The following is a 110,107-nucleotide window of genomic DNA, read 5'->3' as shown; positions in this document are numbered from 1 at the left end:
ACACCGGTGTCGTAGCGCGCCGATTGCGGGCAATACGAGCAGTCCTCCGGGCAGCCGCCGGTCTTGATGGACAGCAGCGTCGAGAGCTGCACCGCATTCGCATCAAAGTTGGCGCGGTGCACCTGCTGCGCCTGGAACAGCAGGTCGTTGAACGGCAGCGCGAACAGCGCTTCGATGGCTTCGCGGCTCCAGCGCGCGTCGGGCGCCTGGCCTGGCGTGACGGGCGCCTTGGCGGCGTTCGGAACGAAGTTGAGCGGAGTGGATTGCATGAGGACTTCCTTCAAGTGATGCGTGGTGTCGTTGTTATGCGGATCAGGCCGGCAGCAGCCAGTTCGGCTTGCGCTTGCCCAGGAAACTTTGCACGCCTTCCCGGCCTTCTTCCGAGGCGCGGATGGCGGCGATGCGTTCAGCGGTGTCGGCCAGCAGTGCGTCATTGACCGCAGCGCCAGACACCTCGCGCACGAGCCGCTTGCTCTCGCGCACGGCGTTCGGGCTGTTGGCGACGAGCGCAGCGGTGATGTCGGCCACCTTGGCGTCGAGGGCGTCTGCGCTCACCAGCTCATGCACGAGGCCGAGGCGATGCGCCTCTGCGGCGGAGAAACGCTCGGCAGTGATGAAGTAGCGGCGCGATGCCTGCTCGCCCAGCGCGCGGATCACGTATGGGCTGATGGTGGCCGGGATCAGTCCGAGCTTCGCTTCCGACAGGCAGAAGTTGGCCGTGTCGACGGCGACGACGATGTCGCACGCGGCGACCAGGCCGACGCCGCCGGCATAGGTGTCGCCCTGCACGCGCGCGATCACGGGCTTGGGGCAGGTGTAGATGGCGCGCAGCATTTCGGCCAGGCGCAGGGCGTCGGCGCGGTTCTCGTCATCGGAGTAGCCGGCCATCTTCTTCATCCAGTTCAGGTCGGCGCCCGCGCAGAACGCAGGGCCGTTGCCCGACAGGACGATGGCGCGCACGCTCGGCTCATTGGCCAGCGCGCGGAACGCACCGGTCAGCTCGGCGATGACCGTTTCGTTGAAGGCGTTGCGCACGTCGGGCCGGTTCAGCGTGAGCGTGGCGACGGCGCCGTGCTGGGCGAAGGCGAGGGTCTCGAAAGCGTTCATTCGGGGTCCTTGTTGGTGTCGGACTTGGGGTCGTCTGCGCCGGAGGCTTCAGCGTTGCTGCCCGGCGCCGCCGCTTGCACCGGGCCTGCCGGCAGACCGAGTTCGCGCAGGAAGGCATCCACCTGCGGCAGCCAGATGGCAAGTCCTGCATGGCTTGCAAACATGCCGTGCGAGTCGCTCTTGAAGTTGCCGAAATCCACCAGCCGGCCTTTGCCGCCGGCACTGGTGTAGGCGGCGAACATCCTGTCGGGCATCGGCTTGGGCCAGTAGCTGTCGTTGTCGCCGTAGAACCAGAGCGAGGGGTAGCGTGACTGGCGGCCGTACGTCTCGAAGGCGCGCACGAGGTTGCCTTCCCAGTCGGCACAGGTGTCGTTGCGCAGGCCGCCGGCAAAGTTCACCAGCCCGCGTACGCCGGGGTAGGCGATGGTGCCAAAGGCTAGTGTGGTCAGGCCGCCATGCGACTGGCCCATGACGACGATGCGGTTGCGGTCGACGTACGGCTGCGCGGTCATGTAGTCGAGCGCGGCCACCACGTCTTCGGCCTGGATGATGCCGTTGGCTTCCACATTGCAGCCGCTGCCGATATACGCGCCACCGGATTTGGAAAACCCCTGCCGCATCGGGATGGCCACCACGTAGCCGCGCGCGACCAGCGCCGCAGCCTGCTCGCTGTAACGGGCGCGCGCCTGGAATGCCGCCTTGCCGCGCGCCTTGCCGTGATTGAGCACGATGAGCGGGAAGGGCCCGTCGCCGGCCGGCTTGTAGACGGTCGTCTCCAGCTTGAGCGTGAAGATGCCCGCAGACTTGGGCACCTCTACGATGGTCTCGCTGATGCCGGCCGGCGCGGTCTCGCTCGCATGCGCAGCCGCAAGCAGCAGCGCGCAGCCAACGGCTGCCCAGGCGCTGCGCCACGTTCTCGCGGTGTTGCTGTTCACTGCAAATGTCCTGTTCGGTTGGCGGCTGCTTACATGCGGAACACGCCGAAGTTCATGTCGCCGATCGGCGCGTTCAGGCTGGCCGACAACCCAAGGCCCAGCACGCTGCGCGTGTCGGCGGGGTCGATCACGCCATCGTCCCACAGGCGTGCGCTGGCATAGTACGGATGGCCCTGGCGCTCGTACTGATCGCGGATCGGCGCCTTGAACGCGGCTTCTTCATCCGCGCTCCATTGGCCGCCCTTGGCTTCGATGCCGTCGCGGCGCACGGTGGCGAGCACGCTGGCGGCCTGTTCGCCGCCCATCACCGAGATGCGCGCGTTTGGCCACATCCAAAGGAAGCGCGGCGAATACGCACGTCCGCACATGCCGTAGTTGCCCGCGCCAAACGAGCCGCCGATGATGACCGTGAACTTCGGCACCTGCGCCGTTGCCACCGCCGTCACCATCTTCGCGCCGTTCTTGGCGATGCCTTCGTTCTCATACTTGCGGCCGACCATGAAGCCCGTGATGTTCTGCAGGAACACCAGCGGGATCTTGCGCTGGCAGCACAGCTCGATGAAGTGCGCGCCCTTGAGCGCGGCCTCCGAAAACAGGATGCCGTTGTTGGCGATGATGCCGACCGGGTAACCCCAGATGCGCGCAAAGCCGCAGACCAGCGTCGTGCCGTAGCGCGCCTTGAATTCGTCAAAGGCGGAATCGTCGACGATGCGGGCGATGACTTCACGCACGTCGAACGGCTTGCGCGTATCGGTCGGGATCACGCCGTAGAGTTCTTCGGCGGCGTAACGCGGTTCGACCGGCGCATGAATCTGCACTTGATCCGGCTTGCGGCGGTTCAGGTGCGCGACGATGCTGCGCGCTTGTGCCAGCGCGTGCGAGTCGTTGTTGGCGAAGTAATCCGCCACGCCGGACAGCCGCGTGTGCACATCGGCGCCGCCGAGGTCTTCCGCGCTCACCACTTCACCGGTGGCCGCCTTCACCAGCGGCGGGCCCGCCAGGAAGATCGTGCCCTGTTCCTTGACGATGATCGACTCGTCGCTCATGGCCGGCACATACGCGCCGCCGGCTGTGCACGAACCCATCACCACCGCGATCTGCGGAATGCCCTTGGCTGACAGGTTGGCCTGGTTGTAGAAGATGCGGCCGAAGTGATCGCGATCAGGAAACACGTCGTCCTGGTTCGGCAGGTTGGCGCCGCCCGAATCGACGAGGTACACGCAGGGCAGGTGGTTCTGCTCGGCGATCTCCTGCGCGCGCAGGTGCTTCTTCACCGTCATCGGGTAATACGTGCCGCCCTTGACCGTGGCGTCGTTGCAGACGATCACGCATTCCTGCCCAGAGATGCGGCCGATGCCGGTGATGATGCCGGCGCCCGGTGCAGCGTCGTCGTACATGCCGTACGCGGCCATCTGAGAGAACTCCAGGAACGGCGTGCCGGGGTCGAGCAGTTGCTGCACGCGGTCGCGCGGCAGCAGCTTGCCGCGGGCGAGGTGCTTGGCGCGGGCGTCTTCACCGCCGCCCTGGGCGATGCGCGCCACCTTGTCGCGCAAGTCGGCGACGAGCGCGCGCATGGCATCGGCGTTGGCCTTGAAGTCTTCAGCGCGGGGGTTCAGCTTGGTCTCTAGCGTCGGCATGGCAACAGTGCGGGAAGGTCGGTGCGGTTCAGTCAGGGAAGGTGCCGTCAACGTACAGCCAACGGCCTTCGGCGGATTCAGCGCCGCTGGCGTCCAGGCGGACGAAGCGGCTCGTTTCATGCAGGCGATGCGCGCGGCCGCCCACCTTGTAGCGCGCGACGAATTCCACCGTCGCATGCGTGGCGTCTTGCGGCGTGTGGCGCTTGACGTCCAGGCCGAGCCAGCGCGTGGCGGTGGCATCTGCCTCGCTCGTCTCCAGGTCGGCAGGGCAGGTGGACGGATGCCACGTGCGGCGCAGGTACGCCGTGTCGCCCAGCACATAAGCGCTGTAGCGCGAGCGCATGAGTTGCTCGGCCGTGGCCGGCGCGGCGTCGCCCGCGTGGAAGGGGCCGCAGCAGCGCGCATAGGCGCCGTTGCCGCAGGGGCAGGCGTCGGCCGGCCCGATGGGCTTGGGTTGTGCGGCAGGCATCAGGCCAGCAGCTCCGGCAGTTCGCGCATGTCGGTAAACGTGCGGGTGGCTCCCGCGGCGATCAGCGGGCCCGGCGCATTGCGGCCGGCGTATGCCAGCACCGTCATGCCGGCAGCGTGCCCGGCGGTCACGCCCGTGGGGCTGTCTTCGATCACCAGGCAACGCGCCGGCGATACCCCCAGGCTGCTCGCGGCCAGCAGGTACACGTCGGGCGCGGGCTTGCTGCGCGCGACTTCGGTGGCCGAAAAGATGCGCACGTCCGTGGGCTGGAAGTGCTCGATCAATCCGGTGCGGTTGAGCTGCAATTCAACCTTCGTGCGATCGGCGCCCGAGGCCACGGCCATCGGCAGGCCCAACCTGGACAGCACATCGATGGCGTGCGCGATATGCGGTACGGCCTCCACCTCGGCTTCGAGCAGCGCGTTGCGGCGCGCGTGGAAGGTGGACAGCCAGTTCGGCGGCAGCGGCGCGCCGCGCATCTCGGCAATGGCATCCAGCTCTTCGCGGATGGCCTTGCCCAGGAAGCGCTTGATGGAATCTTCCGGGCTGATGTTGATGCCAAGCTCGGTCAGCATCTCCCAGATCAGGCGGTTGACGAGGGGTTCGCTGTCGACCAGCACGCCGTCGCAATCGAAGAGGATCGCGTCAAAGCGGGGGTGGTTCGAAACGGGGGAGGTGACTGCAGTCATGCGTTCTTAGTAAGGGGTTCGTCGGCGGCGGCTGGTACATCCGCCGCTTTCGTGGAGGTCGTTTATATGCGTCCGTCGCGCAGCAGCGCTTCAATCTGGTCAAAGCGGTCAAAGCCCCAGAATGCTTCGCCGTCGACGATCACGTAGGGCGAGCCGAACACGCCGCGCGACATGGCCAGGTCGATCTCGGCCTTGAGCTGATCCTTGATCTGCTGGCTGCTCGCGCCGGCATTGAGCGCGGCACCGTCGATACCCATTGCGTCGGCAATCTTCATCACCTCCGCTGGTTCGCCAATGTTGATGTCGTCGACAAACAGCGCGCGGTAAAGCGCACGCGCAAAGTCGATGGCACGGTCGCCGCCGTGGTGGTCGTGTACCCACAGCGTGGCGCGCGCCGCGTATTGCGTGGGCAGTGGGAAGTGCGTCGGCTTGCGGTATTCAATGCCGTTGAAGCGTGCCGTGCGCTCGAAATCGCGCCATGCGTAATCGCCCTTGAGCGGCACCTGGGGCAGCGGGGAGCCGCCGGTCGTTTTGAACACGACCCCCAGCAGGATCGGATGCCATGCCGTCGCCCGGTTGTACCGCTGCGCGAGTTCTTCCACGCGCGTGCTGGCGAAGTAGCCGTACGGCGATGAGAAGTCGAAGTAGAAATCGATGGCCCCGTTCATGATGTGCTCCCCTGTTGTGCTGCGCCTTCCCCGAAAATGCCTACGCCAGTGCGCGGGCGATCAAGATCTTCTGGATATCGCTCGTGCCTTCGTAGATCTGACACACGCGCACGTCGCGGTAGATGCGCTCCACCGGGAAGTCGTTCACGTAGCCGTAGCCGCCGAAGACCTGGATGGCATCGGAGCAGACGCGCTCGGCCATCTCGCTGGCATTGAGCTTGGCCATGGCGGCCTCTTTCAGGCACGGCAGCCCGGCGTCTTTCAGGCTGGCGGCATGCCAGACCATCTGTCGTGCTACGTCCACGCGTGTGGCCATCTCGGCCAGGCGGAACTGCACCGCCTGGTGCGCGAACAGCGGCTGGCCGAAGCTTTCGCGCTCCTTGGCATACGCCAGCGCGGCTTCAAAGGCCGCACGCGCCATGCCAACGCTCTGCGCGGCAATGCCGATGCGCCCGCCTTCCAGCCCGGACAGCGCCATCTTGTAGCCCGCGCCTTCTTCGCCCAGCAGGCAATCGGCGGGGATGCGGCAATCTTCAAACACGATCTGCGCCGTGTCTGACGAGTGCTGGCCGAGCTTGTCCTCCAGCCGCGCGACGATGTAGCCCGGTGTGTTGGTCGGCACCAGGAATGCGCTGATGCCGCGCTTGCCTGCGGCCTTGTCGGTCACGGCCATGACGATCGCCACGTCGGCATGCTTGCCGCTGGTGATGAACTGCTTCACGCCGTTCAGGACCCAGTGGTCGCCATCGCGCACGGCCGTGGTGCGCAGCGCCGATGCGTCGGACCCGACATGCGGCTCGGTCAGGCAGAACGCGCCGAGCATCTCGCCGCGCGCCAGCGGCACGAGCCACTGCTGCTTCTGCGCGTCGTTCGCAAACGCCATCAGCATGCTGCACACGGGGCAGTTGTTCACGCTGATGACGGTGGAGGTGCCGCCGTCGCCGGCAGCAATTTCTTCCAGGATCAACGCCAGCGACAGGTAGTCGAGTCCCGCGCCCCCGAGTTCTTCCGGCACGGCCACGCCATAGGCGCCCAGTTCGCCTAGTTGGCGGTGCACGTCTTTCGGGAACGTTGCATCGCGGTCCCATGAGGCTGCGTGCGGGGTGATCGCCTCGCGCACGAAGGTGCGGATGGCGTCGCGAATCATTTCTTGCTCTTGGGTCAGCAGCATCGTTCCGGCCTCACCATTCAATGACGCTGCCGTCGTAGTTGCGGAACCCGCCGTTGTCAGCGCGCGCGGCGCCGGCAATCACGCGGCGGATACCGGCCACGCTTTCCTGCGCCGTGATGGCCGCGCCCGCGCCGCCCATGTCGGTCTGTACCCAGCCGGGGTGGAAGGTCAGGCACGTGGCGTTCTTGGCGTCGATCGACACCCCGCGCAGCACCGCGTTCACCGCCGCCTTGCTGGCGCGATACAGCCAGCCGCCGTTGCCTGTCATGTCGCCAATGCTGCCCATGCGGCTGGAGATGACGGCGAGCACGCCGCCAGGTTCGTCCGCACCATTGCGTCCGGCTTCCACCATCGGCAGCACCGCAGGCAGCACGCCCATCGGCGCCCACACGTTGGTGTGCATCACGGCATCGAAATCTGCCTGGCTGACGGGCGTGGCGCCCTGCGTGCGCGGGCCGTAGGTGCCCGCCACGTAGATCGCCACGTCCAGCGCTTCGCCGTCGAGCTTCCACGCCAGGCCGGCGACGGCGTTGGCGTCGGTCAGGTCCAGCACGTGGGTCTCGGCGCCCAGAGCCTGCAGCGCCTGGGCGGCCTCTTGCGTGCGCACGGTGGCAATCACGCGCCAGCCATCCGCACGGTATTGCTTGACCGTTTCCAGGCCGATGCCGCGCGACGCGCCCAGGATGAGCGCGGTGCGCGTGCGGCGCGACGTTGCGTTCGTCATGCGCGTGCCTTAGTAGAGTTCGATGCCGACAGCAGTGGCTTCACCGCCGCCGATGCACAGGCTTGCCACGCCGCGCTTGCCGCCGCGGTGTCGCAGCGCGCCCAGCAGCGTCGCGATCAAGCGCGCGCCAGACGCGCCGATCGGATGGCCCAGCGCGCACGCGCCGCCGTTCACGTTCACTTTTTCGTGCGGGATGCGCAAGTCGTGCATCGCCGCCATCGGCACCACGGCAAACGCCTCGTTGATCTCGAACAGGTCAACGTTGCCCGAGTTCCAGGCGAGCTTCTTGAACAGCTTGTCGATGGCCGTGACCGGCGCCGTGGTGAACCAGCTCGGCTCTTGCGCGTGCGTGGTGTGGCCCAGCATCACCGCCAGCGGCGTGATGCCGAGTTGCTTGGCAGTCGACTCGCGCATCATCACCAGCGCAGCTGCGCCATCGTTGATCGACGAAGACGACGCGGCCGTCACCGTGCCGTCTTTCTTGAAGGCGGGCTTGAGCGAGGGGATCTTGTCGACCTTGATGCGGCGCGGGCCTTCATCGGTGTCGATGACGGTGTCGCCGGCTTTGCTCGACACCGTGACGGGCGTGATCTCCCAACGGAACGCGCCGGATTCGGTGGCCTCCTGCGCGCGGCGCACGGATGTCATCGCGAAGTGGTCCTGGGCCTCGCGCGTGAAGCCGTATTTCTCGGCGCAGTCCTCGCCGAAGGTGCCCATCGCGCGGCCCTTGTCATAAGCGTCTTCCAGGCCGTCGAGCATCATGTGGTCATAGATCATGCCATGGCCGATGCGGTAGCCGCCGCGGCCTTTCGGGATCAGGTACGGCGCGTTGGTCATGCTTTCCATGCCGCCCGCAACCACAACGTCCAGCGACCCTGCGAGCAGCGCGTCATACGCATTCATGGCGGCGCGCATGCCCGAACCACACATCTTGTTGACGGTGGTGCAGCCGACCGACAGCGGCAGGCCCGCGCCCAGTGCGGCCTGACGTGCCGGCGCTTGCCCCTGCCCCGCAGGCAGGACGCAGCCCATGATGACTTCTTCAATCTGTTCCGGCTTCAAGCCCGCACGCTCGACTGCCGCGCGGATGGCAGCGGCGCCGAGTTGTGGGGCAGTGAGGCTGGCGAGTTCGCCCTGGAAGGCGCCCATCGGGGTACGGGCGGCGGAGGCGATGACGATGCGGTCGGACATTGCTGCAATCTCCTGGAACTGTGCTTTGGACATGGTTCTGCACTTGTGGTGCAGGGTTTATGTGTCTCTCGCTGGTGGGCGGGCCTTGTTGGTCCATCTCCGTTTCGTGCCCTGCCGGGCCCGACTCACTTTCTTTGTCTTGCCAAAGAAAGTAAGCAAAGAAAGGCGCGCCCAAGATGGCGACCCCCTCCTTGAATTTTCGTAACCGGGCGGAGACGGGAAAAACTCGCTGCGCTCAAACAGTTTCCCGTCTTGTTTCCGCCCGCTTACAAAAATTCAAGGCGCCATCTAGGGCAGGAACGTCAAAGACCAAACCATCGTTCCACAGGCCCCATCAGGCTCTTGTTTGTTGCTCTTTTCTGCTCGCTTCACCTTGCGTCTTGCCGCGTACCCACTACTGAGCTTGCACTTCGATGGTGTGGCCGTACCTTGCCCTAGATGGCGCCTTGAATTTCTGTTGCAGAGAGGAAAAAGAGGGGAGGCCTGTCTGAGCGAAGCGAGTTTGCCTCCCCTCCCTCCCTGCGACATAAATTCAAGGAATCCTTCGCCATCTCGGGCGCGCCTTTCTTTGCTTACTTTCTTTGGCAAGACAAAGAAAGTGAGTCAGCCCCGGCAGGGGATGAAACAAGGGATGAACCGCCAACATCAAATCCAGCCCTCAAAAAAGCAAAAACTTAAAACCCCACCGGACTAGGCGTACTCCCTTCCTTCCCATAATTCAGCCAAGCCTCACCAAGCTGAGCATGAAGTTCCTCATTGGAGCTCGCCGCCATCCCCAGGTTGCGCAACATCCCGTCCTTCACGCCATAAATCCAACCGTGAACGGTCAGCGGCTGCCCGCGATCCCAAGCGTCCTGCACGATCGTCGTCAGGCACACGTTATTCACCTGGTGGATCACGTTCAGCTCACAAAGCCGGTCATGCTGATCCTGCTCGCGGACCACCGTACCGAGATACGTTTCGTGTTGCTCGGCCACGTCACGCACGTGACGAATCCAGTTGTCGGCCAGTCCGAAACGTTGCTTCGTCAGGGCGGCCTTCACACCGGAGCAGCCGTAGTGGCCCACCACCGTGATGTGGCGGATCTTCAGCACTTCCACCGCAAACTGCAGCACCGACAGGCAGTTCAGGTCCGAGTGCACCACCACGTTGGCGATGTTGCGGTGGACGAACACCTCGCCCGGCGGCAGACCGATGATCTGGTTGGCAGGCACGCGCGAATCCGAGCAGCCGATCCAGAGGTATTCCGGGTTCTGCTGGTTGGCCAGATTGGAGAAGAAAGCCGGGTCTTCAGCGTGGACGCGCTCGACCCACTTCCGGTTGTTCTCGAACAGCTCTTTGATGCGATGTGGCATGGTTTCCCGTCGTGTTAAAGGGTTAAGCGGCGGCGCGCTGCTGCAGCGTCGTGTTGTCTTGGGCTGCGTTGTCGGGCGCGCTCGCGCCGTAGCGATTGACGAAGCGTTCGGCTGCGTCATACGCGTAGAAATCGTGCATCTGCCCGGAGAGCAGGCGCTCCTTGTACCCCTGCCACATGGAGGCTTCGAAAAAGTCTGCGTGGTGCTTGAGGAAGGCTTCGCGCACGCGCGGGTCGCCAAGCAGGAATGTGCGATACGTCTCCGGAAAAATGTCGTGCGGGCCGACGCTGTACCAGACCTCGCCGGACATTTCTTCTTCTTCGGTCCGCGGCTGGGGAACGGTGCGGATGTTGCAGTCGGTGAGGTATTCGATCTCGTCGTAGTCGTAGAAGACCACGCGGCCGTGGCGCGTCACGCCAAAGTTCTTGTACAGCATGTCGCCGGGGAAGATGTTTGCGGCGATGAGTTCCTTGATGGCGTTGCCGTATTCGATGATGCCGTGCTCGACCTGCGCATCGGTGCCTTCGTGCAGCCAGATGTTCAGCGGTGTCATGCGGCGCTCGATGTAGACATGGCGGATGACGATCTCCTCACCGCCGTCATCGCTGCGCTGGTATTCAACCATCGACGGCGCGTGCTTCTCCAGCTCCTTGATGAGGTCTTCATCAAAGCGCGAGAGCGGGAAGGCCACGTCGGAATACTCCAGCGTATCGGCCATGCGCCCCACGCGGTCGTGGCGCTTCACAAGCTGGTACTTGCTCTTGATCAGCTCGCGCGTGGTTTCCTTGGGCGGCGGGAAGTAATCTTTGATGACCTTGAACACGTACGGGTACGAGGGCAGCGTGAACACCAGCATCACCAGGCCCCGGATGCCGGGCGCGATGATGAACTTGTCCGATGAATGCTGCAGGTGGTGCAGGAAGTCGCGATAGAACAGGTTCTTGCCCTGCTTCTGCAAGCCGAGCGAGGTATAGATTTCGGCGCGCGGCTTGCGCGGCATCAGGTCTCGCAGGAAGGTCACGTAGGCAGACGGAATCTCCATGTCCACCATGAAATACGAGTGCGTGAACGAGAACAGGATGAGCAACTGTTCTTGCCGCAGCAACACTGTGTCGAGCGAGAGCTGGCCCGCGGCATTGCGCAGGATTGGCACGGCCAGCGGGAACGTCTTGTCGCCGTTGATCACGCGCCCGATGATGTACGCCGCCTTGTTGCGGAAGAACAGCGACGACAGCACATGGATCTGGAAATTCGGTGCGATGCGGAAGTCGCCGAAATGCTCGCCCACCGCGCGCACGATGTAGCCGATGTCGCGCTCCAGATCTTCAAACGGCGCGTTGAGCTGGAAGTTGTGCACGATACGCTCGAAGCAGGCGCCCAGGCCGTCGCGCGTGCCGGGGTAATAGGCGCGGTACGTCGGCTTGGTGGGCGACTCTTCGTTCTCGATGTATTCCGTCGAGATGGCCGGGCGCACGAAGATGAAATCGTTGTTGAAGTACGAGCGATGCAGGATGCGCGTACACACCGAGTTGAAGAAAGTCTCGGCGCACTCGGGCTGGTGATGGTTGGTCAGCAGGCCGATGAAATGCAGCTTGATCTGGCGCCAGATCTCGTCGTCGATGTTCTCGGCGTCGTATTCGTCTTCGAGGATGACCGACGCTTCGCGCACGCGTTCGTCGTAGTAGGCGATGCGGTCGCGCTGCAGTTGCTGCAGGCCCGCCCAGTCCCCGGTCTCGAACGCAGTCTTGGCCTGTACGCTCACCTCGCGGAACAAGCGATAGTGCTTGTCGAAGCCGTCGAGCATCGTACGGGCGACGTCAAAGGCGATCTGCGACGAGAGGAGCTTTGGGAAATGGGACATGGCGTGTGCGCGGGGAGGGGCAGGGAAGCGGCGAAACCAGCAAACCAGGCAGACCTAGATTGTAGGGTCTTCGGTGCCGTGTTCGCGTCCTGAAACCGTTGCGCCTCCTTATCCGTTTGGCTGATGGCCCCGTGCCGCCAGCCCGCCTGATCCCGCCCGTTACATCGTCTCTGCGTACAGCTCCCGGCCGATCAGCATGCGGCGGATTTCCGACGTGCCGGCGCCAATTTCGTACAGCTTGGCGTCGCGCCACAGGCGGCCGACCGGGAATTCGTTGATGTAGCCGTTGCCGCCCAGGATCTGGATGGCTTCGCCGGCCATCCACGTGGCCTTCTCGGCGGTGTAGAGGATCACGCCGGCGCAGTCCTTGCGCACCTGGCGCACGTGGTCGCGCCCCAAAGAGTCGAGGTTCTTGCCGACCGTGTACAGATAGGCGCGGCAGGCCTGCAGCGTGGTGTACATGTCGGCCATCTTGCCCTGGATGAGCTGGAACTCGCCAATGCTCTGGCCGAACTGCTTGCGGTCGTGGATGTACGGCGTGACCACGTCCATGCAGGCCTGCATGATGCCGATCGGGCCGCCGGAGAGCACCGCGCGCTCGTAGTCCAGCCCGCTCATCAGCACCTTCGTGCCGCCGTTTTCCTGGCCGAGGATGTTTTCCACCGGCACTTCCACGTTCTCGAACACCAGCTCGCCCGTGTGCGAGCCGCGCATGCCGAGCTTGTCCAGCTTCTGCGCAACAGAGAAACCCTTCATGCCCTTCTCGACGATGAACGCCGTCATGCCGCGCGCGCCCAGTTCGGGCTCGGTCTTGGCGTAGACGACCAGCACGTCGCAGTCGGGGCCATTGGTGATCCACATCTTGGTGCCGTTGAGCACGTAGCGGTCGCCTTTCAGTTCCGCGCGCAGCTTCATGCTGACGACATCCGACCCGGCATTCGGCTCGCTCATCGCCAGCGCCCCCACCCATTCACCGGAAACCAGCTTGGGCAGGTACTTGGCCTTCTGGGCCGCCGTGCCGTTGCGGTGGATCTGGTTCACGCACAGGTTCGAGTGTGCGCCGTACGACAGGCCGACCGACGCTGAGGCGCGGCTGATTTCTTCCATGGCGATCATGTGCGCCAGGTAGCCCATGTTGGCACCGCCGTACTCCTCTGCCACCGTGATGCCGAGCACGCCCAACTCGCCCATCTTGCGCCACGCGTCCATCGGGAACTGGTCGGTGCGGTCGATTTCGCCGGCACGCGGTGCCAGCTCGCCCTGCGCCCAATCGCGCACGGCCGAGCGCAGCATCTCGATGTCTTCGCCCAAGTCGAATTTCAGGCCGGGCAGATCAATCATGGTGGTCTCCTTGGGCGCGGTTCAAGCCGCGTTGTCTCGGGTAAGTGGTCTGGCGCTGTGCGGTGCACGCCGCTTGTGGCGGACGCACCGGTGCCGGGAGGGTATTGCCAAGTGTTGCGTATTGTATTGACGTTTACGTAAACGTCAATGATCGGCCGTTACGTAGATTTGCGGAATCAGGCGGCTTTGCGTCGCTTGGGCGGCTTGCCCGTGCCGCCCTGCGCATCTTCCAGCAAGCGGCGGCACTGGCGCTCGTGCTGGTCGATCTCGGCCAGTTGGGCGTTCAGATCTTCCAATTGCTGCGTGAGCACCGCGCGGTGCTGCGCCAGCGACGCCAGGAAGCGTTCCAGCTGCGGCACCGTATCGCGCGGCGACTCGTACAGATCCAGGATCTCCTTGATCTCGCCCAGCGACAGGCCGAGCCGCTTGCCGCGCAGGGTCAGCTTCAGGCGCGTGCGCTCGCCGGCCGAATACACCCGACGACGCCCGCCCGGGCCCTGGCGATCCGGCGCCAGCAGTCCCTGGTCTTCATAGAAGCGAATGGCGCGCGGCGTGATGTCGAACTCGCGGGCAAGGTCGGTAATGGTGAAGCTTGCGTCGGCAAGCGCGCTGGCATCGCCCGATTCAAGATCGGCGGCGAGCGCAGCAGCGGCAGACGGAGTGGAGGCAGACATACGGCGAGGAACGGAGTAACGGCAGAGGTGTGATGGCGCATGCACGCCGGGCGGCGACATTAAGTTTTCGCTTAAGATGGATGACCGGCGGCGAATTGACGTTTACGTTAGCGTCAATAGCGCCAAACCGCAATCGCAAAGACCGCCCCGGAGCACCCAAGGGCGGCGACCGAGACCCCATCCACATGAACGCGCTCGAACACCAACTCGACTATCCCTTTGGCGACACGCTTCCCGAAGGCGGCACGCGGTTTGAAGTCGCCCCCGGCGTCTACTGGCTGCGCATGCCGCTGCCGTTTGCGCTCGATCACATCAACCTGTGGCTGCTGCGTGATCGCCAGGACGGGCAGGACGGCTGGACAATCATCGATTGCGGCATCAACCACGAAGCGATTCGCGGGTACTGGGAAACGATCTTCGCGAACCACCTCGACGGCCTGCCGGTGCTGCGCGTGCTGGTCACGCACTGCCACCCGGACCACGTCGGCCTGTCGAACTGGCTGTGCGAGGGCGGCGATCAAAAACGCTGGAATGTGCGCCTGTGGATGAGCCTGGGCGACTACGCCTTCGCGCGCATGCTGGTGGGCGGCACCGGCGCGTCGAACGCCGGCGGCGAATTTGCCGCGCGTCATTTCGAGCGCCACGGTTTGACGGACCCGACCTCCATCGAAGGCATCCGCAACCGCAAGGATTACTACAGCACGCTCGTGCCGGGCGTACCCAGCCAGTACCGCCGCCTGATGGACGGCAACGTCGTCGCCATCGGTACGCACACATGGCGTGTCATCACAGGCTTCGGCCATGCGCCCGAGCACGTCGCGCTCTACAGCGAAGACGCCAACGTGCTGATTTCCGGCGACATGGTCCTGCCGCGCATTTCCACCAACGTGAGCGTGTTCGATCTGGAACCCGAGGCGGATTCGCTCACGCTGTATCTGGATTCGCTGGGCAAATACGAGCCGCTGCCGCCGGATGTGCTGATCCTCCCGTCGCACGGGCGGCCGTTCCGCGGGTTGCATACGCGCATCCAGCAACTGCGCGACCACCATGCGGATCGCCTGGCCGAAACGCTGGCTGCGTGCAAGGCCGCGCCGCAATCGGCACGCGACATCGTCAACGTCATCTTCAAGCGTCAGTTTGACGTGCACCAGATGACCTTCGCGATGGGCGAGGCGCTTGCCCACCTGCATGCGTTGTGGCATCAAGGCGAACTGGTGCGCGAAACCGGCGCTGACGGTATCGTTCGATTCCACGTAGCAGCATAAACTCAACAACCCGTGCCCTTCACCGGAGCCGACCATGGCTGACCAGCATGACGTTCTCGACGACAGCGCCGTCGTCCTGCCGTTTCCCGCGCAAACGCCGACTGCGCCCTATTACGCCGTGATCTTCGCTTCCACCCGCACCGACGGCGACAACGGCTACGGCGCGATGGCCGACCGCATGGTGGAACTGGCGCGCAGCATGCCGGGCTTTCTCGGCATTGAATCCGTGCGTGATGAACTGGCCGGCGACCAGGGGCGGCCGGGCATCACCGTGTCGTACTGGTCGTCGCTGGAGGCCATTCGCGAGTGGAAGAACCAGAGTGAGCACCTTGCCGCGCAGAAGTTGGGGCGTGACCAATGGTATGCGTCGTACCACCTGCGCATTGCCAAGGTGGAGTACGACTATGGGTTTGTGCGATAACGTGTCGCTGCGGCCAACGAAAAACCCGCCAACTGGCGGGTTCTTTTTTGGCTGCGGCCGGATGATTCAACCCTAACGCAGGGTCTTCGCAAATTGCCCCAGGTATCGCACACCCTCGATTGCGCGGCTGCCGTACCACGACACCATCTCGCCATCGACGAGATAAACCGGCTTGCCGATCTGCTTTTCCAGCGCGTCGACATGCTCTTCGGTAAAGCTGTAAGGCTCGGTGGAGAGCAGCACGCAGTCGATGTTGCGCACCACCTCATCGCTCCAGCGGAACGTCGGGTAGCGCGTGTCGGGCCGGTTGGGACGGGCGCAATCACCGCTTTTGTCGGTGCCACATTGCACGGGCGCCGGGTCGTCGGGCCATGTATGGCAGTTGACGAGCTTGAGCATGCGCGAGATGTACGTATCGCGCGACACCGTCATCCACGGGTCTTGCCAGATGGCATACAGCACGCGGTGCGGCAGGAAGTGGCGGCTGCGCAGCGCCTCCAGCTCCTGCGTGAGCGCATCCGACAACGTCTGCGCCTGCGCTTCGCGGCGAAAGATACCGCCCAGCAGCTGGTATAGCGCGAGGTTGTCTTCCGGCGAACAAGGATGCGTGACGATGATGTGTGGGATGAACTCGCGCAGCTTGTCGACGGTCGGGCGTGTGTTCTCGTCAATGTTGACGATCACGTGTGTGGGGGCCAGCTCGCGCAGCTTGTCGAGTTTGACGGTCTTGGTGCCGCCCACCTTCGGTACGTTGCGCACCGCTTCGCGTGGGTGGATGCAGAAGCCGGTGCGGGCGACGAGCTGATCGCCCAGATCGAGCGAGAACAGCAGATCGGTAATCGAAGGGACCAGGCTGGCGATACGCGGTGTGGTGTCGACGGGCGCGTGCGCGATGCCAGCCGCATCAGTGTAAGTCATGACGAAATCTCGGGGTTGCGGGGTTTGCGCCCGGCGCGCGCAAACGCAAAGTCATAGAGCACGCGCGGCAGCACGTGCAGCAGCTTGGCGACGATGCCCATCTGCCATGGCAGCACCGTGAAGCGCACGCCGCGATGGATCGCATTCACGGCCTTCTGTGCAAAGCGGTCCACCGGCATCAGGAAGGGCATCGGATACGGATTGTGTTCGGTCATCGGCGTCTGGATGTAGCCGGGGGCGATCGTCACCACGCGCAGGCCAAGCGGGCGGAACTCCACGCGCAGGCTCTCCATCAGCTTGATCACCGCCGATTTGGACGCGCTGTACGCGGCAGCACCCGGCAGCCCGCGCACGCCGGCAACGCTGGCAATGCCGACCAGCGTCCCGCCAGGCTGCCCAGGCTTGGCCCGTGCCAGCATCGGCGTGACGAATGGCTGGAACGTGTTGAGCACGCCCATCCAGTTGGTGTCCATCACGGCGGCAAAGGCTTTCAGGTCGCCGGGTTCGCGCAAGTCCGTGCCGACCGAAATGCCGGCGTTGGCGATCACGACATCGGGCAGCCCCACTGTGGCGATAAAGGCGTTGGCCACGTCGCGCATTGAATCGGCGCTGCGCACGTCGGCCGCGTAGCAATGGCAGCGGCCCTGGAGACCGGCGGGCAGCGTCTGCACAAACGCATGGAGCGCGTCGACCCGCCGTGCGACCAGCCCGATCTTGGCGCCCTGCGCTGCGTACTGCCGTGCCAGTGCCTGCCCGATCCCGCTGGAAGCGCCCGTGATGAAGACGATCTCGCTCATGTCGATGTCCTGTTGGTGTGAAGATGTGAAGAAGGCCGACGCACAAAAAACGCCCGCACAGGGGCGGGCGTCGATGGCGGTGTCACGCCCGGGCAGAGGCCCGGAAACGCGGCAACCCGTCACATCTTGCGGTTGCGCACCTGGTCGACGAGATAGTCGAGCGTTTGGGCCGCGCCCACGTTGCTGCCTGCATCTGCCGGCGAGGTGGTGTACTTGCCCTGCACGACCACGGTCGGCACGCCTTCGATCTTGTACTGATCGGCCAGTTGCGCAGCGCGTTTGGTATTGGCGTTCACACTGAACGAGTTGTAGGTGTCGCGGAATTGCTTCTCATCGACGCCGTTGGCGGCCATGAACTTGGCGATGTCGTCCAGCTCGGACATCGAGCGGTAGTTTTTGTGCAGCTGGTCGAACACGCGGTCATGCAGCGTCTTGCCGCTGGCGTCCTTGGCGTCGAGCTTGCCCAGCGCTTCCAGCGTGTAATAGATGCGGGTATGCGGCTCCAGCTTGGCATTGAAAGCCACGGGCACGCGCTTGATCACCACGTCCTTGCCTTGCTTGGCGACCCACGCCGTCCAGGTATTTTCAAAGTCGTAGCAGTGCGGGCAGCCGTACCAGAAGAACTCCGTCACTTCGATCTTGCCTGCGGGCACGGGCTGCGGCGTTTGCAGCACTTTGTATTCCTTGCCGGCGGTCGGCGCGGCGTTGGCCGGTGCGGTCATCAGGAGGCCGGCGCCGGTAGCGAGGGCGATCAGGAAAGCAGCGAGTTTTTTCATGGTGAATGGACGACGGATTAGACGACGAACTGGACAAAGCAACGGAAAAACCAGCGAATTCGCGTGCGGAACCGCTCGACGCGGCTGTCAGCGTAACTGAATCTCAGGTTTCTGACCGATCACAGCCCGCGGGGTTCAAAGCGGGCTGCACAGACTTCACGTTACTGGCGGGCGAAGCGGATGACCGACGATTCCACGCCCGTCGATTGCAGGCGGCTGCGCACGGCGGTCATCTCGTCGAGCGAGTTGAACGGCCCCAGGCGCACGCGATACATCGTGGCGCCGTTCACCTCGCGCTGCGTCACCTTGGCTTCAAAGCCTTGCATGGCCAGGTTGCCCTTCTGGCGCTCAGCGTCTTCGGCGGATTTGTAAGCGCCAACTTGTAGGAAATAGCCGGTCTTGGCGGCATCCTGGCGAGCAATCTCGGCAATCGGGTCCGTCACCGGCTTCTCGTTGGAGGCGGTGACCGGCGGCTTGGGCGGCTTGGCGCCCGGTGCGCTTGCCACCTGCGGGGTCGAGCCCGGCTGGGCCGGGTGAATGGTGATGCCCGGCGGCGGGTTGTTCTGCTCGGCGGTCTGATCGACCGGCTTGGCCGGCACGCGGCTCCACAGCGGCGCGTTCGGATCCGCCGCCTGCGGGGCGCTGGCCTGCGGCGCGGGTTGCACCGGCGCCGGAAGCGTGTTGACCACGTTGCCCGCTTCGCTCGGCTTGGGTTGCGCGCCGCCACGCGACACGAACGGTACCGGGGCCTTGGTGATGTACACCGCCACCACCACGGCGATCGCCAAACCGACGATCAAGCCCAGCACCAGACCCAGAAACGTGCCGCCCCGTTGCGAGCGGGCACGGGAAGATTGCGTATTGCGTGCCATGTCGATCCTTCTAGAAGCGCCCGATTATAAGAGCGCCGTGTGATGCCAAATCGTGCGCGTTTACATCTTTTGCGGCGCGGACACGCCGATCACCGCCAACCCGTTGCGCAGCACCTGACGCGTGGCGGCCAAGAGCGCCAGACGGGCACGCTTGACGGCCTCGTCATCGACCAGCACGCGATCGGCGTTGTAGAACGCGTGGAAATCGCCTGCCAGGTCGCGCAGGTAGAAGGCTACGGCGTGCGGGGCCAGCTCACGTGCGGCGTCGGCCAACATGTCGGGGAATGCGGCCAGGCGTTGCACCAGGGCTGTCGCCTGCGGGCTGACGTCCGGCCCCGTCACCGCAGCCAGATCAGCGTTGGTGAGCGAGGCAGGATCAACGCCGGCGCGTTCGAACACCGAGCAGATGCGCGCGTGGGCGTATTGCACGTAGTACACCGGGTTCTCATCGCTCTGCTTGAGCGCGAGGTCCACGTCGAAGACGAATTCGGTATCGGCCTTGCGCGACAGCAGGAAGAAGCGCACGGCGTCGCGGCCACGCGTGAAGCGCGCGGGCCAGTTCGGCTCACCGGCGTCCACGCAGGCGCGGATGGTGTCGACGCCGGCTTCCGATTCAGCGTCACCGTTGGACCATTCGATCAGGTCGCGCACGGTCACGTACGAGCCGGCGCGCTTGGAAATCTTGACCTCGGCGCCGTCCTTCATCACCGTGACCATCTTGTGCAGGACGTAGTCCGGATAGCCCTTCGGGATGCCGATGTTCAGGCCCTGCAGGCCGGCGCGCACGCGGGCGATCGTGCCGTGGTGGTCGCTGCCCTGGACGTTGATGACCTGCGTGAAGCCGCGGCCCCACTTGGTCGTGTGGTACGCAACGTCGGGCACGAAGTACGTGTAGGCGCCGTCGGACTTGCGCATGACGCGGTCCTTGTCGTCGCCGTCGTCGGTCGTGCGCAGCCACAGCGCGCCCTCCTGCTCGTACGTCTTGCCGGCAGCGACGAGTGCGTCCACCGTCTGCTGTACCTTGCCCTCGGTGTAGAGCGACGATTCCAGGTAGTAACGGTCGAACTTCACGCCGAACGCTTGCAGGTCGATGTCCTGCTCGTTGCGCAGATACGTGACGGCAAAGCGGCGGATGGCTTCGATGTTCTCCACATCGCGCTCGCCCGTCACGGGTTCGCCATCGGAGGCGCGTACGGTCTTACCGGCGAGGTAATCCGCGGCGATGTCGGCAATGTAGTCGCCGTTGTAGGCGGCCTCGGGCCAGTTGGCGTCGCCGGGCTTGTAGCCGCGTGCGCGTGCCTGGACGGAGACGGCCAGGTTGTGGATCTGCACGCCGGCGTCGTTGTAATAGAACTCGCGGTGGACCTTGTGGCCCTGCCAGTCGAGCAGGCTCGCCAGCGCATCGCCCAGCGCGGCCTGGCGGCCGTGGCCGACGTGCAGCGGGCCGGTCGGGTTGGCCGAGACGAACTCCACCAGCACGGGCGCGCCGTCATGCGTGTTGGCGGCGCCATAGCGGTCGCCTTCGGCAAACACGGCGGCAATCACGTCGGCACGCGCAGCGGCCGAGAGGCGCAGGTTGATGAAGCCGGGGCCGGCGATTTCCACGGCCGAGACCAGGCGCTGGCCGCGGGCATCGGCGCGGATGGCATCGGCGATCTTGCCGGCCAACTCGCGCGGGTTGGTGCCCAGCGGCTTGGCGAGCTGCAGCGCGACGTTGCAGGCGATGTCGCCATGCGCGGCCTGCTTGGGGCGCTCCAGGACGATCTCCGGTCGGGCTTGGCCCTCGGGCAGCAGGGAGCCGACGGCGTCGGACAACAATTGGGCGATCGTCTGTTTGTGGGAGGGCAGCATAAAGAAACCATGACGCCGACAGTGCTGAAATGGATTGAAATCCAGTTCCGGCGCCGCCAGTTGCGTTGTTCGGGGAAAAGTACGAAATTTTATCAGGTGAGCCGCGGTCTCAGAGGTATCCGCCCCCAGTCATGGCAATCTGCGGCTCCCCCACCCAACCAAGGGAAACAAGAAATCATGATCACCTTTACTTCGCACGCTTCGCAAAAATTCTCGATGCAGAAGGATCTCGCCATGGTGCTGCTCGGCGTGATCGGCAAGACGCTGGGCGAGCGCGGTGTCATCACGCCCGAAGAAATGCCCCACGCCATCGATCGCCTCAAGCGCGCCATCAAGGATGACACGCACCAGGCACATATCAAGGTGGCCGAACTGTCGGCGACGGACCTGGACGAAAACGGCGAAGAAGAGCCGCCGCACCTCGGCCAGCGCGCCTATCCGTTGCTTCACATGCTGGAAGAATCGCTGGTCGAGAAGTCCAGCGTGCTCTGGGGCGTCTGAGCTTCGGCGCAGGCCAAAAAAATGCCCGGCCGCCAAACGGGGCGGTCCGGGCATCCGGCCACAGCGGGCCGGGAGCGGGGGAGGGGGCTGGCGCGTTGGCCGGTATCTCGTCTTACTGCATTCGCGTTATTGGTCGTGAAGCATGTCGGACAGTTCGTCCGCGTGTTCTTCCTCAACGGCCAGAATCTGTTCCAGCACGCGCCGCGTGGTGGGGTCTCGGTCCCCGATGTAGCGGATCATCTCCAGGTAACTGTCGATCGCGATCCGCTCGGCCACCAGGTTTTCCTTGATCATGTCGACCAGGCCATCGGCTTCCACGTATTCAGAATGGCTTCGCGTGGACAGGCCTTCCGGATTGAAGTTGGGCTCGCCGCCCAGTTGCACGATGCGCGTGGCGATGCTGTCGGCGTGCGCCTGTTCCTCGTTGGCGTGCACGAGAAATTCTGCGGCGATCGGTTCTGCATTGATGCCCTTGGCCATGAAGTGGTGGCGCCGGTAGCGCAGCACGCAGATCAGTTCCGTGGCCAGCGCCTCGTTCAGCAGCCGCAGCACGGTTTCCCGATCGGCTTTGTAGTCTTCGGTCACCGCGCCTTCCTCGATGTGCTTGCGGGCACGTTCGCGCAAGGTCTTGATGTCGGTGAGGAAGCCGCTTTCCGAGGGGGCGGCGACGTTGGTCCGGCTCATGGGTTTGCTCCTGCGGGGTGATTGGCGAGGTGGGTTTATTCGTTGGCGTCGCGCCGGCTGCTGCCGCCGGCCAGCGCCACGACCAGCCCGATCGCCGCGCCAATCGCCACGGCGACACCCACTGACTTGAACGGCGCCGCAGTAATGGTTTCTTCGGTGCGATCGAGTGCCCAGTCCATGCGTTCGCGGGCTTGATGGGCCCGGTCGTTGGCGGCCTGGCGCAGTTGGTCCGCGCGCGCATGCAGCGTCCGGCGGGCCCGGCTGGCCTCGGCACTGCCTTCGTCGGTCAGTGTATGGATGGCATTTTCAAGGGAGCGCAGCAGGCTTTGCACGTCTTCCACGGCGGGGCGAGCGGCGTACCGGGCGTGGTCCACGGCGTCGCTGGCGCTGTTCATGGCGCGGTGGGCCCGATCATTGACGTCATCGATTCGGCTGCGGACGCGTTGGCTGGCAAAGAGTGACATGGTAAAGCTCCTCATCGTGGCGCCGCGGGAGACACACCGGCGGCGCGGTTGGTTCGGGTGCAATTTCGGCGCTTGCGAAAGCGGGCCGCATGTCAATGGCTTAGCAAGACACGGGCCGCGCCTGCGCCTGGGCTGTCTGCGCTAATCGACGGCCTTGAAGACCGTGACGCCCAACACCAGAAACAGCACGAACAGCACCACGAAGATGAAGAACAGGACCTTGGCGATACTCGCCGCGCCTGCGGCAATGCCGGTAAAGCCCAGCACGCCGGCCACCAGGGAAATGATGGCGAAGATGAGTGCCCATTTCAGCATGTTGTCGTCTCCGATTCGGATGGATGGGATGCAGGGCAGCGGCACATCGCGTGAGGCCGGCGCCCTGTGGCGTACTCCCACGCACATCGCGTGCCTGACCGGGGTGCGCCCGAAGTGTCGCCCGGGGCGCCCACGCGGTATCATCCGAATTGCCAAAAAAACACAAACGCAACGCGCGCCGCGTCGGGCGGTTTGACGCGTTTCCTATGGGTCTGCATGCCATGCGGTCATCCTTGCGCTCCACTCTGCTGCTCGCCGGCGGCATTCTGCTGACGCTCGGGGTGCTGATTGCCTCAGAGACGGGCAACATCCGCCTGAGCCAGGGCTATCGGCAGGTGATTCAGTCGCAGCAGGCTGAAACCGCCATCAACGAACTGCTTGCCGAGCTGGTGAACGCCGAGGCTGGGCAGCGCGGTTTCCTGCTCACGGGCAAGGACGAATACCTCGATCCGTACAACAAGGCCATTCCGCATATTCATGCGTTGATGGCAGAAATCCGTGATCACTACGCCAACGATCCGGATGCGCTCAAGCTGTTCTCGGAGACAGCGCTCCAGGTCAGCCGCAAGCTCACCGAGATGGAACTCACGCTGATCTACGGCAAGCGTGACCTTGAAGTGGCGCTCGATCTCGTGCGCACCGATTTCGGCAAGGCCTCGATGGAAGCGGTGCGGCAGGGTCTGGACCGGCTCCGCCAGCGCGAAATTGCCACCGTGGCCCGCAGCCTTGAGCACGCCGAGCGCGATCTGGCGCTGTCGCGTTACGGCATTGCGCTCATCACGGCGGTCAACATCATCCTGCTGGTAGTGCTGGGCTTGCAGCACGCCAAGCGCCTCGCCCTGACGGAGCGCGAGCGCGACATGGCTGAAGAGGAAAGCCAGAAACTCGACCGCATGGTGCGCGAGCGCACACGGCAACTGTCCGATCTGGCCGCGCACTTGCAGCGCGTAACGGAAGACGAGAAGACGCGGCTCGCCCGCGAGCTGCACGACGAACTGGGCGCCATCCTCACCGCCACCAAGATGGACCTGCACTGGCTGCGCTCACGCATTCACGCCAGCGAGCCCGCGGTGAGCGAAAAGATCACGCGTGTGATGGCCCATGTGGATCAGGGCATCCAGATCAAGCGCCGCCTGATCGAAGACCTGCGCCCGACGATTCTCCTGAACTTGGGTCTGGTAGAGGCGCTCTCGCAATTGACGGAGGACGTCGGCACGCGCAACGGCTGGCATACGGAGGTGAGCCTGCCCGACGACATGCCCAAGCTGACCGACGATGCGGCCATCGCGCTGTATCGCATCGTGCAGGAATCGCTCACCAACGCGTCGAAATACGCGCATGCGACCACGGTGTCGGTGGCGCTCGACGTGGACGACGAGGGCGTGCGCTTGCGCGTGCGCGACAACGGCCGTGGCTTTCCCGCCGACATCGAGCGGCGCCGCATGGTCGGCCATCACGGCTTGCTGGGGATGGAGCAGCGCGCCATTGCGCTGGGCGGCACGCTCGTCATCGATTCAATGCCAGGCGGTGGTGTGACGATCATCGTTGAACTGCCCCCCACCGATGCCGTGTTCGACCGAGGGGCAGCCAACGAACCGTCTGGCATGCAGGCGCTGACTGGCGGTATTGCGCCCGCGCCGGGCCACGGTGGCGCGACGGTGTAATACGCCCAGCGCGATGCAAACGCCCAAACAAAAAGCCCCATCACGGGGCTTTTTGTTTTTGATGCCGGTGTAGCAGACGGCGTTACATCTTTTGCTTGGCGTTGTCGGCCGAGTTCTCGAGTTTCTGACCACCGGTCTGGATGTCCTTGCCGGCACCGGCCATGGTGTTGCAGCCGGCCAGGAACACACACGTCAGTGCAAGTGCGGCACACAAGGTCTTCATCGAACGCTCCTTGGGGGGTGAGAAATGGCGTTGAGCGCGCGCCACGACAGCCGACGCGGCGGGCACGAAGAATCTCAGGGATGAAAATGCTGCGCGGGCTGCTGGCGGGGGCGGCCGACACCGGCACGCTCTTCGATCACTTCGAACACCTTGTCGAGTTCGAGCGATTTGTCGAAGAAATAGTTGGCGCCGGCTTCAAAGCACCGCTGCCGATAGGTCGGCACTTGCGCGTGGTTGGTGTAGACGATACGTACACTGGGCGACGCTTGATCGCGCAGCGTTTGGAGGACCTTGAAGCCATTGCCCTGCCGCAATTGCAGGTCAACGATCACGACGTCATAGTGGCCCTGCCCGAGAAGGCCCAGCGCCAAGTCTTCGGTGTCTGCCCACTCGACCGTTGCCACGAAGGCGGAGGCCTTGAGGTATTCCAGCACCATGCCGCGAAGCACCGGGGAGTCCTCGATCAGGAGGACGCGCAGGCCACGGGTGGAGAGGGTGACGGCTTGATCCAGCATGGGTTGATGTTAGCCAGCGGGTTGCCGAGGTGGTATCAGGCGTTGTCCTACATGCCAGTTGGGTTTGCGGCGCGCCGAGGCGGTTTGGCGCCCAACCGGGTGCTACTCGACCAAGCCGTTTTTGATGGCGTAATACGTCAGATCGGCATTGGATTTCATGCCCATCTTTTCCAGAATCCGCGTGCGGTAGGTGCTCACCGTCTTGACGCTCAGGAACAACTCTTCCGCGATGATCGACACCGATTGCCCACGCGCCAGCTTGCAGAAGATCTGGAATTCGCGCTTGGAAAGTGTCTGGTGCAGGGGTTGATCGGTCGGCTTTTCCAGACCGCCAATCAGCAGCTCGGCCACCGTCGGGCTGACATAGCGACGACCTTGCGACACGGTGCGAATGGCCTTCACCAGCTCATCCGGCGCGCTTTCCTTGGTCAGGTAGCCCGATGCGCCCGCGCGAATCAGGTTGATGGCGTACTGGTCTTCCGGGAAGGTCGACAGGATCAGCACCGGTAGATCAGGGTGGCGCTGGCGCGCCAGCTTGAGGGTGTCGATGCCGTTGCGATCGGGCATGGAAATGTCGAGCACCACGACGTCGAAGGCGCCGGTGCGGAGTTGCTCCATCACCTCTTCCCCGCTGGCCGCTTCCCCCGCGACTTCGATGTCCCGCTCTTCGGACAGGAACTGCCGAAGGCCGGCACGGACGATCTCGTGGTCGTCCGCAATCAGGACGCGAATCATGCTGCTCCTTATGAGCGCGCTGGGCGGGCTCCCCGGCTCTGCGCGCTGCGCTTGTTGGTTCGATACGACAGCAATTGTATCGGACTGTTGCGCCGAAACGGGGCCCCTCTTATTGGCGCGGTCGGGTGGAGTTGTCAGCGTTTCCATAAAAAACCCTCAGGAATGTGCATGAATCGCAACATATCAGTGCCTGCCAGTGAGCAATCCGCGTGCCTGATCCCGTGCGCCCAAAGAAAACGGGGCGGAAGAGTTCCGCCCCGGCGTCGCCAGGATGCGTCGGGCGATGCCCGGCTTTCCTGTGTAGTGACGTGTTACTTGGTCTGGGTAGTCGCCGTAGCGTTCGCGCCAGCGTCGGCGCTCAGGCCGGCGGCGGTGTCAGCCTTTGCGGCATTACCCGATTTTTCTGCCGACTTTTCCGTCTTGCTGACCGACTTGCCGACCTTGTCTGCGGTCTTGTCGACGCCGGCTTGCGTCTTGGCCTTGTGCTCGTGCGCGGCCTTGGCGCCGTGCTCGGCCTTGGTGTTCAGTTGGCTCTTGGCGGACTCGGTGTCCAGCTTGGCGCCGCCGTCCGACTTCACATCGGCCTTCAGGCCTGCACCCGTGTTGACTTGCGCCGGGGCCACGGCAGCCGTGCCGTTGGTTTGCAGCGATGCGCCGGCCGACGGGGTTTGCGCGTTGGCGTAAGCCGAAGCAGCAGCGATGGCGATGGCGGACAGGGAGATCAGCAGCTTGTTCATGGAAGAGACTCCTTTCGTTCTGAACGGCCACGCGAGGGATTCGTCGCGGCATCACTCTGTGTGTGTTGAGTGAATGGGTTCAGTCTATGGAGCCCTTCCGGTTACGACTGTTAGGGGGTGTAAGCCTTTGTAATGTAAGGCGCACCCCTCTTGAAGCGTCGACAAAGCCAATGCCGGCAAGGGTTTGCAGGCGTAAGACACAGTGCGGATCGCGCCATGTCTTAAACGTCTTGTCACAGAATCAGAGATTCGGCGCGAGGGCGCGCTCCACAAACGCGCGATCTTCGCCGCTGCGGGCGATCATGTCGTCCACCTGATCCTGGCCGATCTTGCCCAGCGTGAAGTACGTGCTGTCCGGGTGCGACAGATAGAAGCCTGATACCGATGCGGCGGGTGTCATCGCCAGCGCTTCGGTCAGGTTCATGCCGATCTCCTGTGCGTCGAGCACGCGGAACATGTCGCGCTTGACGGTGTGCTCCGGGCAGGCCGGGTAGCCAGGGGCGGGGCGGATGCCCTTGTATTCCTCACGGATCAGCGCGTCGTTGTCGAGCGTTTCGTCCGGCGCGTAGCCCCACAGGTCGCGCCGCACGCGGGCGTGCAGGCATTCTGCAAACGCCTCGGCAAAGCGATCGGCCAGGGCCTTGAGCATGATCGCGCTGTAGTCGTCGTTGTCGGCTTCGAACTGCTTCTCGCGCTTTTCCACCCCGATGCCGCCGGTGACGGCAAACAGGCCGATGTAGTCGGCAATGCCGGTGCTCTTGGGCGCGATGAAATCGGCCAGGCAGCGGTTCGGGCGCATCACGCCGTCGATGATCGGGCGCTCGCTCTGCTGGCGGATGTTGCGCCAGGTGAGCGCGACTTCCGAGCGCGATTCGTCGGTGTAGATCTCGATGTCGTCGTCGTTGACGGTGTTGGCGGGCAGCAGCGCGATCACGCCGTTGGCCGTGAGCCAGCGCCCAGCAATGAGGCGCGCGAGCATGCTCTTGCCGTCGGAGAGCACCTTGCGGGCCGATTCGCCGACGATCTCGTCGTTGAGAATGTCCGGGTATTTGCCGGCCAGGTCCCACGTCTGGAAGAACGGGCCCCAGTCGATGTACTGCGCGAGTTCGTTCAGGTCGTAGTTGCGGAACACGCGGCGGCCGATGAACTTGGGCTTGGGCGGCGTGTAGTGGCTCCAGTCGATCTTGGTCTTGTTGGCGCGCGCGGCGGCCAGCGACACCATCGGCTGGGCCTTCTTGTTGGCGTGCTGGGTCCGGATGCGGTCGTAGTCGGCGTGCAGCTCTTCGACGTAGCGCGCGGCGCCTTCGTCGGACAGCAGGCTCGACGCCACGCTTACCGAGCGCGAGGCATCCGGCACGTAGACCACCGGCCCTTCGTAATTCGGGGCGATCTTCACGGCGGTGTGCACGCGGCTCGTCGTCGCGCCGCCGATCAGCAGCGGGATCTTCTTCATGCGGAAATACTCGTCGCGCTGCATTTCCGAGGCCACGTAGGCCATCTCTTCCAGCGAAGGCGTAATCAGGCCCGACAGCCCGATGATGTCCGCGCCTTCCACCTTCGCCTTTGCCAGGATGTCGTTGCACGGGACCATCACGCCCATGTTCACGACCTCGAAGTTGTTGCACTGGAGCACGACGGTGACGATGTTCTTGCCGATGTCGTGCACATCGCCCTTGACCGTGGCGATGACGATCTTGCCGCGCGAGCGCACGTCGCCGCCCGCCGCCGCAATCTGACGCTTTTCTTCTTCGATGAACGGAATCAGGTGCGCCACCGCCTGCTTCATCACGCGGGCGGATTTGACCACCTGCGGCAGGAACATCTTCCCCGCGCCGAAGAGGTCGCCCACGATATTCATGCCGTCCATCAGCGGGCCTTCGATCACCTGGATCGGACGGCCGCCGGCGGCAAAGATCTTCTGACGGACTTCTTCGGTGTCTTCGACCACGTAGTCGGTGATGCCATGCACGAGCGCGTGCGCCAGGCGTTTTTCCACCGGCTCCTGGCGCCAGGCCAGATTCTCTTCGCGCTTGGTGCCGCCGCCCTTGTAGCGGTCTGCGATTTCCAGCAGGCGGTCGGTCGCATCCGGGCGGCGGTTCAGCACCACGTCTTCCACGCGGTCGCGCAGCTCGGGGTCGAGGTTCTCGTACACGCCGAGCTGCCCAGCGTTGACGATGCCCATGTCCATGCCCGCTTGAATCGCGTAGTACAGAAACACGGTGTGGATCGCCTCGCGCACCACGTCGTTGCCGCGGAACGAGAACGACACGTTCGACACGCCGCCGCTCACCTTCGCGTACGGCAGGTTCTGCTTGATCCAGCGCGTGGCTTCGATGAAGTCCACGGCGTAGTTGTTGTGTTCTTCGATGCCGGTGGCCACCGCGAAGATGTTCGGGTCGAAGATGATGTCTTCCGGGTCAAAGCCGACCTGGTTCACCAGGAAGTCGTAGCTGCGCTTGCAGATCTGGGTCTTGCGCTCGAATGTGTCAGCCTGGCCTTGCTCGTCAAACGCCATCACCACGGCGGCCGCACCGTAGCGCTTGATGAGCTTGGCGTGGTGCGCGAACTGTTCTTCGCCTTCCTTGAGCGAGATCGAATTGACGATCGCCTTGCCCTGTACGCACTTCAGGCCCGCCTCGATCACCTCCCACTTGGACGAGTCGATCATGATCGGCACGCGCGCGATGTCGGGCTCCGAGGCGATCAGATTCAGGAAGCGCACCATCGCCGCCTTGGAATCGAGCATCGCCTCGTCCATGTTGATGTCGATGACCTGCGCGCCGTTTTCGACCTGCTGGCGCGCCACGGCCAGCGCCTCGTCGAACTGGCTGTTCAGGATCATGCGCGCGAACGCCTTGGACCCGGTGACGTTGGTGCGCTCGCCGACGTTGACGAAGAGCGTGCTCTCGCCGATGTTGAATGGCTCGAGGCCGGAGAGGCGCATGGGATGGTCGGTCATGATGGTGCGGGGTTCGGTCAGGCGGGGGCGTGTTCGCCCAGCTTCAACAGGTTGCCGTGCGGGTCGATCACGTAGAGCTCTTTCATGCCCCACGGACGCACCGCCGGCGGCGCGAGCTCCAGCCCGCGCGCGGTGAATTCTTCAAACAGGGCCTGCGTGCTGGGCACACGCAGGTAGCACGAGGTGTGCTCGGCAATGCGGCGGTCGTCGCACAGCCAGAAATGGATTTCGGCGCCATCGCGGCTGACGATCAGGTAGTCGTCTGCAATCAGCTCCTGCGTGAAGCCAAGCCGCTCCGTATAGAAGCGGGCTGACTCCGCCAGGTCCAGCGAGGCCAGCACGGGGATCGTGCTGTCGATGCGTGCGTTCATGTCAGGCGGCTTCAAGATACTGGCCCGGCCATGCGCGCGGCTTGCGGTTGGCCACGCGCTCGGCAATCGCCTTGATGTGCTCGGGCGTCGTGCCGCAGCAACCGCCCACCAGGTTCACAAGGCCGGCCGAGGCAAATTCGTCGACCAGGTTGGACGTGACGTCAGGCGTTTCATCGAAGCCTGTGTCGCTCATCGGGTTGGGCAGACCAGCATTCGGGTAGCACGAGACGGCCGTGTCGCAGATCTTCGCCAGCTCGGCAATGTACGGACGCATCAGCGCAGCACCCAGCGCGCAGTTCAGGCCGAAGGTGATCGGCTTGGCGTGGCGCAGGCTGTTCCAGAAGGCCTCGACGGTCTGGCCCGAGAGAATGCGGCCCGAGGCGTCGGTCACCGTGCCGGAGATCATCACGGGCACGCGCTCGCCGGTGTCTTCAAAGAGCTGATCGATGGCAAACAGCGCCGCCTTGGCGTTGAGCGTGTCGAAGATGGTTTCGACCAGGAACACGTCCGCGCCGCCTTCGAGCAGCGCCTTGCCCTGCTCGTAATACGCGTCGCGCAGTTGGTCGAAGCTGACGTTGCGGGCGCCCGGGTCGTTCACGTCGGGCGAGATGCTGGCGGTCTTGGGCGTCGGCCCAAAGGCGCCGGCCACAAAGCGCGGCTTGTCGGGCGTGCTGTATTTGTCGCAGGCTTCACGTGCCAGGCGGGCGGCCACGACGTTCATCTCGTAGGCCAGGTCCGCCATCTTGTAGTCTTCCTGCGCGATGGTCGTCGCACCGAAGGTGTTCGTTTCGATCAGGTCCGCGCCGGCCGCCAGGTATTGCTCGTGGATTTCGCGGATGACGTCGGGGCGCGTGAGCAGCAGCAGCTCGTTGTTGCCCTTCACGTCGATCGGGTGGTTGGCAAAGCGCTCGCCGCGGTATTGCGCCTCGGTCAGCTTGTAGCGCTGGATCATGGTGCCCATCGCGCCGTCCAGGATCAGGATGCGCTCGCGCAGCAGCGCGGGCAGGTTGGCGGCACGGGTGTAGGGCAGGGGCGCGGTCATGGGGAGGGACTCCGAGGTGCTGCGGCCGGTCAAATATTCAGAATTTGCGGCCAAAGGTGAATTTTACCAGTCGCATCAATGACTTGCCGCTGTTGTGGGCAATCGCGCTCCTATAATCCATGTCAGCCCATTTGCCCGCCCTGCCGCCCGCCATGCAATTGCTCGATCCCGCAGACGCCCACGCCTTCCTGGAGCGCACGCCCGCCGCGCTTTTTGTCGACTGCCGCAGTGAAATGGAACACCTGTTCGTGGGTCATCCAGCCGGCGCCCATCACGTTGCATGGAACGACGGCCCGCATTGGGAAGTGAACCCCGAGTTCGTGCCAACCGTGCGCAAACTGACCGGCCACGGCGTGGAGCGCCCCGTCGTGCTGATCTGCCGCAGCGGCAATCGCTCAGCCGCTGCGGCGCACGCACTGGAAGAAGCGGGTTTCCGTGATGTCTATGTCGTGCGCCACGGCTTCGAGGGGGATCTGGACAGCACGCGCCATCGCAACACGCTTAATGGCTGGCGTCATGCTGGCCTGCCGTGGGAGCAATGCTAGAAAGACGCTATCGATCCGATAGTCGAGCGACACACACGAAAAAACGCCCGGCAGCGCCATGCTCCGGGCGTTTTTTGTCGATCCGTCTGGCGGGCGGCTTGCCCGCGCGGTACCTCAGTGCATCGTCACCGGCTGCGTCATCACCGTGTCGAATTTGCCGAGAAAATCGTCGACTTCTTCAACGGTAGGCTCGCTGGCGATCAGCTTTTTCACATCCTCGCGGAAATGCTCGGCCAACTCACCGCCGAGGAAAATTTCACGTTTGAGGTTCTTGTCGACGATCTCGTAGCCACCCGCTGCCAGCATGGCGTGTTGGCCGTCTACACCGAACTCAACAACACAGTAGTTGTCGCTGTTGTAGATCATCTGCATGGTGCACCTCCGAGGCGTCAATCGTCTTGCTGTTGTGGGGACTGCTCTACTGCTGCACCGGGTAGATGGGGCCCACCATCATGACTTCAAGGGCCGATCAACTCCCGCCTCATGCCCGTTTCTTCCATGTACCCCTTGGGCTTCATGATCGGTCACAAAGTTCGCGAATGCGAGGCGAAATGTGTGACGTGCGTTGTGTTCGCGTAACAAGACCTTTCCGTTCCTGCATCGAAAGAAGCAAGCCGTCTTCCGCCATTCGGCGGGTAGACGACGGGCCGTGTGCGGGGCGCCTGCAACTATCGGCAAGGCAAGCAAGCCTTATGGCGTGTCGCATTGGCTCCCGCATCCTGCGTGCCCGAAGAACTCATCCAGATCGGCGAGAAAGGCCTCCTCCTGTTCGATAGGGGCCAAGTGCGCAGCGTCGGAGATCACTTTCAAACGGGCGTCGGGAATGTGCGAGGCGATCTCGCGCGCCGCTTCCACTGGCGCACCGGTGTCCTGCTCGCCTGTTATGACCAATGTTGGGCAAGCGATGCGCGCCAGAGAGCTGCGTGTGTCCAGCGCCTTGATGGCCAGGCATGTACCGACATAGCCGTGGGGTGGCGTGGTGCGCAGCAAGCTGCGGATGCGCTCAACAACGTCGGGATGGGCCTCACGAAACGGCGTGGTCAGCCAGCGCTGTATCGTGGCTTCGACTATGCCGCTCATGCCGTGCGCTTCGACCTGGCCGATGCGCTCGTCCCACATGGCATGCGCCGACACCGGCGTGTAGGAAACGGTGTCACATAGCGTGAGCGACAGCAGCCGATGTGGGTGCCGCACGCCCAGGACCTGCCCAACCATGCCGCCCATCGACAGGCCAACGAAATGCGCCTGTTCAATCGACAGTGCATCGAGCAGGCCGGCTACATCGTCCGCCAACTGGAACAGCGTGTAGGCGCCGTGCGGGGCGCTGGTCTTGCCGTGGCCGCGTGCGTCGTAGCGCAGCACGCGATGGCGGCTGGCCAAGCGTTGGGCGATGCTGTCCCACAACTGGTGGTCCACGCCCAGCGCGTGGGCAAGCACGACCCACGGGCCATCTGTGCCGTCGGTGCGGTAGTGGATGTCGATGCCGTTGGCGTGCACCGTGCCGGCGTTGGAGAGGGCGTTGGCGTTCATATCAGCCTCCTTCCTGGGACTGGTAGACCAGATCGAATTGCATGCCGTTGGGTTCGGTCTGGCGCAGGCGGACCGGCAGCCAGCCGTGGTCGGCAGACAGCCAGATCTCTACACGCCGTTTGTCCTCTGCGCGGCGCGGCAGCCGTATGAAGTGCTGCGCACGAATCGTGCCGTTCGGGGTGTCGATGGTGTCCTCGCCGACGTGCTGGACGCGGGCCACCTCTACGCTGTCGGTATCGGCGATCGGGAATTCCAGCGTGAGGCCCGGGCTGGCGATGCGCTCAGGGCCACCGCGCGCCAGTCCGGTCAACTGAAGGAAGACGCTGAAGCGGTCTTGCGTGCCCTCGGGCAGCGGCAGCACGGCGGGCGTGCGGGTGAAAGTGACCGTGGGTGCGCCCTGCGCGCCAGATGCCGGCGTGGGGTCGGCTGCGTAGTGGAACGTTGTGAGGTCGGGTTGTCGGCGCCCGCGCACTTCTTCGTAGCGCGCGGGGGTCAGGCCATACGGGCCCACGGTGCCCGCGCTGCGAAACGCGAGTTTGCCAAAGAAGAGTGGCAACGGAATTTCCACGGCAAGCGTGTAAGTTTTTCCATCGGTGGCCCAGCGGATCACACCATCTTCGTTGCGCACGCCGTTGACGTAAGTGGCGTACCGCAGCGTAGCCGAGGGCGGCAGCGAGAAGGCGTCCCCGGGCGGCGCGGGTGGCCCGCCCGGGCCTTCGCCGCTGAGATCGGTGACCACGCCGGTATCGCCCGAGGCTTGAGCGCCAGCGCTGGTGAACTCGGATGGGTCCATGCTTGCCAGATCGGGCGCGGACGGCGTGGGTGTCGGCGCCGGAGCGGGTGCTGCCTGGGGGTGCGGACGGCTCGGAGCGGGGCGGGGCTTGGGCGCAGCCGGGGGCGGTGGCGGCTGCACCGGCTCGGGGTGCAGCAACAGCGCGGGGATGATCTGCTCTGGCGCGGGCGGCCACGTCACCTGACGACTTCGCGCGATCCACACGACGGCAATCACGTGCAGCACGAGCACGGCCAGCAGCACGAGCCCGAACCGGCCAAGCCGATGGAAGCGACGCCTGCGGGTTTGCACGCGGTCGGTATTCAGTTCGTCAGGATTGCGGGGCGTTGGGTGCAACGTATCCAAGATCGGCGGAAAGCTGTTGTGCGGCCAGCCGCAAGCGCCGCTCCAGCGGGCTGCTCCAGGTGGTGTCGAAGGTGCTTTGTGCGCCCAACGCGATCAGCACCAGACACAATTGGCCGTTGGCGTCGAACACCGGCAGCGACATCGCGTTGATGCCGGGCAGCACGCCGCCATGAATGCGGGAGGCGCCATGAACACGCACGTCGGCGCAGATGGCGTCGTAGGCTTCGAGCGTTTGCGGCAGCTCGGGGTTCTCGGTGCTCGGGGTATTCCCTGCTGCCGCAATGCGGTCGAGTTCACGCTGGATGAACGCGCGCGTCTGCGCGCGGGGCAAGTAGGCGCCGAACACGCGTCCGGTGGCCGAGTTCAGCATCGGCATGACGTCGCCCAGGCGCAGGCTGACCGTCACCGGATGGCTGGCCTCTTCCCAGTGGACGATGGCCGGGCCCTGGTTGCCCCACACGGCCAGGCCGATGGTGTGATCGATCTCGTCGCGCAGGGCGGCGGCTGCGGGCCGGGCGCGGCGCATCGGGTCTTGCCGGTTCAGGCTCACCAACCCCATTTCCAGCGCGAACGGCCCCAGGTCGTAACGGCCTTCGGGCGTTTGCGTGACCAGCCCCAGGCGCGCAAAACTCACCAGATAACGGTGTGCCTTGGCGGGGTTCATGGGGGCGGCACGCGCGAGATCGCGCAGCATCATCGGGCCATCGGTGTGCGTGAGCACTTCCAGCAGCCTGAAGCCGACTTCGATGGACTGGATGCCCGAGCGCGCGGGCGCATCCAGCTCGCCATCGGCATCAGGCTCCAGGTCGAGATCGGTGTCGGCGGGCAGCGGTGACATGGTGAGGGGTGATGGATCGGTTCGGGCCAGTTTAGCCGATGCTCGGTGTACCATCCGCGCAGCCTTTCTCCATACAACGCTCATGAAACTCGCCACCCTCAAGGATGGCTCGCGCGACGGCCAACTGGCCGTGGTCTCGCGGGACCTGAAGACCGCTCACTTCGCCACGCACATCGCCGGCACGCTGCAGCGCGCGCTGGACGACTGGGCCTTCCATGCACCGCAGTTGCAGGATCTGTACGACCAGCTCAACGCGGGCCGTGCGCGCCACCCGTTTGCGTTCGACCCCGCCAACTGCATGGCGCCGCTGCCGCGTGCGTACCAATGGGCGGACGGCTCGGCCTATGTGAACCACGTTGAACTGGTGCGCAAGGCGCGCGGCGCCGAGATGCCCCCCGAGTTCTGGACCGACCCGCTGATGTACCAGGGCGGCTCAGACGATCTGGCCGGCGCGCATGACCCCATCGTCTGCCGCAGCGAAGCGTTCGGCATCGATTTCGAGGCGGAGGTCGCCGTCATCACCGGTGACGTGCCGATGGGCACTGAACCGGCTGCCGCTGCCGAGAGCATCCGCTTGATCATGCTGGCCAACGATGTGTCGCTGCGCAACCTGATTCCGGCGGAGCTGGGCAAGGGTTTCGGCTTCTTCCAGAGCAAGCCCGCGACGGCGTTCTCACCCGTGGCCGTCACGCCCGATGAATTGGGCGAGGCCTGGCGCGAGCGCAAGGTGCATCTGCCGATGACGGTGCGCTGGAACAACAAGAAGGTTGGCCAGCCCGAGTGCGGCACCGACATGGTGTTCGACTTCGGCCAGCTGATCGCGCACATCTGCAAGACGCGCAACGTGCGGGCAGGCAGCATTGTCGGCTCCGGCACGATTTCGAACGTGGACCGCAGCAAGGGGTACGCGTGCATTGCGGAGAAACGCATGCTGGAAACCATCGAATCCGGCGCGCCCGTCACCGAATACATGCGCTACGGCGACACCGTGAAGATCGAGATGTTCGACGCCAATGGCGTGTCCATTTTCGGGGCGATCGACCAGGAAGTCATCGCGCCGGGCACGCAGGCGTAAGACTTAGGCGGATTCCGGTGCTGCCTTCGGACGGCGCCCGCGCTTGGGCGCCGCGGCACCGGCTGTCAGCGCCTGCCCGTGATACCCCAGACGAAGGGATAGCGTCCGCCCCGCCTCGCGCAACAGCCGCGCGGCGGGCCCCTCGAGGCTGGAATCGAACACGCTGGACAAGCCTAGCGCCGTGATCGCCCCGGCCAGCTTGCCCTGCGAATCGAGCACCGGCACGGCCACCGAATCGATGCCGTGCACCAATGTCCCGCCGATGCGGGCCACGCCTTCCTGTCGAACCGCCTGCCAGCGCGCGCGGCAGTTCAGCCAATCAGTCAGGCCGGCCTTGCCGGCGCCGGGGCCGCGAAGTTCTCGGTCGATGAGCGAGACGATCTGGATTTCCGGCATCCACGCGGCGCATGCCTGGCCCGTGGCGGAGTTCAGCAGCGGCATGACCGAGCCGACCCGCACATTGACCGCCACCGGCCGGCCGCTGTCTTCCCAGCGCACGATGACGGGGCCGCGCGCGGTCCAGATCGACAGAAACACGCTTTCGTTCAGCCGCTCAGCCAGCTTGGGCAGCAGGTTGCTGCCCTCACGCACGAAATCCACGTCGGACAGCGCCGACAGCCCCACCTGCAACGCCTGCGTGCCCAGCCGGTAGCGGGCGGAGGCGGGGTCCTGCTCCACAAAACCCATGCGCTCCAGCGACACCAGGTAGCGGTGAACCTTTGCGCGCGGCATGCCAAGTTGCCGGCCCAGTTCGGAGACGGCGTGGGCGCCACCGGCATGCGCCATTGCCGAAAGCACGCTCAGCGCGATCTCGGCGGACTGGATGCCGGCGCTGGTGCGTTCCGGCGCGGCGTCTTCTGTGGGCAATTCGTCGCGCGAGGCATCTGGCGGCAGCGGGTCGTCGATGGGCATCTTGAAGTCTCGGGTGTCGCTTTATAAGATACGCGTTACGTAAAAGGATACAACCGGCGCGGCGGCCTGCGCGCTGGAAAAGACCTCGAGAACCCGGGAGACGCCATGAAGCTGTCGATCTTTTCCGTGCAGGACCACTATCCCGACCGGCCCCGCAGTCTGCCGCAACTCTACACAGACGTCATCGCCCAGGCGCGCCACGCCGAAGCGCTCGGCTACGACACCTTCTGGGTGGCCGAGCATCACTTTCACGAGTACGGCGCCGTCCCCAACCCGGCGGTCTTTCTCTCGCATCTGGCCGCGCAGACCCAACGGCTGCGGCTGGGCACGGCCATCTCGATCCTGACCTTCCATCATCCGGCCACGGTGGCCGAGAACTACGCGATGGTCGATGCGCTCTCGGGCGGGCGGCTGTCGCTGGGCGTGGGCTCCGGCTACCTCAAGCACGAGTTCGAAGGCTACGACGTCGACCCCGCCATCAAGCGCGAGCGCTTTGACGAAGCGCTGATGCTCGTCGAGCGCTTGCTCGCCGGTGAGCGCGTGCACCACGCGGGACAGTTCCACACGCTGCGCGACGTGCGCCTCAACGTGCTGCCTGTGCAGGCCCGCGTGCCGATCCACGTGGCGATCCTGCGGCGCGAGGCCGCGTATCACATTGGCCGGCAAGGGCGGCGCATGCTGTTCGTGCCGTATGCCTCGGTTGAATGCTTCGACGACATCCGCACGTTGATGGACGATTACCAGCGCGGCCTGGCCGAAGCGGGCATTGCCGACACGCGCGGCATGGCGGCTGTCGCGCTGCACACGCACGTGGGCCCGACCGAAGCCGCCGTGCGCGCGACGGCCGCCGACCCGTTCGACCTGTACGTCGCCACGCGGCTCTACGCGCGCCGCCAGACGTACGACGATGTGCTGGCCAGCGGCCTGTCGCTGTTCGGCACGCCCGATGCGGTGGCCGAGAAGCTCGCGCGGCTGTCCGACATGGGCGTCGATCATGTGATGGCCCTGCACAACTTCGGGCTGATGCCGCAATCTGCGGTGCTCGAATCGATGCGTGCGTTGATGGAGGATGCGCTGCCGCGCGCCGGCATCACTGCGCTCGCTGCCTGAAGCTGTCTAGCCTGGGCGACTCCGCATCGCCAAACCGCCGCAAAACCGCTACGCTCTTTGCCAAACCACGGGAGGAGACCCGCAATGCAGCGACATGCTGGCGTACTGGTTGGTTTGGCTTTGCTGTCTTCCGCCGCGCTGGCGGACATCCGCATCGGCGTCACGGTGTCGGCCACGGGGCCGCAGGCCTCGCTGGGGCAGCCGGAGAAGAACGCCACCACGCTGTGGCCGCGCGAGATCGGCGGTGAGAAAGTCGACGTGATCGTGCTTGACGATGCGTCGGACACCACGCGCGCGGTCACCAACACGCGCAAGCTGATGAGCGAGTCCAACGTGGACGTGATCGTGGGCTCGTCCACGACACCAAATACGCTGGCGATGATCGACGCGGCGGCCGAGGGCAAGACGCCCGTGATCTCGCTGGCCTCGTCCGCCCGGTTGATCGAGCCGATGGATGCCAAGCGGCGCTGGATCTTCAAGACGCCGCATTCGGACTCGCACATGGCATCGCTCATTGCCGAGCACGCTGCAGCGCACGGCGTGAAGACCATCGCCTACATCGGTTTTGCCAACGCGCTGGGCGAGGCGTTTCTGGCCGAGGTGCAGCGCTTTGCCGATCTGAAGCACATGCGGATCACCGATACCGAGCGTTTTTCGCCTACCGACAACAGCGTGACCGCGCAGGTGCTGCATCTGCTGGCCAACAAGCCCGACGCGGTGGTGATCGGCGGCTCCGGAACGCCTGCCGCGCTGCCGGCCCGCGCGCTGGCCGAGCGCGGCTACACCGGCAAGATCTACTTCAATCACGGCGTTTCCAATAACGATTTCGTCAGGCTGTGCGGCAAGGACTGCGAAGGCGCCTACGTGCCGACTGGCCCCGTCATGGTCGCCGCCGAACTGCCCGACACCCACCCCGCCAAGAAGCAGGCGCTGGATTTTGCGCGCCGCTACGAGGCGGCCTTTGGCAAGGGCAGCGTGTCGATCTTTGCCGCCTACACGGGCGACATCGGCTTGCTGTTGCAGCGTGCGGTGCCGGTGGCGCTCAAGCGGGCCAAGCCGGGCACGCCGGCCTTCCGCGAGGCGCTGCGCGACGCACTGGAGCAGGTGCGCGACCTGCCCACCAGCACTGGCGTGGTCAACATGAGCCCGGAAGACCACGTGGGCCTGGACCAGCGCGCGCGCGTGATGGCGCAGATCCGCCGCGGACAATGGCGCCTGGCCGACACCGCGAAGTGACGACGGCGCACATCCCGCGTTGCACGCGCAGTCTCATCCGCTATGCTTGATCCATTACCTCGGACACCATGACTTCGCTCGCTCCCCGCTTTGCCCGCTACCAGGCGCTGACGCTCGTCCAGCACGGCCCGATCCTCGAAATCGTGATGGGCGCGGCGCAGTCGGCCAACCGCAAGCTGTCCACTGCAGATGCCGGCCTGCACCGCGAGCTGGCGGAGATCTGGCGCGATGTATCGGCAGAGCCTTCGGTGCGCGTCGCACTCATCCGCGGCGAGGGCAAGGGCTTTTCTGCTGGCGGCGATCTGCACCTTGTCGAGCAGATGGCCGAAGACTTCGACGTGCGCACCCGCGTCTGGCACGAGGCACGTGATCTCGTCTACAACGTCATCAACTGCGACAAGCCCATTGTCAGCGCCATGCACGGCCCGGCTGTGGGGGCAGGGCTGGTCGCCGGATTGCTGGCCGATATTTCGATCGCCGCCAAAGACGCCCGCATCGTCGATGGCCACACGCGCCTGGGGGTGACGGCGGGCGACCATGCAGCGATTGTCTGGCCGTTGTTGTGCGGCATGGCCAAGGCCAAGTACTACCTGTTGCTGTGCGAGTCCATGACAGGCGAAGAGGCCGAGCGCATTGGGCTGGTTTCGCTGGCCGTGCCCGAAGCAGACCTCGTCAACCGCGCATTCGAAATCGCCGAACGCTTGGCGGCGGGTTCGCAGACGGCCATCCGCTGGACCAAGTACGCGCTGAACAACTGGTTGCGCATGGCGGGCCCGAGTTTTGATACATCGCTGGCGCTTGAATTCATGGGTTTTGCGGGCCCCGACGTGCGCGAGGGTATTGCGAGCCTGCGTCAGAAGCGCCCCCCCACGTTTGATGGCGCCTGATGGGAAACACGCCCGCGCGCCCGACCCCGACCGATTTGTAGGAGACACCATGTTCACCCAGATGCCCAATTTTGCCGAAGGCGGTTTTGAGTTCCTGCGCAAGTTGTGGGGCGGCGGCTTTGCCGGGATGGCAGGTGGCGGCATGCCCAACATGGCCAGCTTTGCCGCGCCGCCGATGGATCTCGAGGAAATCGACAAGCGCATCCATGACCTGCGTGCTGTTGAGAGCTGGCTGCAACTGAACGCCAGCCTGCTGCGCACGGCAATCCAGGGCCTGGAAGTGCAGCGCGCCACGCTGGTGGCCTTGCAGACCTTTGGCTCCGCGCTGTCGCCAGATGCCATGAAGTCTGCGTTCGACGGCCTGACGCCGGGTGCGTCCTCGACTGACGAAGAATCCAAGCCCGCGTGGCCGCACACGGCCGCCACAGCCAAGCCGGCCGAAGACGAACCGCCACCCGAAGACGACGCAGAGGCGGACGAAGACACCGACGACGACCAAGCCGAAGCCCGCGCCGAAAACGCCCAGGCTCAGGCCCACGCCGCCGCGCAGGCGCAAGCTGCCGCACGCGCTGCCGCGGCCGCGCTGGACCCCTCGCCGTGGTGGAACATGCTGCAGCAGCAGTTCAACCAGATCGCCAGCTCCGCAGCGGCGGCCATGCCGATGCCGCAAAACCTGATGCCGGGTTTCCCGGGAGGCTTCCCCGGGTTTGCCGGTGCGCCGGGCGCGGAAGGGTTGGATGCGGCGCCGGAAGACATTGAAGAGAAGACGGCGCCGGCCAAGCCCAAGCGTGCTGCCGCCAAGCCGGCGCAGAAGCCGGCCGCCAAGGCGCCTGCGGGCAACCCGGCCAAGCCAGCCACCAAGAAGGCCCCTGCCAAGAAAACGCCAGCGAAATCTGCGCCGCGCAAGTCCACCAACGACACGCCCTGATCGATGTCGCCAGACTGCACTGCGCTCTTGATGATGGGCGGCGGCGCGCGCGCCGCCTATCAGGTTGGTGTGCTGCGCGGCATCGCGGGGTTGGCGCAGGAATATGCGCCCGGTGTGGCACGCACGCCGTTCGACGTCATTTGCGGCACATCGGCGGGCGCGATCAACAGTCTCGGTCTTGCACGCGGCGCGCAGGATTTCACGCTCGCCACCGAGGCGCTCACCCAGCTCTGGGGCAGCCTGCATGCCGATCGTGTCTATCGTACGGATGTCGGCCGCGTGGGCTCCAGCGGTGCCCGGTGGCTGACCGCACTGGCATTCGGCTGGATGACCGGCCGCACGCCGCGCGCGCTGTTCGACAATACGCCGCTGCGTGAACTGCTTGAGTCGCAACACGACGGTCAGCAGGTGCAGGCCGCATTCGACGCCGGCGCGCTGCGCGCGCTGGCCATCACCGCGCTGTCATACACCACTGGGCGCCACGTCACGTTCTATCAATCGCCGCACGTGGTGTTGCCGTGGCGGCGTTCGCAGCGGATTGCGGTGGCAGACCAGATCGGCGTGGCGCACATGCTCGCCTCGTCGAGCATCCCGTTCATCTTCCCCGCCGAGCCGGTGCCGCTCGAAGGCAACGACGAATGGTTCGGCGACGGCACGATGCGCCAGATGTCGCCACTGAGCCCGGCCATTCATCTGGGCGCGAACCGCATTCTGGTGGTGGGCGCCGCGTCTCGCTCGCAGCCGGGCTGGTACGACACGGTGCCGGCGTCCGGCTATCCGTCGCTCGCGCAGATTGCGGGGCAGGCGCTGGCGAGCATCTTTCTCGACGGGCTTTCCGCCGATATCGAGCGGCTCCAGCACGTCAATGCCATGGTGGCGCGCAACCCCGAGATTGCCGACGCGCGCGACGGCTGGCGCAAGATTGAAGTGCTGGTGATGGCGCCGTCCGAGCGCATCGAGCTGATTGCCTCGCGCCACGTGCAGCGCCTGCCAGGTACGGTGCGCGCGCTGCTCAAGCCGTTGGGCGGCACCGAAGCGCGCGGCGCGGCATTTGCGAGCTATCTGCTCTTCGAGCCGGAATTCACTCAGGAACTGATCGACCTGGGCGAACGCGATGTGCAGGCACGCCGCGACGAACTGGCCGCGTTTCTGTATGGCGCCATTCCGGACACGATGCGCGCAGCGTGATCAGCGCGACGAGCGTGTCGACGGTTCAGCCAGCAGCGCATCGATGCGCTTCATCAGCGCGGGGTCGCTCGGCTCGACGCTGCTCGGGAACACCGCCGCGACGCGGCCGGTGCGGTCCAGCAGGTATTTGTGGAAGTTCCATTTGGGCGGCTGGCCTGTCTGCGTCGCGAGCCACGCATATAGCGGCGACGCACCCGGGCCAACCACCGCCGTCTTCGAGAACATCGGGAATTTCACGCCGTACGTGTTGTAGCAAAAGTCGGCGATCTGCTTGCTGTTGCCGGGTTCCTGCTGAAAGTCGTTCGATGGGAAACCCAGCACCGTCAGGCCCTTGTCGCGATACTTCGCGTACAGCGCTTCGAGCCCTTCATACTGGTGGGTGTAGCCGCAATAGCTGGCGGTGTTGACCACCAGCACGACGCGACCGGCGTACTGGCAAAGATCTTGCGGCGCATCGTCCTGCAAGCGCTTGACGCGAAAGTTCAGGCTGGTAGGGCAGGCGCCTGCGGCGGCCGATGCTTGCATGGTGGTTGCGGCACTCGAAGTGGCAGCATGCCCCGTGCGTGGCAGCAGCAATGCGATGACCGCAATGGCAATCGCAATGGCGATCATCAGCAGATGATGTCGACGCAGCACCCCCGACGCATGCAGTTGCAGGCGCGGGCGTCGCCCGGAAACGGTGGCGGAAAACAACATGGCGAATCTCCAAAAGCGGACGCTCAGCCGACGGGCCGAAGTTTGTCTTTAGTCTAGGGTATAACGCCCCGGGGCCGCACATGGTGAAATGTGCTGTATGCGTCGCGCGTCATTCGCCGCACGGATTGCAGCGCTTTCTATACTGAAGGCCTTGCCGGGCGGCGGCCCGGTCCGACACAAAAGACGACGGCCAGCGTGCTGCCGATCACATCGCGGTGTACCGCGAGACAACGCGCGGCCGCATCGCGCGTCAGGGGGTCGCCAAGCCACGTTGCGGTTGTGGCGTCGGCAGGCCTGTTGTCACGAGGAAACGGGCAGACACAGAACTTTGCTCCGGCAACCCCGAAAATCGGGGGTTGGTCAAGCATGTCTGCTAGAATCCGCCTGCAAATTCAAAGGCTTACCATGCTCTATCCCGAATTGTTCAAGTCGTTGGAAGCGGTCCGCTGGAATATGGAAAAGGATATTCCGTGGGACACGTTCGATGCGTCGCTGTTGACCGACGCGCAAGCGCAGACCATCAAGATGAATGCCATCACCGAGTGGTCAGCCCTGCCTGCCACCGAGATGTTCCTGCGTGACAATCGCCACGATTCCGATTTTTCGGCGTTCATGAGCGTGTGGTTCTTTGAAGAGCAGAAGCACTCGCTGGTGCTGATGGAATATCTGCGCCGATTCCGTCCGGACCTGGTGCCGACCGAAGAAGAGCTGCACAACGTGCGCTTCGAGTTCGATCCGGCCCCGCCGCTGGAAACGCTGATGCTGCATTTCTGCGGCGAGATTCGTCTGAACCACTGGTACCGCCGTGCCTCCGAATGGCACACCGAGCCGGTCATCAAGGCGATCTACAAGCATCTGTCGCAGGACGAAGCCCGCCACGGCGGCGCTTACCTGCGCTACATGAAGAAATACCTCGGCCAGTTCGGCGACAGCGCGCGCAGCGCATTCGCCAAGATCGGTGTGCTGATGGCCTCGGCCCGCCGTACCGAAAAGCCGCTCCACCCCACCAACCTGCACGTGAACAAGGCGTTGTTCCCGCAAGACACGGTGCAATCGCGCCTGCCGAACCCGGACTGGCTGGAGCACTGGCTCGACGAGCAGATCAAGTTCGATGCCGGCTGGGAAAAGAAGGTCATCGAGCGCATTCTGCACAACATGGGTCTGCTGTTCGAGCGCACCTTCGAAACCGTGCAAGACCTGAATCGCTACCGCAAGGAACTCAACGCACGTCTGCTCGGCTCGACCGAACAAGCTGCCTGACCCTTGCCAGTGGCAGTGAGCGGCCCATCGATTCGATGGGCCGTTTTGTTTTTCACCCCGATTTCGTTTTCGCCATGACCGCTCGCCAGCCCGCGCCCGCCTTTGAACAGAAGATCTGCGACTCCGCCGACGTGGAGGCCCGCGTGCGCGCCTTGCCGCGTCCGATCGTCTTCACCAACGGCGTGTTCGACATCCTGCATCGCGGACACGCTACGTATCTGGCGCAGGCACGTGCGTTGGGGGCGTCGCTGGTGGTGGGCGTGAATACCGATGCCTCGGTGCGGATGCTGGGCAAGGGCGATGACCGCCCGCTCAACACGCAGGACGATCGCCTGGCCGTGCTGGCTGCGCTGGAAGCGGTGAGTCTGGTGGTGTTGTTTGCCGAGCGCACGCCGGTCGAACTCATCCAGCGCGTGCGTCCCGACATCTACGTCAAGGGCGGCGACTACGACATCGATGCGCTGGAAGAAACGCGCGTGGTGCGTAGCTGGGGCGGTACGGCCCTGGCGATTCCGTTCGAGCATGACCGCTCGACGACGGCGCTGCTCAAGCGCGTGCGCGCGACGTCCTGAGCGTTTAGCGCGATGCCGTGACCGCCGCGCAAGCGTGGAGGTCTTCGGCGCCCAGGGTCTTCTTCAACGCGGCCAGTTGGGCCGCGACGCCCGACGCCGCATCGGCGGTGGTCGTCACACGCAGCGAGGTCTGTGAGCCAAGCCGACGCGTTTGCGTGACCACGGCGGTGCGCACGTCCTTGGCGCGCAGTTCGTCCAGACGCTGCTGAGCGCGCTCCTTGTCGCGGAACAGGCCCAGCGACACCACAAACGTATTGCCTTCCTGCACGATGGCTGAATCCGCAACGTTGCGGCGCTTGAGTTCGGCCACCTTGCGATCGGCATCGTCGCGCGTGTCGCGGGCCGGCATGTGGACCCACCAGCGGTTGTCTTCCTGGCGCGTGATGCGCTCAACCTGCACACCCGCCAGTTGCTTGAGCTGATCGATGCCGCGCGTGGCCTGTGCTTCGGTCAGGCCGCCGAGCTCGGTGCAACTGCCGCTGCTGTCAGCGGCGGTAGCGGTGGTCAGAGCCGTACGCTCGATGCTGGCTTGCGGGCCCGATGCGGCAGGCGTGGAAGCCGCCGGCTGAGAGCCTGGCGCCGATTTGGGTACGGCGGCGGCCGGTGCCGAAGCGGGTGCCGGTTCGAGAATACGGATCTCTTCGGTGCGGATCTGGCGGCGCATGCGATCGGGCTCGCGCTCGCTCTCGAACCACGCCTTGGATACTTCTGGCCCGAACACGCCGGTATTGGCCGCGAGCAGAACGCCGTTGACGAGCAGCAGGAGCAGCAGGGCGAGGCGAAGCGTCATGGTGCGAACGGACGTGGATTCGGACGGTGGCTCGGAATGCAGGAACACAGCGGCAACAACGGTAAGACGTCAGACGAAAACAGCAGCCCGGCCGACCGAGGCTAGGCCAGCGTCGCGGCGCCTTCCCGGCGCGCGCGCGCCAGTACCTGCAGGCCGAGCAACACGAGATTATCGTGCATCTGGAACGGCATGCGCAGATGCGGCCCCAGCGCGGCGCGTGCTCCGCCGCTCAGCACGCAGCGTGCCGGGCCGGGATATTGCTTCTGCAGTGCCATCCACGTCTGCGCAATTGCACCCGCCTGGGCGATGACGCAGCCCAGCGCGATGGCGTCCTGCGTATTGTCGGCCCAGGGCGGCGCAACCACGTCGCCCGCACTCAGGTAGCTGACATCCACTTCGGGCAACTGCGCTGTGTTGCGTGACAGCGCGCGCATCATCAACGTGAGGCCGGGCAGTATCAGGCCGCCCGCAAACAGACTGTCGGGCGTGACGATATCGAGGGTGGTGGCGGTACCTGCCGTCACCAGCAGCAGGGCCGTGTCGGGCCACAAGTGGCGTGCGCCGACCGCGCCGATCCACCGGTCAGTGCCAAGCTGCGTTGGGTCGCGATACCCGTTGCGCAGGCCGGCGGTGGCGTCTTCCGACGCGGCAATGCGCACGCGCGCCCCGTCGAATACGCGGGCGATGCGCGCGGTGAGTGCATCGCGCAGTGCCGGGCCGGCCACCGCGCTGATCCATACCTCGGGTGGGGCAACGCCGGCGGCGTGGCAATCGCGCCAGTCTTCCACCAGTTCAGCCAATCGATCGTGTGCGCGGGCGCCGGCATGCTGCCACGGCGTGCCACCCGGTTCTTCGGGCAGGGCGAGTTCGGCGTCGGCGCCGCCGGCAATCCACGCCCACTTGATGCGTGTGTTCCCTGCGTCGATCAGCAACAGCGGACGGGCGGGAGCGGCGTGCGTGGCAGAGACCTTCAGGCGCGTCATGGCTGCTCCGCGTCTGCGCTGCGCAAGGAGACCTCGCCGCTGTGGACCCACTGCACCCGTCCGCCCGATTCGATCGCCAGGCGGCCTTGCGCGTCGATGCCATGCGCCACGCCCTCGAGTACCACGGTGCCGTCCTGCCACAGGCGCACCCGCTCGCCGGCAAAGGCATCGCGGGCGGCAAACGGCGCAACGAACGGCGCCAGGCCCTGTACGCCGAAGCGCTGCAGGTGTTCACCCAGCGACGTGAGCAGCGCCGAAAACACGGCATTCGGCTCCGGCGCATCCACCAGTTCTTCCACGCCCGACAGGCCGCGGCCCAGCGTGGCTTCCAGCACGCGCGGCCGTTCCAGGTTCAGGCCGATGCCGATGACGGCCCAGGTCCGGCCCGGCTCGGTTCGCACGGTCTCGACCAGGATGCCGGCCAGCTTGCGCCCCGCAATTTGCACATCATTGGGCCATTTCAGGGCGAGCGCCTGTCCGCTGCCGCCCCGGACTTCCGCGTACCCAGCCACGGCGTCGGCGACGGCCACGCCCACGGCCAGGCTCAGGCCGCCGAGCTGTGCGGGCTCGCCCGCAAAGGCGCACGCGATGGAAAACGTCAGGCCGTGGTCACCACCCCACGGGCGGCCCTGGCGGCCGCGTCCGGCGGTCTGGCGCTGCGCGGCCAGCACGCGTGCGCCCAGCAGCGGGGCGGCGCCGGCATGGGCCGGAATCGGCGTGCCGGCAGGCCAGGCGGCATCACGCACCGCGGCCATCAGATCGGCGCTGGTGGAGCCGGTGGCTTCAACCACATCGATGGGCCAGCCGGCGGCCGGGCCGCTGGGCTGGATGCGCTCGCGCGCAAGGCGCCACCGCACGGAGGGTTCGGCAAGAGACATAAAAAAACGGGCGATCAAGTTCGCGCTAAGAATGCGCGCATTGTACGAGCGGCCATCCAAACAGGAGCGCGGCGCTTGCTTCAAGCGACGAAAAGGCCTCACAGTGTGGCAGCCAGTGTGACAGCCTTTGGCGGCGCCTTGGCTACAATTCCACCGATATCCGGCATCACTGCTTACGGAGAACCGTTTGATCACCTGCCGTACACCGCAGCTTGAGGTGCGCGTTGTCGATGGACGCTCTGTCGCCTTTCTCTCCGGCGACTGGACGACGCTCGCGCTGGCCGAGCGCGCCGGCGTGCGCAGCGCGCGTCAGCAGATCCGCGCCGGGCTGGACAACGCCAACGCGTGGTGCCTGACCGAGGTGGGCCGTATCGACCACTTTGGCGCGCAACTGCTGTGGCGCGCATGGGGCAACCAGTGGCCCGAACACCTGGATGCCCGGCCCGACCAGCGCCGCATGCTCGATCGGGTTGCCAAGCTCGACCCGGGCGGCTGGAAGCAGCGCCTGGCGCCGCGCATGAACCCGGTGGCGATCCTCGGCGAGGGCATGCTCGACTTTTTCGATCACGCCCGTAACGGCATCGCCATGGTCGGTCAGTTGATGTTCGACTTCGGCAGGTTCGTGCGCGCGCCGCATCGCGGCCCGTGGCGCGAGATCTCCGCCAACATCTACAGCACGGGCTACAAGGCGCTGGGCATTACGGCGCTGGTGGGCTTTCTCATCGGCATCGTGCTGAGTTATTTGTCGGCCAACCAGCTGCGCGTGTTCGGGGCCAGCATCTTCATCGTCAACATTTTGGGGATGGCCATCATTCGCGAGCTCGGGCCGGTGCTGGCGGCGATTCTGGTGGCAGGGCGATCCGGCTCGGCCATCACGGCGCAGATCGGCGTGATGCGGGTGACCGAAGAACTCGATGCGATGCGCGTGATGGGCATCTCGCACGGCTTCCGGCTGATCCTGCCCAAGGTGATTGCGCTGGCGATTGCCATGCCGCTGCTGGTGGCGTGGACGGATCTGCTCGCGCTGGCGGGCGGCATTCTTGCGGCCAAGTTCCAGCTCGATATCAGCCCGACGTATTTCATCACCTCGCTGCCCGATGCGGTGCCGGTGGCCAACCTGTGGCTGGGCATCGGCAAGGGCGTGGTGTTCGGCATGCTGATTGCGCTGGTGGCGTGCCACTTTGGTTTGCGCATCCAGCCCAACACGCAGAGCCTGGGCGAGGGCACGACCACGTCGGTGGTGGTGTCGATCACCATCGTCATCCTCGCCGATGCCGTGTTCGCCATCCTCTTCAAGGACGTCGGGATATGACGCGGCCCCGCCATCCGCATATCGAGCATGCCGGAGCGCCGCCGGCGATCACGCCCGCGCGCGAACGCGTGATCGAGGTGCGCAGCGTCACCAAGCGCTACGGCAAGGTGACCGTGCTCGACAACATCGATCTGGACGTGTTTCGCGGCGAGGTGCTTTCTATCGTCGGCGGTTCGGGCAGCGGCAAGACGACCCTGCTGCGCCAGGTGGTGGGGCTGGAGAAACCGACTTCGGGCACGATCCACATCTTTGGCGAAGAACTGACCTGCCAAGTGGGCAACGAACTGCAGTCGATGCGCAACCGCTGGGGCATGCAGTTCCAGCACGGCGCATTGTTCTCGGCGCTGTCCGTGATCGACAACGTGGCGTTGCCGATGCGGGAATTGCGCACACTGCCCGACGCGTTCGTCCAGCGCGTGGCGATGCTCAAGCTGCAGATGGTGGGGCTCAAATCAACCGATGCCGACAAGATGCCGTCGGACCTGTCGGGCGGCATGATCAAGCGCGTGGCGCTGGCACGGGCGTTGTCGCTGGAGCCGGAACTGGTATTTCTGGATGAGCCGACCGCGGGGCTGGACCCGCGCGCATCGGACGATTACGTCGCGCTCATCCGCGAGTTGCGCCAGGAACTGGGCCTGACCGTGGTGATGGTGACGCACGATCTCGACACCCTGGTGGCGCTGTCCGACCGCATTGCCGTGCTGGCGGATCGCAAAGTGGTGGCGGCCAAGCCGCTGGAGCAGATCATTCAGATTGATCATCCGTTCATCAAGGAATACTTCCTGGGTGAGCGGGGCAAACGGGCCCTGATGGCGCTGGGCCCGCAGATGACGGAGGCGGTGGCTGCAGCCTCGCTTTCGACGCAGGAGGATTGATGGAAAACAAGGCCCACGCATTCCTGGCCGGGCTGTTCACGATCGGGCTGGTCATCTTCATCGGGCTGGCTGTCATGTGGTTCAACCGCGACCAGACCGTACGCGTGCCGTACGACGTGGTCACGCGCTCAACCGTCAACGGGCTGAACCCACAGGCTTCCGTGAAATATCGCGGCCTGGACGTCGGCAAGGTCGACAGCATCCGCTTTGACGACAAGGTGCCGGGGCAGATCGTCGTGCGCGTGCTGGTCGACAAGGATGCGCCCATCACCACCACGACATATGGCCGCTTGGCGTACCAGGGCGTGACGGGTCTGGCCTACGTGCAGCTCGACGACCGCGGCTTCGACAACAGCCAGCACGCGCCCAGCCCGGTGCGCCTGGCCACATCTCAGAAGGACCCCGCTCGCATTCGCATGGAAGCCGGCTTCCTCGACGAACTGGACAAGCGCGGCGACCAGATGCTCTCCAAGCTCGATCAGACGCTGAACTCGCTGTCGATCATGTTTGACGACGAGCACCGCCAGCAGGTCACGGCGTCGCTGCAATCGTTCCAGAAAACGATGGACGCCTACAGCACGCTCGCGCAGCAGGCGGAACCGACCATGCGCCGCTTGCCCAAGATTGCTGACAACCTCGATTCCACGCTGGTGGCCACGCGCAAGCTCACGCAGTCGCTGTCCGACCCGAAGGGGCCCTTGATGACGACGCTTTCCGGCGCCGGGACCGATCTGACGGCGGCTACGCAATCGATGCAATCTGCCGCCAACGTGCTGACCTATGAAACGCTGCCGCAGCTCAACGGGTTTGCGCGTGAGGCCCGCCAGGCCGTGCGCGGCTTCGACCACGCCGTGACGGACTTCAACGCACGGCCGCAGAGCGTGCTGTTTGGCCCCGCGCCCGGCGTGCCCGGCCCCGGTGAGACCGGCTTCACCGCGCCCGCCGCCCGCGCTCCGGCCCAGCCCTGAGGAGATTCCATGCCGATGTTGTCTGCTGTGTTCCGCCGCGCGCACGCGCTGCCTGCTTTGATGGCGCTGTCGCTTCTGGCGGGCTGCTCCAGCACGCCCGTGGCGCCCGCCGCCCTGTATGACTTTGGACTCGCGCCAGCCACCAGCGCAGGCGCACGCCTGCCCACCGCCTTGCGCGTGGCCGATGTGGCCGGCCCCGGCTGGATGGATGGCAACGCCATCTACTACCGCCTCGCCTATGCACAAAGCCAGCGCACCGACGCCTACGCCAACAGCCGCTGGGTGGAGTCGCCCGTGAACCTGTTCGACGCGCGTTTGCGCAACGCGGCGGCCGCGCGCGGCCATGTGGTCGGCTATCCCACGACCGATGTGCCGAGCTTGCGCGTCGAGCTGGTCGACTTCTCACAGGTGTTCGACAGGCCCGAAGCCAGCCGCGGCGTGGTGCGCCTGCGGGCAACGGTGTCGCTGGCGCGCGGCGTGATCGACCAGCGCGTGGTGCAGGCTGATGCGCCCGCGCCCAGCCCTGACGCAGCGGGTGGGGTGACGGCGCTCACGCAGGCGTCAGACAAGGCCATCGGCGAGGTGCTCGACTGGGTGGCGAGTTTGCCGCTGGCGGCGTCGACTACGGCCGCCCCTGCAACACCCGGGGCCGCATTTGGTACGCGCCGGCGCTGATACCTCAACCTCTCAACCGGATGGAGGAACCATCCGTGAAGAGCGGCATCGGACGCTATCATGGGCGGTTTCTTCCGGGCACGTCCGCTCCTCTTCCTAGATAGTTTCTTCCGGTGACGGACTTCCACTCGCAACCCGCCGCACCCACTCCGCATCGCCACTCTCCGCTTGCACGCGCCGGGCTGGGGTGGTTCGTGCTGCTGGTTGTCTACGCCAGCCTGTATCCGTTTGCCGGCTGGACAGACACCGGCGTTTCGCCGTTTGCCTTTCTGAGCGCACCGCTGCCGCGCTACAACACCGGCTTCGACCTGCTCACCAACGTGTGGGGCTACATGCCGTTGGGCATGCTGACGGTGCTGGCGCTGCATCCACGCATCACCGGCTGGCGCGCGGTGCTCGTGTCGCTGCTGGCGGGGCTGCTGCTCTCGGGCGCCATGGAGGCGATCCAGACCTATCTGCCCACGCGCGTGTCGTCCAACGTCGATCTGGCGACGAATACGCTGGGCGCCTTGCTGGGCGGCATCGTCATGCTGCCGTTTTCAGCGCGGCTCATCGACCGGGGTGGGCTGCGCCGGCTGCGCCGCCGTTGGTTCGAGCCGCATGCGACCTTTGCGATCCTGCTGATGCTGGTGTGGCCGTTTGCACAGATTTTTCCCCAGGAATTCCTCTTCAGCATGGGCGGGGTGATCCGCAGCATCCTGCTCGATCCATCGCCGGATGCGTTTGTCGTCAATTTCCTCAACGGGTGGTTTCCGGAGCTGTTTGACTGGCAGGACAAGCTGACGGCGCACCCGGAAGCACTGCAGCGTCAGGAGCTGCTGGAAGCGCTCATCACCGCTTGCAGCTGGATCGGCTCGGGGCTGCTGGCCAGCGTGGCCATGCGCCGTGGGGCGCCCATGCTGCGCCTGCTGGCTGCGTTGCTGGCCGGCGCGCTGCTGGTGAAGGCGGGGGCGACGGTGTTGCAGTTTCCGCTGGGCGGCGCGTGGGATTGGCTCTCATCCGGCGCGCGTTTCGGGCTGGTCGTCGGCTCGCTGGTGCTGGTGTTGCTGGTGCGCCTGCCGCGTTGGCTGCGCGGTGCGCTGGCCATGGCCCTGCTGATCGCGCTGATCATCCTGTCCAACGTGTTGCCGCCGAGCCCGTATTCGTGGGTGTCGGCACAAAGCTGGCGGCTGGGGCGTTTCGTCCACTTCAACAGCCTGTCGCAATGGATCGGCTGGCTGTGGCCGTTTCTCGGCCTCGGTTACCTCGCCTGGCGCGCCGAGCAGACGCAGCTGCAGCGGCGCGCCGGACGTCAGGCGCGTTGAGCGCGCGCCGCAGCCGATGCTGCATGTGGTGAGGCTGCGCGGCGTATTACCAGCAGGACAAGCAGTGCCCCCAGGTACATGGCGGTCATGGCGACAAAGCCCGCACGCCACCCAAACAGACCCGTCAACAACGCCGCCACGCCCAAGCCGATGAGCGCACCGCCCTTGGCTGCGCTGCTGCACAACCCCAGGGCAAAGCCTTGACGATCTTCCGGGCTGCTTTCTGCCACCAGGCTATTGAGGACCGGTAGCAGCCCGCCAAGACACAGGCCCCACGCCAGGCGCGCAGCGATGAACGCGGCTTCCCCTTGCGCGACGCCCTGCCAGAGCGCAGTCATGCCGCAGACGGCGGTCAAGACGCAGACGCGCCCCAGCGTGACATGTGTGGGCAGACCCGCAAAGCGCTTTGCCCACCAGCGCGCAGACAACGCCAGTGTCGCGGCCGTGGCGCTGTACGCCAGACCTGCCAGCATCACCGACCCATGCAGCGTCTCGGTGATATACGGCGCGAGGAAGCTTTGCGGCATGACGCGCGCGGCCTGCACTGCCACCATGCCGAGCAGCAGGCCGATCACCAAACCGCCCAGCGGCGCGCGACGTGCCTGGCGAGCATCGGTGTCCCGCTCGGTCTCGGATCTAGGCGCGGGCTTGATCGCGGGCAGGCAGAACATCGCCAGCGGAATGCACGCCAGGATCACGACCGCCCCCGCCGTGTTGGCCATCCGGAAGCCCATCAACCCCACGAGCCATGCGCCGACCGGCGGCGCCATGAAGCTGCCACACGCCGTGACGGTCTGCAGATCGGCGAAGACGCGTCGGCGCATGTCGGCCGGCGCCACTCGCATGGCGTAGATCTGTGCGGCCGCCAGGAAGCCGGCGAGGCCACCTTGCACCGTGCGCGCCAACAGCACGCTCGCCGCCGAGTCTGCATAGACCGACCACAGCTGTGACGCCGCCAGCGCGACCAGCGCCCGCAGGATCATCGGCTTGGGCCCGACACGGTCGGCGAGGCGCCCCCACCATGGCGCGGTGACGAGCGTGGCGGCCATCGGTGCAAAGTACGCTGCGCTCGCCACCCACGCGAACGGCACGTGCGGCACCGGTGACAGCTCGCGCAGGAACAGCGGCCAGAACGGCCCCGTCATTTCCATTGCGCCCATTGAAAGGGCCTGGATGACGAGGAGCCACCGGATGGCCCCCCGCCACGCATCCACAGTCGTTGGCGGGTTCATGCGCGAGCTGCTGCAGCCAACGGATTGGGCAACGCGGCGTGCATGTCGTCGGACTGGTCGCGCAGGCGCATGCGGACGAACGTCTTGAACGTCCATGGCGCTTCGAGCAGCGCGTGGCGCTCGTGCGCCCAGGTGTCGGCATCCAGCGCTGGGCGGTTCGCATCGAACACGGCCTGCATGGCCTCATGCCATTGGCGCAGCCCCACCGTGTTGCCATGGTCCGGGAACAGCGCCAGCGCCAGTTCACCGATGTGGCAAAGCAGGAAGGCGTGGATGAGCTTCTTGCGTGGGATGTCCCGATCGGGATACGTCGTGTGGCCGGCGCGGAACGGTTCGATCGAGAAGCCCTGTGCCTGCAGCGTCGGCAGCGCGATCTTCACGTCGCCAAAGTCACGCACCACCAGCCGCTCCGGCATGCCGGCCTCGCTGATGACGACGAAGGTGTTCTGCTGATGCGCTTCCAACGCAATGCCGTAACGCAGATAGAGGCCGACGATGGCCGGAATGGCGACGCGCAGATAGGCGTTGAAGAAACGTGCGGCCCGCTCGGTGCGGGTGCCATCGGCCTGGCGCGCCAGCACGGTGTCGAGCAGCAGGGGCGCCGCTGCCTGCGTCATGTCTGCGGTGAAATCCGGCGTGAAGAGGGCACCGACCGGCAGCAACCGCGCGTTGCCGGCAATGCGCGTGGTGGGGTTGTCGCGCACGATCATCGACAGATGCCGGGCGCGATCGTCATCCGTGCCGGCCACGTGGATGCCGTGGCGTTCGGGCACGATCGACAGGACGCTCGCCAATCCTGCGTCGGTCGCGAGGATGCGTTCCAGCAGGGCGCTCACGCGTGGCCCCATCACGGCCGACTTGGGGGATACGGTGCGCTCAACGCTGGTCAGCCGCATGCTGATCGGCAGCTTGAGCATCGGGCCGCCCGGCGCGTCGGTCGCGGCCACGGTGCGGAACGACATCGTCGGGCGGGCGGCAATGCTGATGCCCGGCAGGTTGATCAATTCGCCTGCGGCAAATTCAGCGGCGAAGGTCTCGCCGAGCGTCGTGTCGCGCTGCCAGGGGTGGACGGGCAGCGGCAGCCACGCTTCGGGCGCGAGCTGGCGTGCCAGCAAGGCTTTGCGAAACGCCGCCATGGTTTCGGGGAAGGTCGCCGCGAACCAGTGGGCGTACGGCTGCACACCCTCCATCGTGGTGACCTGCAGGCGATGGGCCGCCACGGCCACCACGCCGATGGACACCTGCGCCTCGAACTCTGGTGAGAGCGCGATGACCTGTTCGGGCGCGAGCCCCAGCCGCGTCTTGTAGGCCGGATGCCACGGATGCCCGCCGGTGCCCCACTGCTCGGTACGCGCCAGGGCGTGCGGCGTGCCGTCGCCGCAGAGCAGGGCGAGCGCGTCTTGCGACGCCGCAACGCGATGCTCGGCGGCGAGACGCTCACCCCAGACCAGTCGATAGGCCTGGCACAGCGTGTCGTTGTCCTGGCTGTTGTCCAGTTCCGTGGCGAGCCGGGCGATGGCGGCCAGGCGGTGGGCGTCGGTGGCATCGCCAATATCCAGCATGGGCGCGAGCCAGTTGAGCAGGGCGGATGGACGCTCAATAGGCGTTGGCGGGCGGTCGTGCGCCAGCACAGCGACGTCGCCCGTCAATGTCCAGCTCCCGAGCGCGCCTGGCCGCAAACCGGTGAAGCGCAATAGCACGCGCAGCTGCCAGATCGGCAACAGCGTCACATCGGCGCGTGTATCGGCGATGAGCTGGTCTGCGTTGAGCAGCGCTTCACGAAACAGCGCCTGGAGCAGGCGCGACAGCACCCGCCGCCGTGCCAGTTGTTGTGCCGCTGACCAATGTTCGGCCTGCACGCCCACTTCGAGCAGCGCGGGAATGGATTCAAGGCGGAAGTTGCCGGCCGCGGCGGCAGCGGATGCGGTTTGAGTCTTGGCGGCGGTATCAGATCGACGTTGCACGAGGGCTCCTACGGGACATGAGCGTGTGCAGGCGAGCGGGGGCTCGGCCCTGCAGCACAGGGGGTCCAGATGTAGGGGCCGCTTCTGAGGCAGGCGGGGCATGCAGCGACCCGGTGGGCGCTGCAAGGGGTTATCCGTCTAGGTTTGTGCGCCAAGGCGCCATTTGGTGCGCTGCAGTGTAGGTGAGAATGATTCGCAGTTGCAACAAAATTTGATGACTTTGAGGGGGGCGGGTGACGAAGCCGGCGCGTGAGTCATCTTCACGCAACCGACATGAATCCTTTCTACCTTAGCGCCTGGTGAGTAGACGGCCGCGCCGCACGGTTCGGCCCGCTGAAGTCATCAGGAGGTCATCTGCGGGTGCCTCCCGTGATCCACACCGTCGACTGATCTCGTTGTGTGCGCTCAGTCAGTCGCTGCCCCGTGTTGTCCCCCCACCCCCCCAAAAAACACAGACATCAGGACGAGAACATGACCTCCAACAGTCGCCGTGGTTTTCTCCGTTCCGCCGCCCAGTTGGCTGCTGCATCCGCAGCCATGGGCGCGGTGCCCGAAGGCATTCGCCAGGCGCTGGCGATTCCCGCCCATAACGCGCACCGCAATATCGAAGACGTGCAGCACATCGTGATCCTCATGCAGGAGAACCGATCATTCGACCATTACTTCGGCACGCTCAAGGGCGTGCGCGGGTACGGTGATACGCGCACCGTCACGCTGCCCAACGGCAAGAGCGTGTGGCACCAGCCGATGGCCGGCGGCGTGGGCGAAGTGCTGCCGTTCCGCCCGAGCGCGCCCGATCTGGGCCTGCAGTTCCTGCAAGACCTGCCGCATGGCTGGAACGACACGCACCTCGCCGTCAACGGCGGGCGTTACGACGGCTGGGTTCCGCACAAGGGCACCACGACGATGGCCTATCTGACGCGCCAGGACATTCCGTTCCACTACGCGCTGGCCGATGCGTTCACCATCTGCGACGCCTACCACTGCGCCACGCCCACGTCGACCGACCCGAACCGCTACTACATGTGGACGGGCTATGTCGGCAACGACAACGTCGGCGGCGGCCCTGTCATTGACAACGCGGAAGCGGGCTACGGCTGGTCGACATATCCGGAAGTGCTGGAGGCCGCCGGCATCTCGTGGAAGATCTACCAGGATATCGGCACGGGCCTGGACGCCGCAGGCTCCTGGGGCTGGACGAGCGACGCCTACATCGGCAACTACGGCGACAACGCGCTGCTGTACTTCAAGCAATACCAAAATGCACAGCCCGGCAGCCCGCTGTACGACAAGGCACGCACCGGCACCAACGCCGCGGCCGGCGACGGTTACTTCGACATCCTCAAGCGCGACGTGCAGAACGGCACGCTGCCGCAGGTGTCGTGGATTGCCGCGCCGGAAGCGTTCTCCGAGCACCCGAACTGGCCGGCCAACTATGGCGCCTGGTACATCGACCAGGTCCTGCAGATCCTGACCTCCAACCCCGAGGTGTGGAGCAAGACGGCGGTGTTCGTCACCTACGACGAGAACGACGGCTTCTTCGACCACCTCGTCCCGCCGTTTGCATCGTCGGGCAGCAACGGCCTGTCGACGGTCGACACCACGGGCGAATACTTTGCGGGCAACAGCACGTACGGCGCCGGCAGCTACGGCCTGGGCCAGCGCGTGCCGATGCTCGTGGTGTCGCCATGGTCCAAGGGCGGCTACGTGTGCTCGGAAACGTTCGACCACACGTCGATCATCCGTTTCATCGAACAGCGCTTCAAGCGCACGCACAACGTGCGCTCGCCCAACATCTCGAAGTGGCGTCGCGCTGTGTGCGGCGATCTGACGTCGGCGTTCAACTTCGCCACGCCCAACGAGGTGGTGCCCACGCTGCCGAGCACCGCCGCCTATGTGCCGAAAGACAAGTTGCGCCACGCCAGCTACGTGCCGCTGCCCCCGCTGGTGCAGGCCTTGCCGAAGCAGGAAGCCGGCCTGCGCCCATCGCGTGCGCTGCCGTACGAGCTGTTCGTGCGCGGCCGCCAGGATGAAGCCGCCGGCAAGTTCCAACTGGAATTCGTGAACACCGGCGACGTGGGCGCCGCCTTCCTCGTCTACACAGTCGGCAGCCCGGACGCGCCGCGCACCTACACGGTGGAAGCAGGCAAGCGCCTGTCGGACAAGCTGGCCGTGAACGCGGGCGGCGCCTACGACTTCACGGTGCACGGCCCGAACGGCTTCCTGCGCCGCTTCGTCGGCAAGCTCACGCTGTCGGGCCTGCTGCGCCCGCATGGCCGCGCGTTGGAGGTGAAGGAAGGCTACGATGTGGCCAACGGCAACCTGCAACTTCGCCTCATCAATCATGGCCGCGCGCCTACCGTCTTCACCATCAAGAGCGCGTACACGGGCGAGAGCGTGCAGCGGGAAGTGCGCGGCGGTGACGATGCGTCGGTATACCTGGACCTGCGCAGCCAGCACGCCTGGTACGACCTGACCGTCACGGCCAGCAGCGATGCCGGTTTCGCGCGTCGCCTCGCCGGTCACGTTGAAACCGGCCGCGTCAGCGCGTCTGATCCGGCGCTGAGCGCATAAGCGGTATCCAAGCAAAAACGGCCCGCCGGCGTGGTCTGCCGGCGGGCCGTTTTTTTCGTCGCTTCTGCGTCAGAGCTGCTTCGTGTACGTGCGTGCTTGGTACAGCGCCAGCGCGCTCAGCCCGACGATCAACAAGATCGCCAGCACATCGGCAAACGGATAGCCCCAATACTGCGTCATTGCGTGGTCTCCTTCGGTTCGATGTCCAGCAGGCCGGTATCGGTCATGCGTTGACGGCCAAACTCGGTGATGGCGTAGCGGAAGTGCACCTTGCCGGTGGCTTCGTCCAACGTGTCTTCAGCGGTTTGCACCAGGCCGCCGGAGTACAGATCCGCGAGAATGGCGCGAATGCTGCCCGTCCAGTATTCGTCTTCGGGTTTGCCGTATTCGATGCAGGTGCGATGGGCGATATCGCTGTCCCACAGCGTGTCGCTGCTCGCGAGCAGTTGCAGGATGTAGCCCTTCATGTGCAGTTTCATGCGTGCGTCTCCGTGGTTGCAGGTGCTACACCGCCGCGGATCACTTCCAGGTTTTCCGAGCTTTCCGACACCATCACGAAGCCGCCAAAGATCACCAGCGCCAGCCCGATCAGGAAATACCACTCCGGAAACTGCAGCGTGAAGATGGCCGTGAAGAGGGTGGCGAACATTGCGTAGAACGCGCCAAGCGCCTGCCCGCGCCCCACGCCGATCAGCGGAAACGACTTGTACCAGGCCACCGCGCAGAACGAGAAGGTGACGCCGCCCACGACCAGCCACAGCAACGCCTTGCTGTGGACAATGCCCGAGGCAATCTCCGTAACGGGCACGGGCACATGCGCAAACAGCGCGATGGCCGGCAGGATGAGGACGACCCAGTAGATGGCCTCGGCGGTGTAGCGGATGGAGACGCCGCAGTCGGGGTCCGTCACATCCATGGCGCGGCCGACGATCGCGCCTTCCAGGCCCCAACCGATCGCCGCCATGGCGCCACCCAGGTAGCCGATCCACTGATGGCTGCCGCTGTGCGATTCGGCCACCAGTGCCGGGCCGTAAATCGCCACGCCGCCCAGAATGATGATGGCGATGCCCACCGCTGCCCGCGCGCTGATGCGCTCGTTGTACCAAAGCTTGGCTACCGTCGCGCCCACCACTGGATACAGCAGCCCGGCCACAGCCGCGAACACGGCACCGACATAGCCCATCGCCAGATACGAACCGAAGTTGGCCATCAGTCCGCCGACGACTGCCGCAATGAAGTACCAGCGCGAGATCTTGCGAAACTGGCCGAGGGTGCGGAAGTAGTCGCTCAGCTTGCCGAGGGAGCCGAGCCACACCCACTGGAAGATCATCACCATGACGCTATGGAACGCCGTGATGACAGCCGCGCAGACCAGGAAGACGCGCGGGTCCGAAAGGTCCATCCCGGCAAACGGGGATTCATGCCAGACGGCCGTGCCGGGCACGTACCAGGCGCCCCATAAGACCGCGGCCCAGAGCGCCCAGCGGTAGCCCCACTGCAGCGTGCGTCGATGATGTGCCGCGCGGGCGGCGGAGGAAGAAGCCAAAGCCGATCTCCTTGTTCTGTAAGCGCCAGTTCCGAAAAAGCGGGATGTGGCGCTTGAGTTACTGGAGGTTCATAAATGAACTGATAGTTTTCTGGGGTCTATGCCGGCCCTCCAGGCATGCCGGAAGAAGTCGCACTGAGCGACCGGGGTTGTGGGTAGGCTACGTCTGTGACGTCAGGGCGGGGCCGGGGCTACGACGCGCCCGTCTCGGGCACCGTGTCGACCACGGTGATCAGATGTAGGGGCGTGTCTGTAGCCGGATCGCGCGCCAAGGACGTGGTGATGCGCACCGGCACGGCGGAGCCATCCCCACGTACCAATTGCAGCGAGAGCGCATACGTGGGCACCGTGCCGGCGAGCAATTCGCCGTATTGGCGCAAATGGCGGGCGAGGTCGTTGCGGTGGGTGAGGTCAAGCAGCGTGCGCTGCTGCAGCGCCGTTTCGGGCTGGCCCAGCAGCGTGCACAGCCATGGGTTGGCGCGCAGGCAGCGGCCTTCCAGGCTAACCTGCGCGATACCGACCGGCGCCTGCTCGAACAACGTCCGCAACTTGGCCTCGCTGTCGCGGAAGGCGGCTTGTGCTTCCACTTCGGCGGTAATGTCCTGCGCCGCACCGATCATCGTGGGCGTGGCTGCCGACGGGTCCTGCGCTTCGCCTTCTTCACGAAGATGGCGAAGCGAGCCGCCGGGCAGGGTGATGGTGTATTCGACGCGATACGGTTGGCGCGAGGCCACGGCGCGGTCCAGCACGGCCTGCACGCGGGCACGGTCTGCGGGAACGATGGCGTCCAGGTAGCGCGCCATCGTCACCGGCGTGGCTTGCGGGACCCAGCCGAAGATCCGGTAAGCCTCATCTGTCCAGCGGCACGCGTCGCTGCCGGGTTCCCAGATCCAGCTGCCGAGATGGGCGATTTGCTGTGCCTTGGCCAGCAGCGCCTCCGAATCGCGCAAGGCCGCTTCGGCGGTGTGGCGCTCGGTGGTGTCCAGGCTCAGGCCGATCATTTTGATTGGCCGGTCCTGCGCGTCGCGCACCAGCGTCGCTCGCGAAACGATCCAGCGGACCACGTCCGGCGCCGGCGCAATGCGAAATTCATGCTCGTACACGCCGCCCGCACTCAGGTTCTGCGAGACCGCAGCCTGCACTCCGGGCACGTCTTCAGGGAGCACGCATTGCCAAAAATCTTCCAGCGTGCGGATCGGCCGACCAAACAGGCGCGCGACATTGGGTGAATACGCCACCGCGTCCGTCAGCAGGTTCCACTCCCACGTGACCACGCCGGAAATCTCCTGCGCGAAGGTCATGCGCGCCTCGCTTTCCATGATCGCGGCGATGTGTTTCTGCCGGCCCTCGCGGGCGCGGGCGTCGGTCGTCAGGCTCGCTTCCAGGTCGGCGAGGGCGCGGTCGCCGTAGCGCAGCCACAGCCAGTTCACGTTCAGGAAGCGGGCCAACGCGAGCAGGTTGGCGTATTCGATCTCGCCGCCGCGCGTCCATTTGTGGACAGCGGAGGGCGACACCCCCAGCGCTGCCGCCACTTGCTTGAGCTGGATGCGGCCGCGCGTCAGCACGCCTTTGAGGCGGCCGGCAAAGCTGTCGTCATCGAGCGGGCCGTCTGGCGGCGGAAGTGCTGCGGCGGTCATGGGGCGGATTTACTGGAAGTGATTCGCGAAAGTATAGCGCGCTGTCTATAGGAAAAATTTATAGCTATGTGATGTTGTTAGGTCATAACGATTGGCCTGAAGCAACTAATTTTTCCTAGACTAGTCCAAAATTCTCCAAAGGTAAATAAAAACACCAACAGTGAATTTCAGGGTCGCCGCATCGGAACGCCGTCTGACAGGACGCCCGGTGCCGGCATTTCAGGCGCCGACTTCTTTGCGCGCCAACCATCCTCATGGGTACTGGATATGACGCAAGCTTCCCTTTCCACCGATTTCCGTTCCGCCGCGCTGGCGCCCCGTCTTGATCTCTATATCGACGGCCAGTGGGTCCAGCCCGAAGGCGGCGTGTACTGCGATATCGTTGATCCCGCCACCGAAGGCGTTCTGACGCAGGCGGCGGATGCCTCAGTGGCCGATGTGCAGCGTGCCATTGCCGCTGCCCGCCGCGCGTTTGACGAAGGCCCGTGGCGCCAGACCGGCACGCGTGAGCGCGCCCGCCTGCTCAACCGCATTGCCGACGCCATCGACGCCGACGCCGAGAACCTCGCCACGCTCGAATCGCTCAACACCGGCAAGACCATCACCGAAAGCCGCTGGGACATGGACGGCATTGCGGCGACCTTCCGCTATTTCGCGGGCCTGGTCGCCACAGAGTCCGGTCTCATCAACGAGGCACCGAACACCGTCATCAGCCGCACGCTGCGCGAGCCGGTGGGCGTGTGCGGCCTCATCACGCCGTGGAACTACCCGCTGCTGCAGGCCGCCTGGAAGATCGCACCGGCGCTGGGCGCGGGCAACACCGTCATCGTCAAGCCGAGCAACCTGACGCCACTCACCACGCACCGCTTTACCGAGCTGCTGATAGAAGTCGGCGTGCCGGCGGGCGTGTTCAATCTTGTCACCGGTGCGGGCGAGGCCGGGGCCGAGCTGTCGCGCAACCTGGACGTGGATCTCGTTTCGTTCACGGGCGGCGCGGTTGCCGGTGCGGCGGTCATGAACGCGGCCGTCGGCAACTTCAAGAAGATCGCCCTGGAGCTGGGCGGCAAGAACCCGAACATCATCTTCGACGACGCGGATTTCGATACCGCCGTCGACTACGCGGTCAACGCGGCGTTCTTCCATGCGGGCCAGGTGTGCTCGGCCGGATCGCGCCTGATGCTGCAAGACGGTATCCACGACCGCTTTGTCGATGCGCTGGTCGAGCGCGTCAAACGCATCCGCGTGGGCAATGGCTTCGCTAATGGCACGGAGATGGGCCCGGTGCAATCCGCATTCCAGCGCCAGAAGATCATCAACATGATCCAGGCCGGCGTGCAGGAAGGTGCGGTGCTGCGCTGTGGCGGCAAGGCGCCGGAGGGCAAGGCGTTCGAGCGCGGCTTCTGGCTGGAGCCGACCGTGCTCGCCAACGTGCGCAACGACATGAAGATCGCCACCGAAGAAATCTTCGGCCCGGCGCTGACCGTTGAGCGCTTCTCCACCGAAGAAGAAGCGGTGCGCCGCGCCAACGCCACGCCGTTCGGCTTGGCCGGCGCTGTGTGGACGGCCGACCTGAACCGCGCCAACCGCGTGACCCGCGCACTGCGTTTCGGCACCGTGTGGGCCAACGACTATCACCCGTACTTTCCTGAAGCGCCGTGGGGCGGCTACAAGGCCAGCGGCATCGGCCGCGAACTGGGTCGCGGCGGCCTGGACGAGTACACCGAACTCAAGCACAGCTACATCAACCTCGCTCCGCAGCCGATGGGCTGGTTCGGCGCGGACGCTGCGTAAGAACGGGAGGGCATGTTTTGACTACAACCACCGTACAGGAGTACGACTACATCATCGTGGGTGCGGGCTCTGCCGGCTGTGTGCTGGCTGCGCGCCTGACCGAAGACCCCTACGTGACCGTGCTGCTGCTCGAGGCCGGCGGCCCCGACCACCGCTGGGATTTCCGCACGCAGATGCCGGCGGCGCTGGCGTATCCGCTGCAAGGCACCACGTACAACTGGGCCTACGAAACCGAGCCCGAGCCGCACATGAACAACCGCCGCATGGCGCAAGGCCGCGGCAAGGGGCTGGGCGGGTCGTCGCTCATCAATGGCATGTGTTTCATTCGCGGCAACGCGATGGACTATGAGCGCTGGGCGAGCGATTTCAACTTGGCCGACTGGACGTATGCCGACTGCCTGCCGTACTTCCGAAAATCGGAAACGTATGACAAGGGCGCCAACGACTGGCATGGAGATTCCGGTCCGCTGCAGGTCACCACGCCCAAGCAGGACAACAGCCTGCTGTTCCACGCCTTTATCGAAGCCGGTGAGCAAGCCGGCATTCCCGCCACGGACGACCTGAACGGCTATCGCCAGGAAGGCCTGGGCCCGATGGACCGCACCGTGACCGCCAAGGGCCGCCGTGCCAGCACATCGCTCTGCTACCTCGACGATGCACGCAAGCGATCCACGCTGACGGTGCTCCCGCGCGTGCTGGCCGATCGCGTGATCTTCGATGGCACGCGTGCCGTGGGCGTCGAGGCGCTGATGGACGGCAACCGCGAAACATGGCGTGCGCGCCGCGAGGTAATCGTCACCAGCGGCGCCATCGCTTCGCCGCAGTTGCTGCAGCGCTCAGGCGTGGGCCATGCGGACGAGCTGCGTGCGCTGGGCATCCACTCGGTCGCACATCTGCCCGGTGTAGGCGAGAACCTGCAGGACCACCTGGAGATGTACATCCAGTACGAGTGTTTGCGTCCGGTGTCCATCTACGAAAACACGCTCTGGTACAACAAGCCCAAGGTCGGGCTGGAGTGGTACATGCACGGCACCGGCCCCGGCGCCAGCAACCACTTCGAAGCGGGCGGGTTCATCCGCAGCGATGACAGCTTCGAATGGCCAAACATCCAGTACCACTTCCTGCCGCTGGCCGTGAACTACGACGGCAGCAACCCGGTGAAGATGCATGGGTTCCAGTGCCACGTGGGTTCGATGCGCTCGCCATCCAGAGGCTACGTGAAGCTCGCTTCGCGCGACCCGCGTGACAAGCCGCGCATCCTCTTCAACTACATGGCGCATGACGTGGATTGGCGTGAGTTTCGCGCTGGTGTGCGGATCACGCGCGACATCATCGCGCAGCGTGCGTTCGACCAATACCGCGGTCGCGAGATCAGCCCAGGCCCGAGCGTACAGACCGACGCCGAGATCGACGCCTTCGTACGGCAACACGCCGAGACCGCGCTGCATCCGTCCTGCACCTGCCAGATGGGTTCGGCAGACGATCCGATGGCCGTGGTCGACAACGAAGGCCGCGTGCATGGCTTGCAGGGACTGCGCGTGGTCGATGCCTCGATCATGCCGCGCATCGTCACCGGCAACCTGAATGCGCCGACGATCATGATCGCCGAGAAGATTGCCGACCGGATTCGCGGTGTGGCGCCGCTCGCGCGATCGGATGCGGCGTTCTATGTGCATGGCAAATCGCCGCTGCAGGCGCCGGCCAAACCGCTGGTCGCCAGTGAACTGGTGGTGGCCTGATGCGCTGGCGGAAAGTCGTGACGATGCTGGGTGGTGCGGCGGCGTGTGCTGCCCCGCTGCCCGCACTGGCGGATGATGTGCCGGCCGGCGAGGACAAGCGCTGGTCGGCCAATGCATCCGTTGTCTCGCAATATGTGTCGCGCGGCCTGCGCCAGACATGGGGAAAACCTGCCCTGCAAGCCGGCATCGATTACACCGCGCCGAGCGGCTTCTACGCCGGTGTGTTGGGTTCCCAAGTTAGCGACCACGTCATCGCAGGCGCGCATGCCGAGATCGATACCTACCTCGGCTATGCCACGACCGTTGCGCATGGCGTGGAATTGACCACCGGGCTCTACCGCTACTGGTATCCCGGTGCCCGCTACGACAAGGCCGCTGGCGGCGGCCCCGCCACCGGCTACGACTACACGGAATGGATGGTCGGCGCGGGCTGGCGCGGCGTGTCGGTCAAGTTATGGACGACGCTGTCGAACTACTTCGGCTTCGATGGCAATTCGCTGGCAGACGGCATCGATCGCGGCAGCCGCGGTTCCACCTACGCCGAAGCCAACTGGGCCGTGCCCTTGCCGAACAACTTCACGCTCGGACTGCACGTCGGCCACGAACACGTGCGTAACCACAGCGCATTCAGTTTTACCGACTACCGTATTGAACTCTCGCGGCCCATCAACAAGTTCTTGACGCTGTCTGCTGCTTTGACCGGCGCGGACGCACCTGCCTATGCCCATCAATTCTCAGCCCGCAACGGCACGGATCGCATGACGCTCGGCCGACGCACGGTCGCACTCAAGCTGACGGCGACGTACTGAGTGGCGGGCGACGGCGCTTTACCTGCAACCCTTTCTCCTCAACCTCTGCTTTCAAAGCACACACCATGGCCTCCCTGGGTTTTACCGACGTTGTCGGTCTGGTCGGCGTCGCCGCTTATGTTTCTGCGCACTTTGGCGTACAGGTCCTGCATAAGCCGCCGACCGGCGCATTTGCCGTTCGCCTCAACCTGCTTGGACCGATTTGCATCCTGATTTCGCTGATGGGGTCGTTCAATCTTGCGTCGTTTCTCACCCAGTTTTTCTGGCTGGCATTGACGCTGATGGGTTGGTGGCGCAATAAGCAGGCGGGGCGCCCGGTAGTGGAACCCGCTGGCGCGCCGCGCCCGGGACATCCAGCGCAGCAGTAGGTTCGCCGCTCACAGTCAAAACCGCGTCGACGTACGCGGTTTTCCTTGCATGGCAGCTAGAAAAAAGTTGTGTGAGTGTGACCCATGGATCTCTAGATAAATGGCAGGCTCTGATCAATTGTTGATTTATGAAGAACAGTCTTTTCTTCGATCTGACATTTATCCATAGAAGGCAACGATCTATTCTGATCACAAGCGCAACGAACTGAGCGCAACCGAATATCCAGACAGATCAGGAGCCCATCATGAACACCCGTCTCGCAACCGCCTTCTCCCGTAACGCTTTGCTGGCCCTGGTGGCCACGGTCTCGGCTTCCGCCGCTCTTCTGACAGCGCAGCCGGCCGCCGCTGCTGTCCAAAGCAGTGCCGATCCGTACACGCAAGGTGCTGTCGCCAAGGCTGATCCGTACACACAGGGCGCTGCCGGCAAGTACGACGTCTATACCCAAGGTGCCGACCGCCAAGCTGATACCTACGGCTACCTGTCGTGGAAGAACGATCGCTTCGACCCGTACACCCAAGGTGCCGTCGGCAAGGCTGACCCGTACACCGATGGTGCAATCGCCAAGGCCGATCCGTACACCGACGGCGCTGCTGCCAAGTACGACGTCTACACGCAGGGCGCCGATCGCCAGGCCGACACCTACGGCTATCTGTCGTGGAACGGCGATGCCTCGTATCCGAAGGACGCCGCTTCGCAAGCCTGATCGAGCCGCACCAAAGCAAAAGGGCCTTGGGTTTTACCCCAAGGCCCTTTTTGTTTCTGCAGCGTTCCGGCTTGGTCAGACCACGCCGGCTTCGTGTGCCTGCTGATCCGCGTGGTATGAACTGCGCACCATTGCACCAACCGCAGCGTGCGTGAAGCCCATCTCGTACGCCTTCTCTTCGAACATCTTGAAGGTGTCGGGGTGCACGTAGCGCAGCACCGGCAGATGGTGGCCCGACGGCGCCAGATACTGGCCGATGGTCAGCATATCGATGTCGTGCTCGCGCATGTCGCGCATGACTTCGAGGATTTCCTCATCGGTCTCGCCCAGGCCGACCATCAGGCCGGACTTGGTCGGCACGTTCGGGTTGCGGGCCTTGAAGTCCTTCAGCAGCTTGAGCGAGTGCGCGTAGTCCGCACCCGGGCGCGCCTGCTTGTACAGGCGGGGCACCGTTTCGAGGTTGTGGTTCATCACATCGGGTGGGCATTCCTGAAGGATGTCCAGCGCCTTCTCCAGGCGGCCGCGGAAGTCCGGCACCAGCACTTCAATGCGCGTGGCCGGCGACAAGGCCCGGGTGCGCGAAATGCAATCGACGTAATGCTGGGCGCCGCCGTCACGCAGGTCGTCGCGGTCGACGCTCGTGATGACGACGTAGTTGAGCTTGAGCTCGGCGATCGTCTTGGCCAGGTTTTCTGGCTCGTTCACGTCGAGCGGGTCCGGGCGGCCGTGTCCGACATCGCAGAACGGGCAGCGGCGCGTGCACTTGTCGCCCATGATCATGAACGTGGCCGTGCCCTTGCCGAAGCACTCGCCGATGTTCGGGCAACTCGCCTCTTCGCACACCGTCACGAGGTTGTTGGCGCGCAGGATGTCCTTGATTTCGTAGAAGCGCGAGTTGCCGGTGGCGGCGCGCACGCGAATCCAATCCGGCTTCTTGAGCTTCTCGGCCGGCACGATCTTGATGGGAATGCGTGCGGTCTTGTCGAGCGACTTCTGCTTGGCCGTGGCGTCGTACGGCTTGTTCGGCGGGGTGGCAGGGGTGGCGACTTCAGTGGCGCCGGCGGCGGAATCGGTCATCGTGTTCTCCGCACGGGCTTGCGGCTCGTGCATTTCCGGGCGCTAAGCGGTAGCGGCCTCGGCGGGGTGCGCTTGCGCGCGTTGCTGCAATTGGGCGACCAGCGCATTGGCCAGGTCGCGGGAAACGGTTTGCCAGTCGTTCGCATCGACGGCGCGTCCGGACGCATCGCGGGCGCCGGCGGTCACCATATCGACGGTTTCCAGGCCGGCATAGCCGCACGGGTTGATCTGCGTGAAGGGCGACAGGTCCATCGCCAGGTTCAGGCTCACGCCGTGGTAGCTGCAGCCGTTGCGGATCTTCAGGCCCAGCGCGGCGATCTTGGCGCCAGCATGCGGCCCGCCCGACAGGTAGATGCCGGGGGCGCCAGCCTTGCGTTCGGAGGCGACATTATACGTGGCGAGCGTCTCGATAACGGCCGCCTCAATGGCATCAACCAGCGCCTTCACGAACAGCCCGCGGCGGCGCAGATCCAGCAAAAGGTAAGCGACGACTTGGCCCGGGCCGTGGTAAGTGATCTGGCCGCCACGATCGACTTTCACCAGCGGGATGTTGCCGGGAGCCAACAGATGCGCCGGATCGCCCGCCAAGCCGAGCGTGAACACCGGAGGGTGTTCGACCAGCCAGATCGTGTCGGGTGTATCGGGGCCGCGCTGTGCGGTGAAGGTCTGCATTTCGTCGAAGCAGGTGGCGTAGTCCTGCAGGCCGCGCTCGACGATGTCAATCGGAATCATGCCCGCGAGTGTAGCGCAGGGCAGGTTCGGGCGCCCTGCGCCTTTGTCCGCTTCGCCTGCAGGGTTGAGCCAAAAAAGATGCCGACGCGATGGGAGGCATCGGCGCCGGCATCGGCTTTTGCGGTATCTGCCGCAAAAGGAGACTCAAAACAGATTGCGGACTCAGGCGGCCACGACGGGCGTCTCGGCGTGCTCGTTCCACCCAAGCGCGGCGAGCGTGTGGCGCCACCCGTTGGTCACGTGCCACGGCTTGCGCGGCATGTGGCCGTCAGTCGCTTCGACTGCCAGTGCCACGGGGCCGAGGGCTTTCGGGTCTACCGAGACGACGATTTCTTCACCGCGCTTCACGGCAACGCTGCCGCCTGCGTGCAGCCATTCGTCGCCGGCTTTGTTCTCATGTGTGACCCATACGTCGCGCCCGTAGGCTTCTTCGACGCGCAGATTCTGGTTGGCCGGCATGCGCAATGCCACCACTTCGCCGGGCTGCAGAGTGAATACAATTTTTGTTAGTACAGCTTTCATGATCGGCTCCTTCACGGCAGTGCGATGGGGCCTTGCCGTTGAAGGAAGTCTAGGCGCTTGGTTGCCTTGTACCAAACGATATATATTGCGTTTCTTGATAGTGCAGCTCACATAAAAACCCTGCAGCGCTACGAAAATCCGGAGGGAAAGATGACCGAAATCCGCGAACCGATGCGCTTGCCGTCACTTGGCGCGCTCCGGGTGTTCGAGGCGGCGGCCCGCTATGAGAGTTTTTCGCGTGCGGCAACGGAGTTGTTCGTTACGCACGGTGCCGTCAGCCATCAGATGCGCACCCTGGAAGACGAGTTGGGCGTGCCGCTGTTCGAGCGGCGCGGCAAGCGCGTCATGCTCACGCACGCGGGCCGCGCCTATGCCGATCGGGTGCGCGAGGCGCTCGACCAGATCGCCCAGGCCACGCACCAATTGCGCGCCGGCAACCGCGACAACCGCCTGGCCATCAGCACGATGCCGTCGTTTGCAGCGCGCTGGCTCACGCCGCATATCGGCACCTTCATCGAGCGCCATCCCGAGTTGGAGGTGGAGCTGTTCTCCAGCCCCGCGCTGGTCGACTTCGCGCGCGAAGAGGTGGACGTGGCGTTGCGCATGGGTTCGGGCAACTATCCGGGCCTGTACGTGGAAAAGCTGCTCGACGATGTGTTCTTCCCGATCTGCAGCCCTGCGTTCAACGGTGGACGTCTGCCACGCACGCTGGCCGAGATGGCGAGCATGACCCTGCTGCGCAGCGAAGGCGAGGCATGGAAGCCATGGTTCGATGCGGCCGGCGTGGAGGGCTTTGTGGAGCCGCGCGGCGGGCTGATGTTCCAGGATTCGTCATTGCTGCTGCAGGCCGCGGCAGCGGGGCAGGGGATTGCGCTGATCCGTCCGACGCTGGCCTTCAATGACCTGCTGACCGGCCGTGTGGTGCGCCTGTTCGAGACGACGATCCCGTGTCCGTGGAACTACTACTTCGTGTGCCCGCACAGCGCGCTGCAGACGCCCAAGATGCAGGCGTTCCGCACGTGGCTGCTGCCGGAGATTGCTGCGTTCAAGCTCAAGCTGGCGGGGCTGATGAACGACAACGCGGTCTGCCTGGGGCACGTGCCCAAGGGCTGAGGCCCGGGCATCAAAAAAACGCGCTGACACAGCAAAACGCCCCGGCATGACCGGGGCGTTTTGCATTCTGCCGGGTGGCGCAGAGGTGCGTTACAGCACGATTTTCACCATCGGATGGCTGGTCAGCGCCTGGTACAGCGCGTCCAGCTGTTCGCGGCTCGTCGCACGCACGATCACCGTCAAGCCCAGGTAGTTGCCGCTCGAAGACGGGCGTTTTTCCAGGCGCCCTTCGTGAAACTCCGGATCGTGCAGGCGGACGACCTCGACGATGGTCGCGGCAAAGTCCTCATGCATCGGCCCCATCACCTTGATGGGGAAATCGCTCGGGTACTCGATGAGCGACTGTTCGGGCGGAATGTGGCCCGGCGGGGGAGTGTGAGAGGAGGTCATGTCGAAGTAAGTGGGGGCGATTACTTCTTTTTAAACCACAGCTTGACCGCGTCGATCGTGCGGCCGACGAAGCCGGCTTCCGGCACCGCTTCCAGTGCCACGACCGGGAATTCCGACACCACGGTCGAGCCGTCCATCACCTTGACCGTGCCCAGTTGCTGGCCCTGGGCGATCGGGGCGATCAGCGGGTCCTTGCGCTCGAGCACCGGCTTCAGGCGTGCGCCTGCGCCCTTGGGCACGGTGATCCACTTGTCCTCCGACACACCCAGCTTCACGTTCTTGGCCTGGCCCTTGTACACGTCCGGCGTCTGCAGCGCTTCCTTGGCCTTGTACAGGCGCACGGTATCGAAGAACTGATAGCCGTAGTTCAGGACCTTCAGGCTCTCCTGTGTGCGGATCGCGTCGCTCTTGGTGCCGACGATGACGGACAGCAGGCGACGGTTGGCGCCCGGGACGTCCGGCAGCGGACGGTTGGCCGAGGTGACGAGGCAGTAGCCGGCCGATTTGGTGTGGCCCGTCTTGCCGCCGTCGACGGTCGGGTCAAGCCACAGCAGGCGGTTGCGGTTGGACTGCTTGATGTTGTTATAGGTGAAATCCTTCTGCGAGTAGAACTTGTAGTCCTGCGGGAAATCCTTGATCAGCGCCGATGTCAGGATCGAAAGATCACGTGCGGTGGAGTAGTGATTCGGATCGGGCAGGCCCGCGGCGTTCGCGAAATGCGTGTTCTTCATGCCGAGGCGCTCGGCTTCGCGATTCATCAGCATCACGAAGTTGGTCTCGGTGCCGCCCACGGCCTCGGCCAGCACCAGGGCCGCATCGTTGCCCGACTGGATGATCAGACCTTGCGTCAGCTCACGCACAGAGACGGGTTTGCCGGCCTGCAGGAACATGCGTGATTCGTCGGTCTTGACGGTGCGCACGGTCTCGGTGGGCGTGATCATCTGGTCGTACTTGAGCTTGCCGTCGCGCACGGCTTCGAAGACCAGGTAGGCCGTCATCAGCTTTGTGAGCGAGGCGGGCTCGATGCGTTCGTCCATGTTCGCGCCGCCGAGCACCTGGCCGCTCGTCACGTCGGTCAGCATCCACGAGCGGGCCGCCACTTGCGGGGCTGGCACCGGCTGCGCCATGGCGGGCAGGGCGGTGACCAGCACGGCGGCCGCCACAGCGGTTGCGGCGGCGGAATGGAGGGCGAGGGGCGTGAAATGGGCGAAGCGGGTCTGCATGTCGGGTCCTGCGGTCTGCTTGGAGTTCAAGGGCGCCGCCTGCCAGAAAAAACGGGGGGAGGCGCGGCGTCCGGAAAGTCAACGGGTGAGTGTTACGGTTTTGGCGCCCAGGCGCCGGTAATGAGCTGCCGGATCAAATGCAGCTTGCGGTGGAAGAAATGATCGGCGCCCGGGATGACGATCACGGGCAGTTCCTGAGGTCGCGCCCAGTTGAGCACGTCGATCAGCGGCACGGTGTCGTCCTGTTCGCCGTGGATGACGATGGTGTCTGCCGGCACCGGCGCGACATCCCAGCGGGAGGTGGCGGTGCCGACCAGCGCCAGGCGCTCGGCGGGCGTGCCGGCTTCGGCCAGGCGGCGAGCGACCTGCGACACGACAAAGCTGCCAAACGAGAAGCCGCCCAGCGCCAGCGGCAGCGTGGCCACGTCGGCGGACCATTCGGTTTGTGTACGCATCCAGTCGAGCACGGCGAGCATGTCGTCCTGCTCCCCGATACCGTTGTCGTGCGTGCCCTCGGTCTTGCCCACGCCGCGAAAGTTCAGGCGCACCGTCACATAGCCCAAGCCGACGAAGGTGCGAGCCAGCGTCTGCGCGACCTTGTTGTCCTTGGTGCCGCCGAACAGCGGATGCGGGTGGCCGATCAGCGCCAGGCCGCGCGGCGCGGTGTCCGGCTGGTCGATCGACAGGTCGATCTGCCCGACGGGGCCGGGAATCAGGCGTTCTTCGGTATGAACGTTCATGGAGAAGGGAAAAACAGGTGCAGTAAAGCCGGGCTCACGCGTTGGCGGGGCGGTCGACCATCAGCCGTTCGACCGGTTTGCCTTCAACCAGATGGCTCTGGATGATCTCGTCGATGTCTTCCTTGTCGACAAAGGTGTACCAGACGGCCTCGGGGTAGACCACCATGACGGGGCCGAGTTCGCAGCGGTCCAGGCAGCCGGCCTTGTTGATGCGCACGCGGCCTTCGCCGTTGATGCCGAGTTCCTTGCAGCGCTTCTTGGCGTATTCCTGCATGGCCTTGGCGCCAAAGTCGGCGCAGCAGCGCGAGCCGTCCTCGCGTTCGTTCAGGCAGAAGAAAACGTGGTGCTTGTAATGACTGCTCATGGGCGGACCGAGAAGACTGGGAGGGCTGTGTGACGGTGCGCGCGGCAGGATGCAAATGGCTTCCTGGCGTGGCGCACCCATGTGGATTTGCGTAACGAGCCGGCATTATACGGCCCCGATGCGCGCCTTTCTCCATGAGGGCGGTGCGATGGGACGGCGCCGTGCTGCATCGCAACATGTTTTCCGGATGTCTGGACACGCGCTGTGCGCGGATTCCGGGATTGACGACGGCTGAGGCGGGTGCCATCGTAGTCACACCAAGCTGGTACAAGGGCTGGCGGGCAGCCGGCCCTTGAAATTGACGTTGGCATAGCCCTTGCAATAAAGAGCGACCTGCTGCGGGAGGCGCCGGAAACATCGGCGTATCGAGGCAGGAGAGAGACCACACCAGGGCGGGTCGGACCGGGCGAGCAACTGAGCGCACGGCCGGTCTGTGACACTCGAGGAAGACATGAAAAAACCGTTCTATAAAATCCTGTACGTACAGGTGCTGGCGGCCATCGTCATCGGCGTTCTGCTAGGCCATTTTTCGCCCGCACTTGCCGTCAAGATGAAGCCGCTGGGCGATGGCTTCATCCAACTGATCAAGATGGTGATCGGGCCGATCATCTTCTGTACGGTCGTCTCCGGCATTGCCGGCATGCGTGACATGAAGAAGGTGGGCCGCGTTGGCGGCAAGGCGCTGATCTACTTTGAGGTCGTCTCGACCTTCGCACTGGTGATTGGCCTGGCTGCTGGCCACATCTTCAACCCGGGCGCGGGCTTCAACGTTGATGTGAACACCATCGACGCCAAGGCCGTTGCCCAGTACGCCGCCAAGGCGCATTCGGCCAGCACGGTCGACTTCCTGCTCAACATCATCCCGAGCACGGTGGTCGATGCCTTTGCCAAGGGCGACATCCTGCAGATCCTGCTGATCGCGCTGCTGTTTGGCGGTGCGCTGTCGGCCATCGGCGACCGCGCCCAGGTGGTGACGGACTTCATCGATCAGATCTCGCACGTGTTCTTCCGCATCGTGCACATCATCACGCGCGTGGCCCCGCTCGGTGCCTTTGGCGCCATGGCCTTCACCATCGGCAAGTACGGCGTGATCTCGCTGGTGCCGCTGCTGAAGCTGGTCGGTACGTTCTACCTGACGGCCATCATCTTCGTGGTGGTGGTGCTGGGCATCATTGCGCGGCTGGTCGGCTTCAACATCTTCCGCTTTGTGTCGTACATCAAGGAAGAACTGCTGATCGTGCTGGGTACCAGCTCGTCGGAATCGGCGCTGCCGCACCTGATGGAGAAGATGGAGAAGCTGGGCTGCTCGAAGTCGGTGGTGGGCCTCGTGGTTCCGACCGGTTACTCGTTCAACCTGGACGGCACCAACATCTACATGACGATGGCGGTGATCTTCATCTCGCAGGCGCTGAACATCGAGCTGACCTGGACGCAGCAACTGACCATCCTGGCCGTTGCCATGCTGACCTCGAAGGGCGCTTCGGGCATCACCGGCGCCGGCTTCATCACGCTGGCCGCAACGCTGGCCGTGGTGCCGGATATTCCGGTGGCGGGCATGGTGCTGATTCTCGGTATCGACCGCTTCATGAGCGAATGCCGTGCCCTGACCAACATCACCGGCAACGGCGTGGCCTGCGTGGTGATCTCGGCCTGGGAACGTGAACTGGATCGCGCCAAGCTGGCTCGCGTGCTGTCGGGCGACCGTAGCGATGAGCGCGTGCCGGCCACCCCGGCAGTTTGAGCGATCCAATCCGGCTGGCGCCTGCGGGCGCCGGCTACTGAAAGCGCAAAGCGTATGATTGCGGGGCCAGTCCTTCCAGACGGCCCCGCTTCTTTTTTGGAATGCACCTCGTGAAGCACCTCGGCGACATGCCGACTTCAGGCATGGCTTTGGAAGGCACGGCAACACTCTCTGCCGCCGACCTCCAGCCGATGTCCGATCCCGATTTCTCCTTCACCAGCGCCTCCGGCTCGCGACGCGGCTTCTGGTGGCTGGTGGCGCTCGGGCTCGTGGTGGTGATGGCCGTGGTGTGCGCGACCACGTTTGTGGTGGCGTGGAACCGGGGCCTCGCGCAGGCCCAGCAGGCCGCCGGTGGGCGGGTCGATCGCTATGCGGCCAACCTCAAGAGCACGCTCGACCGCTACGAATACCTGCCAGCGCTGGTGGCGCTGCATCCGTTCATCCACGATCTGCTCGCCAATCCGACGCCTGCCAATGTCGACCGCGCGAACCGCTATCTGCGCGAAGTCAACGATCGGGCGCACGCCACTGCGACCTACGTGATCTCCCCCAGCGGCAAGGCGCTGGCCGCATCCAACTACAACCAGCCTGACAGCTTCGTCGGCGCTGAATATCTGTTTCGGCCGTATTTCCAGCAGGCGGCGGAAGGCCACGTCGGGCGCTTTTACGGCATTGGCATCACGCGAGAAGAGCCCGGCTATTACATCTCGCAGCCCGTCATGCAGGACGGCCGCGTGATCGGCGTGACGGTCGTCAAGCTCAACCTCGAATGGTTCGGCCGCGCCAGCCACGACGCGTCGGAACCCGTGATGGTGGCGGACGAGAACGGCGTGATCTTCCTGTCCTCCGTGCCGGCGTGGCAGTACCGTACGGTCGAACCCCTCACGTCGAAACTGCAGGCGCAGTTGGAAGCGACGCGCCAGTATTACCGCAAGCAGATCACGCCACTGCCGCTGCAACCCGAGGCGCCGGCCTTCCTGCGATTGACCGGACGCTTGCCGGAAGGCGCAGAACTGATTCGCGTTGGCGGGCGTACGAACGCCACGCGCTACCTGCAGGTTTCGCGCGACCTGGTCGAGCCCGACTGGACGCTGATGTACCTCACGCCCGTGGACCCGGTGATGAGCGCCGCGCGTAGCGCGACCGTGGCGGCGGCGTTTGCCTTTGCGTTTGCGTGTTTGCTGCTGTTCTATTGGCGCCAGCGCCGGCTGCGCATGATGGAGATGCTGCGTAGCCGCCGCCTGCTCGAAGCCGCATATGACCAGCTCGAACGCCGTGTGGAAGACCGCACGGCCGACCTGATGGCCACCAACGAACAACTGCAACACGAGATCGTCGATCGCACCCGCGCCGAGGCCGAACTCCGCGCCACGCAGGACGAACTCGTGCAGGCCAGCAAGCTCGCCGCCTTGGGCCAGATGGCCGCCGGCATCACGCACGAACTCAACCAGCCGCTGGCCGCGCTGCGCACGTTCTCCGACAACACGCGCATCCTGCTTGAGCGCGGCCAGCACGGCGCCGCCACGGACAACCTGCAGGCGATTGCTGACCTGACCGAGCGCATGGGCAAGATCACCGCGCAGCTCAAGCTGTTTGCGGGGCGCTCGCGGCGCAAGGTGGTGGATGTGCAGGTGCGCGTGGCGCTCGATCACACGCTCGCGCTGCTGCGTCCGCGCCTGGGCGACGTGGCACTCGAACTGCACTGGCATATCCCCGAAGCAGATGCCGTCGTTCGCGCGGATGAACTGAAGCTGGAGCAAGTGCTGATCAACCTGATTGGCAACGCGCTCGATGCGATCAACGCCAATGAACCCGCGCGCGCCGGACGCATCGACATCAACATCGGCCTCGCCGAGGGCGCGGCGTCGCAGTCGAACCAACTGACCATCGCCGTGCGCGACAACGGCCCGGGCATTCCGCCCGACGCCATGCCGCACCTGTTCGAGCCGTTCTTCACCACCAAGGAGATCGGCCAGGGGCTCGGCCTTGGGCTGGCGATCTCCACCAGCATCGCGCGCGATTTTGGCGGCTCCCTATCGGCCGCGAACATGCCCGGCGGCGGCGCGCAGTTTACGCTGACGCTGGTACGCGCCGACGTCTCCTCCGCGGCGTCCACCTGATCCGTTTTCCATACAGATACGAACCATGTCCGAAGGCTTGAACGTTCTCTTCATCGAAGACGACCCGCCTGTGCGCCAGGCGACCGCGCAGAGCCTGGAACTGGCCGGCTTCAACGTGCAGGCGTTTGGCAGCGCCGAAGAGGCCGTCGGCAAGATCGACGCGAATTTCCCGGGTGTGGTCGTGAGCGACCTGCGCTTGCCCGGCGCAAGCGGCCTGGACGTGCTCGCGCACTGCCAGTCGTTCGGCACGGGGATTCCCGTGGTGCTCGTCACCGGCCACGGCGACATCACGATGGCCGTGCAGGCGATGCGCGAAGGCGCGTTCGATTTCATCGAGAAGCCGTTTCCCGCCGAACGTCTGACCGAAACCGTGCGCCGCGCCGTCGAGCGCCGCGCGCTGGAGCTTGAAAACCGCGCACTGCGCCGTGAACTGGCCGGCCCGGCCGCGGGCACGCGCATCATCGGGCGCTCGCCTGCGATGGGCGCTGTGCGCGCGCTGATCGAGAACGTCGCGACCACCGATGCGCCGGTGCTCATCAACGGCGAGACGGGCACGGGCAAGGAGCTGGTCGCGCGCAGTCTGCACATGCTCTCGCCGCGTCATGACAAGCCGTTCATTGCGCTGAACTGCGGCGCCGTGCCCGAACAGATTTTCGAGAGCGAGATGTTCGGCCACGAAGCCGGTGCCTTCACCGGTGCCGGCAAGCGGCGCATCGGCAAGCTCGAGCATGCCTCGGGCGGCACGCTGTTCCTCGACGAGATCGAGAGCATGCCGATCGCGCTGCAGGTCAAGCTGCTGCGCGTGCTGCAGGAGGGCGCGCTGGAGCGGCTGGGCTCGAATGCCTCGGTGCGCATCGACGTGCGGATTGTTGCGGCCGCCAAGGGCGATATGGAAGCGCTGATTGAAGCGGGTGGTTTCCGGCGCGATCTGTACTATCGCCTGAACGTTGTCGTCATCGATTTGCCCCCGCTGCGTGAACGCCGCGAAGATATCATCCCGCTGTTCGAACATTTCCTGCTCGAGGCCGCCGTGCGCTATCAGCGCCCGCTGCCGATGCTGGCTGAGCGCCAGCGGCACGAGCTGATGCAATCGAACTGGCCCGGCAACGTGCGCGAACTGCGCAACGCGGCCGATCGTCTTGTGCTGGGCGTCGGCCGCACGCCGGTCGTGCCGGATGCATCGGAAGACGGCATGCCGCTCAAGGAGCGCGTCGAACGCTACGAGCGCACCGTCATTGCCGAAACGCTGGCGCGCACGGGCGGTTCGGTGCACCAGGCGGCGGATATTCTGCAGGTTGGCCGTGCGACGCTGTATGACAAGATCAAGCGATACGGCCTTTGACTTGGCACGCCCGCAAGCAACAACGCCCGGCATCGACCGGGCGTTTTCTTCTCGCGCTCAGCCAAGAATCGGATGCGCATCGGCCACCGGATATCCGCGGTCGTCCGTCGGAATTCGCTGCGTCTGAAAGGCGATCAGCAGTGCCTGAAACTTGCCGTCGATTTCCACGATGACAGCACCGTCTTGCTGTGTGCCGTTCTCGCGCGAATGGTCCTTCACACCCGGCGTATGCACGACCGGGTTGCCCTGGTTCATGTGGGTTTCGTGCAGGCCGTTGTGCTGCGGCTCGAACAGGAAGCCAAAGCCGTAAACCATCACGTCGGTGCGCGGTGGCCAGCCTTTGCGGTCGTCGTCGCCCGAGCTCCCGTGGTAGATGTAATCGATCGGCGTGGCGGTGCGGTCCAGCATCAGCATGTCGTCAACGAGCGCGTTGATGTCGTTGCGCTCGGTCTCGGTATCCAGCGCGATTGGCCGCATGTTCGGAAAGTCGACCAGCCCGGCGTCGCGCACGTAGTCCAGGCGCGGGAAGCCGTTCTCGTGCAGCCCGGGGGCCAGCGCAGCCAGGTCGGCGATGATGGGCAACTGCAGATCGGCCGTCCACTGATACAGCACGTGATAACCGGCGGCCCCGGCGCCCGGCATGCTCGAGTCGGACTTCACGTTGGCAAGCACCACGAACTCCGAGCCATCCGGTGCTTCTACCACGATCGCGTAATGCGGATTACCGTTGTAGCCCTCCAGATACGGCACGCCGAATTTCAGCTTGCCCTTGAACATGCAGTAGTGATTGGCCATGCGCACTCCATCGAACCAGACATTGACGGACCGCCATTGCAGCAGGCCCGCGTGAACCTAGTGTGGAACCTGTGTCGCCCGAAAACAAAAACGCCCGGCATCAACCGGGCGTTTCGTTTGGATCGGGGATGGCGCGCTCAGGCCTGCTTGCCCAGCGTCTGCTTGAGCAGCGCGTCGAACGACGACCATTCCGGTTCGCCCACGTAGCGCTTGAGGATGCGGCCATCGCGGTCGACCAGGAACGTGGTCGGCGTGAGCTGCACGTCGCCGAAGGCCTTGGCGGCGGAGCCGTCGGCGTCCATTGCGACCTTGAAGGGCAACTGGCGCGTCTGACTGAAGTTCATCACATACATCGGCGCGTCGTAGTTCATCGCCACGGCCACGTATTCCAGACCTTCGCCCTTGTACTTGTTGTACGTCTGGATCATGTTGGGCATTTCCTTGATGCACGTAGCGCAGCTCGTGGCCCAGAAGTTGACGAGATAGACCTTGCCCTTCAGGTCTTGCGTCGAAAGCTTTTTCCCATCCAGCAGCGTGAAGGTGGCGGCGGGCACCTGCTGCGACGGCGAGAACGCACGCCAGCCGAACCAGCCGGCCACTGCCAGCACCAGCACGATCACGGGGAGCAACCAACGGCGACCGCCTGACGTGGCGGGAGCTGGCGCTGTGGTTGCGGAGGAAGTCAGGGTCGAGGCCATGGCGGCAACGGGTCCGGAAGGAAAATCAAGCATCTATTGTAGGCCCGCCGTGCCAGCGCCGCATGTCGGCCGCGACAATCCGTCCGCAATGGGATTCTTGCATCACTTTTCCTCGGTGAGGGCCGCTTCGTATAAGGCAAGGTCCGTTGAAGAAAAGCAGCAAAAGGTGATCACGTCCAGACCGGTGCCGTGTTCTCGCGCGGCGCGTACGGCAATCGGTGCCGCCAATTGCGGCGGGAAGCCGTACACGCCGGTGCTGATGCACGGGAATGCGATGCTGCGTACGTCGTGCCTGCGCGCCAGTTCCAGGCTGTTGCGGTAGCACGCGGCCAGCAATCCCGCCTCGTCTTGCTGGCCGCCGCGCCAGATGGGCCCGACGGTGTGGATGACGTAGCGGGCGGGCAGCCGAAAACCAGGCGTGAGCTTCGCTTCACCGGTGCGGCAACCGTGGAGCGCGCGGCATGCCTCCAGCAGTTCCGGTCCGGCCGCGCGATGGATAGCGCCGTCCACGCCGCCTCCGCCGAGCAGCGAGCTATTCGCCGCATTGACGACGGCATCGCAGTCAAGCGAGGTGATGTCGGCGCGCAGGGCACGCAGGGCGACGAGCGGGGTTGGCATGGCGGGTCCTTCGCGGAGGAGGCTGGTCACTCTGTCCGATAATAGGCGGCTTGGAGCTGGACAAAAAACCTACAGGAGGCGACGTGGCAGTCACAGCAGGGGCAGGCTGGCGGATCGGGTTGGGCGCGGTGGCCTGTGCGCTGCTGATGGCCTGTTCGCCCAAGTACGACTGGCGCACGGTTCATTCCAACGAAGGGGCCTACGCCGTGGATTACCCCGCCAAGCCCACCGCAGAAGCCAGGCCCATCGCCATCAACGGCCAGCGCATGCCGATGACGATGCAGGCCGCCAGCGTTGACGGCACGCTGTTCGCCGTCGGCGTGGTGGAACTGCCCGCGGATGACCCGGTCTGGCGCCAGCGCGCGGTGGAAGCGCTGCGCAATGGCATGTCCGCCAATCTGAAGGGCCGTGTGACCGAGCGCGACATCGCCGTGCAGACCGCCGCACAGCCGCCGTTGTCATTGCCGGCGGTGGAATTGATCGCCCAGGGGGCGGGCGGGGACGATCCCGCGCCGCGCCGGCTGACCGCGCGCGTAGTCGCGACGGGCAAGCGCGCATACCAAGCTGTCGTGCTGGAATCGGGTGATGCCGCACGCGATGCCCGCCAGCAGGAACAGGTCGACCAGTTTCTCTCCAGCTTCCATCCGTACTAGATCCTGGGCGCGCCCGAGCGAACTCGCCGCAGCCGGTGCACAATCGGCGTCTTCCGCTTTACCGCAACACAATTCACGACATCACGGGGAACCATCATGACGTTGCAAGTCTGGCTGGCTTTTTTTCTGGCCGCCTGGGTGATCGCCATCTCGCCGGGGTCGGGCGCCATCCTGTGCATGAGCCACGGCCTGACGCATGGGGTGCGCCGGACGTCGGTCACGATTGCGGGACTGGAACTGGGCATTGTGGTGATTCTGTTCATTGCGGGGGCCGGGCTGGGCGCGCTGCTGATTGCTTCGGAGCACGCCTTTACGGCCATCAAGATCATCGGCGCGATGTACCTGATCTATCTGGGCATCGTGCAATGGCGCACGCCCATTCAGATCGCCAAGCCGGCTGACGGCGAGCCCGTGAAGGTTTCGGGCAGTGGCGCGCGCCGCCGCTTCCTGGTGGGACTGCTGACCAACCTGACGAACCCGAAGGGCATTCTGTTCATGGTGGCCGTGCTGCCGCAGTTCATCGATCCGGCCAAGCCGCTGCTTTGGCAGCTCGGCATCCTGGCGGCGACGATGGTGTTCGTCGACCTGATTGTCATGCACGGTTATGCGCTGCTTGCCTCGCGAGCACAGCGACTGTTCCGCAATCCGCGCGCGCTGCGTTGGCAGAGCCGTTTCTTCGGCGGCATGCTGATGAGCATTGGCGCAGCGCTGTTTTTCGTGAAGCGGCAGACTGCCTGAGTTTCAAACGCCGCCCCCGGGCGACCCGCCAAGTGGGTTCAAGGCGCAGTGCGTGGATGAAGGCTAGTCTGCCTTCACCCCGCGCCGATACTGAATTGCCTCGCCCACATGCGCTGCATCGATCTGCTCGTCGCCTGCCAGGTCGGTAATCGTGCGCGCAAGCTTGAGCACGCGGGCATACGCGCGGGCCGACCACGAAAAGCGCGTCATCGCGTGACGCAGCAAGCCATCGGCCGCATCGGTGCGGCTGCAATGCAGATCGATTTCGTGACCACCCAGCAAGGCGTTGCGTTTGCCTTGCCGTGCAAGCTGTCGCGCGTACGCGGCAGAAACCCGCTCGGCCACGTTGAGCGTCGGTTCGCCAGGCGGGCCATCGAGCAACTCTTCCTGCGAGGGCGTGGGCACCTCGATCTGCACATCGATACGATCAAGCAGCGGCCCCGAAATGCGCGCCTGGTATCGCTCCACCTGATCCGGCGTGCAGCGGCACGCCCGCAGCGGATGCCCGCGATAGCCGCACGGACACGGGTTCATTGCGGCAATCAGCTGGAAGCTGGCAGGGAAGTCCGTCTGATGCGCGGCGCGTGAGATGGTGATGTGGCCGGTCTCCAGCGGCTCGCGCAGGACTTCGAGCACGCGGCGCTCGAACTCTGGAAGTTCGTCGAGGAAGAGCACGCCCTGATGCGCCAGCGAGATTTCGCCAGGCCGTGGCGTATTGCCCCCGCCGACCATCGCCACCGCAGATGCCGTGTGGTGCGGCGAACGGAACGGCCGCACCTTCCAACGCCGCGCGTCGAAGCCGCGCGTGGTCAGGCTCATCACGGCGGCGGCAGAGAGCGCCTCGTCATCGCTCATGTCCGGCAGCAAGCCGGGAAACCGTTGCGCCAGCATCGACTTGCCGGTGCCGGGCGGCCCGATCATCAACATGGAATGTCCACCGGCGGCGGCCACTTCCAGCGCGCGCCGCGCTTGCGGTTGGCCCCGTACGTCGGCCAAGTCGGGATAGTGAATGTCCGCGTCGACCGGGGCCGGCAGCGCAGGCGCGAGCTTGCGGTCCGGCGCGCTCAGGTGGTCGCACACCTCGATGAGCGTGCGCGCGGGCAGGACTTTGGTGCCGCTTACGAGCGCGGCTTCGGCGGCGTTCTCGGCGGGCAATACGAAAGCCCGGGCGAGCGGTGCGTCGCCATCGGCCGAAGCGGGGTTGCGCGACAGCGCATATGCCATCGCCAGCGCACCGCGAATCGGCCGCAAATCGCCGGAGAGCGACAATTCACCCGCAAACTCATGTGCGTCCAGATGCGTGTGCGGAATCTGGCGGCTCGCGGCGAGAATCCCCAGTGCGATGGCCAGGTCGAACCGTCCCGATTCTTTCGGGAGATCCGCCGGCGCCAGGTTGACGGTGATGCGTCGTGCCGGAAATTCAAAGCGGCTGTTCTGGATCGCCGCGCGTACGCGATCCTTGCTCTCCTTCACCTCGGTGTCGGGCAGACCGACGATGGTGAACGATGGCAGGCCATTCGCCAGATGGACCTCAACGGAGACGGCTGGCGCATCGATACCCGAGAGCGCGCGCGAACGCAGTACGGCGAGGCTCATTGCGCGGCCCTCCGAGGGATCTCACTGGCGAGGCGGAGGGCGTGGCATCGGTGCATGGCGTGGCGGAGCGTGACGGTTGCGGAACCCTCCACTGTGCCAGCCGCGTTGCGCCGCCATGTTCGCCGGCATCCAAATTTGACGATCGCTGGCGACATGAAAAGCGAAAAAAAACCGGAGCACTGGGCTCCGGCTTCGTTGTCGGCAGATCAACTCAGGGGAAGGCCGGCATGGCCGTGTCTTCGCCGCTGAAGTGGCCTTCGGGATGCGTCTTCTGCAGCAGTGCGCGTACCTCGTTCACGCGCGAGCGCGGCACATCGACCATCAGCAGGATCTGCCCATCCTCCACTGCCTGCTTGAACGGTTTCAGGCGGCTGTTCGGCACCGAGCTGCCGATCATGCTCGAGGCCCAGGCGCCAAACAGTGCCCCAACCACCGTGGTAATGCCGACCATGCCCCACTGCGGCCCATCGCCGACGATCGGGAAGATGGCCGCCACGATGCCTGCGAGCACGCCCGCACCCCCGCCGATCACCAAGCCATTCTGGGTGGCGTGGACGATGTCGGAAGTCTGGAGGATGTTGGCTTCGTGCAGGCCGGTGAGATCGACGCCTGGCTTTGAGACGAAGTGGATATGGCGCTCGGTGATACGCGCCAGCAGGAGGTCATTCATCACGCGCCGGGCGCTGACGACGTCCGGCATCAGGAAGTAGAGGCGATGCTGCATGATCTTCTCCTCAAGCGCGGTACGCGCGCGTCTTAAGGACGTTCTAGATCAGTTCGCCAGCCGCAACAAGGCGGCGCATTGATCTTTTCGCTGTGCGTCGCATCATGGGTGCCGCGGCCGGCACAGCGATCATGCGGATGCGCGCCCGGGGCTACACCGGGTCGGATTACTGATCTGCGGGCGCGGCGGACTTGAGTTGCGCTTCCAGCGCGGCCACGCGCGTTTCGAGTTCTTCCAGTCGCGCACGCGTACGCGCCAGCACTTGCGATTGCACGTCGAATTCCTCCCGCGTGACCAGATCGAGCTTGGAGAAGCCCTGCGTCATCATCGCGCGGACGTTCTTCTCGATGTCGGCCGCCGGCGAGTTGCGCAGCGCTTCGCTTACGCGGTTTTGGAAGTCGGAAAAGAGATCGGTCGGTTTCATGTTGTTTGCTCCGTAGGTCATGCTGTCTGCGCCAAGCCGGTGCATGCACCGCAACTGTGCGAGGAAATTGCTGTGCCGTGGTGCGAAGGCCTGCGTTTGGCGCGTGGTTTCGGTGCTGCCGGCCGCGATGGTACCGGCTGAGCGCTTCGAACGGCACACCTTGCGTCAAATCTCGCTGCGATGCGGCATTGGCGGCGCCACACAAACGGGGACAGAACGGCGAGTCGCAGTTTCCGGTCCCGGCCGTGCAGGCCACTGCATAAGGCTGAAATCACTCTATCACATGGTTTTTATCGCGCCATGGCGGTGTAGGCCCCCATGGCGGAAAGCCGCCTCTAGCAACCTTTGGCGGGCAGCCGTTGCCGCCCGGTGCGACCCGTCCCCAATTTCTTCCGCTTTCCGCTGCCGGGGCAGCGTGACGCTGCAACCGAAGACACCCTCCAATCCGACGACATCAACATGGCATGACAGTTGCAGAACTGGTGCGATTTTTTTTCCATTGCCGTTGCGACTTTCTAAAGGGGGAGAGCCGTCATGAAGAAGTTTGCGTACGCAGCCAGCCTTGTACTGTTGACCGGTGCCGTTGCCGGTGTGAGCCAATCCGCCATCGCGCAGTCCGCACCTGCGGCTGATGCGCCGGCCGCCGCGCCCGCGCCAGCACCTGCCGCGCTCACGGCCAACGTCACGCTGGCCAGCCAATACCGCTATCGCGGCATCATGCAGACCAATAACAAGCCGGCCATCCAGGGCGGCTTTGACTACGCCATTCCGGGCGGTGTGTTGCCCGAGGGCTTCTACATCGGTAACTGGAACTCGTCGATCAGCTGGTTGAGCGATTCGAACTCGAACGTCTCCGCGCCGATCGAGATGGACTTCTACGGTGGCTACAAGACCGAGATCGTCAAGGACGTGCCGATCGACGTGGGGGTGCTGCAGTACTACTACCCGGGCAGCTATCCCGATGGCTTCACGCGTCCGCACACGACCGAAGGCTATGCGCAGATCGGCTACGGCCCGATCACGTTCAAGTATTCGCACGCGTTTTCGAACCTGTTCGGCACGCCCGATTCGCATCACAGCCAGTACTTCGATCTGTCTGGCAACTTCGACACCGGCTTTTGGGGCCTGACGCTGAACCTGCATGCCGGCTACCAGCAAGTGCCGCACCAGGCCGTGCGCGCCTCGTATGCCGACTGGAAGGTCGGTGTGACGAAAGACTTCGGCAACGGCTGGGCGGCGTCGCTGGCCTATATCGATACGAACGCTTCGCGCGCCTTCTACACGAACACGCGCGGCAACTACATGGGCAAGGCCACGGCCCTGCTGTCGATCACCAAGACTTTCCAATAACGATGCGCGGCGGTGCTCCGGTGCCGCCGACCGAGGAGGAACCAGCATGAAACTCATCATGGCCATCATCAAGCCGTTCAAGCTCGACGAGGTCCGCGAGGCATTGTCCGAAGTGGGTGTGTCGGGCATTACCGTCACGGAAGTCAAAGGCTTCGGACGCCAGAAGGGTCATACCGAGCTTTACCGCGGCGCGGAGTACATCGTCGACTTCCTGCCTAAAGTAAAGATCGAGGTGGCCGTGCCCGACGACGTGGTCGAGCGCGCCGTCGAGGCCATCGAAAAATCTGCGCGCACCGGCAAGATCGGCGACGGCAAGATCTTCGTGGCCGAGGTCGAACAAGTCATCCGCATCCGCACCGGTGAGACCGGCGGCGACGCCCTATAAGCCCCAATCCGCCAAGGAAAAGGTCAAAACATGAAAACCTGGTTCACACGATTCCTGACGGCTGGGGCCGTCGTTGCCGTGCTCGCAGGCGCCGTGATGTCGGCGCCGGCCGTGGCACAGGACAAGCCGGCGGCTGAAGCTTCGGCGCCGGCTGCCGCGGCCGCAGCCTCCGAGCCGGCCGCTGCTGCACCGGCTGCAGCGCCCGCCGCCGCGGCTGCTCCGGCCGCCGCAGCTGCTGCGCCTGCTGCACCCGCCGCCGCTACGCCTGTTCCCAACAAGGGCGACACGGCGTGGTTGCTGATCTCCACCGCCTTCGTCATCCTGATGACGCTGCCGGGTCTGGCGCTGTTCTACGGCGGCCTGGTGCGCAAGAAGAACATGCTGTCCGTGCTGATGCAGTGCATGGGCATCTTCTCGCTCATCATCATCCTGTGGGCCGTCTACGGCTACAGCTTCGCGTTCACCGAGGGCAACGCGTTCTTCGGTGGGCTGGATCGTCTGTTCCTGAAGGGCCTGACGCCGGATTCGGTGGCAGCCACCTTCAGCAAGGGCGTGGTGGTGCCGGAATACGCGTACTTCGCCTTCCAGGGCGCGTTTGCGGCGATTACCTGCGCGCTGATCATCGGCGCCTTCGCCGAGCGTGCGAAGTTCTCGGCTGTCCTGCTGTTCGTGGTGCTGTGGTTCACCTTCAGCTACCTGCCGATCGCACACATGGTCTGGTTCTGGCCGGGTCCGGACGGCTTTACCGACGCCAAGGCGGCCGAGGTGATGACGGCCAAGTCGGGCTGGCTGTTCCAGAAGGGCGCGCTGGACTTTGCCGGCGGCACCGTGGTGCACATCAACGCCGCAGTGGCTGGTCTGGTGGGCGCCTTCCTGTTCGGCAAGCGCATCGGCTTCGGCCGTGAGGCGCTCAAGCCGCACAGCCTGACGCTGACGATGGTCGGTGCCTCGCTGCTGTGGTTCGGCTGGTTCGGCTTCAACGCCGGTTCGGCCCTGGAAGCCAACGGCAGCGCCGCACTGGCCTTCGTCAACACGCTGCTCGCAACCGCCGCAGCCGTGCTGTCGTGGAGCTTCGGCGAGTGGTTCGGCAAGAGTAAGCCGTCGATGCTGGGTGCTGCATCGGGCGCCGTGGCCGGCTTGGTTGCCATCACGCCGGCTGCCGGCTTTGTCGGCCCGATGGGTTCGATCGCGCTCGGCATCATCGCCGGCCTGCTGTGCCTGTGGGGTGTGAATGGCCTCAAGCGCATGCTGGGCATGGACGATACGCTCGACGTGTTCGGTGTGCACGGCGTGGGCGGTATCCTCGGCGCGCTGCTGACCGGCGTGTTCGCGGCACCGAGCCTCGGCGGCACCGGCATCTACGACTATGTCGCCAACAAGGTTGCCGACGATTACTCGATCGCCGGCCAGCTGTGGATCCAGTTCCAGGGCGTGGCGACCACGGTTATCTGGTCCGCAGTGGTGGCGTTCATCTCGTACAAGATCGTCGACGCCATCGTCGGCCTGCGCGTGCCGGAAGAAGAGGAGCGCGAGGGTCTGGACATCACGTCCCACGGCGAAACTGCCTACGAAGACTGATCCGCTTACTCATCCTGCAAAAGACCCGGCTGCGCGCCGGGTTTTTTGTGTGCCAGCCCTGAGCCGGACGTCCTTAAGTCCGATGTAAAAAACCTTCAATTGCCTCTCGTTATGCGGGCGCTTACATTGCAGACGTGGTTTCCTCCACCTGCAGAACGCTCCCCGTATCTGTCAGGCTATTCCCCAAGCGCGGCAGCCCCGCGCTTTTTTTTTGTCCGCTTTTTTTTGTGTGGCCTGCTGCACTGCCGCACTGCGCCTCTTGCGAATCCTCGCTCCTGACCGCATATCGATAGCCCGCTGTCGTCTGCAAGCTATTGCCTGTTCCTCTACAATCGGAGTGGGCGATAAATAACATCAATAGGAAAGGGTATGGTTCCGCACTTGATCACCGCGCTGAACGGGCCGCTGCTTGAGCTCGAGCAGAAGATTCTTGACGCCACGCCCGCCATCGAACGCTGGTTCCGCCTGGAATGGCAGGAACACACGCCGCCGTTCTACTGTTCCGTCGATTTGCGCAACGCCGGCTTCAAGCTGGCCCCGGTCGACACGAATCTCTTCCCCGGGGGCTTCAACAATCTCGCGCCCGAGATGCTGCCGCTGGCCGTGCAGGCCGCCATGGCCGCGATCGAGAAGATCTGCCCGGACGCCAAGAACCTGCTGCTGATTCCCGAGCGCCACACGCGCAATATGTTCTACCTGCAGAACGTCGCGCGTCTGTCGCAAATCATGCGACAAGCGGGGCTCAATGTGCGCCTCGGCTCGCTTTCCGAGGACATCACCGAGCCGACCCCGATCGACTTGGCCGATGGGCAGCGCCTGGTGGTCGAACCGATCAAGCGCATCGGTACCAAGGGCCGTCGCGTGGGCATGGAGGACTTCGATCCGTGCTCGATCCTGCTGAACAACGATCTGTCGGCTGGCGTGCCGCCCATCCTCGAGAACATCCACGAGCAATATCTGCTGCCGCCGCTCCATGCCGGCTGGTCGCAGCGTCGCAAGACCAACCACTTTGCCGCCTACGACGAAGTGGCCAAGAAGTTCGCCAAGCTGATCGACATCGACCCGTGGATGGTCAACCCGTACTTCACCAAATGCAGCGGGCTGGACTTCCATGAGCGTGCCGGCGAGGAAGAGCTGGCTCACGCCGTGGAGACGGTGCTCAAGAAGACTGCCAAGAAGTACAAGGAATACGGCGTGACCGAGACCCCCTACGTGGTGGTCAAGGCCGACGCCGGCACCTATGGCATGGGTGTGATGACCGTGCGTGATCCTTCCGAGGTCAAGGGCCTCAACCGGAAGGAGCGCAACAAGATGAGCGTGGTCAAGGAAGGCCTCGAGGTCTCCGAGGTGATCGTGCAGGAAGGCGTGCATACCTTCGAGAAGATCAACGAGGCGGTGGCCGAGCCCGTCGTCTACATGATCGACCGCTATGTGGTGGGCGGTTTCTACCGGGTTCACACGGGCCGCGGCGTGGACGAGAATCTCAACGCGCCGGGCATGCATTTCGTGCCACTGCCGTTTGCGTCGAATTCGCTGCCGGACAGCCATGCAAAGCCCGGCGCCGGCGAGCCGAACCGCTTCTATATGTACGGTGTGGTGGCGCGCCTGGCGCTGCTGGCTGCCTCGCTCGAGCTTGAGAAGACCGACCCCAACCCGCTGATCTGATCGGCCGTACCCCGCTGCAGAAGGAACTGCCATGCGCATCCTGTTCATCGTCGATCCCCTGTCGACGTTCAAGACCTACAAGGATTCCACCTTCGCGATGATGCGCGAGGCGGCGGCGCGCGGCTACGCCATCTACACGTGCCTGCAGTCGCAGCTCACGCTGGCGAACAACGTGGTCGAAACCGTTGCCACGCCCATCGCCCTGACCGGCGACGAGCACGACTGGTATCGCGCCGGTGATGCGCGCCTGCTGCCGCTGACGGGCTTTGACGCGGTGCTGATGCGCAAGGACCCGCCGTTCGACATGGAGTACGTCACCAGCACGTGGCTGTTGGAGATTGCCGAACGTCAGGGCGCGCGCGTGTTCAACAAGCCGCAGGCGATTCGTGATCATTCGGAGAAGCTCGCCATCGCGCAGTTCCGAGAGTTCACCGTGCCGACCGTCGTGTCGCGCGATGCCAAGCGCTTGCGCGAATTCCACGCCGAGCAGGGCGACGTCATCTTCAAGCCGCTCGACGGCATGGGCGGTGCGGGCATCTTCCGCGTGGGGCCCGATGGCATGAACCTCGGGGCGGTCATCGAATCGCTCACCGACAACGGCGCGCGCACGATCATGGCTCAGCAGTACATTCCTGCGATCCGTGAGGGCGACAAGCGCATTCTCTTGATCGGCGGTTCGCCGGTGCCGCATTCGTTGGCGCGCGTGCCGATGGCCGGTGAAGTCCGCGGCAATCTGGCTGCGGGTGGTACCGGCAAGGCGCAGCCGCTGTCCGAGCGTGATCAAGTGATTGCACATGCACTTGCGCCCGTGCTCTGGCAGCGTGGACTGCTGCTCGTCGGCCTGGACGTCATTGGGGATTACCTCACCGAGGTCAACGTCACCAGCCCAACCTGCTTCCAGGAAATCACTCAGCAGACGGGCTTCAATGTGGCCGGAATGTTCATCGATGCACTGGAGCGCGCCGCGGGCAAGAGCAGCGGATTGGCGCGCAAGCCTGCCTGAAATGGCGGCATGGCCCCTCCGCCGAGGGTCCTCCACAAGGGGGAGGTCCGGTACAAGGCCGCTCAATTGCGCCAAATGGCCCTGATACAATCGGCGTTATACCGATTCGCTTTTCGATCATGGCAGGGATTCTGATCATCGCTCATGCGCCGCTGGCAAGCGCACTGCGCGATTGCGCTGCACACGTCTATTGCGGTCAGCCCGAGCGGCTGGGCGCAATCGATGTCCTGCCCGATGCCGAGCCGGCTGCTGTGCTGGCTCAGGCGCGCGACAAGCTCGCCGAACTCGTTGAGGCCAACGGCGCGCTGGTGCTGACCGACATCTTTGGGGCCACGCCCGCCAATATCGCTTCGCGCCTTGCCGATCCGGGCCGCGTGCGCGTGCTGGCTGGCGTGAATCTGCCGATGCTCGTGCGCGCTATCTGCTATCGCTCCGAAAAACTCGAACAACTTGCCGCCAAGGCCCTGGCCGGTGGCGCGCAAGGCGTACTGCAGGTCGGCTCGACAGCCGTTCAGAACCAGGTTGCCAACCATCCGGACAAATATGCTGCAGAGGGATATCACCATCATCAATAAGCTCGGGCTGCATGCCCGCGCCTCCGCCAAACTCACGCAGCTCGCCAGCAAGTTCGACAGCCAGATCAAGATGTCGCGCAACGGCCGTCAGGTCGACGCCAAGAGCATCATGGGCGTGATGATGTTGGCGGCCGGCATCGGCTCCACCGTCACCCTGGAGATCGACGGCCCCGACGAGCACGACGCCATGGATGGTCTCGTCGCGCTCATCAACGATCGCTTCGGCGAAGGCGAATAACTCGCCCGCCGCATTCCACTTCAACGTCGCTCTGGCCAGCGTCTATGCCTTTTACCCTGCACGGTATTCCGGTCTCGCGTGGCATCTCCATCGGCCGCGCCCACATGCTGGCGCGTGCGGCGCTTGATGTGTCGCACTATCTGGTCGACGAAGACAAGGTCGACGCCGAGGTCGAGCGCTTGCGCAGTGCCCGCGCCACCGTGCGCACCGAATTGGCAGCGCTCAAGCGCGATCTGCCCACCGATGTGCCCGAAGAGATGGGCGCCTTCCTCGATGTGCACGCGATGATTCTGGATGACGCGTTGCTCTCGCAGGTGCCCGAGACCTTGATTCGCCAGCGACGCTACAACGCAGAGTGGGCGCTTACAACGCAACTTGAAGAACTGATCCGCCAGTTCGGTGAAATCGAGGACGAATACCTGCGCGAACGCAAAGCCGACATCGAGCAGGTGGTCGAACGGATTCTGAAGGTGCTGGCCGGCGCACCCGCGCTGGCGCCCGCGCCAGTGGCGGTTGGCTGCGATCCGGATGCCGGCATGATCGTCGTCGCGCACGATATTGCGCCGGCCGACATGCTGCAGTTCCGCGGCCAGACCTTCGCCGGTTTCGTGACCGATCTCGGCGGCCGCACCTCGCACACCGCCATCGTGGCGCGCAGCCTCGATATTCCGGCGGCCGTGGGTGTGCATAACGCGAGCACGCTGATTCGCCAGGACGACATCGTCGTCATCGACGGTGACAACGGCATCGTCATCGTCGATCCGAACACGTCCATCCTTGAGGAATACCGCCATCGCCGCAGCGAAGGCGAATTGCAAAAGAAGCGTCTCGAACGCTTGCGCCATACGCCCACCGTCACGCTCGACGGTACGCAAATCGATCTGCAGGCGAACATCGAAATGCCGGAGGATGCGGCCGCTGCCGTCAAAGCGGGCGCCGTGGGTGTGGGCCTGTTCCGCTCCGAGTTCCTCTTTATGAACCGTCGTGGCGCGCTGCCCGACGAGGAAGAGCAGTTCCGCGCCTACCGCACCGCCGTTGAATCGATGATGGGCCTGCCCGTCACGATCCGCACCATCGACATCGGTGCCGACAAGCCTCTGGACATCCGCGACGACGTGTTCGAGACCGCGCCCAATCCGGCGCTGGGTTTGCGTGCGATCCGCTGGTCGCTGTCGGAGCCGGCGATGTTTCTGACGCAGTTGCGCGCGCTGTTGCGGGCGTCTGCGTTCGGGCCCATCAAGATTCTTGTGCCGATGTTGGCGCACGCTCGCGAGATCGACCAGACGCTGGAATTGCTGGCACGCGCCAAGGCTTCGCTCGACGCCGACGGCCTGGCCTATGATCCGGGCATCAAAGTCGGCGCCATGATCGAGATTCCGGCCGCCGTGCTGATCCTGCCGGTGTTTTTGCGCCGCATGGACTTCCTCTCGATCGGCACGAACGACCTGATCCAGTACACGCTCGCCATTGACCGTGCCGACAACGCGGTTGCGCATCTGTATGACCCGCTGCATCCGGCGGTGCTGCAATTGATCGCGCGCACCATTCGCGAGGCCCATCAGGCGGGCAAGCCGGTTTCGGTGTGTGGCGAGATGGCCGGCGACGCCACCATGACGCGCCTGCTGCTGGGCATGGGCCTGACCGAATTTTCGATGCATCCGTCGCAACTGCTGAGCGTCAAGCAGCAGATCCTGCGCGCGGACCGCCCCCGCCTGATGCGCGAGGCGGACCGCCTGCTGCACGCCTGCGAACCCGCCGAAATCGAAGAGGCGCTGGGCGCGCTGGCGCGGGCCTGACACGCGGTTCTCTCAAGCGCCGGCTGCACCTAGTGTCGCGCTGGCGCATCGCGCTCACGGGGCGCCGTCCTCTGCAAGTGATTGAAATTGCACGTCTTTCTCTCAAAAGACGGCTTGCCTGCACCTGCATGACCCTCCGCGCAGAATGGGGTCGAACAAGAATTGTTCTCATTTCGATTCTCTGTTATTCTGGTTTTACAGCGCGTTCTGAGCGCTGCGGAGGAACCCCCGTGTACGTCTGTATCTGCAACCAAGTGACCGACCGCGAAATCCATGGCGCCGCCCGTCTCGGCGTGTCGACGATGGACGAACTCGCTGAAACGCTCGGCGTGAGTACGTGCTGCGGACAATGCCGGGACTGCGCCAAGCAGGTGCTTGCCGAAGCGGTGAGCTGTGTCCCTGTCGATCAGATTTTGGGCCGTGCCAGCACGCATGCCATAATCGAACGTCGCGACGAGCCCGTTGCCAATGATCAGGCCATTGTGGCCGGTGCATTGGCTGCCTGATTTCCCCCCGTTTTCTGTCGCCGCGAATTGCCGCCCAGGCGTTGAGCCTCGGCGGCATTTGTTGCTTGCTGGTCAGGCACAGGGCTCGCCTTGAACGGACGCGTGCGTGCGTCCATCACCGCAGTTGCACTTTGCTGGAGCCCCAAGAATGAAAGGCGATAAGAAGGTCATCCAATATCTGAACGCCCAGCTCAAGAACGAGCTGACCGCCATCAACCAGTATTTCCTCCATGCGCGCATGTACGGCCATTGGGGGCTCAAGCGCATTGGGGACCACGAATATAAAGAGTCGATCGGCGAGATGAAGCATGCCGATCGCCTGATCGAGCGCATCCTGATGCTTGACGGCCTGCCCAACCTCCAGGACCTCGGCAAGATCTTCATTGGCCAAGACACGAAAGAGATCATCGAGTGCGACCTGAAGCTGGAGCGTGCCGCACACGGCACCGTGGTCGAGGGCATCGCTTACTGCGAGTCGGTGAAGGACTACGTCAGCCGCGAAATTCTGGTCGACATTCTGGATGACACCGAAGAGCACATCGACTGGCTGGAAACGCAGCTCGAGCTGATCGACAAGGTTGGTATTCAGAACTACCTGCAATCGCAGATGGAGCCCGAGGGCGAGTAAGCCTCGTCGGCGGCAAAAAAAGAAGGAGGCCTCGGCCTCCTTTTTTGTTGTGCGTGTTCACCGCCTCAGTGTGTGCCACCGCAGACGGGGCATGACGGCTGGCGCGCGATCCGCATCGTCGTCCACTCCATCGATAGACCGTCGAGCATCAGCAGGCGGCCGGCAAGCGGACGGCCGATACCGGCGATCAGCTTGAGTGCCTCCGCGGCCTGTACCGTACCGACCATGCCCACCAGCGGCGAGAACACGCCCATCGTTGCACACGCTACTTCGGGTGCAGGCTCGTCGGGCGGGAACAGGCAGGCGTAGCAGGGGCCGCCGGCACGGCTGTCGAATACGCTGATCTGTCCGTCAAAGCGGATGGCGGCGCCCGATACCAGCGGCACGCCAGCCTGCACGCAGGCCAGGTTGGCGGCCTGGCGAGTGCCGAAGTTATCGGAGCAATCCAGTACCACGCTCACGCCATCTAGGCGTGCAACGATTGCATCCGCATCGAGCCGGCGCTGCACGGCATTCACGCGAACGTCCGGGTTCAGCCGGGCGATGGCCGCCTGCGCGGATGCCACCTTCGGTTGCCCGACCGATTCGGTAGTGTGGATGATCTGCCGCTGCAGATTGGTCAAGTCCACCGTATCGTCGTCGACGATGGTGAGCGTGCCCACGCCTGCCGCCGCTAGATAGGGCAGGGCCGCAGCACCCAGCCCGCCCGCACCGATGACGAGCGCGTGGCTCTCAAGCAGGCGCGTCTGTCCTTCGATGCCGATTTCGTCGAGCAGGATATGGCGCGAGTAGCGCAGCAGTTGATCGTCGTTCATGGTGGTGCAATGAAAAAGGCCGTGCAGTGCACGGCCTCGTAAGTTTGCCAGTGTTTGCCGGCCGGTGTCTTAACGGGCGCCGGTGGGCTCCGGTGCGGGCTGCACGCCGCTGGCGGGACCATTCGGCTTCGGTGCGGCCGGCTCGGAAGCCGGCGCCGCCTTGCCCTTGGGCAGCTTGGCCGGCGCGCTCGATTCCTTGGCCGCCGGCGATTTCACCGCCTTGTCCGGCACCACAGCCGCCGCCGCTTCCAGCACCGACTTCGAACGCTTGACCGGCTGACCCTTCAGGTCGGCAACCGCTTGTTGCAGCATGAAGTCTTCTGCTGAACCAAACTCGATCGGCTTCTTGTTGCGTTCCTTCTCGCGCTGCTCGGGCGTCTTCTTGGCGTTTTCCTCTTCCAGTCGACGCAGTTCTTCGATGCGGCGCTTTTCGCGCTCGGTCATCTCGGCTTCTTCCGATTCCTGCTTGTTGTGCAGGTGGCGTTCGGTGTCGATTTCGCGCGTGATCAGCGCATCGTCCGGGTCGCCGTCCGGGTTCTGGTCAACCGGAATATCCGGGCGGATGCCCTTGGCCTGGATCGACTTGCCCGACGGCGTGTAGTAGTACGCGATGGTCAGCTTGATGCCGGTGTCGTTCGACAACGGACGCACCGTCTGCACCGAGCCCTTGCCGAATGTCGTCTTGCCCATCGTCTTGGCACGGTGATGATCCTGCAGCGCGCCGGCCACGATTTCGGAGGCCGAGGCCGTGTACGCGTTGGTCAGCACGATGATCGGCACCGTCTTGAACTCGGGGTCCAGACCGACCAGCGGATCGGAATCGAAGTTGCTCAGGCGGTAGTTGGCGAAGGTCGCCTTGTACGTACGCTTGGCATCGGGCACCTGGCCGTTGGTCGATACCACCGTCACGTCCGGCGGCAGGAAGGCAGCCGACACGCCAACTGCAGCCTGCAGCACGCCGCCGCCGTTGTTGCGCAGATCCAGGATCAGGCCCTTGAGGTGGGCGTCTTGTTTGGCCAAGTCGTTGAGCTTCTTGGCCAGGTCCGGCACGGTGCGTTCCTGGAAGCTGGTGATGCGCACCCAAGCGATGCCGTTGTCCAGCATCTTGGCCTTGACCGACTGCACCTGGATCTCGGCGCGGGTGATGGTCAGCGGGAACGTGCGCTCTTCCTTCTTGCGGTAAATCGTGAGCGTGACCTTGGTGCCCGGCGCGCCGCGCATGCGCTTGACGGCTTGCTCCAGCGGCATGCCGCGCACGGGCTTGTCGTCGATGCGGGTAATCAGGTCACCCGGCTGCACGCCAGCGCGGAAGGCGGGGGTGTCTTCAATCGGGTTGATGACCTTGACCAGGCCTTCTTCCTGCGAGATCTCGATGCCCAGACCGGCGAAGCGGCCCTGGGTACCTTCCTGCAGCTCCTGGAAGTCCTTCTTGTCCAGGTAGGCGGAATGCGGGTCGAGACTGGCAACCATGCCCTTGATGGCTTCGGTCAGCAGCTTGTCGTCGTCCACGGGCTCGACATACTCGCGCTTGATCTGGCCGAAGATGTCCGCCATGAGCCTGAGTTTCTCCAGCGGAAGCGGCCCGACCGTCGCGTTTTGCGCAGTGGCGGAGAGCTGGAGCGTTGCCAGCACCCCGGTGACGAGGCCGATGGCGATCAAGCTGATGTTCTTGAGCGAAGTTCGCATGTGTCGAGCGTGGACGTGGGAACAGTAGATAAACATGGCCCGGGACGGCTCGCGCACATCCCGGGCTACAGGCTTCGACAGTATAAAGGCGTTGGAGTGCCGTAGCGTCCGTTACGGATTATTTCGACTTGCCCTGGCTGGCCACTGCGGCAAGCGATGCGGCAATCGCTTCCTGGTCGCCCAGGTAGTAATGGCGGATCGGCTTGAGGTTGGCGTCCAGCTCATACACAAGCGGCGTGCCGTTGGGGATATTGAGGCCGACGATGTCTGCGTCGGAAATGCCGTCCAGGTACTTCACCAGCGCGCGGATGCTGTTGCCGTGCGCGGCGATCACCACGCGCTTGCCGCTCTTGATGGCCGGTGCAATCGATTCATCCCACAGCGGCAGCACGCGGGCGACGGTGTCCTTGAGGCATTCGGTCAGGGGCACCTGTTCGCGCGTCAGGCCCGCGTAGCGCGGATTGCCGAAGACGTCGTTCGTGGCGCCGGGCTCGAGGGCGGGCGGCGGCGTATCGTAGCTGCGGCGCCAGATCAGGACCTGCTCGTCGCCATATTGCGCGGCAGTTTCGGCCTTGTTCAGGCCCGACAGCGCGCCGTAGTGGCGCTCGTTCAGGCGCCATTCATTACGGGTCGGGATCCACATCAGATCCATTTCATCCTGCACGTGCCACAGCGTGCGGATCGCGCGCTTGAGCACCGAGGTGTAGGCCAGGTCGAACGTGAAGCCGGCTTCACGCAGCAGTTTGCCGCCTTGGCGGGCCTGGGCGATGCCTGTGTCGGTCAGGTCGACGTCGACCCAGCCGGTGAAGCGGTTCTCCAGATTCCACGTCGATTCGCCGTGGCGGATGAGGACGAGCTTGTGCATGACTGCCATGATGAGAAGTGAGAAAACCTGCGTGTGGCTAGCTGCGGCGACGTATCGTACGTCATCGTGCAGCCGCCGAAACCGACTATTTTATAATGCCGCGAGCATTGGGCTCCCGAATCGTTCGGCTGATGTTTGCCCACTAGACTTGCCCCGACCCATCCCAGGAAACCGATACCGTGAAGTTCTTCGCCGATTACAACAACCTCGCACTGCTTGCCGTCGCCATCGTTTCGGGTCTGCTGCTGCTCTGGGCGCCCATCCAGCGCCGTATCGCGGGCGGTGGCGGCGCCAAGGTGAGTGCTCCGGTGGCCACCCAGCTCATCAACCGCCGCAATGCAGTGGTGGTGGATGTGCGCGAAAGCGGTGAGTACGCAGCCGGCCATTTGCCGCAAGCCAAGCACGCGCCGCTCGGGGAGCTTGAAGGCAAGGCTTCCGGGCTTGCAAAGAACAAAGAGACCCCCATCATCCTCGTATGCCAGACCGGCCAGCGTGCTGGCCGGGCGCAAGCAGTCCTGAAGCAAGCCGGTTACAGTGAGGTGTATTCGCTCGAGGGCGGATTGGCCGCTTGGCAGCAAGCGGGCCTTCCGGTTGTGAAATAAAGATACGAGGTTGAAGTTATGGCGCACGTGGTCATGTACAGCACCACCGTCTGCCCCTATTGCGTGGCAGCGGAACGACTCCTGAAACAGCGTGGTGTCGAGCAGATTGAAAAGATTCTCATCGATCGCGAGCCCGGCAAGCGCGAGGAGATGATGACGCGCACGAACCGCCGCACGGTTCCGCAGATTTATATCGACGAGCGCCACATCGGCGGCTTCGATGATCTGTCTGCGCTGGACCGCGAAGGTGGCTTGGTTCCGTTGCTGGTTGCCTGATTCGGCGCCCCCGATCTGGCGAGCTGCACACCACACAAAAACGCCCGGCTTTGACCGGGCGTTGTAGTTTTAGGCCGGCGCTCATAGCGGGCTCCATTTGGTCATGTACCATACGCGTCTTGCGCGGCGGACGCTTCCGCCAAGCACTGACCACATTCCATTTGAAGGCGAGTCATGAGCGACCAGCAACAGCAGCAACCGGGCCAGGATGGCCAGCCGTTCTTCAACATCCAGCGCGTCTATCTGAAGGACCTGTCGCTGGAACAACCGAACTCGCCGCACATCTTCCTCGAGCAGGAACAGCCGTCTGTGGAAGTGCAGGTCGACGTCGCCGCTTCGCAGCTGGCTGAAGGCGTGTTCGAAGTGACCGTCATCGGTACGGTGACGACCAAGGTGCAAGAGAAGGTTGCGTTCCTGGTGGAAGCCAAGCAAGCGGGCATCTTCGATATCCGCAACGTGCCGGCCGAACAGATGGACCCGCTGCTGGGCATCGCCTGCCCGACCATCGTGTACCCGTACCTGCGCTCGAACATTGCCGACACCATCGGTCGCGCCGGCTTCCAGCCGATCCACCTGGCCGAGATCAACTTCCAGGCGCTGTACGAACAACGCCTCGCCGCTGCCATGGAGCAGCAAGGCCAAGCCGGCGGCGCCGGTCTGGTGATGCCGGACGGCTCGCAGGCCACCCACTAAGTACGAGGCGCACTGCGCCAAAGGCCCGCGCTAGCCGCACGCTTGCGCGGGCTTTTTTTTGCTCGACCTTTGCCTGACCGATGTTGAACACGCGCATGCGAATTTCCGTTTTGGGTGCCGGTGCCTGGGGCACTGCCTTGGCCAGCCACGCCGCGCAATCGCACGACGTCGTGCTGTGGGGGCGTGACGCGAACCTCGTCGCGCAGATGGCCGCCACGCACATCAATGCCCCGTATTTGCCGGGCGTGAAGCTGCAGGCGTCGTTGCGTTTTTCTGCTGATTTGCAAGCTGCACTCGATCATGCGGCGGGCGACGACGGACTCGCCGTCATCGCGTCACCTGTTGCCGGGCTCGCCGACCTGACCCGCACGATTGCAGCGCACGGCCGTGTACGCAACGTGATCTGGCTGTGCAAGGGTTTCGACCCCGAGACCAGCGCATTGCCGCACGCTATCGTCGCTGATGTGTTGAAGGCATCGGGCCGTACCGACCTCGCTGTGGGTGTGCTGTCAGGGCCGAGCTTCGCCAAGGAAGTCGCGCAGGGTTTGCCATGCGCCATGACCGTCGCCTCGACCAGCGAGGTGCTGTGCAAGCTCACGCAGCGCGGCTTTCACCATCACGCGATGCGCGTGTACGCGAGCGATGACCTCGTCGGCGTGGAAGTGGGTGGTGCGGTCAAGAACGTCCTGGCCATTGCGACAGGCGCCGCGGATGGCCTGGGCCTGGGGCTGAACGCGCGCGCTGCACTGGTGACCCGCGGGCTGGCCGAAATGACGCGCCTTGGCCTGGCGCTCGGCGGTCGGCTGGAAACATTCATGGGGCTGACCGGCATGGGCGATCTGCTGCTGACCGCCACCGGCGATCTGTCACGCAACCGCACGGTCGGGATGCAGCTCGCGCAGGGCCGCTCCTTAGACGACATCCTCCACAGCCTCGGTCACGTTGCGGAAGGCGTGCGCTGTGCACGGGCCGTGGCCGCCCTGGCACGCGCCAAGGGCGTGGACATGCCGATCACCTTCACCGTCTGTGAAGTCCTGTTCGAGGGGCTGTCCGCCGCGAAAGCTGTCGAGCGCCTGCTCCAGCGTGACGCCAAATCCGAATCGGAACGCTAATCACACTTCAATAAGGGGGGGCGCCCGCTCAGGCGCCGCCCGCGAACCCGTTTTGCCGCCACGCCTCGAACACCACCACCGCCACGGTGTTCGATAGGTTCAGGCTGCGGTTGTCTGGCCGCATTGGCAGGCGAATCCGCTGGGAAGCGGGAAACGACTCGCGCCGCTCCTCCGACAATCCGCGCGTTTCCGACCCGAAGACAAACCAGTCACCCGGCTGGAACGCCATGCTGGCAAACGGCGTTGAGCCGCGCGTGGTGAGCGCGAACATGCGCGTGGGATCGGGCTGCGCATCGCGCAGAAAGGCGTCCCAATCAGCGTGCACGCGCATCGTCGCGTACTCGTGATAGTCCAGCCCCGCGCGGCGCATGCGGGCATCTTCGAGCGGAAAACCCAGCGGTTCGATCAGATGCAGCTGCGCGCCCGTGTTGGCGCACAGGCGGATCACATTGCCCGTATTGGGCGGGATTTCGGGCTCGACAAGGACGACGTTGAACATGATGGGGCGGCAGGAGGCATTTCGGCGGCGAGCTTATCCACATTGGGAAGGGTTGTCACCTCGCCACAGCTTGGCACAGGTAGCGCGACACAATGTCGCATAAGCACGTAATCAGGGCGTGCGCAAGGCGACAACGTTGGTGATGCGGCTGGCGCCGGCGCGTTTGAGTTGCGTGGCGATCTCGCCCAGGGTCGTGCCGGTGGTCATCACATCATCAACGACGCCGATGTGGTGCCCCACGATGCGCGCTGGTTCGGCGACAACGAATGCACCGAGCAGGTTTGTCAGCCGCTCGGCACGGTCCAGCGTGGTCTGTGCGGGGTTGTCGCGCACACGGTTCAGGGCGTTGGCGTGGGCAGGAATGTTCAATTGGTGCGCCAGCCTGCGGGCAATCTCCCACGCCTGGTTGTAGCCGCGCGAGTGCAGGCGTGCAGGCGAGAGCGGCACCGGCAGCAGTACGTCAGGCAAGTCGCCCGGCGCAGCGGCGAGTGCGTTGCCCAATTGGCCGGCCAGCCAAGCCGCCAGCGGCAACTGCGCGCGAAACTTCAAACCGGTGACGAGGTGGTCAAGCGGCCAGTCGTAGTCTGCAATGACGACAGTTGCGTCAAAGTCGGGCGCGCCGGCCAAACAGGCGTGGCAATGTCGAGCGGTGTGCCGCGACTCCAGCGCAATGGCACATTGGATGCAGCGCCGCCTGTGCAACTGCGGTGCCAGATCGCCTATGCAGCCGCTGCACACCAGGCCACCCTGAACCGCGCCGCAAAGCGCGCAGGCGCACGGCAACAGATGACGCAGGCCGGTGCGAAACCATGCCGATAACGCGTGTTTATGCATACAAAAAGCCGCTATCCAAGCCGATTTGCGGCCACAGCGCTATCGGACGGCGCCTCAAACTGCGGGCCGGTATACTTGGCGACCGCAGTATCCCGCCCCGTCTTGCCGATGTCTGATCCCGCTCTGTCCCGTCCAGCCGCCTTGCGGCGCGCCTTCGATCGCCGCGCCGCGCGTTTTGCCGACGTGGATTTCCTGCTGCGCGAAGTGGGCAGTCGCATGCAGGACCGGCTGTCCTATATCAAGGCCACGCCCGCGCGTGCGCTGGATTTGGGCTGCGGCCTGGGGCAAGGCTTGGCGGTACTGCGTGCGCAATATCCAGACGCACAGATCTGCGGGGTCGACTGGTCTTCCGCGATGCTGGCGCAGGCGCAGAAACTCGACCCACAGCGCAACGATGCCGGGTGGCTCGGCCGGCTGCTGAAGAAGCGGCCAGTCTTTGACTTTGCCCAGGCGGACTTCCGCGCGCTGCCGTTTGCCGCGGCGTCGTTTGACCTGCTGTGGTCGAACCTGGCGCTGCACTGGGATCCGGCGCCGCACGCGATCTTTCCGGAATGGCACCGCGTCACCACGGAAGGCGGCCTGCTGATGTTCAGCCTGTTCGGTCCCGATACCTTGCGCGAGCTGCGCAGCGCCCTGGCTGGCATCGACGCGGGCGTCCACACGCTGCGCTTTGTCGATATGCACGACATTGGCGACATGCTGGTGCATAGCCGCTGGTCCACGCCCGTCATGGACATGGAGCAGCTGACGATTACCTACGAAACGCCGCAGGCGCTGCTGGCCGATGTGCACTTGCTTGGCGGCATGGCCGGCTTGACCGACGAAGCGGGCCGCGGCTTGGCTGGCGCCGGTCTGCACACGCCGCGCTGGCGCCAGCGGCTATTCGACGCGCTCGATGCGCAACGCAATCCCGATGGGCTGATTCCGCTCACCTTCGAAATCGTTTACGGCCACGCTTGGAAGCTTGCGCCGACCCAGCGGCAGGCGTTGGACGAGCAGGGCAGGGCGATGATTCCAATCGATCAGATCGGCCGCAAACCGCGCGCCTGAAACGGTTTTAATGCGGAAACGGCATTGACCGCACGTTGTCAAGCCGGGACTTGCATAAAGGCGCTTTACCTTGTTTGGGGTCAATCGCGGCCATATAATGCGCCAGTTTGTCGCAGCAGTCCCCCAAAGGCCTATCCCGTTTTTTGCCACGGGCGAACCGTTCGGGTATGCATCCGAGGCAGGAGTGGTTCAATGCACGACATTGAAACCGCGCTCCACCCAGCATGCGGCGCCTCCACCATCTCGGAATCGCCGCGCAAGAACTGGCTCATGAAGCGAAACTGCTCGCTTTCGACCCGCCAGATCGGCTGGTTCACCCCCTTGGTCGTCATTCCCCCGTTCGTAATCGCTTGGTTTTTTGTCTGGCAACGCGCGTGACTGGTGTCGCCTGATGCGGGGCTGGAGGTCGCGATTCTCGGATGGGCATTGCTGTACTATGCCCGCCACGCCTCCGATTATGGGCAAGTCAAGCTGGAGATGGCCGGCCCGTGATCTAGCAGGTGAGCGTCAGGCGGCGCAAGCTTGCGGACGAGCTTTCCCGGTGTTGGGACACGGGCAACCAACCCAGGTCTCATGAGCCGCGCACCGGGGCAGAGTGGAATCTGTCAATTGGGTAGATAAAAAATGAAAATGTTGAATAAGACATTGGCAAGTTTGCTGGCGGCAGGCTCCCTCCTCGCCCTCAGTCAAACGGCCCAGGCACTGGAAGACATGCCGGGCGGCCCCGCAGTGCGGCAACTCAATCTCGCGCCTCCGGTCACCAAGATCGCTGCCGAGATCCATTGGCTGCACTGGATGATGCTGATCATCTGTATCGTGATCTTCATCGGTGTATTCGGGGTGATGTTCTACTCCATTTTCAAGCACCGTAAGTCGGTGGGCCACAAGCCGGCGACGTTCCACGAAAGCACCACGGTTGAAATCATCTGGACCATCGTGCCGTTCCTGATCGTGATCGGGATGGCGCTGCCGGCCACCAAGGCCGTGGTCGCAATGAAGGACACCACCAATTCCGACCTCACCATCAAGGCCACCGGTTACCAGTGGAAGTGGGGTTACGACTACCTGAAGGGCGAAGGCGAGGGCATTTCGTTCCTCTCCACGCTCACCACCCCGCGTGACCAGATCAACAACCAGGCGCCCAAGTCGAACACGTACCTGATCGAGGTCGACAACGAACTGGTCGTGCCGGTCAATCGCAAGGTGCGCATCGTCACCACCGCCAACGACGTGATCCACTCGTGGATGATCCCGGCGTTTGGCGTCAAGCAGGACGCGATCCCGGGCTTCGTGCGCGACACATGGTTCAAGGCTGAGAAGGTCGGCGTGTATCGCGGCCAGTGCGCTGAACTGTGCGGCAAGGAACATGCCTTCATGCCGATCGTGGTGCGCGTGCTTTCGCAGGACGACTACACCAAGTGGGTCGACGGCAAGAAGAAGGAAATGGCCGCCAAGGCCGATGACCCGACCAAGACCTACACGCTGGAAGAGCTGAAGTCGCGCGGCGAGAAGGTCTACACCGCCAACTGCGCGGTCTGTCACCAGCCCAACGGCAAGGGCGGCGGTCCGTTCCCGGCGCTCGATGGTTCGAAGATCGCGAATGGTCCGCTGGCTGACCACGTGAATATCGTCCTGCATGGCAAGAATGCGATGCCGCCCTGGGCTTCGGCACTCAACGATGTGGAAATTGCCTCCGTCATCACGTACGAGCGCAACAACTGGGGCAACCACACGGGTGACCTGCTGCAGCCGACGCAAGTGAAGGACGCGCGCGGCGGCAAGATGCCCGAAGGCGGTGGCGCCAAGACCGCCGCAACTGAATCCGCCGGCAAGGTGGCGTCCCAACAAGCGAACGCGGCTGAAGACCGCAACGCTGGCTGATTGATCGTCTGCGTGACGAACCGAACCCTAGGAGTTCCTCGATGAGCACCGCTGTTACGCACCCGCAAGATCACGCGCACGGTCATGGAGACGACCACGCGCACGACCATCCGCATGGCTGGCGCCGTTGGCTGTTTGCGACCAACCACAAGGACATCGGTACGCTGTACCTGCTGTTCTCCTTCATGATGCTGCTCTCGGGCGGCACGCTGGCCTTGCTGATCCGCCTTGAGCTGTTCCAGCCCGGCCTGCAGTTCTTCCACCCGGAGCTGTTCAACCAGTTCACCACGCTGCACGGCTTGATCATGGTGTTCGGCGCGATCATGCCGGCCTTCGTGGGCTTTGCGAACTGGATGATCCCGTTGCAGGTTGGCGCGTCCGACATGGCGTTTGCGCGGATGAACAACTTCAGCTTCTGGCTGCTGCCGCCTGCGGCAATGCTGCTGGTGGGCTCGTTCTTCGCACCGGGTGGCGCCACGGCTGCCGGCTGGACCCTCTATGCACCGCTGTCGGTGCAAATGGGCCCGGGTATGGACATGGCGATTTTCGCGATCCACATCATGGGCGCATCGTCGATCATGGGCGCGATCAACATCATCGTGACCATCCTGAACATGCGCGCGCCCGGCATGACGCTGATGAAGATGCCGATGTTCTGCTGGACGTGGCTGATCACGGCGTACCTGCTGATTGCTGTGATGCCAGTGCTGGCGGGTGCGATCACCATGGTGCTGACCGACCGCCACTTCGGCACGAGCTTCTTCTCGGCTGCCGGCGGCGGTGACCCGGTGATGTACCAGCACATCTTCTGGTTCTTCGGGCACCCCGAGGTGTACATCATGATCTTGCCGGCGTTCGGCATCATCAGCCAGATCGTGCCGGCCTTCGCGCGCAAGCCGCTGTTCGGCTACAGCTCGATGGTGTATGCCACGGCGTCGATCGCCATCCTGTCGTTCATCGTGTGGGCCCACCACATGTTTACGACCGGCATGCCCGTGACCGGCCAGCTGTTCTTCATGTACGCGACGATGCTGATTGCGGTGCCGACCGGCGTGAAGATCTTCAACTGGGTGGCGACGATGTGGCGCGGCTCGATGACGTTCGAGACGCCCATGCTGTTCGCAATCGGCTTCATCTTCGTGTTTACGGTGGGCGGCTTCACGGGGCTGATCCTGGCCGTGGCCCCGATCGACATCCAGCTGCAGGACACGTATTACGTGGTGGCGCACTTCCACTACGTGCTGGTGGCCGGTTCGCTGTTCGCACTGTTCGCAGGCTTCTACTACTGGGGTCCGAAGTGGTCGGGCTACATGTACAGCGAGACGCGCGGCAAGATCCACTTCTGGGGTTCGATGATCACCTTCAACCTCACGTTCTTCCCGATGCACTTCCTGGGCCTGGCTGGCATGCCGCGCCGCTATGCTGACTACCCGCAGCAGTTCGCCGACTTCAACGCCGTGGCGTCGATCGGAGCCCTGGGCTTCGGCCTGATGCAGGTGTATTTCTTCTTCTTCGTGGTGCTGCCGTCGTACCGCGGTGGCGAGAAGGCTGCCGACAAGCCGTGGGATGGCGCGGAAGGCCTGGAGTGGACCGTGCCGTCGCCGGCGCCGTTCCACACCTTTGAAGAACCGCCGCACGTGAAGTAATGCAGGTGTCGCGGGGCGGCTTGCCAATACTGGTGCCGGCCCCGCGATCCTCCGGACAACGATGTCGAATCCAGAAAAAAGCCCAACACCCGAGCAACGCGCAGCCAATCGTCGCCTGGGGCTCATCCTCGGCACGATCGCGTTGGTTTTCTTTCTGGGTGTGATTTTCAAGCGCGTGGTGTTCGGCTAGCCCGACAGGCGACGCGCCGATCGCTGGACCGAGATTTCGCGAGACCCCTATGAGCCAGACACCGGCGCAGCCGGACCCGACCCAAAACGACAAAGCCCTCGAGCGCGGCCTGAACAGGTCCATGCTCGGCAAGCTGGCCGTTGTGGTCGTGATCATGTTCGGCTTCGGTTACGCGATGGTGCCGCTGTACAAGAAGATCTGCGAGCTTACGAACATCAACGTGTTGAACACACGTGATGAAGATGGCGGCGCGCTGCGCAACTCGCAGATCGACAAGACGCGCACGATCACGGTGGAATTCGATTCGAACAGCCAAGGGCCGTTCCGCTTCCGCCCCGTCAAGAACAGCATGGATGTGCACCCCGGCGAGATCAACCAGATCGTCTACGAGGTGGTGAACAAGGAGGGGCGCACGGTCGAGGCGCAGGCCATCCCGAGTTACGCGCCCAAGCAGGCAACCGAGTTCTTCAAGAAGATCGAGTGTTTTTGTTTCAAGCAGCAGACGCTGAAGGCCAACGAGTCACGCGAGATGCCGGTGGTGTTTGTGATTGATCCGGATCTTCCCAAGGACGTGAAGACGATCACCTTGTCCTACACTTTCTTTGAAATCCACGCGCCGTCGGCCATTGCGCCGGCGATGCCGAACAAGGGAACGTGAGGACATGGACGAACTGAAGGAAGCGACCAAGCGACGCGCGTCATTCGCACAGACGATGAAGGCGGTGTTCTGGTCCTTCTTCGGTGTGCGCAAGGGCCGCGATCATGACCGCGACATGGCGCAGTTGAATCCCGTGCACGTGATCATCGCGGGCATTCTGGCGGCGGTCATGTTTATCGTTGTGCTGCTGTTGATCGTGCGGGCAGTTGTCGGTTGAGGATTGAGAAGGTTGAGGAGACGGCCCTCGCAGCATGGGCTGGGCAACATCAAGTGGATTCCTAAAAAAATAGAGCTGGAGAAAAAGAGATGAGTGCGAATCGAGCAAACGCTCCGTACTACTTCGTGCCCGGGCCGTCGCGGCATCCGATTACGGCAAGCCTCGGCCTGCTGATCGTGCTGTTGAGCTCCGCTGCGTGGGTGAATGCTCAGCCCTGGGCCCCGTGGACGTTCCTGATCGGCCTGCTGTGGTTCCTCTTTGTGCTGCGTGCGTGGTTTGCCGACGCCATCTCCGAATCCGAGACCGGCAAGTACGGCGACCGCGTGGATGCCTCGTTCCGCTGGTCGATGAGCTGGTTCATCTTCTCGGAAGTGATGTTCTTCGCGGCGTTCTTCGGCGCGCTGTTCTATGCCCGCACGATTGCCATGCCGTGGCTCGGCGATCTGAACAACAAGTTGCTGTGGCCTGACTTCAACGCGCTGTGGCCGAACGCCGGCCCGGCCGGCACGGTTACGCCGTTCACGACGATGGGTCCGTGGCCGATTCCGACCATCAACACGGCGCTGCTGCTGACTTCCGGCGTGACGCTCACGTGGGCGCACCATGCGTTGCGTGAAGGCAAGCGCGCCCAGGTCATCCAGGGCCTGCTGCTGACGATCCTCCTGGGCTTCACGTTCATGGGCTTCCAGGCGTTCGAGTACATCCACGCCTATCACGAACTGAACCTGAAGCTGACCTCGGGCATCTATGGTTCGACGTTCTTCTTGCTGACGGGCTTCCACGGCTTCCACGTGACGATGGGTGCGATCATGCTGTCGGTGGTGCTGGGCCGTGTAATCAAGGGGCACTTCACGCCAGAGCATCACTTCGCGTTCGAAGGTGCCGCGTGGTACTGGCACTTTGTGGACGTGGTGTGGCTGGGTCTGTACGTGGTGGTGTACTGGCTGTAAGGCAGTATGGGATTGGGGTGGCGCTGCGCCGCCTCGTAACCCTGCCCACGACAGGCGAAGACAATGCCGCAGACGGGACACCGCTGCGGCGTTTTCGTTTTTCTGGCGTGAGCGATTTGCTCGCGGCTATTGGCCGAAGCGGATGCCGGTGCTGTGAATCCACCCCAGCCGGTTCGCGACCAGGATGAAGATGAATAGCGCGATCGAGAAACCGACGCGGAACATCAAGGAGCGAACGGTGCGGTTGCTGTGGCCCTTATCGCGCATCAGGAAGAACAGTGCGGAGGCAAGGCTGCCGAGGATCAGCAGAAACGCAATGGCAACGACGATGCGCATGGAGGGTTACGGGTTGGACGATGAGGGGTTGGAAATGGCTGCCAAGCATTATCTCACCGAGGCTACGCAATGACCGTGCGCGTGCCGATGCGGCGTTGGTTTGCGCCCGTGCCGATGCTGGCGGGTGTGGCGCTGATCGCGCTCACGTGCTCGCTTGGCCGTTGGCAGCTTTCGCGTGCGCACGAGCGCATTGAGCGGCAGGCCCGTATCGTGGCGCTGGAAAATGCGCCCGCGCAGCGCATCACCGCTCAGCCTGTGACGGCAGATTCAGTGATGTACCGACCGGTGCTGCTGCGCGGAACGTTCGACGTGGCGCACACGGTGCTGTTGGAAAATCGCCCACACGTCACCAACGACGTATCGCGCCCCGGCTTCGAAGTGCTCATCCCGCTCAAGCTGGAAGGGGCGGGCGGGCGGGCAGTGTTGGTCAACCGGGGCTGGTTGCCGCGCGATCCGGCCGACCGCACGCGCATCGCGCCGTACACCACGCCAACGGGCGAAGTGCAGGTCGAAGGGATGGCGGTGCCACATGCCAGCCGCGTCTTCAGTCTGGGCCGTAAAGACGGCTCGGATGAAGTTGGCCAGCGACTTAGGCAGAATATCGACCTCGACGCTTTCTCGCGCGAAATCGGTGTGCCGCTCCAGCCGTTTGTGGTGCAGCAGCAATCCGACGCGCAGGACGGCCTGTTGCGCGATTGGCCGCGCGCAGACCTGGGCGCCGACCGCAATTACGGCTACGCATTCCAGTGGTTCGCAATGGCAGCGGCGGTACTTGGGTTAATGGTCTTCTACAGCGTGCGGCGTTATCGCCGCTTGGCGGGCACCTCTGAGCCCGCTTGAACACGAACTCGCGTTGCGGCTTAGTGCCGCAGCTGAATGTATTGGGAATCACATGGTGAATCAGGAATCCGCACCCGGCGCGCCCGGCACACTTGGCGCGTCCGAAGACCCGCGCATCGACGCGCGCACGCGTCGCGGCCGCTTGATGATGCTGTTCCTGCTGCTGGTGTGCGCCTCCCCGGTGATCGCCTCGTACCTTGCGTATTACGTATTCACTCCGGCGGGCGGCAAGGCCGCGTACGGCGCGCTGGTCGATCCGCAGCGGCCTATTCCTGCCGGTCTGATGGTGCAGGACGAGCACGGCGCTGAAGTGCCGCTCGCGAGCCTCAAGGGGAAATGGCTGATGGTATCGGTGGATCGCAGCGCCTGCGACGACAACTGCGCGCGCAAGCTTTTCACCATGCGCCAGTTGCGCATCGGCCAAGGCCCGGACCGCGACCGCATCGTCCCCGTCTGGCTGGTGACCGACCGCGGAGACATCGACCCGCGCCTGATCAAGGCCTACAACGACGATTACGGCGCGGTGCGCTTTCTGCGTGCGCCCGAACTGCCGAAGAACTGGCTTGGCGATGGCAAGACGCCGCCCACGGACCACCTCTTTCTGGTCGATCCGCTTGGCAACCT

The 110,107-nt window shown here is 64.4% G+C and carries 116 protein-coding genes (2 of these 116 running past the window's edge); 54 read left to right on the top strand and 62 right to left on the bottom strand.

The window, feature by feature from the left end:
- The 14 genes from bioB to ACTJK6_RS07925 all read right to left on the bottom strand — a co-directional run.
- On the bottom strand, positions 1-269 hold the start of the coding sequence (bioB, locus tag ACTJK6_RS07990; protein ID WP_260804049.1) for a biotin synthase BioB. 811 nt of this gene lie to the left of the window's left edge; 269 of the gene's 1,080 nt are visible here — the first part of the coding sequence; it begins with the start codon at positions 267-269; the stop codon falls past the left edge of the window.
- 43 nt (positions 270-312) lie between these two features.
- Positions 313-1,107 (bottom strand): enoyl-CoA hydratase/isomerase family protein, encoded by a 795-nt coding sequence (locus ACTJK6_RS07985; RefSeq protein ID WP_112186157.1) that lies wholly within the window; start codon positions 1,105-1,107, stop codon positions 313-315.
- A complete protein-coding gene (locus tag ACTJK6_RS07980; protein ID WP_414560087.1) occupies positions 1,104-2,042 on the bottom strand; it encodes a dienelactone hydrolase family protein in 939 nt (312 codons plus the stop codon). Before ACTJK6_RS07980 ends, ACTJK6_RS07985 begins: the two co-directional genes overlap by 4 nt.
- Before the next feature lie 29 nt (positions 2,043-2,071).
- Complete coding sequence (locus tag ACTJK6_RS07975) at positions 2,072-3,679, bottom strand: carboxyl transferase domain-containing protein (RefSeq protein WP_260804047.1); 1,608 nt, start codon at positions 3,677-3,679, stop codon at positions 2,072-2,074.
- A 28-nt stretch (positions 3,680-3,707) separates the two neighbouring features.
- Entirely contained in the window at positions 3,708-4,148 is a 441-nt protein-coding gene (locus tag ACTJK6_RS07970) for a YchJ family protein (protein ID WP_260804046.1), read from the bottom strand.
- On the bottom strand, positions 4,148-4,837 hold the full coding sequence (locus tag ACTJK6_RS07965; protein ID WP_440838657.1) for an HAD family hydrolase: 690 nt from the start codon (positions 4,835-4,837) through the stop codon (positions 4,148-4,150). Before ACTJK6_RS07965 ends, ACTJK6_RS07970 begins: the two co-directional genes overlap by 1 nt.
- Positions 4,838-4,899: 62 nt before the next feature.
- Entirely contained in the window at positions 4,900-5,505 is a 606-nt protein-coding gene (locus ACTJK6_RS07960) for a 2-hydroxychromene-2-carboxylate isomerase (RefSeq protein WP_045202366.1), read from the bottom strand.
- 40 nt (positions 5,506-5,545) lie between these two features.
- On the bottom strand, positions 5,546-6,676 hold the full coding sequence (locus tag ACTJK6_RS07955) for an acyl-CoA dehydrogenase family protein (protein WP_440838656.1): 1,131 nt from the start codon (positions 6,674-6,676) through the stop codon (positions 5,546-5,548).
- Between the two features lie 10 nt (positions 6,677-6,686).
- The gene (locus ACTJK6_RS07950) at positions 6,687-7,400 is read right to left on the bottom strand and encodes an SDR family oxidoreductase (RefSeq protein ID WP_440838655.1); all 714 of its coding nucleotides are present in this window, start codon (positions 7,398-7,400) and stop codon (positions 6,687-6,689) included.
- A gap of 9 nt (positions 7,401-7,409) precedes the next feature.
- Positions 7,410-8,591 (bottom strand): acetyl-CoA C-acetyltransferase, encoded by a 1,182-nt coding sequence (locus tag ACTJK6_RS07945; RefSeq protein WP_232043083.1) that lies wholly within the window; start codon positions 8,589-8,591, stop codon positions 7,410-7,412.
- A 674-nt stretch (positions 8,592-9,265) separates the two neighbouring features.
- Positions 9,266-9,946 (bottom strand): carbonate dehydratase, encoded by a 681-nt coding sequence (gene can / locus ACTJK6_RS07940; protein WP_232041741.1) that lies wholly within the window; start codon positions 9,944-9,946, stop codon positions 9,266-9,268.
- 22 nt (positions 9,947-9,968) lie between these two features.
- Positions 9,969-11,807: a bifunctional isocitrate dehydrogenase kinase/phosphatase gene (gene aceK, locus ACTJK6_RS07935; protein WP_316868192.1), complete on the bottom strand. Its 1,839-nt coding sequence runs from the start codon at positions 11,805-11,807 to the stop codon at positions 9,969-9,971.
- A gap of 159 nt (positions 11,808-11,966) precedes the next feature.
- Positions 11,967-13,148, bottom strand: a complete 1,182-nt coding sequence (locus tag ACTJK6_RS07930; RefSeq protein ID WP_004633702.1) for an isovaleryl-CoA dehydrogenase — start codon at positions 13,146-13,148, stop codon at positions 11,967-11,969.
- Between the two features lie 176 nt (positions 13,149-13,324).
- Entirely contained in the window at positions 13,325-13,822 is a 498-nt protein-coding gene (locus tag ACTJK6_RS07925; protein ID WP_414560092.1) for a MerR family transcriptional regulator, read from the bottom strand.
- 185 nt (positions 13,823-14,007) lie between these two features.
- Between ACTJK6_RS07925 and ACTJK6_RS07920 the strand changes: the two genes are divergently transcribed.
- Both ACTJK6_RS07920 and ACTJK6_RS07915 read left to right on the top strand, forming a co-directional pair.
- On the top strand, positions 14,008-15,087 hold the full coding sequence (locus ACTJK6_RS07920; RefSeq protein ID WP_440475532.1) for an MBL fold metallo-hydrolase: 1,080 nt from the start codon (positions 14,008-14,010) through the stop codon (positions 15,085-15,087).
- Positions 15,088-15,121: 34 nt separating this feature from the next.
- The gene (locus ACTJK6_RS07915; protein ID WP_322017180.1) at positions 15,122-15,508 is read left to right on the top strand and encodes an antibiotic biosynthesis monooxygenase family protein; all 387 of its coding nucleotides are present in this window, start codon (positions 15,122-15,124) and stop codon (positions 15,506-15,508) included.
- 72 nt (positions 15,509-15,580) lie between these two features.
- On the opposite strand, the gene ACTJK6_RS07910 is transcribed toward ACTJK6_RS07915, so the two are convergent.
- From ACTJK6_RS07910 to argS, 5 genes are all read right to left on the bottom strand, one after another.
- On the bottom strand, positions 15,581-16,426 hold the full coding sequence (locus ACTJK6_RS07910; RefSeq protein ID WP_343620183.1) for a helical backbone metal receptor: 846 nt from the start codon (positions 16,424-16,426) through the stop codon (positions 15,581-15,583).
- Entirely contained in the window at positions 16,423-17,223 is an 801-nt protein-coding gene (locus ACTJK6_RS07905; RefSeq protein ID WP_232041747.1) for an SDR family oxidoreductase, read from the bottom strand. Before ACTJK6_RS07905 ends, ACTJK6_RS07910 begins: the two co-directional genes overlap by 4 nt.
- A gap of 119 nt (positions 17,224-17,342) precedes the next feature.
- Positions 17,343-17,999, bottom strand: coding sequence for a thiol:disulfide interchange protein DsbA/DsbL (locus ACTJK6_RS07900; RefSeq protein ID WP_232041748.1), 657 nt, complete (start codon positions 17,997-17,999; stop codon positions 17,343-17,345).
- Positions 18,000-18,160: 161 nt separating this feature from the next.
- Complete coding sequence (locus tag ACTJK6_RS07895; RefSeq protein WP_232041749.1) at positions 18,161-18,871, bottom strand: SPOR domain-containing protein; 711 nt, start codon at positions 18,869-18,871, stop codon at positions 18,161-18,163.
- Positions 18,872-18,931: 60 nt separating this feature from the next.
- A complete protein-coding gene (gene argS / locus ACTJK6_RS07890) occupies positions 18,932-20,722 on the bottom strand; it encodes an arginine--tRNA ligase (RefSeq protein ID WP_260804038.1) in 1,791 nt (596 codons plus the stop codon).
- Positions 20,723-20,899: 177 nt separating this feature from the next.
- On the opposite strand from argS, the gene ACTJK6_RS07885 reads away from it, so the two are divergent.
- On the top strand, positions 20,900-21,223 hold the full coding sequence (locus tag ACTJK6_RS07885) for a DUF1840 domain-containing protein (RefSeq protein WP_232041751.1): 324 nt from the start codon (positions 20,900-20,902) through the stop codon (positions 21,221-21,223).
- Positions 21,224-21,349: 126 nt separating this feature from the next.
- On the opposite strand, the gene ACTJK6_RS07880 is transcribed toward ACTJK6_RS07885, so the two are convergent.
- The 3 genes from ACTJK6_RS07880 to ACTJK6_RS07870 all read right to left on the bottom strand — a co-directional run bounded on the left by ACTJK6_RS07880 (position 21,350) and on the right by ACTJK6_RS07870 (position 22,686).
- On the bottom strand, positions 21,350-21,907 hold the full coding sequence (locus ACTJK6_RS07880) for a ferritin-like domain-containing protein (protein ID WP_260804037.1): 558 nt from the start codon (positions 21,905-21,907) through the stop codon (positions 21,350-21,352).
- A 35-nt stretch (positions 21,908-21,942) separates the two neighbouring features.
- A complete protein-coding gene (locus ACTJK6_RS07875; RefSeq protein WP_232041753.1) occupies positions 21,943-22,371 on the bottom strand; it encodes a DUF883 family protein in 429 nt (142 codons plus the stop codon).
- Between the two features lie 141 nt (positions 22,372-22,512).
- The gene (locus tag ACTJK6_RS07870) at positions 22,513-22,686 is read right to left on the bottom strand and encodes a DUF1328 family protein (RefSeq protein ID WP_004633727.1); all 174 of its coding nucleotides are present in this window, start codon (positions 22,684-22,686) and stop codon (positions 22,513-22,515) included.
- Between the two features lie 221 nt (positions 22,687-22,907).
- Between ACTJK6_RS07870 and ACTJK6_RS07865 the strand changes: the two genes are divergently transcribed.
- Positions 22,908-24,350 carry a sensor histidine kinase gene (locus tag ACTJK6_RS07865; protein ID WP_232041754.1) on the top strand — a complete coding sequence of 481 codons (1,443 nt, stop codon included), beginning with the start codon at positions 22,908-22,910 and terminating at the stop codon, positions 24,348-24,350.
- An 82-nt stretch (positions 24,351-24,432) separates the two neighbouring features.
- Here the strand turns inward: ACTJK6_RS07865 and ACTJK6_RS07860 are convergent, their stop codons facing one another.
- The 7 genes from ACTJK6_RS07860 to ACTJK6_RS07830 all read right to left on the bottom strand — a co-directional run bounded on the left by ACTJK6_RS07860 (position 24,433) and on the right by ACTJK6_RS07830 (position 30,932).
- Positions 24,433-24,573 carry an entericidin A/B family lipoprotein gene (locus ACTJK6_RS07860; RefSeq protein ID WP_232041755.1) on the bottom strand — a complete coding sequence of 47 codons (141 nt, stop codon included), beginning with the start codon at positions 24,571-24,573 and terminating at the stop codon, positions 24,433-24,435.
- 74 nt (positions 24,574-24,647) lie between these two features.
- Positions 24,648-25,088, bottom strand: coding sequence for a response regulator (locus tag ACTJK6_RS07855; protein WP_232041756.1), 441 nt, complete (start codon positions 25,086-25,088; stop codon positions 24,648-24,650).
- A gap of 102 nt (positions 25,089-25,190) precedes the next feature.
- Positions 25,191-25,823: a response regulator gene (locus ACTJK6_RS07850; RefSeq protein ID WP_009277190.1), complete on the bottom strand. Its 633-nt coding sequence runs from the start codon at positions 25,821-25,823 to the stop codon at positions 25,191-25,193.
- A gap of 311 nt (positions 25,824-26,134) precedes the next feature.
- Positions 26,135-26,560, bottom strand: a complete 426-nt coding sequence (locus ACTJK6_RS07845) for a hypothetical protein (RefSeq protein ID WP_440838654.1) — start codon at positions 26,558-26,560, stop codon at positions 26,135-26,137.
- A 241-nt stretch (positions 26,561-26,801) separates the two neighbouring features.
- Positions 26,802-29,540: a methionine synthase gene (gene metH, locus ACTJK6_RS07840; RefSeq protein WP_440838798.1), complete on the bottom strand. Its 2,739-nt coding sequence runs from the start codon at positions 29,538-29,540 to the stop codon at positions 26,802-26,804.
- Entirely contained in the window at positions 29,537-29,890 is a 354-nt protein-coding gene (locus ACTJK6_RS07835; RefSeq protein WP_232041759.1) for a bleomycin resistance protein, read from the bottom strand. Before ACTJK6_RS07835 ends, metH begins: the two co-directional genes overlap by 4 nt.
- 1 nt (position 29,891) lies before the next feature.
- Positions 29,892-30,932: a homocysteine S-methyltransferase family protein gene (locus ACTJK6_RS07830; protein ID WP_232041760.1), complete on the bottom strand. Its 1,041-nt coding sequence runs from the start codon at positions 30,930-30,932 to the stop codon at positions 29,892-29,894.
- A 152-nt stretch (positions 30,933-31,084) separates the two neighbouring features.
- Here ACTJK6_RS07830 and ACTJK6_RS07825 point away from each other — a divergent pair, with 152 nt between their 5' ends.
- Positions 31,085-31,477 carry a rhodanese-like domain-containing protein gene (locus tag ACTJK6_RS07825; RefSeq protein WP_232041761.1) on the top strand — a complete coding sequence of 131 codons (393 nt, stop codon included), beginning with the start codon at positions 31,085-31,087 and terminating at the stop codon, positions 31,475-31,477.
- A 114-nt stretch (positions 31,478-31,591) separates the two neighbouring features.
- Here ACTJK6_RS07825 and ACTJK6_RS07820 read toward each other — a convergent pair whose 3' ends face one another.
- The 4 genes from ACTJK6_RS07820 to ACTJK6_RS07805 form a co-directional block, all read right to left on the bottom strand.
- Positions 31,592-31,849 carry a BTH_I0359 family protein gene (locus ACTJK6_RS07820; RefSeq protein ID WP_012760982.1) on the bottom strand — a complete coding sequence of 86 codons (258 nt, stop codon included), beginning with the start codon at positions 31,847-31,849 and terminating at the stop codon, positions 31,592-31,594.
- 318 nt (positions 31,850-32,167) lie between these two features.
- The gene (gene pcaD / locus ACTJK6_RS07815; protein ID WP_260804030.1) at positions 32,168-33,007 is read right to left on the bottom strand and encodes a 3-oxoadipate enol-lactonase; all 840 of its coding nucleotides are present in this window, start codon (positions 33,005-33,007) and stop codon (positions 32,168-32,170) included.
- Position 33,008: 1 nt separating this feature from the next.
- Positions 33,009-34,145, bottom strand: a complete 1,137-nt coding sequence (locus tag ACTJK6_RS07810) for a DUF3108 domain-containing protein (RefSeq protein ID WP_392397787.1) — start codon at positions 34,143-34,145, stop codon at positions 33,009-33,011.
- Positions 34,111-34,983: an IclR family transcriptional regulator gene (locus tag ACTJK6_RS07805; RefSeq protein WP_260804029.1), complete on the bottom strand. Its 873-nt coding sequence runs from the start codon at positions 34,981-34,983 to the stop codon at positions 34,111-34,113. The genes ACTJK6_RS07810 and ACTJK6_RS07805 overlap by 35 nt, the downstream gene beginning before the upstream one ends.
- An 82-nt stretch (positions 34,984-35,065) precedes the next feature.
- Here ACTJK6_RS07805 and ACTJK6_RS07800 point away from each other — a divergent pair, with 82 nt between their 5' ends.
- Positions 35,066-36,058 carry a fumarylacetoacetate hydrolase family protein gene (locus ACTJK6_RS07800; protein ID WP_343620533.1) on the top strand — a complete coding sequence of 331 codons (993 nt, stop codon included), beginning with the start codon at positions 35,066-35,068 and terminating at the stop codon, positions 36,056-36,058.
- A gap of 3 nt (positions 36,059-36,061) precedes the next feature.
- Here the strand turns inward: ACTJK6_RS07800 and ACTJK6_RS07795 are convergent, their stop codons facing one another.
- Complete coding sequence (locus ACTJK6_RS07795; RefSeq protein ID WP_232041765.1) at positions 36,062-36,970, bottom strand: IclR family transcriptional regulator; 909 nt, start codon at positions 36,968-36,970, stop codon at positions 36,062-36,064.
- Between the two features lie 105 nt (positions 36,971-37,075).
- Between ACTJK6_RS07795 and ACTJK6_RS07790 the strand changes: the two genes are divergently transcribed.
- From ACTJK6_RS07790 to ACTJK6_RS07770, 5 genes are all read left to right on the top strand, one after another.
- A complete protein-coding gene (locus ACTJK6_RS07790) occupies positions 37,076-38,080 on the top strand; it encodes an LLM class flavin-dependent oxidoreductase (RefSeq protein ID WP_440838653.1) in 1,005 nt (334 codons plus the stop codon).
- Between the two features lie 84 nt (positions 38,081-38,164).
- Entirely contained in the window at positions 38,165-39,316 is a 1,152-nt protein-coding gene (locus ACTJK6_RS07785; RefSeq protein ID WP_232041767.1) for an ABC transporter substrate-binding protein, read from the top strand.
- A 68-nt stretch (positions 39,317-39,384) separates the two neighbouring features.
- Positions 39,385-40,203 (top strand): enoyl-CoA hydratase/isomerase family protein, encoded by an 819-nt coding sequence (locus ACTJK6_RS07780; protein WP_316868214.1) that lies wholly within the window; start codon positions 39,385-39,387, stop codon positions 40,201-40,203.
- Between the two features lie 49 nt (positions 40,204-40,252).
- Positions 40,253-41,131 carry a PhaM family polyhydroxyalkanoate granule multifunctional regulatory protein gene (locus ACTJK6_RS07775; protein WP_433866137.1) on the top strand — a complete coding sequence of 293 codons (879 nt, stop codon included), beginning with the start codon at positions 40,253-40,255 and terminating at the stop codon, positions 41,129-41,131.
- 3 nt (positions 41,132-41,134) lie between these two features.
- The gene (locus ACTJK6_RS07770) at positions 41,135-42,319 is read left to right on the top strand and encodes a patatin-like phospholipase family protein (protein ID WP_232041770.1); all 1,185 of its coding nucleotides are present in this window, start codon (positions 41,135-41,137) and stop codon (positions 42,317-42,319) included.
- Here the strand turns inward: ACTJK6_RS07770 and ACTJK6_RS07765 are convergent, their stop codons facing one another.
- A complete protein-coding gene (locus ACTJK6_RS07765) occupies positions 42,320-43,015 on the bottom strand; it encodes a glutathione peroxidase (RefSeq protein ID WP_440838652.1) in 696 nt (231 codons plus the stop codon).
- A 405-nt stretch (positions 43,016-43,420) separates the two neighbouring features.
- Between ACTJK6_RS07765 and ACTJK6_RS07760 the strand changes: the two genes are divergently transcribed.
- Together ACTJK6_RS07760 and rfaE2 are read left to right on the top strand one after the other, a co-directional pair.
- A complete protein-coding gene (locus ACTJK6_RS07760) occupies positions 43,421-44,275 on the top strand; it encodes a ferritin (protein WP_027678401.1) in 855 nt (284 codons plus the stop codon).
- Between the two features lie 74 nt (positions 44,276-44,349).
- Positions 44,350-44,847, top strand: coding sequence for a D-glycero-beta-D-manno-heptose 1-phosphate adenylyltransferase (gene rfaE2 / locus ACTJK6_RS07755; protein ID WP_343620929.1), 498 nt, complete (start codon positions 44,350-44,352; stop codon positions 44,845-44,847).
- Between the two features lie 4 nt (positions 44,848-44,851).
- Here the strand turns inward: rfaE2 and ACTJK6_RS07750 are convergent, their stop codons facing one another.
- From ACTJK6_RS07750 to ACTJK6_RS07740, 3 genes are all read right to left on the bottom strand, one after another.
- A complete protein-coding gene (locus ACTJK6_RS07750) occupies positions 44,852-45,637 on the bottom strand; it encodes an SPOR domain-containing protein (RefSeq protein ID WP_440838651.1) in 786 nt (261 codons plus the stop codon).
- Positions 45,638-45,738: 101 nt separating this feature from the next.
- Complete coding sequence (locus ACTJK6_RS07745; RefSeq protein ID WP_260804020.1) at positions 45,739-46,620, bottom strand: type III pantothenate kinase; 882 nt, start codon at positions 46,618-46,620, stop codon at positions 45,739-45,741.
- Positions 46,617-47,498, bottom strand: a complete 882-nt coding sequence (locus ACTJK6_RS07740) for a biotin--[acetyl-CoA-carboxylase] ligase (RefSeq protein ID WP_440838650.1) — start codon at positions 47,496-47,498, stop codon at positions 46,617-46,619. Before ACTJK6_RS07740 ends, ACTJK6_RS07745 begins: the two co-directional genes overlap by 4 nt.
- 187 nt (positions 47,499-47,685) lie before the next feature.
- On the opposite strand from ACTJK6_RS07740, the gene ACTJK6_RS07735 reads away from it, so the two are divergent.
- The 5 genes from ACTJK6_RS07735 to ACTJK6_RS07715 all read left to right on the top strand — a co-directional run bounded on the left by ACTJK6_RS07735 (position 47,686) and on the right by ACTJK6_RS07715 (position 52,632).
- Positions 47,686-48,810: an MlaE family ABC transporter permease gene (locus ACTJK6_RS07735; RefSeq protein WP_024976804.1), complete on the top strand. Its 1,125-nt coding sequence runs from the start codon at positions 47,686-47,688 to the stop codon at positions 48,808-48,810.
- Complete coding sequence (locus ACTJK6_RS07730) at positions 48,807-49,685, top strand: ABC transporter ATP-binding protein (protein ID WP_260804018.1); 879 nt, start codon at positions 48,807-48,809, stop codon at positions 49,683-49,685. The genes ACTJK6_RS07735 and ACTJK6_RS07730 overlap by 4 nt, the downstream gene beginning before the upstream one ends.
- Positions 49,685-50,653 carry an MlaD family protein gene (locus tag ACTJK6_RS07725; protein ID WP_440815784.1) on the top strand — a complete coding sequence of 323 codons (969 nt, stop codon included), beginning with the start codon at positions 49,685-49,687 and terminating at the stop codon, positions 50,651-50,653. Before ACTJK6_RS07730 ends, ACTJK6_RS07725 begins: the two co-directional genes overlap by 1 nt.
- A gap of 9 nt (positions 50,654-50,662) precedes the next feature.
- On the top strand, positions 50,663-51,328 hold the full coding sequence (locus ACTJK6_RS07720) for an ABC-type transport auxiliary lipoprotein family protein (RefSeq protein ID WP_440815787.1): 666 nt from the start codon (positions 50,663-50,665) through the stop codon (positions 51,326-51,328).
- A 113-nt stretch (positions 51,329-51,441) separates the two neighbouring features.
- A complete protein-coding gene (locus tag ACTJK6_RS07715) occupies positions 51,442-52,632 on the top strand; it encodes a VanZ family protein (protein WP_440838649.1) in 1,191 nt (396 codons plus the stop codon).
- Here ACTJK6_RS07715 and ACTJK6_RS07710 read toward each other — a convergent pair.
- Together ACTJK6_RS07710 and ACTJK6_RS07705 are read right to left on the bottom strand one after the other, a co-directional pair.
- The gene (locus ACTJK6_RS07710; protein ID WP_440838648.1) at positions 52,620-53,864 is read right to left on the bottom strand and encodes a rhizoferrin export MFS transporter; all 1,245 of its coding nucleotides are present in this window, start codon (positions 53,862-53,864) and stop codon (positions 52,620-52,622) included. The genes ACTJK6_RS07715 and ACTJK6_RS07710 overlap by 13 nt on opposite strands.
- Positions 53,861-55,828 (bottom strand): NRPS-independent rhizoferrin synthetase, encoded by a 1,968-nt coding sequence (locus ACTJK6_RS07705; protein WP_440838647.1) that lies wholly within the window; start codon positions 55,826-55,828, stop codon positions 53,861-53,863. Before ACTJK6_RS07705 ends, ACTJK6_RS07710 begins: the two co-directional genes overlap by 4 nt.
- 471 nt (positions 55,829-56,299) lie before the next feature.
- On the opposite strand from ACTJK6_RS07705, the gene ACTJK6_RS07700 reads away from it, so the two are divergent.
- Entirely contained in the window at positions 56,300-58,402 is a 2,103-nt protein-coding gene (locus ACTJK6_RS07700) for a phosphocholine-specific phospholipase C (RefSeq protein ID WP_440838646.1), read from the top strand.
- Between the two features lie 176 nt (positions 58,403-58,578).
- Here ACTJK6_RS07700 and ACTJK6_RS07695 read toward each other — a convergent pair whose 3' ends face one another.
- From ACTJK6_RS07695 to ACTJK6_RS07685, 3 genes are all read right to left on the bottom strand, one after another.
- Positions 58,579-58,881, bottom strand: coding sequence for a hypothetical protein (locus ACTJK6_RS07695; RefSeq protein WP_322017197.1), 303 nt, complete (start codon positions 58,879-58,881; stop codon positions 58,579-58,581).
- Positions 58,878-59,948, bottom strand: a complete 1,071-nt coding sequence (locus tag ACTJK6_RS07690) for a DMT family transporter (RefSeq protein ID WP_322017198.1) — start codon at positions 59,946-59,948, stop codon at positions 58,878-58,880. Before ACTJK6_RS07690 ends, ACTJK6_RS07695 begins: the two co-directional genes overlap by 4 nt.
- Positions 59,949-60,139: 191 nt before the next feature.
- Positions 60,140-61,585 (bottom strand): PAS domain-containing protein, encoded by a 1,446-nt coding sequence (locus tag ACTJK6_RS07685; RefSeq protein ID WP_440838645.1) that lies wholly within the window; start codon positions 61,583-61,585, stop codon positions 60,140-60,142.
- Between the two features lie 267 nt (positions 61,586-61,852).
- Between ACTJK6_RS07685 and ACTJK6_RS07680 the strand changes: the two genes are divergently transcribed.
- The 5 genes from ACTJK6_RS07680 (at position 61,853) to ACTJK6_RS07660 (ending at position 66,999) form a co-directional block, all read left to right on the top strand.
- On the top strand, positions 61,853-63,376 hold the full coding sequence (locus tag ACTJK6_RS07680) for an aldehyde dehydrogenase family protein (protein ID WP_440838644.1): 1,524 nt from the start codon (positions 61,853-61,855) through the stop codon (positions 63,374-63,376).
- A gap of 17 nt (positions 63,377-63,393) precedes the next feature.
- On the top strand, positions 63,394-65,115 hold the full coding sequence (gene betA / locus ACTJK6_RS07675) for a choline dehydrogenase (protein WP_440838643.1): 1,722 nt from the start codon (positions 63,394-63,396) through the stop codon (positions 65,113-65,115).
- A complete protein-coding gene (locus ACTJK6_RS07670; RefSeq protein ID WP_440838642.1) occupies positions 65,115-65,924 on the top strand; it encodes a TorF family putative porin in 810 nt (269 codons plus the stop codon). Before betA ends, ACTJK6_RS07670 begins: the two co-directional genes overlap by 1 nt.
- A 65-nt stretch (positions 65,925-65,989) precedes the next feature.
- A complete protein-coding gene (locus ACTJK6_RS07665) occupies positions 65,990-66,292 on the top strand; it encodes a CBU_0592 family membrane protein (protein WP_232041789.1) in 303 nt (100 codons plus the stop codon).
- 245 nt (positions 66,293-66,537) lie between these two features.
- A complete protein-coding gene (locus ACTJK6_RS07660; RefSeq protein WP_440475517.1) occupies positions 66,538-66,999 on the top strand; it encodes a hypothetical protein in 462 nt (153 codons plus the stop codon).
- 75 nt (positions 67,000-67,074) lie between these two features.
- On the opposite strand, the gene lipA is transcribed toward ACTJK6_RS07660, so the two are convergent.
- From lipA to ACTJK6_RS07645, 3 genes are all read right to left on the bottom strand, one after another.
- Positions 67,075-68,076 carry a lipoyl synthase gene (gene lipA, locus ACTJK6_RS07655; protein ID WP_414560118.1) on the bottom strand — a complete coding sequence of 334 codons (1,002 nt, stop codon included), beginning with the start codon at positions 68,074-68,076 and terminating at the stop codon, positions 67,075-67,077.
- A 42-nt stretch (positions 68,077-68,118) separates the two neighbouring features.
- Entirely contained in the window at positions 68,119-68,808 is a 690-nt protein-coding gene (gene lipB, locus ACTJK6_RS07650) for a lipoyl(octanoyl) transferase LipB (RefSeq protein WP_232041791.1), read from the bottom strand.
- 162 nt (positions 68,809-68,970) lie between these two features.
- Positions 68,971-69,330, bottom strand: coding sequence for a DUF2917 domain-containing protein (locus ACTJK6_RS07645; protein WP_322017203.1), 360 nt, complete (start codon positions 69,328-69,330; stop codon positions 68,971-68,973).
- 150 nt (positions 69,331-69,480) lie between these two features.
- Between ACTJK6_RS07645 and ACTJK6_RS07640 the strand changes: the two genes are divergently transcribed.
- Complete coding sequence (locus ACTJK6_RS07640) at positions 69,481-70,443, top strand: transcriptional regulator GcvA (RefSeq protein ID WP_232041793.1); 963 nt, start codon at positions 69,481-69,483, stop codon at positions 70,441-70,443.
- A 90-nt stretch (positions 70,444-70,533) separates the two neighbouring features.
- Here ACTJK6_RS07640 and ACTJK6_RS07635 read toward each other — a convergent pair whose 3' ends face one another.
- From ACTJK6_RS07635 to ACTJK6_RS07620, 4 genes are all read right to left on the bottom strand, one after another.
- Complete coding sequence (locus ACTJK6_RS07635) at positions 70,534-70,833, bottom strand: DUF493 family protein (RefSeq protein ID WP_232041794.1); 300 nt, start codon at positions 70,831-70,833, stop codon at positions 70,534-70,536.
- Positions 70,834-70,853: 20 nt separating this feature from the next.
- On the bottom strand, positions 70,854-72,056 hold the full coding sequence (locus ACTJK6_RS07630; RefSeq protein WP_433866166.1) for a D-alanyl-D-alanine carboxypeptidase family protein: 1,203 nt from the start codon (positions 72,054-72,056) through the stop codon (positions 70,854-70,856).
- 92 nt (positions 72,057-72,148) lie between these two features.
- Entirely contained in the window at positions 72,149-72,796 is a 648-nt protein-coding gene (locus ACTJK6_RS07625) for an alpha/beta hydrolase (protein WP_232041796.1), read from the bottom strand.
- Between the two features lie 34 nt (positions 72,797-72,830).
- Entirely contained in the window at positions 72,831-73,160 is a 330-nt protein-coding gene (locus tag ACTJK6_RS07620) for a (2Fe-2S) ferredoxin domain-containing protein (RefSeq protein ID WP_045202559.1), read from the bottom strand.
- Between the two features lie 451 nt (positions 73,161-73,611).
- Between ACTJK6_RS07620 and ACTJK6_RS07615 the strand changes: the two genes are divergently transcribed.
- The 3 genes from ACTJK6_RS07615 (at position 73,612) to ACTJK6_RS07605 (ending at position 78,363) form a co-directional block, all read left to right on the top strand.
- Positions 73,612-74,901 carry a dicarboxylate/amino acid:cation symporter gene (locus ACTJK6_RS07615; RefSeq protein ID WP_232041797.1) on the top strand — a complete coding sequence of 430 codons (1,290 nt, stop codon included), beginning with the start codon at positions 73,612-73,614 and terminating at the stop codon, positions 74,899-74,901.
- 101 nt (positions 74,902-75,002) lie between these two features.
- Complete coding sequence (locus ACTJK6_RS07610) at positions 75,003-77,021, top strand: sensor histidine kinase (RefSeq protein ID WP_433866168.1); 2,019 nt, start codon at positions 75,003-75,005, stop codon at positions 77,019-77,021.
- A gap of 25 nt (positions 77,022-77,046) precedes the next feature.
- Positions 77,047-78,363 carry a sigma-54-dependent transcriptional regulator gene (locus ACTJK6_RS07605; RefSeq protein WP_232041799.1) on the top strand — a complete coding sequence of 439 codons (1,317 nt, stop codon included), beginning with the start codon at positions 77,047-77,049 and terminating at the stop codon, positions 78,361-78,363.
- A 57-nt stretch (positions 78,364-78,420) separates the two neighbouring features.
- Here the strand turns inward: ACTJK6_RS07605 and ACTJK6_RS07600 are convergent, their stop codons facing one another.
- The 3 genes from ACTJK6_RS07600 to ACTJK6_RS07590 form a co-directional block, all read right to left on the bottom strand.
- Positions 78,421-79,158 carry a DUF2278 family protein gene (locus ACTJK6_RS07600; protein ID WP_232041800.1) on the bottom strand — a complete coding sequence of 246 codons (738 nt, stop codon included), beginning with the start codon at positions 79,156-79,158 and terminating at the stop codon, positions 78,421-78,423.
- A gap of 137 nt (positions 79,159-79,295) precedes the next feature.
- Positions 79,296-79,856, bottom strand: a complete 561-nt coding sequence (locus ACTJK6_RS07595; RefSeq protein WP_440838641.1) for a TlpA family protein disulfide reductase — start codon at positions 79,854-79,856, stop codon at positions 79,296-79,298.
- 102 nt (positions 79,857-79,958) lie between these two features.
- On the bottom strand, positions 79,959-80,474 hold the full coding sequence (locus tag ACTJK6_RS07590) for an O-acetyl-ADP-ribose deacetylase (protein WP_414560122.1): 516 nt from the start codon (positions 80,472-80,474) through the stop codon (positions 79,959-79,961).
- A gap of 83 nt (positions 80,475-80,557) precedes the next feature.
- Here ACTJK6_RS07590 and ACTJK6_RS07585 point away from each other — a divergent pair, with 83 nt between their 5' ends.
- Complete coding sequence (locus ACTJK6_RS07585; RefSeq protein WP_440838640.1) at positions 80,558-81,127, top strand: hypothetical protein; 570 nt, start codon at positions 80,558-80,560, stop codon at positions 81,125-81,127.
- 96 nt (positions 81,128-81,223) lie between these two features.
- The gene (locus ACTJK6_RS07580; protein ID WP_232041804.1) at positions 81,224-81,865 is read left to right on the top strand and encodes a LysE family transporter; all 642 of its coding nucleotides are present in this window, start codon (positions 81,224-81,226) and stop codon (positions 81,863-81,865) included.
- A gap of 63 nt (positions 81,866-81,928) precedes the next feature.
- Here ACTJK6_RS07580 and ACTJK6_RS07575 read toward each other — a convergent pair whose 3' ends face one another.
- From ACTJK6_RS07575 to ACTJK6_RS07565, 3 genes are all read right to left on the bottom strand, one after another.
- Complete coding sequence (locus tag ACTJK6_RS07575; RefSeq protein WP_440838639.1) at positions 81,929-83,461, bottom strand: YifB family Mg chelatase-like AAA ATPase; 1,533 nt, start codon at positions 83,459-83,461, stop codon at positions 81,929-81,931.
- A gap of 211 nt (positions 83,462-83,672) precedes the next feature.
- Entirely contained in the window at positions 83,673-84,185 is a 513-nt protein-coding gene (locus ACTJK6_RS07570) for a DUF1269 domain-containing protein (protein WP_440838638.1), read from the bottom strand.
- Between the two features lie 166 nt (positions 84,186-84,351).
- Positions 84,352-84,609, bottom strand: coding sequence for an accessory factor UbiK family protein (locus ACTJK6_RS07565; protein WP_004637064.1), 258 nt, complete (start codon positions 84,607-84,609; stop codon positions 84,352-84,354).
- Positions 84,610-85,143: 534 nt separating this feature from the next.
- On the opposite strand from ACTJK6_RS07565, the gene ACTJK6_RS07560 reads away from it, so the two are divergent.
- From ACTJK6_RS07560 to bfr, 10 genes are all read left to right on the top strand, one after another.
- The gene (locus ACTJK6_RS07560) at positions 85,144-85,959 is read left to right on the top strand and encodes a TorF family putative porin (RefSeq protein ID WP_232041836.1); all 816 of its coding nucleotides are present in this window, start codon (positions 85,144-85,146) and stop codon (positions 85,957-85,959) included.
- Between the two features lie 46 nt (positions 85,960-86,005).
- Entirely contained in the window at positions 86,006-86,344 is a 339-nt protein-coding gene (locus ACTJK6_RS07555) for a P-II family nitrogen regulator (RefSeq protein WP_027678364.1), read from the top strand.
- A gap of 30 nt (positions 86,345-86,374) precedes the next feature.
- Positions 86,375-87,922 carry an ammonium transporter gene (locus ACTJK6_RS07550; protein WP_260803995.1) on the top strand — a complete coding sequence of 516 codons (1,548 nt, stop codon included), beginning with the start codon at positions 86,375-86,377 and terminating at the stop codon, positions 87,920-87,922.
- 369 nt (positions 87,923-88,291) lie between these two features.
- Positions 88,292-89,587, top strand: a complete 1,296-nt coding sequence (gshA, locus tag ACTJK6_RS07545; protein WP_440838637.1) for a glutamate--cysteine ligase — start codon at positions 88,292-88,294, stop codon at positions 89,585-89,587.
- Between the two features lie 31 nt (positions 89,588-89,618).
- Positions 89,619-90,590 carry a glutathione synthase gene (gene gshB / locus ACTJK6_RS07540; protein ID WP_024976766.1) on the top strand — a complete coding sequence of 324 codons (972 nt, stop codon included), beginning with the start codon at positions 89,619-89,621 and terminating at the stop codon, positions 90,588-90,590.
- A 119-nt stretch (positions 90,591-90,709) separates the two neighbouring features.
- A complete protein-coding gene (locus ACTJK6_RS07535; protein ID WP_232041839.1) occupies positions 90,710-91,165 on the top strand; it encodes a PTS sugar transporter subunit IIA in 456 nt (151 codons plus the stop codon).
- The gene (locus ACTJK6_RS07530; RefSeq protein ID WP_004637085.1) at positions 91,134-91,403 is read left to right on the top strand and encodes an HPr family phosphocarrier protein; all 270 of its coding nucleotides are present in this window, start codon (positions 91,134-91,136) and stop codon (positions 91,401-91,403) included. Before ACTJK6_RS07535 ends, ACTJK6_RS07530 begins: the two co-directional genes overlap by 32 nt.
- Positions 91,404-91,447: 44 nt before the next feature.
- Positions 91,448-93,199 (top strand): phosphoenolpyruvate--protein phosphotransferase, encoded by a 1,752-nt coding sequence (ptsP, locus tag ACTJK6_RS07525; protein ID WP_232041840.1) that lies wholly within the window; start codon positions 91,448-91,450, stop codon positions 93,197-93,199.
- 230 nt (positions 93,200-93,429) lie between these two features.
- The gene (locus ACTJK6_RS07520; protein WP_440838636.1) at positions 93,430-93,705 is read left to right on the top strand and encodes a (2Fe-2S)-binding protein; all 276 of its coding nucleotides are present in this window, start codon (positions 93,430-93,432) and stop codon (positions 93,703-93,705) included.
- Positions 93,706-93,853: 148 nt separating this feature from the next.
- Entirely contained in the window at positions 93,854-94,333 is a 480-nt protein-coding gene (gene bfr / locus ACTJK6_RS07515; RefSeq protein WP_004637092.1) for a bacterioferritin, read from the top strand.
- A gap of 65 nt (positions 94,334-94,398) precedes the next feature.
- On the opposite strand, the gene ACTJK6_RS07510 is transcribed toward bfr, so the two are convergent.
- The 3 genes from ACTJK6_RS07510 to gpmA form a co-directional block, all read right to left on the bottom strand.
- Positions 94,399-95,148, bottom strand: coding sequence for a HesA/MoeB/ThiF family protein (locus tag ACTJK6_RS07510; RefSeq protein WP_260803993.1), 750 nt, complete (start codon positions 95,146-95,148; stop codon positions 94,399-94,401).
- A gap of 69 nt (positions 95,149-95,217) precedes the next feature.
- Positions 95,218-96,834: a S41 family peptidase gene (locus ACTJK6_RS07505; RefSeq protein WP_433866185.1), complete on the bottom strand. Its 1,617-nt coding sequence runs from the start codon at positions 96,832-96,834 to the stop codon at positions 95,218-95,220.
- Between the two features lie 118 nt (positions 96,835-96,952).
- Positions 96,953-97,699: a 2,3-diphosphoglycerate-dependent phosphoglycerate mutase gene (gpmA, locus tag ACTJK6_RS07500; protein ID WP_232041843.1), complete on the bottom strand. Its 747-nt coding sequence runs from the start codon at positions 97,697-97,699 to the stop codon at positions 96,953-96,955.
- Between the two features lie 179 nt (positions 97,700-97,878).
- Here gpmA and ACTJK6_RS07495 point away from each other — a divergent pair, with 179 nt between their 5' ends.
- The 4 genes from ACTJK6_RS07495 (at position 97,879) to ACTJK6_RS07480 (ending at position 100,382) form a co-directional block, all read left to right on the top strand.
- Positions 97,879-98,301 carry a rhodanese-like domain-containing protein gene (locus ACTJK6_RS07495; protein ID WP_232041844.1) on the top strand — a complete coding sequence of 141 codons (423 nt, stop codon included), beginning with the start codon at positions 97,879-97,881 and terminating at the stop codon, positions 98,299-98,301.
- Between the two features lie 18 nt (positions 98,302-98,319).
- On the top strand, positions 98,320-98,577 hold the full coding sequence (gene grxC / locus ACTJK6_RS07490) for a glutaredoxin 3 (protein WP_414560126.1): 258 nt from the start codon (positions 98,320-98,322) through the stop codon (positions 98,575-98,577).
- Between the two features lie 174 nt (positions 98,578-98,751).
- Positions 98,752-99,270 (top strand): protein-export chaperone SecB, encoded by a 519-nt coding sequence (gene secB / locus ACTJK6_RS07485; protein ID WP_027678352.1) that lies wholly within the window; start codon positions 98,752-98,754, stop codon positions 99,268-99,270.
- Between the two features lie 95 nt (positions 99,271-99,365).
- Positions 99,366-100,382: an NAD(P)H-dependent glycerol-3-phosphate dehydrogenase gene (locus tag ACTJK6_RS07480; RefSeq protein ID WP_440838634.1), complete on the top strand. Its 1,017-nt coding sequence runs from the start codon at positions 99,366-99,368 to the stop codon at positions 100,380-100,382.
- A 28-nt stretch (positions 100,383-100,410) separates the two neighbouring features.
- Here the strand turns inward: ACTJK6_RS07480 and trmL are convergent, their stop codons facing one another.
- Both trmL and ACTJK6_RS07470 read right to left on the bottom strand, forming a co-directional pair.
- Positions 100,411-100,881 (bottom strand): tRNA (uridine(34)/cytosine(34)/5-carboxymethylaminomethyluridine(34)-2'-O)-methyltransferase TrmL, encoded by a 471-nt coding sequence (gene trmL / locus ACTJK6_RS07475; RefSeq protein WP_440838632.1) that lies wholly within the window; start codon positions 100,879-100,881, stop codon positions 100,411-100,413.
- A gap of 111 nt (positions 100,882-100,992) precedes the next feature.
- Entirely contained in the window at positions 100,993-101,715 is a 723-nt protein-coding gene (locus tag ACTJK6_RS07470; protein ID WP_440838631.1) for a ComF family protein, read from the bottom strand.
- A 108-nt stretch (positions 101,716-101,823) separates the two neighbouring features.
- Here ACTJK6_RS07470 and ACTJK6_RS07465 point away from each other — a divergent pair, with 108 nt between their 5' ends.
- The 8 genes from ACTJK6_RS07465 (at position 101,824) to ACTJK6_RS07430 (ending at position 108,307) form a co-directional block, all read left to right on the top strand.
- The gene (locus tag ACTJK6_RS07465) at positions 101,824-102,765 is read left to right on the top strand and encodes a methyltransferase domain-containing protein (RefSeq protein WP_440838630.1); all 942 of its coding nucleotides are present in this window, start codon (positions 101,824-101,826) and stop codon (positions 102,763-102,765) included.
- A gap of 192 nt (positions 102,766-102,957) precedes the next feature.
- Positions 102,958-103,143: a hypothetical protein gene (locus ACTJK6_RS07460; protein WP_316868247.1), complete on the top strand. Its 186-nt coding sequence runs from the start codon at positions 102,958-102,960 to the stop codon at positions 103,141-103,143.
- Positions 103,144-103,389: 246 nt separating this feature from the next.
- Positions 103,390-104,646 carry a cytochrome c oxidase subunit II gene (coxB, locus tag ACTJK6_RS07455; protein WP_232041848.1) on the top strand — a complete coding sequence of 419 codons (1,257 nt, stop codon included), beginning with the start codon at positions 103,390-103,392 and terminating at the stop codon, positions 104,644-104,646.
- Positions 104,647-104,687: 41 nt separating this feature from the next.
- Entirely contained in the window at positions 104,688-106,292 is a 1,605-nt protein-coding gene (gene ctaD, locus ACTJK6_RS07450) for a cytochrome c oxidase subunit I (RefSeq protein WP_232041849.1), read from the top strand.
- A 61-nt stretch (positions 106,293-106,353) separates the two neighbouring features.
- A complete protein-coding gene (locus ACTJK6_RS07445; RefSeq protein WP_232041850.1) occupies positions 106,354-106,482 on the top strand; it encodes a cytochrome oxidase small assembly protein in 129 nt (42 codons plus the stop codon).
- Positions 106,483-106,531: 49 nt separating this feature from the next.
- Complete coding sequence (locus ACTJK6_RS07440; protein ID WP_232041851.1) at positions 106,532-107,140, top strand: cytochrome c oxidase assembly protein; 609 nt, start codon at positions 106,532-106,534, stop codon at positions 107,138-107,140.
- 4 nt (positions 107,141-107,144) lie between these two features.
- Positions 107,145-107,357, top strand: coding sequence for a DUF2970 domain-containing protein (locus tag ACTJK6_RS07435; RefSeq protein ID WP_024976749.1), 213 nt, complete (start codon positions 107,145-107,147; stop codon positions 107,355-107,357).
- An 89-nt stretch (positions 107,358-107,446) separates the two neighbouring features.
- Positions 107,447-108,307, top strand: a complete 861-nt coding sequence (locus ACTJK6_RS07430; RefSeq protein ID WP_024976748.1) for a cytochrome c oxidase subunit 3 — start codon at positions 107,447-107,449, stop codon at positions 108,305-108,307.
- 126 nt (positions 108,308-108,433) lie between these two features.
- On the opposite strand, the gene ACTJK6_RS07425 is transcribed toward ACTJK6_RS07430, so the two are convergent.
- On the bottom strand, positions 108,434-108,643 hold the full coding sequence (locus tag ACTJK6_RS07425; RefSeq protein ID WP_024976747.1) for a twin transmembrane helix small protein: 210 nt from the start codon (positions 108,641-108,643) through the stop codon (positions 108,434-108,436).
- A gap of 69 nt (positions 108,644-108,712) precedes the next feature.
- Here ACTJK6_RS07425 and ACTJK6_RS07420 point away from each other — a divergent pair, with 69 nt between their 5' ends.
- Both ACTJK6_RS07420 and ACTJK6_RS07415 read left to right on the top strand, forming a co-directional pair.
- Positions 108,713-109,483, top strand: a complete 771-nt coding sequence (locus tag ACTJK6_RS07420) for an SURF1 family protein (protein ID WP_440838629.1) — start codon at positions 108,713-108,715, stop codon at positions 109,481-109,483.
- A 52-nt stretch (positions 109,484-109,535) separates the two neighbouring features.
- A protein-coding gene (locus ACTJK6_RS07415; protein WP_260803985.1) for an SCO family protein crosses the window boundary here: on the top strand, positions 109,536-110,107 show its 5' portion. The gene runs 85 nt beyond the window's last position; the window shows 572 of its 657 coding nt (coding positions 1-572); the start codon lies at positions 109,536-109,538; its stop codon lies off the right edge, out of view.

Source organism: Ralstonia sp. 22086 (assembly GCF_052045975.1).
Classification (GTDB): domain Bacteria; phylum Pseudomonadota; class Gammaproteobacteria; order Burkholderiales; family Burkholderiaceae; genus Ralstonia; species Ralstonia wenshanensis.
The sequence above is the reverse complement of the archived record's forward strand: the minus strand, read 5'-3'. Positions and strand labels throughout refer to the sequence as shown.

Excerpts from the sequence above, each read along its gene's own strand:
- ACTJK6_RS07775 (WP_433866137.1), top strand. The coding sequence starts at position 40,253 with ATGTTCACCCAGATGCCCAATTTTGCCGAAGGCGGTTTTGAGTTCCTG.
- aceK (WP_316868192.1), bottom strand. The coding sequence starts at position 11,807 with ATGTCCCATTTCCCAAAGCTCCTCTCGTCGCAGATCGCCTTTGACGTC.
- ACTJK6_RS07730 (WP_260804018.1), top strand. The coding sequence starts at position 48,807 with ATGACGCGGCCCCGCCATCCGCATATCGAGCATGCCGGAGCGCCGCCG.
- ACTJK6_RS07945 (WP_232043083.1), bottom strand. The coding sequence starts at position 8,591 with ATGTCCGACCGCATCGTCATCGCCTCCGCCGCCCGTACCCCGATGGGC.
- gpmA (WP_232041843.1), bottom strand. The coding sequence starts at position 97,699 with ATGCACAAGCTCGTCCTCATCCGCCACGGCGAATCGACGTGGAATCTG.
- ACTJK6_RS07440 (WP_232041851.1), top strand. The coding sequence starts at position 106,532 with ATGAGCCAGACACCGGCGCAGCCGGACCCGACCCAAAACGACAAAGCC.
- ACTJK6_RS07885 (WP_232041751.1), top strand. The coding sequence starts at position 20,900 with ATGATCACCTTTACTTCGCACGCTTCGCAAAAATTCTCGATGCAGAAG.
- ACTJK6_RS07855 (WP_232041756.1), bottom strand. The coding sequence starts at position 25,088 with ATGCTGGATCAAGCCGTCACCCTCTCCACCCGTGGCCTGCGCGTCCTC.
- ACTJK6_RS07425 (WP_024976747.1), bottom strand. The coding sequence starts at position 108,643 with ATGCGCATCGTCGTTGCCATTGCGTTTCTGCTGATCCTCGGCAGCCTT.
- ACTJK6_RS07780 (WP_316868214.1), top strand. The coding sequence starts at position 39,385 with ATGACTTCGCTCGCTCCCCGCTTTGCCCGCTACCAGGCGCTGACGCTC.
- ACTJK6_RS07965 (WP_440838657.1), bottom strand. The coding sequence starts at position 4,837 with ATGACTGCAGTCACCTCCCCCGTTTCGAACCACCCCCGCTTTGACGCG.
- ACTJK6_RS07575 (WP_440838639.1), bottom strand. The coding sequence starts at position 83,461 with ATGAGCCTCGCCGTACTGCGTTCGCGCGCGCTCTCGGGTATCGATGCG.
- ACTJK6_RS07710 (WP_440838648.1), bottom strand. The coding sequence starts at position 53,864 with ATGAACCCGCCAACGACTGTGGATGCGTGGCGGGGGGCCATCCGGTGG.
- ACTJK6_RS07845 (WP_440838654.1), bottom strand. The coding sequence starts at position 26,560 with ATGAACAAGCTGCTGATCTCCCTGTCCGCCATCGCCATCGCTGCTGCT.
- ACTJK6_RS07920 (WP_440475532.1), top strand. The coding sequence starts at position 14,008 with ATGAACGCGCTCGAACACCAACTCGACTATCCCTTTGGCGACACGCTT.
- ACTJK6_RS07590 (WP_414560122.1), bottom strand. The coding sequence starts at position 80,474 with ATGCCAACCCCGCTCGTCGCCCTGCGTGCCCTGCGCGCCGACATCACC.
- ACTJK6_RS07600 (WP_232041800.1), bottom strand. The coding sequence starts at position 79,158 with ATGGCCAATCACTACTGCATGTTCAAGGGCAAGCTGAAATTCGGCGTG.
- ACTJK6_RS07560 (WP_232041836.1), top strand. The coding sequence starts at position 85,144 with ATGAAGAAGTTTGCGTACGCAGCCAGCCTTGTACTGTTGACCGGTGCC.
- pcaD (WP_260804030.1), bottom strand. The coding sequence starts at position 33,007 with ATGAACGCCAACGCCCTCTCCAACGCCGGCACGGTGCACGCCAACGGC.
- ACTJK6_RS07645 (WP_322017203.1), bottom strand. The coding sequence starts at position 69,330 with ATGAAAGCTGTACTAACAAAAATTGTATTCACTCTGCAGCCCGGCGAA.
- ACTJK6_RS07460 (WP_316868247.1), top strand. The coding sequence starts at position 102,958 with ATGCACGACATTGAAACCGCGCTCCACCCAGCATGCGGCGCCTCCACC.
- rfaE2 (WP_343620929.1), top strand. The coding sequence starts at position 44,350 with ATGACCGCTCGCCAGCCCGCGCCCGCCTTTGAACAGAAGATCTGCGAC.
- ACTJK6_RS07930 (WP_004633702.1), bottom strand. The coding sequence starts at position 13,148 with ATGATTGATCTGCCCGGCCTGAAATTCGACTTGGGCGAAGACATCGAG.
- ACTJK6_RS07615 (WP_232041797.1), top strand. The coding sequence starts at position 73,612 with ATGAAAAAACCGTTCTATAAAATCCTGTACGTACAGGTGCTGGCGGCC.
- ACTJK6_RS07970 (WP_260804046.1), bottom strand. The coding sequence starts at position 4,148 with ATGCCTGCCGCACAACCCAAGCCCATCGGGCCGGCCGACGCCTGCCCC.
- ACTJK6_RS07625 (WP_232041796.1), bottom strand. The coding sequence starts at position 72,796 with ATGAACGTTCATACCGAAGAACGCCTGATTCCCGGCCCCGTCGGGCAG.
- ACTJK6_RS07570 (WP_440838638.1), bottom strand. The coding sequence starts at position 84,185 with ATGCAGCATCGCCTCTACTTCCTGATGCCGGACGTCGTCAGCGCCCGG.
- ACTJK6_RS07750 (WP_440838651.1), bottom strand. The coding sequence starts at position 45,637 with ATGACGCTTCGCCTCGCCCTGCTGCTCCTGCTGCTCGTCAACGGCGTT.
- ACTJK6_RS07505 (WP_433866185.1), bottom strand. The coding sequence starts at position 96,834 with ATGCGAACTTCGCTCAAGAACATCAGCTTGATCGCCATCGGCCTCGTC.
- ACTJK6_RS07535 (WP_232041839.1), top strand. The coding sequence starts at position 90,710 with ATGGCAGGGATTCTGATCATCGCTCATGCGCCGCTGGCAAGCGCACTG.
- ACTJK6_RS07955 (WP_440838656.1), bottom strand. The coding sequence starts at position 6,676 with ATGCTGCTGACCCAAGAGCAAGAAATGATTCGCGACGCCATCCGCACC.
- ACTJK6_RS07605 (WP_232041799.1), top strand. The coding sequence starts at position 77,047 with ATGTCCGAAGGCTTGAACGTTCTCTTCATCGAAGACGACCCGCCTGTG.
- ACTJK6_RS07725 (WP_440815784.1), top strand. The coding sequence starts at position 49,685 with ATGGAAAACAAGGCCCACGCATTCCTGGCCGGGCTGTTCACGATCGGG.
- ACTJK6_RS07700 (WP_440838646.1), top strand. The coding sequence starts at position 56,300 with ATGACCTCCAACAGTCGCCGTGGTTTTCTCCGTTCCGCCGCCCAGTTG.
- trmL (WP_440838632.1), bottom strand. The coding sequence starts at position 100,881 with ATGTTCAACGTCGTCCTTGTCGAGCCCGAAATCCCGCCCAATACGGGC.
- ACTJK6_RS07985 (WP_112186157.1), bottom strand. The coding sequence starts at position 1,107 with ATGAACGCTTTCGAGACCCTCGCCTTCGCCCAGCACGGCGCCGTCGCC.
- ACTJK6_RS07740 (WP_440838650.1), bottom strand. The coding sequence starts at position 47,498 with ATGTCTCTTGCCGAACCCTCCGTGCGGTGGCGCCTTGCGCGCGAGCGC.
- ACTJK6_RS07770 (WP_232041770.1), top strand. The coding sequence starts at position 41,135 with ATGTCGCCAGACTGCACTGCGCTCTTGATGATGGGCGGCGGCGCGCGC.
- ACTJK6_RS07895 (WP_232041749.1), bottom strand. The coding sequence starts at position 18,871 with ATGGCACGCAATACGCAATCTTCCCGTGCCCGCTCGCAACGGGGCGGC.
- ACTJK6_RS07595 (WP_440838641.1), bottom strand. The coding sequence starts at position 79,856 with ATGGCCTCGACCCTGACTTCCTCCGCAACCACAGCGCCAGCTCCCGCC.
- ACTJK6_RS07745 (WP_260804020.1), bottom strand. The coding sequence starts at position 46,620 with ATGACGCGCCTGAAGGTCTCTGCCACGCACGCCGCTCCCGCCCGTCCG.
- ACTJK6_RS07685 (WP_440838645.1), bottom strand. The coding sequence starts at position 61,585 with ATGACCGCCGCAGCACTTCCGCCGCCAGACGGCCCGCTCGATGACGAC.
- ACTJK6_RS07565 (WP_004637064.1), bottom strand. The coding sequence starts at position 84,609 with ATGAAACCGACCGATCTCTTTTCCGACTTCCAAAACCGCGTAAGCGAA.
- ACTJK6_RS07860 (WP_232041755.1), bottom strand. The coding sequence starts at position 24,573 with ATGAAGACCTTGTGTGCCGCACTTGCACTGACGTGTGTGTTCCTGGCC.
- ACTJK6_RS07420 (WP_440838629.1), top strand. The coding sequence starts at position 108,713 with ATGACCGTGCGCGTGCCGATGCGGCGTTGGTTTGCGCCCGTGCCGATG.
- can (WP_232041741.1), bottom strand. The coding sequence starts at position 9,946 with ATGCCACATCGCATCAAAGAGCTGTTCGAGAACAACCGGAAGTGGGTC.
- ACTJK6_RS07470 (WP_440838631.1), bottom strand. The coding sequence starts at position 101,715 with ATGCATAAACACGCGTTATCGGCATGGTTTCGCACCGGCCTGCGTCAT.
- ACTJK6_RS07905 (WP_232041747.1), bottom strand. The coding sequence starts at position 17,223 with ATGAGCGAGATCGTCTTCATCACGGGCGCTTCCAGCGGGATCGGGCAG.
- ACTJK6_RS07875 (WP_232041753.1), bottom strand. The coding sequence starts at position 22,371 with ATGTCACTCTTTGCCAGCCAACGCGTCCGCAGCCGAATCGATGACGTC.
- ACTJK6_RS07880 (WP_260804037.1), bottom strand. The coding sequence starts at position 21,907 with ATGAGCCGGACCAACGTCGCCGCCCCCTCGGAAAGCGGCTTCCTCACC.
- ACTJK6_RS07660 (WP_440475517.1), top strand. The coding sequence starts at position 66,538 with ATGAACACCCGTCTCGCAACCGCCTTCTCCCGTAACGCTTTGCTGGCC.
- ACTJK6_RS07720 (WP_440815787.1), top strand. The coding sequence starts at position 50,663 with ATGCCGATGTTGTCTGCTGTGTTCCGCCGCGCGCACGCGCTGCCTGCT.
- ACTJK6_RS07975 (WP_260804047.1), bottom strand. The coding sequence starts at position 3,679 with ATGCCGACGCTAGAGACCAAGCTGAACCCCCGCGCTGAAGACTTCAAG.
- ACTJK6_RS07635 (WP_232041794.1), bottom strand. The coding sequence starts at position 70,833 with ATGACCTCCTCTCACACTCCCCCGCCGGGCCACATTCCGCCCGAACAG.
- ACTJK6_RS07910 (WP_343620183.1), bottom strand. The coding sequence starts at position 16,426 with ATGACTTACACTGATGCGGCTGGCATCGCGCACGCGCCCGTCGACACC.
- ACTJK6_RS07915 (WP_322017180.1), top strand. The coding sequence starts at position 15,122 with ATGGCTGACCAGCATGACGTTCTCGACGACAGCGCCGTCGTCCTGCCG.
- ACTJK6_RS07530 (WP_004637085.1), top strand. The coding sequence starts at position 91,134 with ATGCTGCAGAGGGATATCACCATCATCAATAAGCTCGGGCTGCATGCC.
- ACTJK6_RS07800 (WP_343620533.1), top strand. The coding sequence starts at position 35,066 with ATGAAACTCGCCACCCTCAAGGATGGCTCGCGCGACGGCCAACTGGCC.
- ACTJK6_RS07580 (WP_232041804.1), top strand. The coding sequence starts at position 81,224 with ATGACGTTGCAAGTCTGGCTGGCTTTTTTTCTGGCCGCCTGGGTGATC.
- ACTJK6_RS07670 (WP_440838642.1), top strand. The coding sequence starts at position 65,115 with ATGCGCTGGCGGAAAGTCGTGACGATGCTGGGTGGTGCGGCGGCGTGT.
- argS (WP_260804038.1), bottom strand. The coding sequence starts at position 20,722 with ATGCTGCCCTCCCACAAACAGACGATCGCCCAATTGTTGTCCGACGCC.
- grxC (WP_414560126.1), top strand. The coding sequence starts at position 98,320 with ATGGCGCACGTGGTCATGTACAGCACCACCGTCTGCCCCTATTGCGTG.
- ctaD (WP_232041849.1), top strand. The coding sequence starts at position 104,688 with ATGAGCACCGCTGTTACGCACCCGCAAGATCACGCGCACGGTCATGGA.
- ACTJK6_RS07765 (WP_440838652.1), bottom strand. The coding sequence starts at position 43,015 with ATGTTGTTTTCCGCCACCGTTTCCGGGCGACGCCCGCGCCTGCAACTG.
- ACTJK6_RS07445 (WP_232041850.1), top strand. The coding sequence starts at position 106,354 with ATGTCGAATCCAGAAAAAAGCCCAACACCCGAGCAACGCGCAGCCAAT.
- ACTJK6_RS07640 (WP_232041793.1), top strand. The coding sequence starts at position 69,481 with ATGACCGAAATCCGCGAACCGATGCGCTTGCCGTCACTTGGCGCGCTC.
- ACTJK6_RS07610 (WP_433866168.1), top strand. The coding sequence starts at position 75,003 with ATGCACCTCGTGAAGCACCTCGGCGACATGCCGACTTCAGGCATGGCT.
- ACTJK6_RS07950 (WP_440838655.1), bottom strand. The coding sequence starts at position 7,400 with ATGACGAACGCAACGTCGCGCCGCACGCGCACCGCGCTCATCCTGGGC.
- ACTJK6_RS07925 (WP_414560092.1), bottom strand. The coding sequence starts at position 13,822 with ATGTCTGCCTCCACTCCGTCTGCCGCTGCTGCGCTCGCCGCCGATCTT.
- ACTJK6_RS07555 (WP_027678364.1), top strand. The coding sequence starts at position 86,006 with ATGAAACTCATCATGGCCATCATCAAGCCGTTCAAGCTCGACGAGGTC.
- gshB (WP_024976766.1), top strand. The coding sequence starts at position 89,619 with ATGCGCATCCTGTTCATCGTCGATCCCCTGTCGACGTTCAAGACCTAC.
- ACTJK6_RS07795 (WP_232041765.1), bottom strand. The coding sequence starts at position 36,970 with ATGCCCATCGACGACCCGCTGCCGCCAGATGCCTCGCGCGACGAATTG.
- ACTJK6_RS07510 (WP_260803993.1), bottom strand. The coding sequence starts at position 95,148 with ATGAACGACGATCAACTGCTGCGCTACTCGCGCCATATCCTGCTCGAC.
- ACTJK6_RS07960 (WP_045202366.1), bottom strand. The coding sequence starts at position 5,505 with ATGAACGGGGCCATCGATTTCTACTTCGACTTCTCATCGCCGTACGGC.
- ACTJK6_RS07435 (WP_024976749.1), top strand. The coding sequence starts at position 107,145 with ATGGACGAACTGAAGGAAGCGACCAAGCGACGCGCGTCATTCGCACAG.
- ACTJK6_RS07785 (WP_232041767.1), top strand. The coding sequence starts at position 38,165 with ATGCAGCGACATGCTGGCGTACTGGTTGGTTTGGCTTTGCTGTCTTCC.
- ACTJK6_RS07790 (WP_440838653.1), top strand. The coding sequence starts at position 37,076 with ATGAAGCTGTCGATCTTTTCCGTGCAGGACCACTATCCCGACCGGCCC.
- ACTJK6_RS07630 (WP_433866166.1), bottom strand. The coding sequence starts at position 72,056 with ATGCAGACCCGCTTCGCCCATTTCACGCCCCTCGCCCTCCATTCCGCC.
- ACTJK6_RS07695 (WP_322017197.1), bottom strand. The coding sequence starts at position 58,881 with ATGAAACTGCACATGAAGGGCTACATCCTGCAACTGCTCGCGAGCAGC.
- ACTJK6_RS07825 (WP_232041761.1), top strand. The coding sequence starts at position 31,085 with ATGCAATTGCTCGATCCCGCAGACGCCCACGCCTTCCTGGAGCGCACG.
- ACTJK6_RS07805 (WP_260804029.1), bottom strand. The coding sequence starts at position 34,983 with ATGTCACCGCTGCCCGCCGACACCGATCTCGACCTGGAGCCTGATGCC.
- ACTJK6_RS07760 (WP_027678401.1), top strand. The coding sequence starts at position 43,421 with ATGCTCTATCCCGAATTGTTCAAGTCGTTGGAAGCGGTCCGCTGGAAT.
- ACTJK6_RS07830 (WP_232041760.1), bottom strand. The coding sequence starts at position 30,932 with ATGACCGCGCCCCTGCCCTACACCCGTGCCGCCAACCTGCCCGCGCTG.
- secB (WP_027678352.1), top strand. The coding sequence starts at position 98,752 with ATGAGCGACCAGCAACAGCAGCAACCGGGCCAGGATGGCCAGCCGTTC.
- lipB (WP_232041791.1), bottom strand. The coding sequence starts at position 68,808 with ATGATTCCGATTGACATCGTCGAGCGCGGCCTGCAGGACTACGCCACC.
- bfr (WP_004637092.1), top strand. The coding sequence starts at position 93,854 with ATGAAAGGCGATAAGAAGGTCATCCAATATCTGAACGCCCAGCTCAAG.
- ACTJK6_RS07680 (WP_440838644.1), top strand. The coding sequence starts at position 61,853 with ATGACGCAAGCTTCCCTTTCCACCGATTTCCGTTCCGCCGCGCTGGCG.
- ACTJK6_RS07900 (WP_232041748.1), bottom strand. The coding sequence starts at position 17,999 with ATGAAAAAACTCGCTGCTTTCCTGATCGCCCTCGCTACCGGCGCCGGC.
- ACTJK6_RS07835 (WP_232041759.1), bottom strand. The coding sequence starts at position 29,890 with ATGAACGCACGCATCGACAGCACGATCCCCGTGCTGGCCTCGCTGGAC.
- ACTJK6_RS07870 (WP_004633727.1), bottom strand. The coding sequence starts at position 22,686 with ATGCTGAAATGGGCACTCATCTTCGCCATCATTTCCCTGGTGGCCGGC.
- ptsP (WP_232041840.1), top strand. The coding sequence starts at position 91,448 with ATGCCTTTTACCCTGCACGGTATTCCGGTCTCGCGTGGCATCTCCATC.
- ACTJK6_RS07480 (WP_440838634.1), top strand. The coding sequence starts at position 99,366 with ATGCGAATTTCCGTTTTGGGTGCCGGTGCCTGGGGCACTGCCTTGGCC.
- ACTJK6_RS07430 (WP_024976748.1), top strand. The coding sequence starts at position 107,447 with ATGAGTGCGAATCGAGCAAACGCTCCGTACTACTTCGTGCCCGGGCCG.
- ACTJK6_RS07665 (WP_232041789.1), top strand. The coding sequence starts at position 65,990 with ATGGCCTCCCTGGGTTTTACCGACGTTGTCGGTCTGGTCGGCGTCGCC.
- ACTJK6_RS07550 (WP_260803995.1), top strand. The coding sequence starts at position 86,375 with ATGAAAACCTGGTTCACACGATTCCTGACGGCTGGGGCCGTCGTTGCC.
- ACTJK6_RS07620 (WP_045202559.1), bottom strand. The coding sequence starts at position 73,160 with ATGAGCAGTCATTACAAGCACCACGTTTTCTTCTGCCTGAACGAACGC.
- coxB (WP_232041848.1), top strand. The coding sequence starts at position 103,390 with ATGAAAATGTTGAATAAGACATTGGCAAGTTTGCTGGCGGCAGGCTCC.
- ACTJK6_RS07850 (WP_009277190.1), bottom strand. The coding sequence starts at position 25,823 with ATGATTCGCGTCCTGATTGCGGACGACCACGAGATCGTCCGTGCCGGC.
- ACTJK6_RS07465 (WP_440838630.1), top strand. The coding sequence starts at position 101,824 with ATGTCTGATCCCGCTCTGTCCCGTCCAGCCGCCTTGCGGCGCGCCTTC.
- lipA (WP_414560118.1), bottom strand. The coding sequence starts at position 68,076 with ATGACCGATTCCGCCGCCGGCGCCACTGAAGTCGCCACCCCTGCCACC.
- ACTJK6_RS07820 (WP_012760982.1), bottom strand. The coding sequence starts at position 31,849 with ATGCAGATGATCTACAACAGCGACAACTACTGTGTTGTTGAGTTCGGT.
- gshA (WP_440838637.1), top strand. The coding sequence starts at position 88,292 with ATGGTTCCGCACTTGATCACCGCGCTGAACGGGCCGCTGCTTGAGCTC.
- ACTJK6_RS07865 (WP_232041754.1), top strand. The coding sequence starts at position 22,908 with ATGCGGTCATCCTTGCGCTCCACTCTGCTGCTCGCCGGCGGCATTCTG.